Source organism: Streptomyces marispadix (genome assembly GCF_022524345.1).
GTDB classification, from domain to species: Bacteria; Actinomycetota; Actinomycetes; order Streptomycetales; family Streptomycetaceae; genus Streptomyces; species Streptomyces marispadix.
On the sequence record NZ_JAKWJU010000002.1, the window covers coordinates 6469017 to 6584359 of the forward strand.

74 protein-coding genes, 3 pseudogenes and 1 riboswitch (2 of these 78 cut by a window edge) are annotated in these 115343 nt (G+C 71.9%); of the genes and pseudogenes, 48 read left to right on the plus strand and 29 right to left on the minus strand.

Features of this window, described 5'->3' with window-relative positions; translation table 11 throughout:
- Positions 1-889 carry the 5' portion of a xylulokinase gene (xylB, locus tag MMA15_RS26910; protein ID WP_241062759.1) on the minus strand. It extends 599 nt beyond the left edge of the window, so the window shows 889 of its 1488 coding nt (coding positions 1-889); its start codon is at positions 887-889; its stop codon lies off the left edge, out of view.
- A 126-nt stretch (positions 890-1015) separates the two neighbouring features.
- Here xylB and xylA point away from each other — a divergent pair, with 126 nt between their 5' ends.
- Positions 1016-2182 carry a xylose isomerase gene (xylA, locus tag MMA15_RS26915; RefSeq protein ID WP_241062760.1) on the plus strand — a complete coding sequence of 389 codons (1167 nt, stop codon included), beginning with the start codon at positions 1016-1018 and terminating at the stop codon, positions 2180-2182.
- Between the two features lie 87 nt (positions 2183-2269).
- Here the strand turns inward: xylA and MMA15_RS26920 are convergent, their stop codons facing one another.
- Both MMA15_RS26920 and MMA15_RS26925 read right to left on the minus strand, forming a co-directional pair.
- The gene (locus tag MMA15_RS26920; RefSeq protein ID WP_241062761.1) at positions 2270-3304 is read right to left on the minus strand and encodes a sigma-70 family RNA polymerase sigma factor; all 1035 of its coding nucleotides are present in this window, start codon (positions 3302-3304) and stop codon (positions 2270-2272) included.
- Positions 3305-3786: 482 nt separating this feature from the next.
- Positions 3787-4098, minus strand: a complete 312-nt coding sequence (locus MMA15_RS26925; protein WP_241062762.1) for an SGM_3592 family protein — start codon at positions 4096-4098, stop codon at positions 3787-3789.
- A 351-nt stretch (positions 4099-4449) separates the two neighbouring features.
- On the opposite strand from MMA15_RS26925, the gene MMA15_RS26930 reads away from it, so the two are divergent.
- Entirely contained in the window at positions 4450-5931 is a 1482-nt protein-coding gene (locus MMA15_RS26930; RefSeq protein WP_241062763.1) for an amino acid permease, read from the plus strand.
- A gap of 91 nt (positions 5932-6022) precedes the next feature.
- Here MMA15_RS26930 and MMA15_RS26935 read toward each other — a convergent pair whose 3' ends face one another.
- Positions 6023-7150 (minus strand): DMT family transporter, encoded by a 1128-nt coding sequence (locus tag MMA15_RS26935; protein ID WP_241062764.1) that lies wholly within the window; start codon positions 7148-7150, stop codon positions 6023-6025.
- A 569-nt stretch (positions 7151-7719) separates the two neighbouring features.
- Entirely contained in the window at positions 7720-8214 is a 495-nt protein-coding gene (locus MMA15_RS26940) for an ATP-binding protein (protein WP_241062765.1), read from the minus strand.
- A gap of 138 nt (positions 8215-8352) precedes the next feature.
- Between MMA15_RS26940 and MMA15_RS26945 the strand changes: the two genes are divergently transcribed.
- From MMA15_RS26945 to MMA15_RS26960, 4 genes are all read left to right on the plus strand, one after another.
- Positions 8353-9222, plus strand: coding sequence for a Sco1979 family transcriptional regulator (locus MMA15_RS26945; protein ID WP_241062766.1), 870 nt, complete (start codon positions 8353-8355; stop codon positions 9220-9222).
- 3 nt (positions 9223-9225) lie between these two features.
- Positions 9226-9462 (plus strand): DUF397 domain-containing protein, encoded by a 237-nt coding sequence (locus MMA15_RS26950; protein ID WP_241062767.1) that lies wholly within the window; start codon positions 9226-9228, stop codon positions 9460-9462.
- A 17-nt stretch (positions 9463-9479) separates the two neighbouring features.
- On the plus strand, positions 9480-10313 hold the full coding sequence (locus MMA15_RS26955; protein WP_241062768.1) for an SAM-dependent methyltransferase: 834 nt from the start codon (positions 9480-9482) through the stop codon (positions 10311-10313).
- 571 nt (positions 10314-10884) lie between these two features.
- Positions 10885-11685 (plus strand): SGNH/GDSL hydrolase family protein, encoded by an 801-nt coding sequence (locus MMA15_RS26960; protein WP_277400598.1) that lies wholly within the window; start codon positions 10885-10887, stop codon positions 11683-11685.
- A gap of 131 nt (positions 11686-11816) precedes the next feature.
- On the opposite strand, the gene MMA15_RS28365 is transcribed toward MMA15_RS26960, so the two are convergent.
- The 3 genes and pseudogenes from MMA15_RS28365 to MMA15_RS26975 form a co-directional block, all read right to left on the minus strand.
- Positions 11817-12275, minus strand: coding sequence for a hypothetical protein (locus MMA15_RS28365; RefSeq protein WP_241062769.1), 459 nt, complete (start codon positions 12273-12275; stop codon positions 11817-11819).
- Between the two features lie 3 nt (positions 12276-12278).
- Positions 12279-13309, minus strand: a pseudogene (locus tag MMA15_RS28105) (SWIM zinc finger family protein); the annotation flags it as partial.
- 92 nt (positions 13310-13401) lie between these two features.
- A pseudogene (locus MMA15_RS26975) lies at positions 13402-16405 on the minus strand (SCO1167/SCO6262 family helicase).
- A 220-nt stretch (positions 16406-16625) separates the two neighbouring features.
- Here MMA15_RS26975 and MMA15_RS26980 point away from each other — a divergent pair.
- Positions 16626-16808, plus strand: a complete 183-nt coding sequence (locus tag MMA15_RS26980) for a tail-anchor membrane protein (protein WP_241062770.1) — start codon at positions 16626-16628, stop codon at positions 16806-16808.
- A gap of 140 nt (positions 16809-16948) precedes the next feature.
- Positions 16949-18208, plus strand: a complete 1260-nt coding sequence (locus MMA15_RS26985) for a hypothetical protein (RefSeq protein ID WP_241062771.1) — start codon at positions 16949-16951, stop codon at positions 18206-18208.
- A gap of 163 nt (positions 18209-18371) precedes the next feature.
- Here the strand turns inward: MMA15_RS26985 and MMA15_RS26990 are convergent, their stop codons facing one another.
- Positions 18372-19175, minus strand: a complete 804-nt coding sequence (locus MMA15_RS26990; RefSeq protein WP_241062772.1) for a hypothetical protein — start codon at positions 19173-19175, stop codon at positions 18372-18374.
- 71 nt (positions 19176-19246) lie between these two features.
- Between MMA15_RS26990 and MMA15_RS26995 the strand changes: the two genes are divergently transcribed.
- On the plus strand, positions 19247-20149 hold the full coding sequence (locus MMA15_RS26995; RefSeq protein ID WP_241062773.1) for an oxygenase MpaB family protein: 903 nt from the start codon (positions 19247-19249) through the stop codon (positions 20147-20149).
- 74 nt (positions 20150-20223) lie between these two features.
- Here MMA15_RS26995 and MMA15_RS27000 read toward each other — a convergent pair whose 3' ends face one another.
- A complete protein-coding gene (locus MMA15_RS27000; RefSeq protein WP_241062774.1) occupies positions 20224-20853 on the minus strand; it encodes a class I SAM-dependent methyltransferase in 630 nt (209 codons plus the stop codon).
- Between the two features lie 81 nt (positions 20854-20934).
- A complete protein-coding gene (locus MMA15_RS27005) occupies positions 20935-21363 on the minus strand; it encodes a PPOX class F420-dependent oxidoreductase (protein ID WP_241062775.1) in 429 nt (142 codons plus the stop codon).
- 128 nt (positions 21364-21491) lie between these two features.
- Between MMA15_RS27005 and MMA15_RS27010 the strand changes: the two genes are divergently transcribed.
- Together MMA15_RS27010 and MMA15_RS27015 are read left to right on the plus strand one after the other, a co-directional pair.
- Entirely contained in the window at positions 21492-21884 is a 393-nt protein-coding gene (locus MMA15_RS27010; protein WP_241062776.1) for a roadblock/LC7 domain-containing protein, read from the plus strand.
- Positions 21885-22233: 349 nt separating this feature from the next.
- Entirely contained in the window at positions 22234-23400 is a 1167-nt protein-coding gene (locus tag MMA15_RS27015) for a DUF6397 family protein (RefSeq protein WP_241062777.1), read from the plus strand.
- Between the two features lie 47 nt (positions 23401-23447).
- On the opposite strand, the gene MMA15_RS27020 is transcribed toward MMA15_RS27015, so the two are convergent.
- Positions 23448-24314, minus strand: a complete 867-nt coding sequence (locus tag MMA15_RS27020; RefSeq protein WP_241062778.1) for an acyl-CoA thioesterase — start codon at positions 24312-24314, stop codon at positions 23448-23450.
- Positions 24315-24516: 202 nt separating this feature from the next.
- Positions 24517-27060 carry a DEAD/DEAH box helicase gene (locus MMA15_RS27025; protein WP_241062779.1) on the minus strand — a complete coding sequence of 848 codons (2544 nt, stop codon included), beginning with the start codon at positions 27058-27060 and terminating at the stop codon, positions 24517-24519.
- Positions 27061-27241: 181 nt separating this feature from the next.
- On the opposite strand from MMA15_RS27025, the gene MMA15_RS27030 reads away from it, so the two are divergent.
- Entirely contained in the window at positions 27242-28036 is a 795-nt protein-coding gene (locus tag MMA15_RS27030; protein ID WP_241062780.1) for a metal-dependent hydrolase, read from the plus strand.
- Between the two features lie 68 nt (positions 28037-28104).
- On the opposite strand, the gene MMA15_RS27035 is transcribed toward MMA15_RS27030, so the two are convergent.
- Both MMA15_RS27035 and MMA15_RS27040 read right to left on the minus strand, forming a co-directional pair.
- Positions 28105-29991 (minus strand): ABC transporter ATP-binding protein, encoded by a 1887-nt coding sequence (locus MMA15_RS27035; protein WP_241062781.1) that lies wholly within the window; start codon positions 29989-29991, stop codon positions 28105-28107.
- Positions 29988-32180, minus strand: coding sequence for an ABC transporter transmembrane domain-containing protein (locus MMA15_RS27040; RefSeq protein WP_241062782.1), 2193 nt, complete (start codon positions 32178-32180; stop codon positions 29988-29990). Before MMA15_RS27040 ends, MMA15_RS27035 begins: the two co-directional genes overlap by 4 nt.
- Before the next feature lie 445 nt (positions 32181-32625).
- Here MMA15_RS27040 and MMA15_RS27045 point away from each other — a divergent pair, with 445 nt between their 5' ends.
- Together MMA15_RS27045 and MMA15_RS27050 are read left to right on the plus strand one after the other, a co-directional pair.
- On the plus strand, positions 32626-33369 hold the full coding sequence (locus MMA15_RS27045) for a L,D-transpeptidase family protein (RefSeq protein ID WP_241062783.1): 744 nt from the start codon (positions 32626-32628) through the stop codon (positions 33367-33369).
- A 350-nt stretch (positions 33370-33719) separates the two neighbouring features.
- Positions 33720-35087 carry an alpha-amylase gene (locus MMA15_RS27050; RefSeq protein WP_241063520.1) on the plus strand — a complete coding sequence of 456 codons (1368 nt, stop codon included), beginning with the start codon at positions 33720-33722 and terminating at the stop codon, positions 35085-35087.
- A 120-nt stretch (positions 35088-35207) separates the two neighbouring features.
- Here the strand turns inward: MMA15_RS27050 and MMA15_RS27055 are convergent, their stop codons facing one another.
- Positions 35208-38171: an FAD-binding and (Fe-S)-binding domain-containing protein gene (locus MMA15_RS27055; RefSeq protein ID WP_241062784.1), complete on the minus strand. Its 2964-nt coding sequence runs from the start codon at positions 38169-38171 to the stop codon at positions 35208-35210.
- A 221-nt stretch (positions 38172-38392) separates the two neighbouring features.
- Between MMA15_RS27055 and MMA15_RS27060 the strand changes: the two genes are divergently transcribed.
- Positions 38393-40327 (plus strand): ABC transporter ATP-binding protein, encoded by a 1935-nt coding sequence (locus MMA15_RS27060; RefSeq protein ID WP_241062785.1) that lies wholly within the window; start codon positions 38393-38395, stop codon positions 40325-40327.
- Positions 40328-40375: 48 nt separating this feature from the next.
- Here MMA15_RS27060 and MMA15_RS27065 read toward each other — a convergent pair whose 3' ends face one another.
- Together MMA15_RS27065 and MMA15_RS27070 are read right to left on the minus strand one after the other, a co-directional pair.
- Positions 40376-42535, minus strand: a complete 2160-nt coding sequence (locus MMA15_RS27065; protein WP_241062786.1) for a bifunctional polysaccharide deacetylase/glycosyltransferase family 2 protein — start codon at positions 42533-42535, stop codon at positions 40376-40378.
- Positions 42536-42537: 2 nt separating this feature from the next.
- Entirely contained in the window at positions 42538-43026 is a 489-nt protein-coding gene (locus MMA15_RS27070) for a hypothetical protein (RefSeq protein WP_241062787.1), read from the minus strand.
- A gap of 169 nt (positions 43027-43195) precedes the next feature.
- Between MMA15_RS27070 and MMA15_RS27075 the strand changes: the two genes are divergently transcribed.
- The 6 genes from MMA15_RS27075 (at position 43196) to MMA15_RS27100 (ending at position 50450) form a co-directional block, all read left to right on the plus strand.
- Complete coding sequence (locus tag MMA15_RS27075) at positions 43196-44503, plus strand: MFS transporter (protein WP_241062788.1); 1308 nt, start codon at positions 43196-43198, stop codon at positions 44501-44503.
- A 112-nt stretch (positions 44504-44615) separates the two neighbouring features.
- Positions 44616-45353, plus strand: a complete 738-nt coding sequence (locus tag MMA15_RS27080; protein WP_241062789.1) for a class I SAM-dependent methyltransferase — start codon at positions 44616-44618, stop codon at positions 45351-45353.
- Between the two features lie 286 nt (positions 45354-45639).
- Positions 45640-47076 carry an amino acid permease gene (locus MMA15_RS27085; protein WP_372498378.1) on the plus strand — a complete coding sequence of 479 codons (1437 nt, stop codon included), beginning with the start codon at positions 45640-45642 and terminating at the stop codon, positions 47074-47076.
- A 10-nt stretch (positions 47077-47086) separates the two neighbouring features.
- Complete coding sequence (locus MMA15_RS27090; protein WP_241062791.1) at positions 47087-47542, plus strand: Lrp/AsnC family transcriptional regulator; 456 nt, start codon at positions 47087-47089, stop codon at positions 47540-47542.
- Positions 47543-47780: 238 nt separating this feature from the next.
- Complete coding sequence (locus tag MMA15_RS27095) at positions 47781-48584, plus strand: carbon-nitrogen hydrolase family protein (protein ID WP_241062792.1); 804 nt, start codon at positions 47781-47783, stop codon at positions 48582-48584.
- A gap of 141 nt (positions 48585-48725) precedes the next feature.
- A complete protein-coding gene (locus MMA15_RS27100) occupies positions 48726-50450 on the plus strand; it encodes a flavin monoamine oxidase family protein (protein ID WP_241062793.1) in 1725 nt (574 codons plus the stop codon).
- Positions 50451-50555: 105 nt separating this feature from the next.
- Here the strand turns inward: MMA15_RS27100 and MMA15_RS27105 are convergent, their stop codons facing one another.
- The 3 genes from MMA15_RS27105 to MMA15_RS27115 form a co-directional block, all read right to left on the minus strand.
- Positions 50556-51485 carry a TIGR03619 family F420-dependent LLM class oxidoreductase gene (locus MMA15_RS27105; RefSeq protein WP_241062794.1) on the minus strand — a complete coding sequence of 310 codons (930 nt, stop codon included), beginning with the start codon at positions 51483-51485 and terminating at the stop codon, positions 50556-50558.
- A 133-nt stretch (positions 51486-51618) separates the two neighbouring features.
- Complete coding sequence (locus tag MMA15_RS27110; RefSeq protein ID WP_241062795.1) at positions 51619-52368, minus strand: DUF5995 family protein; 750 nt, start codon at positions 52366-52368, stop codon at positions 51619-51621.
- Positions 52369-52646: 278 nt separating this feature from the next.
- Positions 52647-54008: an MFS transporter gene (locus MMA15_RS27115; protein WP_241062796.1), complete on the minus strand. Its 1362-nt coding sequence runs from the start codon at positions 54006-54008 to the stop codon at positions 52647-52649.
- A 315-nt stretch (positions 54009-54323) separates the two neighbouring features.
- Positions 54324-54454, plus strand: a riboswitch (FMN riboswitch).
- 211 nt (positions 54455-54665) lie between these two features.
- On the opposite strand from MMA15_RS27115, the gene ribD reads away from it, so the two are divergent.
- The 10 genes and pseudogenes from ribD to MMA15_RS27165 all read left to right on the plus strand — a co-directional run.
- Entirely contained in the window at positions 54666-55889 is a 1224-nt protein-coding gene (gene ribD, locus MMA15_RS27120) for a bifunctional diaminohydroxyphosphoribosylaminopyrimidine deaminase/5-amino-6-(5-phosphoribosylamino)uracil reductase RibD (protein WP_241063522.1), read from the plus strand.
- A complete protein-coding gene (locus MMA15_RS27125; RefSeq protein WP_241062797.1) occupies positions 55890-56489 on the plus strand; it encodes a riboflavin synthase in 600 nt (199 codons plus the stop codon).
- Positions 56486-57160: a nicotinamide mononucleotide transporter family protein gene (locus MMA15_RS27130; RefSeq protein WP_241062798.1), complete on the plus strand. Its 675-nt coding sequence runs from the start codon at positions 56486-56488 to the stop codon at positions 57158-57160. The genes MMA15_RS27125 and MMA15_RS27130 overlap by 4 nt, the downstream gene beginning before the upstream one ends.
- Positions 57161-57234: 74 nt before the next feature.
- Positions 57235-58746 carry a GTP cyclohydrolase II gene (gene ribA, locus MMA15_RS27135; RefSeq protein WP_241062799.1) on the plus strand — a complete coding sequence of 504 codons (1512 nt, stop codon included), beginning with the start codon at positions 57235-57237 and terminating at the stop codon, positions 58744-58746.
- A 145-nt stretch (positions 58747-58891) separates the two neighbouring features.
- On the plus strand, positions 58892-59419 hold the full coding sequence (gene ribH / locus MMA15_RS27140) for a 6,7-dimethyl-8-ribityllumazine synthase (RefSeq protein ID WP_241062800.1): 528 nt from the start codon (positions 58892-58894) through the stop codon (positions 59417-59419).
- Positions 59420-59432: 13 nt separating this feature from the next.
- Positions 59433-59705 (plus strand): phosphoribosyl-ATP diphosphatase, encoded by a 273-nt coding sequence (locus MMA15_RS27145; protein WP_241062801.1) that lies wholly within the window; start codon positions 59433-59435, stop codon positions 59703-59705.
- Positions 59706-59901: 196 nt separating this feature from the next.
- A complete protein-coding gene (gene hisG / locus MMA15_RS27150) occupies positions 59902-60750 on the plus strand; it encodes an ATP phosphoribosyltransferase (protein WP_241062802.1) in 849 nt (282 codons plus the stop codon).
- A 29-nt stretch (positions 60751-60779) separates the two neighbouring features.
- The gene (locus MMA15_RS27155) at positions 60780-61226 is read left to right on the plus strand and encodes a PH domain-containing protein (RefSeq protein WP_241062803.1); all 447 of its coding nucleotides are present in this window, start codon (positions 60780-60782) and stop codon (positions 61224-61226) included.
- A gap of 372 nt (positions 61227-61598) precedes the next feature.
- Positions 61599-63038 carry a hemolysin family protein gene (locus tag MMA15_RS27160; RefSeq protein WP_241062804.1) on the plus strand — a complete coding sequence of 480 codons (1440 nt, stop codon included), beginning with the start codon at positions 61599-61601 and terminating at the stop codon, positions 63036-63038.
- Positions 63035-64090: pseudogene (locus MMA15_RS27165) on the plus strand (hemolysin family protein); the annotation flags it as partial. The gene MMA15_RS27160 and the pseudogene MMA15_RS27165, both read left to right, overlap by 4 nt.
- A gap of 205 nt (positions 64091-64295) precedes the next feature.
- Here MMA15_RS27165 and MMA15_RS27170 read toward each other — a convergent pair.
- Both MMA15_RS27170 and MMA15_RS27175 read right to left on the minus strand, forming a co-directional pair.
- A complete protein-coding gene (locus MMA15_RS27170; RefSeq protein WP_241063524.1) occupies positions 64296-66401 on the minus strand; it encodes an AAA family ATPase in 2106 nt (701 codons plus the stop codon).
- A gap of 510 nt (positions 66402-66911) precedes the next feature.
- Complete coding sequence (locus MMA15_RS27175; protein ID WP_241063526.1) at positions 66912-67496, minus strand: uridine kinase family protein; 585 nt, start codon at positions 67494-67496, stop codon at positions 66912-66914.
- A 447-nt stretch (positions 67497-67943) separates the two neighbouring features.
- On the opposite strand from MMA15_RS27175, the gene MMA15_RS27180 reads away from it, so the two are divergent.
- From MMA15_RS27180 to MMA15_RS27235, 12 genes are all read left to right on the plus strand, one after another.
- The gene (locus MMA15_RS27180) at positions 67944-69311 is read left to right on the plus strand and encodes a C39 family peptidase (RefSeq protein WP_241062805.1); all 1368 of its coding nucleotides are present in this window, start codon (positions 67944-67946) and stop codon (positions 69309-69311) included.
- A gap of 291 nt (positions 69312-69602) precedes the next feature.
- Positions 69603-69809, plus strand: coding sequence for an MbtH family protein (locus MMA15_RS27185; RefSeq protein WP_277400599.1), 207 nt, complete (start codon positions 69603-69605; stop codon positions 69807-69809).
- 579 nt (positions 69810-70388) lie between these two features.
- Positions 70389-71468 carry a 3-oxoacyl-[acyl-carrier-protein] synthase III C-terminal domain-containing protein gene (locus MMA15_RS27190; RefSeq protein WP_241062806.1) on the plus strand — a complete coding sequence of 360 codons (1080 nt, stop codon included), beginning with the start codon at positions 70389-70391 and terminating at the stop codon, positions 71466-71468.
- Positions 71465-71722 carry an acyl carrier protein gene (locus MMA15_RS27195; protein WP_241062807.1) on the plus strand — a complete coding sequence of 86 codons (258 nt, stop codon included), beginning with the start codon at positions 71465-71467 and terminating at the stop codon, positions 71720-71722. Before MMA15_RS27190 ends, MMA15_RS27195 begins: the two co-directional genes overlap by 4 nt.
- 44 nt (positions 71723-71766) lie before the next feature.
- Positions 71767-72996, plus strand: a complete 1230-nt coding sequence (locus MMA15_RS28370) for an acyl-CoA dehydrogenase family protein (RefSeq protein ID WP_241062808.1) — start codon at positions 71767-71769, stop codon at positions 72994-72996.
- Positions 72993-74120: an HAD-IIIC family phosphatase gene (locus MMA15_RS27205; RefSeq protein ID WP_241062809.1), complete on the plus strand. Its 1128-nt coding sequence runs from the start codon at positions 72993-72995 to the stop codon at positions 74118-74120. Before MMA15_RS28370 ends, MMA15_RS27205 begins: the two co-directional genes overlap by 4 nt.
- Before the next feature lie 10 nt (positions 74121-74130).
- Positions 74131-76152: a non-ribosomal peptide synthetase gene (locus MMA15_RS27210; protein ID WP_241062810.1), complete on the plus strand. Its 2022-nt coding sequence runs from the start codon at positions 74131-74133 to the stop codon at positions 76150-76152.
- Between the two features lie 82 nt (positions 76153-76234).
- Complete coding sequence (locus MMA15_RS27215; protein WP_241062811.1) at positions 76235-79120, plus strand: beta-ketoacyl synthase N-terminal-like domain-containing protein; 2886 nt, start codon at positions 76235-76237, stop codon at positions 79118-79120.
- On the plus strand, positions 79045-82179 hold the full coding sequence (locus MMA15_RS27220) for a condensation domain-containing protein (protein ID WP_241063529.1): 3135 nt from the start codon (positions 79045-79047) through the stop codon (positions 82177-82179). Before MMA15_RS27215 ends, MMA15_RS27220 begins: the two co-directional genes overlap by 76 nt.
- Positions 82180-82215: 36 nt before the next feature.
- Positions 82216-83217 carry a 3-hydroxyacyl-CoA dehydrogenase family protein gene (locus MMA15_RS27225; protein ID WP_308290598.1) on the plus strand — a complete coding sequence of 334 codons (1002 nt, stop codon included), beginning with the start codon at positions 82216-82218 and terminating at the stop codon, positions 83215-83217.
- Positions 83100-90863 carry a non-ribosomal peptide synthetase gene (locus MMA15_RS27230; RefSeq protein ID WP_308290599.1) on the plus strand — a complete coding sequence of 2588 codons (7764 nt, stop codon included), beginning with the start codon at positions 83100-83102 and terminating at the stop codon, positions 90861-90863. Before MMA15_RS27225 ends, MMA15_RS27230 begins: the two co-directional genes overlap by 118 nt.
- A 49-nt stretch (positions 90864-90912) precedes the next feature.
- A complete protein-coding gene (locus MMA15_RS27235; protein WP_241062813.1) occupies positions 90913-100791 on the plus strand; it encodes a non-ribosomal peptide synthetase in 9879 nt (3292 codons plus the stop codon).
- Positions 100792-100917: 126 nt separating this feature from the next.
- Here MMA15_RS27235 and MMA15_RS27240 read toward each other — a convergent pair whose 3' ends face one another.
- Both MMA15_RS27240 and MMA15_RS27245 read right to left on the minus strand, forming a co-directional pair.
- Positions 100918-102972 carry a hypothetical protein gene (locus MMA15_RS27240; protein ID WP_241062814.1) on the minus strand — a complete coding sequence of 685 codons (2055 nt, stop codon included), beginning with the start codon at positions 102970-102972 and terminating at the stop codon, positions 100918-100920.
- Positions 102969-103349 carry a hypothetical protein gene (locus MMA15_RS27245; RefSeq protein ID WP_241062815.1) on the minus strand — a complete coding sequence of 127 codons (381 nt, stop codon included), beginning with the start codon at positions 103347-103349 and terminating at the stop codon, positions 102969-102971. The genes MMA15_RS27240 and MMA15_RS27245 overlap by 4 nt, the downstream gene beginning before the upstream one ends.
- Before the next feature lie 519 nt (positions 103350-103868).
- Here MMA15_RS27245 and MMA15_RS27250 point away from each other — a divergent pair.
- Positions 103869-104753 carry an SDR family oxidoreductase gene (locus tag MMA15_RS27250; RefSeq protein WP_241062816.1) on the plus strand — a complete coding sequence of 295 codons (885 nt, stop codon included), beginning with the start codon at positions 103869-103871 and terminating at the stop codon, positions 104751-104753.
- A gap of 13 nt (positions 104754-104766) precedes the next feature.
- Here the strand turns inward: MMA15_RS27250 and MMA15_RS27255 are convergent, their stop codons facing one another.
- Both MMA15_RS27255 and MMA15_RS27260 read right to left on the minus strand, forming a co-directional pair.
- Complete coding sequence (locus MMA15_RS27255) at positions 104767-105645, minus strand: MBL fold metallo-hydrolase (protein WP_241062817.1); 879 nt, start codon at positions 105643-105645, stop codon at positions 104767-104769.
- A gap of 157 nt (positions 105646-105802) precedes the next feature.
- A complete protein-coding gene (locus tag MMA15_RS27260) occupies positions 105803-108586 on the minus strand; it encodes a SpoIIE family protein phosphatase (RefSeq protein WP_241062818.1) in 2784 nt (927 codons plus the stop codon).
- Positions 108587-108949: 363 nt separating this feature from the next.
- Between MMA15_RS27260 and MMA15_RS27265 the strand changes: the two genes are divergently transcribed.
- Positions 108950-109315, plus strand: coding sequence for a hypothetical protein (locus MMA15_RS27265; RefSeq protein WP_241062819.1), 366 nt, complete (start codon positions 108950-108952; stop codon positions 109313-109315).
- Positions 109316-109482: 167 nt separating this feature from the next.
- On the plus strand, positions 109483-110097 hold the full coding sequence (locus MMA15_RS27270) for a dihydrofolate reductase family protein (RefSeq protein WP_241062820.1): 615 nt from the start codon (positions 109483-109485) through the stop codon (positions 110095-110097).
- Between the two features lie 149 nt (positions 110098-110246).
- On the opposite strand, the gene MMA15_RS27275 is transcribed toward MMA15_RS27270, so the two are convergent.
- Positions 110247-112640 carry a penicillin acylase family protein gene (locus MMA15_RS27275; protein ID WP_241062821.1) on the minus strand — a complete coding sequence of 798 codons (2394 nt, stop codon included), beginning with the start codon at positions 112638-112640 and terminating at the stop codon, positions 110247-110249.
- Between the two features lie 307 nt (positions 112641-112947).
- On the opposite strand from MMA15_RS27275, the gene MMA15_RS27280 reads away from it, so the two are divergent.
- Both MMA15_RS27280 and MMA15_RS27285 read left to right on the plus strand, forming a co-directional pair.
- Positions 112948-113322, plus strand: coding sequence for a hypothetical protein (locus MMA15_RS27280; protein WP_241062822.1), 375 nt, complete (start codon positions 112948-112950; stop codon positions 113320-113322).
- A gap of 133 nt (positions 113323-113455) precedes the next feature.
- Positions 113456-114286, plus strand: coding sequence for an endonuclease/exonuclease/phosphatase family protein (locus MMA15_RS27285; RefSeq protein WP_241062823.1), 831 nt, complete (start codon positions 113456-113458; stop codon positions 114284-114286).
- A gap of 88 nt (positions 114287-114374) precedes the next feature.
- On the opposite strand, the gene MMA15_RS27290 is transcribed toward MMA15_RS27285, so the two are convergent.
- A protein-coding gene (locus tag MMA15_RS27290) for a PP2C family protein-serine/threonine phosphatase (protein WP_241062824.1) crosses the window boundary here: on the minus strand, positions 114375-115343 show its 3' portion. It continues 135 nt past the right edge of the window; the window shows 969 of its 1104 coding nt (coding positions 136-1104); its start codon lies off the right edge, out of view — the gene reads right to left on this strand; the stop codon is at positions 114375-114377.

The following is a 115343-nucleotide window of genomic DNA, read 5'->3' on the forward strand; positions in this document are numbered from 1 at the left end:
TGCAGTTGAGGGTGCAGGCCAGCGGCAGCCAGTCGCCGCGTGCGTCGGCGAAACCGGCGACCGTCCCGGTCGGGTCGGTGGGGCGGCGCGTGGAGACGGCGTACACGGTGCCCGAGGTGCCCAGGCTGAGCACGGGCTGTCCAGGGCGAAGGCCCAGCCCCAGCGCCGCCGCCATGTTGTCCCCTGTGCCGGATGCGACGAGCGCCCCGGCCGGCAGCGGCAGATCGGGGCGCACGGTCCCGGCGGCCTCCCCGGGCGCCAGCACGCGCGGCAGCAACTTCGGTGACAAGCCGATGAGTTCGAGGATCTCCTCGTCGTAGGCGCCGGTGGAACTCGCCCACCATCCGGTGCCCGAGGCGTCGCCGCGGTCGGTGGTGCCCTCGCCGGTCAGCCGCCCCGTCAGATAGTCGTGCGGCAGCCGTACGGCGGAGGTGGCGGCGGCGGAATCCGGTTCGTTCTCGCACAGCCAGGCCCACTTGGTGACCGTGAACGCGGGTGCCGGGACGCTGCCGAAGCGGTCGGCCCATGCCGCCGGCCCGCCCAACCGCTCGATGAGACGGTCGCTTTGGGGCGCCGACCGTACGTCGTTCCACAGCAGCGCGGGGCGTACGGGCCGTCCGTCCGCGTCGAGGGTGACGAGGCCGTGCTGCTGGCCGCCGACGGAGATCGCGGACGCCTGCTGTGCGGCCGGGCCGCACTGTTCGAGAGCGGCGGTGAGCGCCTGCCACCACTCCTCGGGGTCGCTCTCGTGGCCCGGCCCCGGAGTGACGGTGTGCGGCGCCTGGCCCCGCGCCACGACCTCTCCTGTGGCGGCGTCCACGACCAGCGCCTTTGCTGACTGCGTGGAACTGTCCACGCCGATGACGAACGGTCCCTCTGGTGCGGCCATGATCCCCTCAGCCTCCTCGCCCCGGGTCTCTTCCCACGCTGCGGTCCTGGGCGCATACTAATTTGTCAACGGTCATGACTAATAGCTGTGCGCGCAAGGAAGCGCCACGGAGAGAGGGGCGGCCCGATGAGCTACGAGCCGACGCCGCAGGACAAGTTCAGCTTCGGTCTGTGGACGGTGGGCTGGCTGGGACGCGACCCCTTCGGCGAAGCGACCCGCACCCCGCTCGACCCGGTCGAGGCGGTCCACCGGCTGGCCGGACTCGGCGCCTGGGGCATCACCTTCCACGACGACGACCTCATCCCCTACGGCACGGCGCACTCCGAACGGGCCGCCCACATCGCCCGGTTCCGTAAGGCCCTTGACGGCACCGGCATGGTCGTGCCCATGGCGACGACCAACCTCTTCTCCCATCCGGTCTTCAAGGACGGCGCCTTCACCGCCAACGACCGCGACGTGCGCCGCTACGCCCTGCGCAAGACCATGCGCAACATCGACCTCGCCGCCGAGCTGGGCGCCCGTACCTATGTGGCCTGGGGAGGGCGCGAAGGTGCGGAGTCGGGCGCGGCCAAGGACGTACGCGCCGCGCTGGACCGTATGAAGGAGGCGTTCGACCTCCTCGCCGAATACGTCACCGAGCAGGGCTACGACATGCGCTTCGCCATCGAGCCCAAGCCGAACGAGCCCCGAGGCGACATCCTGCTGCCCACCGTCGGGCACGCCCTCGCCTTCATCGACCGCCTGGAGCGGCCCGAGCTCTTCGGCGTCAACCCCGAGGTGGGCCACGAGCAGATGGCGGGCCTGAACTACCCGCACGGCATCGCCCAGGCCATGTGGTCGGGCAAGCTCATCCACCTCGACCTCAACGGCCAGTCCGGCATCAAGTACGACCAGGACCTGCGCTTCGGCGCCGGCGATCTGCGTGCCGCTTTCTGGACGGTGGACCTGCTGGAGAGCGGCGGCTACGAAGGGCCCCGGCACTTCGACTTCAAGCCGCCCCGCACCGAGGACTACGACGGAGTGTGGGCGTCGGCAGCGGGCTGCATGCGCAACTATCTGATCCTGCGCGAGCGCGCCGCCGCCTTCCGCGCCGATCCCGAGGTGCGGGAGGCGCTGCGCGAGTCGCGGCTCGACCAACTCGCCCTGCCCACGCTGGAGTCGGGCGAGACCCCGGCTCGACTGCTCGCGGACCGCTCCGCGTTCGAGGACTTCGACGCGGACGCGGCGGCACAGCGCGGCATGGCCTTCGAACGTCTCGACCAGCTCGCCATGGACCACCTGCTGGGGGCCTGAGCCGCCCGCCAGGGGCACGGACCCATGCCGCCCGTGGCACCGTCCCCGGGCGGGAAACCCGCACCGGGCGCGGACGCCGCAGGCCGCTCAGCGCCGTGCGGCGTCCGCCGGCACGGAATCGGGCAGGCCGAACGTACGGAAGAGTTCCGTGCCGAAGAAGGCGCCGACATGTGCCACGTGCCCGTCCTCGACGGTGAGCACATGAAGCTGGAACGGCTTGTAGTCGCCGCCCTCGTGCCTGCTGTAGAGCGCGAACGCGGGCTGGCCGTTGGCGGCGGTGGGCAGCATCAGCCCCTCGCCGGGGCCTATAGGGCACTGCGCGCCGATGAGCCGCGCTATGGCCTCGCGACCGCGGAACCACTCCGGGAACGGAGGCATCTCCCACACCGCGTCCTCCTTGAAGAGCTGCACGATCGCCGTGACGTCGGAGTTCTCGAACGCCTTGGCGTAGCGGTCGAGAAGCTCGCGCTGCGCGGGATCGGTCGGCTCGGACAGTTCCTCCTCGGTGAGCGCCGCCTGCTGAAGCTGCGCGCGAGCGCGCTGCAACGCGCTGTTGACCCCGGCCGTCGAAGTGCCCAGCAGCTCAGCGACCTCCGCGGCTCGCCACTTCAGAACCTCGCGCAGCAGCAGTACGGCCCGCTGTCTGGGCGGCAGATGCTGAAGAGCGGCCACCAGCGCGAGCCGCATGCTGGACCGGGAGACGACGACGGCGGCCGGATCCGAGGGCTGTTCACCGCGGAACATCGCATCGGGAACCGGCTCCAGCCAAGGCACTTCGGGAGCCTCCACGACGGGACGCTCGGGGTCGTCGCTCGGAGCGCCGATGCCCGAGGGCATGGGCCGGCGCCCACGGCTCTCGATCGCGGTCAGGCACGCGTTGGTCGCGATCCTGTAGAGCCATGTACGCAGCGACGAACGCCCCTCGAAGCGTTCAGCCGCGCGCCATGCCCGCAGGTATGTGTCCTGCACCAGGTCTTCCGCGTCGTGCACCGAGCCCATCATCCGGTAGCAGTGCGCGAGCAGTTCACGTCGGTACGGCTGCGCCCGGTCCAGCAGGTCTTCGCGGGAGAGCGGGGCTTCGGCGGACGCGGTGAGGGAGTCGCCGAGGGTGCTGTCTGTCATGATCGGTGGCCTTTCGCCTTTCGACGCCGCGGTGCGGGCGGTGAATCCGGCGCATTAGTATCGCAACTGCGTGCGAATACTGGGTGCCGTTCCGGGAGATGTCTCGGTTCATACTGCTATTGATACGGACATTCTCCGCCGATGAGGCGCCGGACCGGAATGGTCCGGGTGGTAAAGAAGAGCCACCCATCCGTCCTTGGGGCGCCCGGTGCTGTTGTCGTATGCGGGGGAGGGGCGGCGAGCCGACGGGAGACGCGAGGGCGGGACGCCTGCGGCTGCGCGCGGCGGGCGCGGCGCGGCGCCCGGGGCTGCGGCGGGGCCTGTGGGTCGCGTTCGGGGTCAGCCGCGCACGGTCAACTGGCAGATTTCAGATGACAGTTATCGAAAATTGTCAGCCGTCAGCCGTCAGCCGTCAGCCGTCAGCCGTCAGCCGTCAGCCGTCAGCCGTCAGCCGTCACCCGTGCTCTGTCAGTCGTCCGTCGTCAGCCGTCGTCCCCGCCGCGACGCCGCTTGCGTGCCCTGCGGCGACCCTTGCTGAAGAACCAGCCCGCCGGGGGAGCGTCCGCACGCCATGGCTGGGGCTCGGGCGGACTCTGGCGCCAGCGCTCGCGGAGCATGCGCGTACGCGCCGCGGGCTCCTTCACCTCGGCGCCCCGGATGAAGTCCTCGTCGAAGTGGAGATCCTCGGCCCAGTCTTCGTTCCGTTCGGCGTTCTTCCCCGCCTGCTCCGCCTTCTTCTGTTCCGGTTCCTTCTCTTCCCCGCGCCCGCTGCGGCTCCCAGGCTCGGTGCCCATGCGCCACGCCTCCGTCCGCTTTGTCCATCTCGTCGGGATCTGGTATTGGAACGTGCCGACGGCCCCGAGTGTTCCTTACGACCGTCTGCCGGTGCGCCTTTCACGGAATGCGGACGCGAATGTGCGAAGCCGCGGACCGGAATGTCGCGCTCGATGCCATTGCTCCGCCGCCCACGGCGTCACTGAGCAGGCAGTGATCTACGCAAAGTGACAGTGATGCAGATCACATTGACCGTCGGGCTTTCCTGGCGGTTCAGTGGCCCACTGACTTACTCCGCAGAGAATTCCGTGGCAGAGCCTTTGAATGAAACTCGTTTCGAGGAATTGCCCAGGGAAATGAAGGAACTTGCAATGGGCACGCGACCGTCGAAAGTAACTGAGAGTGTAGAAGACGAGCGGTCCGGGCATGCGCCTGCCGACGGCCCCGCGGAACAGGACTCGCTGAGAGCCGGTCTCAAGAACCGCCATCTGTCGATGATCGCCATCGGCGGCATCATCGGCGCCGGTCTCTTCGTAGGCTCCGGCGCGGGCATCGCCAAGGCAGGGCCCGGGATCATCGTCTCCTATGTGATCGCGGGGCTCCTCGTCGTCCTCGTGATGCGGATGCTCGGCGAGATGGCGGCGGCCGACCCCTCATCGGGCTCCTTCTCCACCTACGCCGACCGGGCCCTCGGCCGCTGGGCCGGTTTCACCATCGGATGGCTCTACTGGTGGTTCTGGGTGGTCGTGCTCGCCGTGGAGGCCACCGCCGCGGCCACGATCCTCACCGGCTGGCTGCCCGCCGTACCGCAGTGGACATGGGCGCTGATCGTGATGGTGCTGCTGACCGCCACCAATCTCGCCTCGGTGGGTTCCTACGGGGAGTTCGAGTTCTGGTTCGCCGGAATCAAGGTCGTGGCGATCACCGCCTTCATCCTGCTCGCCGGTCTCGCCGTCTTCGGCGTGCTGCCCGGTTCCGAGGCATCGGGAGCGTCGAACCTCACGGCACACGGGGGCTTCCTGCCCCACGGGCCCGGGGCGATCCTCTCCGGCATGCTGCTCGTCGTCTTCTCCTTCATGGGCAGCGAGATCGTGACACTGGCCGCGGGCGAGTCGCCGCAGCCGGAGAAGATGGTGCGCCGCGCGACGAACAGCGTGATCTGGCGCATCGGCACCTTCTACCTCGGCTCGATCGGCCTCGCGGTCATGCTGGTGCCGTGGAACTCCAAGGACGTGGTGGACAAGGGCCCCTACGTCGCGACCCTCGACCAGATGGGCATCCCCCACGCCGGGACGATCATGGACGTGATCGTGGTGACCGCCGTGCTCTCCTGCCTCAACTCCGGTCTCTACACCGCCTCCCGCATGGCCTTCTCGCTCGGCCGCCGCGGGGACGCCCCCAAGACCTTCGCCCAGGTCAACAAGCGCGGTGTACCGGCCACGGCGATCTGGGCCTCCGTGGCCTTCGGGTTCGTGGCCGTGATCTTCAACTACACCTCGCCCGACACAGTCTTCCAGTTCCTGCTGAACTCCTCTGGCGCGGTGGCGCTCTTCGTGTGGATCGTCATCTGCTTCTCGCAGCTTCGGATGCGGCGGATCATCGAACGGGACATGCCGGAGCGTCACACCGTGCGGATGTGGTTCTTCCCGTATCTGACGTACGCGACGATCGCCCTGATGCTCTTCGTGATCGGCTACATGTTCTACGACGACGAAGGGCGTGAGCAGATGCTGATGTCCGTGGCGGTGGGCGCCGTCGTGCTCGTCCTCGGGATACTGCTCCAGCGCAGGAACGCCGCCAAGTCGGCGGGGACGGACAAGGGCGCCGAGTCGCCGCCCGCAGCGCGGAGTTGACGACCTTGCGCAAGCTCTGACGGACTTACGCAAGCCCTGCGGGCGGCGGCGCACCGGACCATACGGCGCGCCGCCGCCCGTACGTAACTGCTCAGCGGCGGAAGCGGCCGGGCAGTCGCAGGCGCAACCCGCGCACGCGCACGCGCATGCGCCTGTGCGTACGCAGCGGAGCGGTGAGGACCAGCAGGCCCAGCAGCACCAGGCCGGTGCCCGTCCACGCCCATGCGCCGAGGCGTTCGCCGACCACGGCGACGCCGAGTGCGGCGGCGACGACCGGCTCGAACAGCGTCAGCGTGGTCGCCGTACCCGCCGGGACACGCGCAAGCCCCGCACCGAAGAGCACATACGCCACGTACATCGGCACCACCGCGAGGTACGCGGCGACCAGCAGCCCGCGAGGAGCGCTCAGCAGCGGGCCGCCGGTGACGGCCAGCACGGGGAGCAGCACGAGCGCGCCCAGCCCGAACATGCTGCCCATCGCCGCCCGGGAGGAGTGCCCCGCGCGGATGATCTGAGCGCCGTAGCAGGTGAAGACGGAGTATGAGGCTCCGGCGAGCAGCGCCAGGGCGACGCCGCCCGGCACGTCGTGACCGGCCCGCGCACCGTCCCCGGCGGTCAGCGTCAGCAGCGCGCACCCCGCGGCGGCCGACAAGGTCGCGGCGAGCCAGCGCGGCGTCAGCCGCGTGCCCGACAGCAGCCGCTCCAGCAGGGCCGCGAACACGGGGGAGCAGCCGATGGTGACGACCGTGCCGGCGGCCACTCCCGCGCGGTCCATCGACGAGTAGAACGCCAGGGGATACACGGCGACGGCCGCACCGCCCAGCAGTGCCCACCCGCGCGCGGGGCGCCCGCCGCCGAGCACACGGAGCGCCGGGCGCCCCGCGAGCAGGAACGTGAGCAGGCCGCCCACGCCCATGGTGGCGGCGCCGGTCGACAGCGGTGACGCCGCGGCCGGGGCGAAGCTCGCGGACGTGCCGGTGGTGCCCCACAGGGCGGCCGCGGCGAGCACGAGCAGGGAACCGGCGCCGCTGCGCCGTGGGTTGTGTGTCTTCTCGGGGGCCGAACCCGGCCGCGGGGCAGGGGAGTCGGGATGCGGCCCGGCGGCCCGCGCGTGCGCGTGCGGGTGCGACGGCGAGCTGGCGGAGCGGGCAGATGAACTGGAGCCGGGAGATGAGCCGGCTCCGGCGGAGGAGCCGGAACTGGCAGGCGAGGATGACATGCGGTTTGCGTCCTGATCCGTTGAAGGCCGGTGTCGGTCGTTCGGAAAGGGCGCAGCCGCGAGGCCGGCAGGAGGCAGGAAGACCCGAAGAACTCTTGAACGGCGCCGCGTCCCTCGCGGTGCCGTATCGGGGTGCCTGGGCGGCCCGCGAAGCGTCAGCGGGCCCGGCCCGGTGTGCCGGGAAGGCAGGCGGTCTCGTGACGGCGCTGCCGTCGTGCCGTCCGCCTGCGGATCAGTGCGCCCTCAGTGGGACGCCGGGGGCGGTGTGACCGCGTGCCAGTAGATCCTGTCCATGCCCCGGAGCGTAGCCGAAGCACTGGGCGCGGCGGCACCGGGGGGCTTGAACGCACTCCCGGCGCACGGTCGCAGCGGGCGCGTGTACGGGCCGTGTCCTGGCCGTAGATGGGCAACAGGCGCCGGAATCGGCACACGGGACACAGCACAGCGCCACCGCCCCCCGTGCTGGGCAGTGGCGCTGTGCTGTCGCAGCCGGCTCACGGCGGTGTGGCCGGCACGTGGCGGCGGGGCTTCCAGGCCGCCGCCGTGGACGAAGGCCGGGGCTCAGCGGGTCAAGACCCCGGGTGGTCGCCGTCGACGCGGGAACACGTCAGCTCCGCCCACACGGCATGGCCGCCGCAGGGCCCGCCGTCGAGGCTGCGCCTGATGCCCCAGTCGTCGGCAAGGACGCTCACCAGCAGCAGCCCGCGTCCGCTCTCCCCGTCCGCGTCGACCGGATGACCGGGGTGGGGACGCTGCGGGTTCGGGCCTCCGCCCTGGTCGGTCACCTCAAGGCACAACCGCAGGCCCATCAGCCACAGTTCACAGCTCACCTTCTCGCTCGCCGTGTGCCGTACGGCGTTGGTGAACAGCTCCGACACCAGCAACTGGGCGTCTTCGCATGCCTGTTGATCGACTCGCCACTCGTGGAGGCGGTCGAGAACTCGCCGTCTCGCCTGCCCGACCGAGGTGTCGAGTGCAGGCAGACGGAACGCGTCCCGGAGCGGGCGTACCGACACAGCAGGGGGCCGATCTTCTAAGGAGAGGGCGTCATGGGGGGAAGCCACGCCACCACTATGGGGTTGTGCGGTCACACCTGGCAAGGATCAGTCTGCAAATTACAGAATCGTTCGAGTCAGACTGTCCTCCCACATGACGTCCATGCCAAACTGCTTGCCCGTGCCAGCAGTTGGAGGAGAGCGATAGTGGTGGACTCGCGGTCGGGCGGTGGCGCACCCACCGTCCTGCGAGTGGTCCTGGGCAGGCGTCTTCAGCATCTGCGGGAGAAGTGCGGCCTGTCGTACGAAGAGGCGGGACAAGCCCTCGACGTCACCCACGCCACGGTCCGGCGTATGGAGAAGGCCGAAGTCGGGCTGAAGGTGCTGTACGTCGAAAAGCTGCTGCACACCTACGGGGTGACGGACCAGTCGGAGGTCGAGCAGTTCATCGCCCTGGTACGCCAGGCCAACCAGCCCGGCTGGTGGCACCGTTACCGCGACGTCCTGCCCGAGTGGTTCAGCGCCTTCGTCAGCCTGGAGAGCGAGTCGCACGTCATCCGCGCCTACGAACCGCACTACGTGCCGGGGCTGTTGCAGACCGAGGAGTACGCACGAGCGGTGCTGCGTGCGGGCATGCCGCACGTACCCGAGGAGGAGATCCGACGCCAGGTCGCGCTGCGAAGAGAACGTCAGGCGATTCTGGAGCGCGAGGAACCGCCCATGCTGTGGGTGGTGATGGACGAGACGGTGCTGCGCCGCTCGCTCGGCGGCCCCGAGGTGATGCGCGAGCAGATCGACGCCCTCATCGAGTCCGCACGGCACCCCCAAGTCAGGCTCCAGATCATGCCGTTCAGTGTCGGGCCGCACCCGGCGATGTACGGCCCCTTCCACCTCTTCCGGTTCCCCATCGACGAACTGCCGGACGTCGCCTGCGCGGAGAGCCTGGTCGGCGCCGTCTACTTCGACCAGCGTGACGACGTCACGACGTTCCTGGAGGCGCTGGACCGGATGTGTGCTCAGGCCGCGCCCGTGTCGCGGACGGAGACGATCCTCAGTGCGATGCGCAAGGAGATCTGAACCATGGGTCCTATCTACAACGGCATGCCCGCCAAACACCTCGGCACCGAGGGCTGGCACAAGCCCTGGAGCGGCGGCAACGGCGGGAGCTGCGTAGAAGCACTGAAGCTCGACGACGGGCGGGTGGCCCTGCGCCAGTCCACGGACCCCGAGGGTCCCGCTCTCATCTACACCCCCCACGAGATCAGGAAGTTCATCCAGGGTGTGCAAGCCGGCGATGCCGACTTCCTCCTCGCCTGAACTGCCACAAGAGACAGATGGAGGACGACGTGTCGGACACGGGCTTCAGCCCCGACCAGATCGACACCATCACGCCGAATCCCGCCCGGATGTACGACTACTTCCTGGGCGGCCGGGACAACTACGCGGTCGACAGAGAGGCCGCCGAACGAGTCCTGGGGCACGCCCCCTTCATCCGTCCCACCGCGCAGGGCAACCGGGGCTTCCACTGCCGCGCGGTCCGCACAGTGGCCGAGCGCGGCATACGCCAGATCATCGACCTCGGCACCGGCATCCCGTCCTCGCCCAACACCCATGAGGCGGCCAGGCTCGTGTCGCCCGAGTCCCGCGTGGTCTACGTCGACAACGACCCGATCGTGGCGACATACGCCGGGGCGAAGCTCACGAACTCCGGTAACGCGGGCTTCGTACGGGCCGATCTGCGCGATGCCGAGGCGATACTCGACCATCCGACGACGAAGGGCCTCATCGACTTCGACGAGCCGGTAGCCCTGCTGTTCGTCGCCGTGCTCCACTTCTTCCCCGACGACGAGGACCCTCATCGGATCGTGTCGGCGTTCACCAGCCGCCTGCCGGAGGGCAGTTGCCTGGTCCTGTCCCACATCACGGCGGACTTCGACGACGGGACCGCGCTGAAGCAGGCGGCGGAGGTCTACAGGAGCACGACCGCGCAGCTCGTCATGCGCAGCCACGACGAGGTCATGTCCTTCTTCGACGGCTTCGAGATGCTCGAACCGGGCCTGGTCAAACCGCCGTTGTGGCGGCCCGACGGCCCTGTGCCGAACGAGGCGGAACTGGCCGACCATCACGGCTACGCGGGCGTCGGCGTCAAGCGCCCGGTCGAGCACTGAGGAGCGGAGACTCAGCGGCGCGGGACTGAGGGGCGGAGACCGAGGCGCGTAACGGCTGGGCGCGCCGGGCCTTCGGCCTCCTGCCCGATGACGCTTGAAGCAACTCCCGGGCGGTGGGCGGCGTTTGAGTACGCCGTCACCGCCCGCTCGCGGTTGCGCCGGGTAGCCGTGGCGCAGGCGCGACGGCGCGCTCGAACCGGACGCGCACCGTCCCGGGCGTCATCCGGAGCGCCGCGCACCTTCGCGGTGGTCGCAGTGGCCGCAGTGGCCCGGCATCGCGCTTCCGCCGCAGCCTACGCGCGTAAATCCCCAACTCCGGCCGCGTGTAGGGATCTTGTCCGGGTGGAAACTACCTTCCGGTACCACGCACTGACCGGACTGTGAGCCGTCGGGCCCGTAGCACGAAGTCCCGATCCTGGACCGAATCTTCGTCAATCTTCTTGCCGCGTGACGCAGTTCACGAATGCGGCCGCTTTTTTTGACATGAACACTTCCAGTCCGAGCCGGTGACTGGTACCTGTGTACATGACAAAAGCACCCTCCATGTCGACCCCCCACCATGAGAGGTTCCATGAAGCTACGCAGATGGATGACCGTGGCTGCGGCCGTGGCGTCCTTCCTGGGCGTGACCGTCTTCACCATGCCGGCGTCCGCCTTCGGGCAGGAGGCGGCCACCGGATACGTCGCACTCGGCGACTCCTACTCCTCCGGTCTCGGAGCAGGCGACTACGGCGACAGCGGTGACTGCAAGCGGAGTTCGAAGGCGTACTCCCAGCAGTGGGCCGCGGCCAACTCGCCCTCCTCGTTCGACTTCACGGCATGCTCCGGCGCCGTCACCGACGATGTGCTCGCCGACCAGATGGGTCCGCTCAGCGACTCGACCGGCCTGGTGAGCATCAGCATCGGAGGAAACGACGCCGGCTTCGCCGACACCATGCAGGCATGCGTGCTGCAAGGTGAGAGCGTCTGCCTGGAGAAGATCGAGGAGGCGAAGAGCTACGTCACGGGCACCCTGCCCGGCAAGCTCGACTCCGTCTACAACGCCATCAGCGAGAAGGCCCCCGCCGCCAAGGTCGTGGTGATGGGCTACCCCCACATCTACAAGCTGAACGGCGAATGCTCGGTGGGCATCAGTGAGGAGTCGCGGGCGGCGATCAACTCCGCCTCCGACGTACTCAACGACACGATCGCCAAGCGCGCGGCCGACCACGGCTTCTCGTTCGGCGACGTGCGCGACACCTTCACCGGGCACGAGATCTGCTCCGGCGACTCGTGGCTGCACAGCGTCACCGTCCCGGTCGGGGAGTCCTACCACCCGACCGAGGCCGGCCAGACCAGCGGCTATCTGCCCGTGATGGAGCAGAACGCGTGACGGTCACCCGTAAGGGCGGCTCGTAACGCCTGGCACAGCGCCACAGCACGACCGCCTCCGCGCGGGGCCGAAGCGTCGGACGACGCCGGTGGTCCCGCGCGGAGACGTCTCCCCGGCCGCGGCGGGAGGGCTCAGCCCATCCCGTCCCGGCCGGGTTCGTCCTCTCCCGCCGTCACCGCCAGGGCGGCCGCCGGATCCTGCTCGGGACCCCCCGCGGGTTGCCAACTGCCCTCGGTGTCACGGCGGTACGGCCACCAGCGGCCGTCACGTCCAAAGCGCAACTGAGCCGAACCGTCCGCTGAGCACCAGCGGTTGGCCTCCAAGCGCGGTTCCGTCACGGCCGCCGATTGCGCTTCCGTCGCCTCGGCGCCCGTATCCGGGTCCGTGCCCGGGTCCCTCCCGGCGTCCGTACGCCCTCCCGTCAGCGCGGAGGCGAGCATGCGGCGCATCCGAACTGCCGTCTCCGGGCCGGGAGTCCACGGTTCCTCCCATACGGACAACGCCTCCGCGCCGCCCGTCTCCCAGGCCCGTACGGCCGACGACAGGTCCTCGGGAGAGAGGCGGCATCCGGTCGCGAGCCGTACCGTCACACGTTCACCGGGCGCCTGGGCGGCCAGGCGTACGGCGTCCTGCCGTGGCGTCAGCTCCTTGGCCTCGGCTCGGTGCCGGCGTACGAGGGCGATGATGCCCTCTGAAGCATGCGGTGTGCTCGTCGGGCGGTGTCCGCTACGAGGAACTCCAGTGCCGCCAGGTCCAGTTCGGTCGGGGAGGACTGTGCGCCGCCGTTCAGCGAGAGCGGCGCACCCGGCTCTGGAACGGGCTCGGAGGGGGCCCCGGTGACCTCCGGCAGCGGAGGCCGAAGCGGACGCGTGGCGAAGACCTCGTCGGCCCGAACCGACGCCGTGCGCCGGGGAGTGGAAGCCCCCTTCCCGGCGCCGGGGTCAGCGGCCTCCTCAGCCGGCGTCCGTGCTGTGCTCGCCTCGGTGGGGCGCGCGTCCTCGGCACCCGGGAGGGGCGTGGCTGCCGCAGTGCCGTTCCGCGGGCCGCCGCCCCGCAGACCCAGCGCGTCGAGAAACAGCTCCTCGGTACGTCCCCGCAACAGCAGCAGCACGAACGGGTCTTCGTCCAGCAGCCGCGCCGTCTGGTAGCACAGCGCGGCAGCGTGCAGACAGTGGTCCCAGGCGCCGCAGTCGCATGTTGCGTCCAAGTCCCCGATCCCCGGGAGGAGTTCGACTCCCGCGCTCTCCGCGTCCTCCACAAGCCGTGGCGGCAGTTCCCGGTCGAGCAGCGCCGCGACATGTCCCGCCTCGCGCCCAGCGACCTCCAGCAGGCGCTCCCACTCGGCGCCGGTGAACTCCCGCAGCAGTACGTCGGCGCGCTGCGGCGCACCGTCCCGTCCGCGCACCACGGCGGTGATCCTCCCGGGGCGCACCGAGACCGCCCCCACGGCACCCTGTCGCGCGAACCGCCGCCCCAGCCGGAGCTGTTGGGAATCGAGCGCCGTGTCCTCCAGCGCCTTCAGCCACCGAGTGCCCCACCACGTACGGGCGAAGCCACGCCCGCGAGCGGGAGGCAGCGCGGCGAACACCCGCTCCACGCCGCCGACTTCGCGCTCCCCGTTCAACTCCCCGCTCCCGTCTCCATGTCCGTCCCCCTGCCCGCTCTCATTCCCGTCCTCGTGCGTCCGCTCGGCTCCGTACGTTCCCCGGATACCGGTCATGGCCGTTCCCTCCGCAGCCGTACGAGTTCGGCGAGTTCATCGTCGGACAGCTCCGTCAGCGCGGCCTCGCCCGACCCGAGCACCGCGTCCGCGAGCGCCTGCTTGCGGGCGAGCATCGCGGCGATCCGGTCCTCGACCGTTCCCTCGGCGACGAGCCGGTGCACCTGCACGGGCCGGTCCTGGCCGATGCGGTAGGCGCGATCGGTGGCCTGTGCCTCGACGGCCGGGTTCCACCAGCGGTCGTAGTGGACGACATGTGCCGCGCGGGTCAGGTTGAGGCCCGTGCCCGCCGCCTTGAGGGAGAGGAGGAACACCGGCGCCCCGCCGTCCTGGAAGTCACGGACCATCTCCTCCCGCCGGGCGACGGGTGTGCCGCCGTGCAGCAGATGCGACCGTACGCCGCGCCCGTCCAGATGCCGTTCCAGCAGCCGGGCCATCCGCACGTACTGGGTGAAGACCAGTACGCCGCCGGGGTCGTCCTCGGCGAGGATCGCTTCGAGCAGCTCGTCCAGCAGCTCCAGCTTTCCCGAACGGCCCTCCAGCGCGGGGTTGTTCTCCTTCAGGTAGTGGGCGGGGTGGTTGCAGATCTGCTTCAGGGAGGTCAGCAGCTTGACGACGAGGCCGCGGCGGGCGAAGCCGCCGGTGCCGCCGAGTTCGGCGAGGCCCTCGCGTACGGCCGCCTCGTAGAGCCCTGCCTGCTCCGCCGTGAGCGAGACGGCCCTGTCGGTCTCGGTCTTGGGCGGCAGCTCGGGCGCGATGCCCGGGTCGCTCTTGGTCGCTCTTGCGGCGGCGCAGCAGGAACGGGCGCACTAGCCGGGCCAGTCTCTCGGCACCTCCCGGATCGCCGCCCTCGGCGGCCTGTGCGTAGCGTCTGCGGAACGTGCCGAGACGGCCGAGAAGTCCGGGCGTCGCCCAGTCGAGGATCGACCACAGCTCGGTGAGGTCGTTCTCCACCGGGGTGCCGGTGAGGGCGACGCGGGCGCCGCCCGGGATCGTGCGCAGCGCGCGTGCCGTGGCGGAGAAGGGGTTCTTCACATGCTGCGCCTCGTCCGCGACGACCATGCCCCAGCCGGGGCCCGGCGGTGAGGCCAGGCGTTCGGCGTCGAGCCGCATCGTGCCGTATGTCGTCAGCACCAACTCGCCGTCGGCCAGGCCCTCCAGGCTGCGTGCGGGCCCGTGGTAGCGGCGTACGGGTGTGCCGGGCGCGAACCGTTCGGTCTCGCGCTGCCAGTTGCCCAGCAGCGACGCAGGGCAGACGACCAGCGTCGGCCCGTCCGTTCCCTTCTGCTGCTGCCGGTGGAGGTGGAGCGCGATCAGAGTGACGGTCTTGCCGAGCCCCATGTCGTCGGCGAGGCAGGCGCCCAGACCGAGTGACGTCATCGTCACCAGCCAGTCCAGGCCCCGCAGTTGGTAGTCGCGCAGGCTCGCCTGAAGCGCTTCCGGCGGCGGCAGGGGAGGGCGACCGCCGGCACCCGCCTCCGTCAGCCGGGCGCGCAGCGACTCCAGCACGCCGGAGGCGCGCACCTCGACGAGTTCGCCGTCGTGCTCCATGGCGCCGGTGAGGGCGGCGCCGAGAGCGGCGGCCGGTGCGATCCGGCCGCGGCCCTCGTCCCCGCCTTGCCGCCGCTGCCGTGCACGGCGCACCGCGGCGGGGTCGATCAGCACCCACTGGCCGCGCAGCCGCGCCAACGGCCGTCCCGCTTCCGCCAGTCGTTCCAGCTCGGCGCTCGTCAGCTCCGTACCGCCGACGGCGAGACGCCAGTCGAAGCCGAGCAGCGCGTCCGCACCCAGCAGCGACGGGGACGTGTGCCGGTCTGGGCCTTGGGAGCCGCCCCCGGCGGAGCCACCGTGACCGCCTTCCTTCTGTGTGATGACGGCGCGCATGGTGATCTCGCGGGCGAGCCGCGCGGGCCAGTGCACCTGTACGCCTGCCGCCTCGAGCGCCGAGGCCACGGGCTGCGAGAGCAGTTCGGAGATCTCTTCGTCGTCCAGTACGACACGATCGGGTACGGGCGCGGACAGCAGCGGTGTGAGCGCGCCCCACGCCGCGGCGGCACGGCGCAGCGCCAGCAGAACGTCCGTACGCACCCGGGGTCCGAAGTCCGCCGCCGCGGGCGACGCACCGTGCCAGACGTCTGCCGCGTCGGCGACCAGCGAGGCGTCGCCGAGGCTGTGGAGCTGGAGCACCGCCCGGAAGCGCACTTCGCCCAACGGCCCGGTCAGGGCGGGGAGTTCGGCAGACGTGGCGTCGTCGCGGGCATCAGCGGGATCGTCGTCAGGCAGCCCGTCGACCTCGATGCGCAGGGACAGCCCCACACCCGCGTCATGACCGGCGGCGACCCCGGCCGCCCACTCCCGCCGCTCCGGAATGCGCTGGGGCTCCCGCGCGGCGAAGGCGGAGTGCCCCGTGGCCAGGACCGCGGCCGGTGTACGCGGCAGCGCGTCCGCGACGGCGTCGAGGAAGGCACGCAGGCGCTCCTGACCGGAAGGAATCAGCGGGGGAGGCCCGCCTGTCGTCCCGGCGCCCGTCCCCGATCCCGTCCCAGTTCCCGTCAGCGCTACGGCGTGGGCGTAGGGAGGCATCGCCGCTACGAGATCGCGTAGCCGCTCGGCGTCCGGCGGGACGAGCGGCGCGAACCGCCAGGCGTCGTAGCCGTCCGGGCTGACGCCTGGCAGCAGCCGTCCTCGGGCGGCGATCCGCAGGGCGAGCAGCGCGGCCTCGCCCCAGAAGACCGCCGAGGGCGGCCCGGACTCCTGCTCCGCCGCTTCTTGTGCGCTCCCGTTCGTCGGCCGTGCCGCCCGGAGCCGGGTGAGTACGGGAAGCGCATCGGCCAGCGGAACCATCAGGGCCGGAACGTTGTGCACGCCGACGTAGCCGCCCTGCTCCGGGATCGCCACGGCCAGCTCGCCGTGGGTGTCGCCGTCCGGAAGCGGCGGTGATCCGTCCGGGAGCCAGAAGGCCATATGCGAGGTACGGGGCGGGTCGCCGGGGAGCAGCACGGCTTCGCAGCGGGCGAGTTGAGCGATGTCGGAGGGCGTCGTCACGGTACGGGTCGCTGTGCCCACGCGATTCCTCAAATTTGACTAGTCGGTCTGGGGCGGCCGAGGTTACCTCAGGGTCGAGGCGGGCCGGAAACGGCGACGGAACCCCGATGGGCGAAACGGCGTTCTAATGGAGAGAGGCAGGTGGGCTGACCTGCCTGCCCATAAGGAGGAAGCGATGACCAACAGAGGCAAGATCGCCGTCGGCGGTGTGGCCGTGGGACTGCTGCTGTGGTGGCTGACCTCGTTCTGGATCGCCCTCGCGGTGATCGTTGGGGTGCCCGTGGTCGCGTATCTGGCGCTCGACCCCTCACAGCGGCGGAGGCTGCGCCGGGTGAGCCGCAAGGAGCTGGGCCGCTGAGCGGTCGAGTCATCGATCCGGCGGGCCGTCGACACTGCGCCGCCGGAGGAACCCCCGGTGCCGGGGGGTAGCGGCCCATTACCGGCCCGTATTCAGGGGGGTGTGTGCCCAACATGCCCCGGGGTCCATAGAGTTGGGCCATGAGGTGGTTGGCGCTGGAGGCGGGGGACGCCGCGACGTGGGGCAGCACCGTCGTCACGTTCGCCATGGCGTGCTATGCCATCGGGCAGGGCATCAGCCAGCGCCGGGACCTGCGCAGGCAGAACGAACTCCAGGCCGAGGCCTCACAGTTGCAGCGCCGCCAGATCGAGACTGCCGAGCGGCGCACCCTCGTCATGGAGCAGTTGCTGGCACAGCTCACCGCCACGTCGGGGCCGTCGGCGCCCGATCCGAGGGCCGGGGGAGCGTCCCAGCCGTGGGCCCAGCCCGCCGCTTACGGCAGCGGGCCCGCCGCCGCAGCGGGCGCGCCCGCTGGCGGAGGGCAGCCATCCGGCCCGGTCTTCTCCGGGCCGGTCTCGGGCGCGACATTCGCACCCGCAGGAGAGGGCGCCTTTGCACGCTCCGGAGCGGGCACACCCGCGCAGGGACAGTCGGCACCGCCTCCGACGCAGCCTCCGCCCCCGGTATCGCCCGCCGGGGACCCCTTCGAGGAGCCCTTCGAGGACGCTGACGAGGGCGCCGACGAGGAATTCGGCGAGGACCACCGCGAAGAGCCCCGCGAGAAGGTGCCCAGCGCGGCGTCGCCCGACGAGGACAGCGCGGGCGCGCCCCCGGCTCCGGCCCCCGCCGATGCGGCAGAGCCCGCCGACGGCTACCCGGGCGCCGCCCAGCCTCCCGGGCCGCCCGGCGGCTACGGCTGTCCGCCGCCTCCCGCCGCCGACGGCTACCCACAGCCGGCCGGTGACGGCACTCCGCCTCCGCCGAGGCGGCGCCCCGGCCCGTCCCAGCCACAGGCTCCGGCTCCTGTGCCCGGCCCCGCGGCCGCGTCCCCGGCACCCGCCGGCTATGAGACCCCCGCGTCCGGCTATGGCACCCCGGCCCCCGGGTTCGGCACCCCCGCCGCACCGCCGCCGTCCCCGTGGCCGTACCAGCCGCAGGCCCCGGCGCCCGCGCAGCCCCAGTCGCCCTACGCACCGGCGGGCCCCTGGCGCATCGAACGCGCCGGACGGCATGTCTTCGCGCTGCGCAACACCGGTACGACGACGCTCACGGGCGTCCGGGTCGACCGCGGGAACCTCCCCGACTCGGCCCGCGGCGTACCGGAGGACGCGATCGTACGGCCGGGCGAGACGGCCGAGTTCCTGATGGCGGCCGACCGCGGACAGGCCTTGCCGGGCACGGTCCTGGTCTCCTGGCACGGCCGACCCGGCGGCGTACATGTGCCTGTCCCGCAGGGGTGAGTGCCCGCCGCGTAGCAACTCCCGCCGGGCAACTCCCGCCGGGGCGGCGCCCGGTCACTGAACCGCCGGGTCCGAGGCAGGCACTGGACTGCTCGACTCCAGGGACAGAACCGGCGCCAGGGACCCGCCCCAGCGTCACAACCGGCCCCAGGGGCCGAACCGTTCAGGCGGCGGGCCGCAGCGCCATCCCGTCCAACGCCTCCAGCAGACCCGGCAGTTCGGAACCGCGCCCGACCGGCAGCACCTCGCCCGGCTCGTCGTCCAGCAGCAGGAAGGCGATGTCGTCGGTGCGTGCCACCATGCTCCAGCCCGGTCCGTCGGCACGCAGGGTGCGCGCCTCACCCGAGGCGAACGCGGAGCGTACGCGTCCGGGCGGCGGCGGGTCGCTCAGATACGCCCGTACCTCCTCCAGCACCCGCTTCACCGACTCGTTGGGGCTCTCGCCGGCCTCGACGAACTCGACGTCGTCCTCGACCTGTTCGCGCCACACCGCCCACTGGAGCGCGATCTCGTCCGCGCCGAGGCGCCGCTGTGCCGGGCCCCACTGCTCGGTGTCCGGCGGTACGAGCACGGGACGCCCGCCGTCGGCCTCCGGGTCGGGCTCGGGGTCGTGCGGAGCCGGTACGCCGGGAGCCGACACGGCGACGTTCAGCGGCCAGCCCGGCAGGACCGCGGCCACGGAACGCTCGGAGGGCGAGAGGTCGTACTCCATGCCGCAGTCCCACGCGGCGATCGCGCAGGCGACGAGCGTCACGTCGTCGGTGGCCACCGTCCAGCGGGCACCGGAGCCGTCCTGGCCGAGAACCAGCCCGTATCCCTCGGCGTACGGCTCGAGGCCGAGTCTCTCGCACGCCTCGGGGTAGTCGTCACCCAGAACGCTCGGAAACTGGGCGGGAGTCAGCAGTACAGCCGTCAGCACAAACAGCGCGTCATCGTCCTCGGCGGCCACGGCGCCTCCCCTTTCCATGCGTTCCGGGGAACCTTAACTCTAGAGTCAGTTCGTTTACAGAGCAGGGCCGCTGACCAAGGAGACGCGACGTGGGGCGATACGACCGGCTCAGGCACATCCTGCAACTCGACCCGGAAGAGGACTTCCTGGAGATCTACCGGCTGTCGGCGACGTACGAATTCCCCTGGGACTTCACACGTTCGCTGGAACTCGCCCTCTATCGCACCTACGCGGTCCCCAGCATCGGGCGCCTGCTGGCGCACACGGCGGAGCTGACGGACCGTACGCAGAAGCGCTACGACGACACCACGCTGCTGCTGGACGCCGTCGTGGAACACGGATTCGCCTCCGACGAGGGACGCACCGCGATCCGCCGCATCAACCAGATGCACCGCAGCTACGACATCTCCGACGACGACATGCGCTATGTGCTGTGCACGTTCGTCGTGATGCCGAAGCGCTGGCTCGACAAGTACGGCTGGCGCCGCCTGTCGCCCGTCGAGGAGCACGCCTCGGCCGTCTACTACCGCACTCTCGGACGGCACATGGGCATCACCGAAATCCCCGGCGACTTCGGCGGGTTCGAGAAGTTCCTCGACGACTACGAGGCCGCGAACTTCGCCTGGGACCCCGACTCCCGCCGCGTCTCGGACTCGACGCTGGCACTGATGGCCTCGTGGTATCCGTCGCTGCTCGCACCGGCCGTGCGCGGCGCGAGCAAGGCCCTGCTGGACGACTCGCTGCTCCAGGCCTTCCGTTACGATCCGCCGCGTCCCGGCGTACGCACGCTGGTGCAGGGCGCGCTGAAGGCGCGGGCACGTGCCGTACGTCTGATGCCGCCGCGCCGCAAGCCGCACTACGCGCGCCAGAACCCGGAGATCAAGGGCTACCCGGGCTATCCCACGGGCTACTCGCTCGCCGACCTGGGCACGTTTCCCGGACAGTCGGAACGCGGCCTCGGCGGGTGCCCCGTGCCGCACGGCAAGGCGTAGGGCCGAGGCGGCTGTTCGGCGGCCCGGACGGTGACCGGCCGCGTGGCGTCCCGCCGGGCCGTGCCACCGCCTCGTCACCCCGTACGGGTCGCCAGCGCCAGATAGCGGTCCTCACCGTCGTCCAGCGACGTCAGCCGCCAGCCCGAACCGGCAAGCAGGGCACGGAGGTTGGGCTCGGCCCTTATGTCGTCGGGAGTGAGGACGCGGCCCTGGCGCTCGGCGAGAGCGGCACGGCCCACCGGGTGGAAGAGGGCGAGCGTGCCGCCGGGCCTTACGACGCGGGCCAGTTCACGCAGACCGGTACCGGGCCCCGCCAGATGGGAGACCAGTCCGGCCGCGAATACGGCGTCGAGTGCGGCGTCGCGCAGCGGAAGCCGGCAGGCGTCCGCGAGCAGCATGCGCCCGTCGGCGAGCCGCCCGGCGCGCACTGCCTCGGCGAGCATCTCCGGGGTGAGGTCGACGCCGAGCACGGTGCCGTCTCGTCCGACGGCGGCGCGGAGCGGAGCCAGCGCCCTCCCGGTCCCGCAGCCCGCGTCGAGCACGAAGTCGCCCTTGCTCAGGCCCAGTTCGCCGACCGCCGCCTCGTAGGCGGGACCGTCGTCGGGGAAGCGCGCGTCCCAGCGGGCCGCACGCGCGGCGAAGAACTCCCTTACGCGGGCGGCCTCGTCACTCGTCTCGTGTGGCTCGTGCGACTCATGGGGCATGGGTTCATGATGGCCGACGAGGCGGGGCGGACCGCCGGGCGGTGGTTCGCCGGCGGTGCCGCCTTCGTCTCCGGGCCGCCGTCAGTCCGCCACGCGGGCCATCGCCACCACCTTCTCGATGCGTACCCGTACGAGCAGTTCACCGGGTACGGCGTTGCGGGCGCCGAACTGTTCCGCCGCGCCCTCGCCCATGTAGCGGGCCCCGATGCGCGTGGCCCAGTGCAGCATCGTGTCGATGTCGGCGCTCAGTTCGGCGTGGCCGCGGATCACCACGAAGGCGTAGGGAGGCCGCTCGTCGTCCACGCAGAACGAGACGCGGCCGTCGCGGGCGAGATTGCGCCCCTTGACCGTGCCCTCACCTGTGGTGAAGATCAGGTCGTCGCCGTCGACCACGAACCACACGGGGGCGACGTGAGGGCTTCCGTCGGCACGGACCGTTGAGAGCTTTCCCGTACGGGTGCCCTCGGTGATGAAGCCGCGCCACTCGTCTTCCGTCATCTTCTCAGCCATGCCTACATACTGCGCGCGGCGTACACGGTTCGTGGCGCTGAGTGCGGCACGTGAGCGTGTGGTTGCTCCCCGCGTTGTGGTGGGTAAGGGTGGCACGGCAGCAGCTAAGGAGAAGGGGGAACGCCGCGATGGCGCTGAACACAGGGCTCGACTGGCTGCTCGATGACCTGACGGAACGCATTTCGTCCGTACGGCACGCGATGGTGCTGTCGACCGACGGTCTGGTCACCGCGAACAGTCAGACCCTGGAGAAGACGGACGCCGAGCATCTCGCCGCGGTCGCATCCGGTCTCCAGTCCCTGGCGAAGGGGTCGGGGACGCAGTTCGGTTCGGGACGGGTACGGCAGACGATGATCGAGTTCGATGAGGGGTTGCTCTTCGTGACCTCCGCGGGTGAGGGAAGCTGCCTTTGCGTGCTGACCGGGCCGGACACCGACGTGGGCGCCGTGGCGTATGAGATGACGCTTCTGGTGAACCGTGTCGGTGAGCATCTCGGGCTGGCGGCGCGGAACGGGACGTAGCGGCGCGGAAGCGGTGTGCGCGGGCGGGCGGTTCCGGCGGAGGCGGGCATGCCCGCTCGTCGCGCGTCTTGCCGGTCTGCCGGACACCGGCCCGGGCGTGGGCGGCCTCTGACCGGGCCGGGCCGAAGTCCGTACCCGAGTCGCTGCCGGAGTCCGTACCGGGGTCGCTACGAGGGTCCGTACGAGTTCTGCGGGCGGATCGCGGACGCACTCGACCGGCGTGGTCCGCTCCCGTATCGGGCCGTGGGCAGAGTTATCCACAGGCCGAGCGGGATTCGACGGCGGGCGTCTAACGTCGTCACTGTCGGTAGCTGAGAGGCAGCTTGAGACATGTACGACGGGGGACACCATGACGGACGACGTCGCGATGAGCACGGCCGCGAGGGAGTTGGGCCTGACGCCCGGTGCGATGGCACTCGCCGCGCAACTGGGCGAGGTGAGCACCGTGCCGGGACAAGTGCGCCGGGGGCGGGCCGGCCCGGCGACGCCCGCGGGCGCGAGCACGGTCACGGGTGCGGATACGGGTGCGGACAAGGCGCAGTCGGCGGGCTCCGCGGGCTCGGCGCCTGCGGGAGGGCGTGCGGTGCGCAGGGTGCCGCGTGCCGAACTGTTGCGGCTGCGGGCCCAGGCGGACTTCCCGGAGGGGCTGCGCGAAAGGCTGCGGGTGGTCGACGGCGGCCACGGAGCCCGGTTGCTCGGCATCTCCGCGTCGCGGTTCGCCCGCCTCGCCCGCGCGGGCTGTTTCAGCCCGGTGCGTTTCTACGTCAACCGCTATCGCACGGTGGTGTGGCTGTACCTCGCCGCGGAGCTGCTCGCCTTCGCCGCGAACCGTCCGGAGATGCTCTCCGGCAGGCTGCCGCGAGGGCTGCGATCACTGCTGGCGGAGGGCATGGACCTGCGGGCCAGGCACTGGCGGGGGCGCCGCGTAGGGCAGTTGTGCCGTCAGGCCGAGGGCCCGTGGGAAGCGGCAGCCGCACGGGCCGCGGTGCTCGGTGAGGACGCGTTGACCCAGGCGGTCCCCGATCCGGGCGAACGGGCCCGACTGCGCGCTCTGAAGCCCGAGTTGACGCCGCTGACGGGAAGGCCGGCCCCGGTCCGCGAGGTGGCGGAGGAGCTGTGCACGGCGGCCACGGAGGACGAGATCTTCTGGCAACGGCTCATGCTCGCGGCCGACTTGGAGTACGCACGGGTGTCCCGGCGGGCTTCCCCGGACCGGGCCGAGGCAGCCTCCGAACCATGCGAGGGCCCGCCGCTCGGCGGTCGCCGGACGGGGGTTCGCCTGTTGGGCCGCCCGTTGCCCGGCGACCCGCGGACAGGGAGCGCACACGCCCCATGGCTCCCCGGCACCGGACCGGGGCGCCACATGGCGGGGGCGGCGTATGCCGGAGCGACGGGCCGAGGGCGGGACCGAGCGCGGGCCCTTCAGGAGCGCACCCGTGTGCTCACGGGGCTGCGTGCCTCAAGGCACCGTCCCCCGGCCGACGTTGGGCCACCGGCGCCCGGCCGGAGAGCCTGAGCACGGCCGAACGAGGGGCGGCCGACCGCCAGGCGGGGGAGAGCGGTTCAGCCGCCCAGCTTTCTGAACAGGCCCTCCTGCATGACCGAGACGATCAACTGGCCGTCGCGGTCGAAGATCTGGCCACGTGCCAGCCCGCGCCCGCCCGTCGCGATGGGTGACTCCTGCTGGTACAGGAACCATTCGTCGGCGCGGAACGGCCGGTGGAACCACATGGCGTGATCGAGGGAGGCCATGTCGAAGCCCCGTGGGCCCCACAGCGGTTCGACGGGGATGCGTACGGCGTCGAGGAGCGTCATGTCGCTGGCGTAGGTGAGCGCGCAGGTGTGCACGAGCGGGTCGTCGCCGAGGGAGCCGATGGCTCGCATCCACACCCCGCTGCGGGCCTCCATGTCCCGCAGCTCGCCCGAGTCCCAGCGCAGCCGCTCCACGTAGCGGATGTCGAACGCCATGCGGCGCTCCATGCGCTCGATCGATTCGGGGAGTTCGCCGAGGCGGTCGCGGATCTCGTCGGCCAGTCTCGGAAGGCTCTCCGGGTCCGGCACATCGGGCATCGGGACCTGATGGTCGATGCCGGTCTCCGGCTGATGGAAGGAGGCGGTGAGGTTGAAGATGGTGCGGCCCTGCTGTACTGCCACGACGCGCCGGGTGGTGAAGGAGCGCCCGTCCCGCACCCGTTCGACCTGGTACACGATGGGCACGCCGGGCATGCCCGGACGCAGGAAGTACGCGTGCAGGGAGTGGACGGGGCGCTCGCCGTCGGTGGTGCGTCCCGCCGCGACGAGAGCCTGCCCGGCCACCTGCCCGCCGAAGACGCGCTGGAGGTTCTCCTGCGGGCTCCGGCCGCGGAAGATGTCGATCTCGATCCGTTCCAGGTCGAGAAGCGCGGCTAGCTGCTCGGCGGGGCTGTTCATGGTGCGTGCTCCTGTTCCGTGTGCGGCGGGCCCTTCGGACGGCTCTGGGGGAGGGCCCTCACCCGCTGCGGACCGCTCCCGTGCCACGAACCCTGCTCGTACCACGGGCAGTTCTCATGACGCGTACGGTGCCGACGCGGCAAGCCGTGCCCGTGCCGGGGGCCGTGGCGGTGCCGGGGGCCGTGCTCGCGTTGCCGGGCGTTCACAGCCGGCCCACGTCGGTCACCTTGATGACCGCGCGGCCCTCCTCGTCGGACGCGGTCAGATCGACCTCGGCGGAGATGCCCCAGTCGTGGTCGCCCTCGGGGTCGGCGAAGGTCTGCCGCACCCGCCACAGCGCCTCCTCGGGGACCTCCTCGATACGCAGCAGGCCCGGCCCACGGGCGTCGGGGCCGGTGCCCATGTCGTCGTACTCGTCCCAGTAGCCGTCCAGCGCCTCGCCCCAGGCGTCCTCGTCCCAGCCGGAGTCGGCGTCGAGTTCGCCGAGTTCCCCGGCCTTGTCCAGGGCGGCGAGTTCGACGCGGCGGAACATGGCGTTGCGCACCAGGACGCGGAAGGCACGGGCGTTCGCCGTGACGGGCCTGACGTGGTCGGCGCGTTCCTGCGCCTCGTCGGCGCTCTCCGCCGGGGGAACGTCCGTGTCGGGGTTGGCCAGTTGCTCCCACTCGTCCAGCAGGCTGGAGTCGACCTGGCGGACCATCTCCCCGAGCCATTCGACGATGTCCTGGAAGTCCTCGGACTTCTTCTCGTCGGGGACGGTGTGCTCAAGCGCCTTGTACGCGCTCGCGAGGTAGCGCAGCACGATGCCCTCGGTGCGGGCGAGTTCGTAGAAGGAGACGAACTCGGCGAACGTCATGGCCCGTTCGTACATGTCGCGGACGACCGACTTGGGCGAGAGCGGATGGTCGCCCACCCACGGGTGGGACTTGCGGTAGAGGCCGTATGCGTGGAAGAGCAGCTCTTCGAGCGGCTGAGGATGGCTGATGTCCATCAGCCGTTCCATCCGCTCCTCGTACTCGATGCCGTCGGCCTTCATCTGCGCCACGGCCTCGCCCTTGGCCTTGTTGGTCTGTGCGGCCAGGATCTGCCGGGGGTCGTCGAGGGTCGACTCGACCACGGAGACCATGTCCAGGGCGTAGGAGGGGGATTCGGGGTCGAGCAGTTCGAACGCCGCCAGCGCGAAGGTGGACAGGGGCTGGTTGAGCGCGAAGTCGTGCTGGAGGTCGACGGTGAGCCGCACCGTGCGGCCCTGGGCGTCGGGCTCGTCGAGCCGTTCCACGACACCGCCGTCGAGCAGCGAACGGTAGATCGCGATCGCCCTGCGGATGTGCCGCAGTTGCGAGCGGCGGTCCTCGTGATTGTCCTCCAGCAGTTTCCGCATCTGCGCGAAGGCGTCGCCGGGCCGGGCGATGACCGACAGCAGCATCGCGTGGGTCACCCGGAAGCGGGACGTCAGCGGCTCCGGGTCGGAGGCGATCAGCTTCTCGAAGGTCTGCTGCCCCCAGTTGACGAACCCTTCGGGCGCCTTCTTCCGTACGACCTTCCGCCGTTTCTTCGGGTCGTCACCGGCCTTCGCGAGGGCCTTCTCGTTCTCCACGACGTGCTCGGGCGCCTGAGCGACGACGAAGCCGGAGGTGTCGAATCCGGCACGCCCGGCCCGCCCTGCGATCTGGTGGAACTCCCGTGCGCGCAGCGTACGGACGCGGGTGCCGTCGTACTTGGTGAGCGCGGTGAACAGCACGGTGCGGATGGGGACGTTGACGCCGACGCCGAGGGTGTCGGTGCCGCAGATGACCTTCAGCAGGCCCGCCTGCGCGAGACGTTCCACGAGCCTGCGGTACTTCGGCAGCATGCCGGCGTGGTGGACGCCGACGCCGTGCCGCACATAGCGGGAGAGGTTGCGTCCGAAGCGGGTGGTGAAGCGGAAGTTGCCGATGATCTTGGCGATCTCGTCCTTCTCCGCGCGGGTGCACATGTTGATGCTCATCAGCGCCTGCGCCCGCTCCACGGCCTGCGCCTGGGTGAAGTGCACGATGTACACCGGCGCTTGACGGGTCTCCAGAAGCTCCGTGACCGTCTCGGTGAGAGATGTCGTGCGGTACTCGTACGACAGGGGCACGGGTCGGGTCGCCGACCGCACCACCGCCGTCTCACGGCCCGTGCGGCGCGTCAGGTCCTCCTCGAAGCGTGTGACGTCTCCGAGCGTCGCCGACATCAGGACGAACTGGGCCTGGGGGAGTTCCAGCAGCGGAATCTGCCACGCCCAGCCCCGGTCCGGCTCGGCGTAGAAGTGGAACTCGTCCATCACGACCTGCCCCACGTCGGCCTGGGGGCCGTCCCGCAGGGCGATCGAGGCGAGCACCTCGGCCGTGCAGCAGATCACGGGGGCGTCGGCGTTGACGGAGGCGTCGCCGGTGAGCATGCCGACGTTCTCCGTGCCGAAGATCTTGCACAGGTCGAAGAACTTCTCGGAGACGAGCGCCTTGATGGGAGCGGTGTAGAAGGTGACCTCGTCACGGGCGAGGGCCGCGAAGTGGGCGCCCGCCGCCACCAGGCTCTTACCGGAGCCGGTGGGGGTGGAGAGGATCACGTTGGCACCGGAGACCACCTCGATCAGCGCCTCCTCCTGAGCGGGGTAGAGCGAAATGCCCCTTTCCTCCGCCCAGCCGGAGAAGGTCTCGTAAAGGGCGTCGGGGTCGGCGTCGCTCGGCATCTGATCGATAAGGCTGGCTGTCACGCACCCCATACTGCCTCCCTCGCACTCGCTATCGGGAACCGGTGCCCGTCCCGTGATCATCTGTCGATACGCTGTCTCGCCGAAAAGGCGTCAGCAGTCGAGGCGATCCGGCCGCGCACGGCGGTCAGTTGGAGCCGCGGCCGTCTGCGGGCGGCGCCATCGCGAGCAGTCACAGGGGTGGGGGACGGACATGATGGGACCGGCGCATTCGCTGTCGGGGGCGGCGGCGTGGCTCGGGGCGGGCGCTGCCGCGTCCGCACTGGATCATCCGATGCCCTGGCCCGTGCTGCTTGCGGGCGCCCTGATCTGCTCGGGGGCGGCGCTCGCCCCGGACCTCGACCACAAGTCGGCCACCATCTCCCGTGCGTTCGGGCCGCTCTCCCGGGCGCTGTGCGGAGTGATCGACAAGCTCTCCGAGGCCGTCTACAACGCCACTCGCGGGCAGGGCGAGCGGCGCCGCTCCGGCGGGCACCGCACCCTCACCCACACCTGGCCATGGGCGCTGTTCCTCGGTGCGGGGTTCTCGGCGGCTGCGGTCTTCGGCGGGCGCTGGGCGGTGCTGGTGATCCTCTTCATCCACATGGTGCTGGCCGTCGAAGGGCTGCTGTGGCGTGCGGCCAGGGTCTCCAGCGACATACTGGTGTGGCTGCTGGGAGCGACGAGCGCCTGGAGCCTCGCGGGAGTACTGGACCAGCCGGGCAACGGTTCGGACTGGCTGTTCTCCGGCCCGGGACAGGAGTATCTGTGGCTGGGCCTGCCGATAGTGCTGGGTGCGCTGGTACACAACATCGGCGATGCCATCACCGTCTCCGGCTGCCCGATCCTCTGGCCCGTGAAGATAAGCGGCAAGCGCTGGTATCCGCTGGGCACACCGGAGTTCATGCGTTTCCGCGCCGGGGCCTGGGTCGAGACGAGGCTGCTGATGCCTCTGTTCATGGTGCTCGGCGGCGCGGGCGGGCTCTTCGCCCTCGGCGTCATCGGCTGACGGGCGCCCGCGGTCCGTCCGCGGGGCCGGACGCGGGCCGTCGAGGCGTTCCCGGCGCCAAGGCGTCCTCAGCCGTGCCAGGAACGCCAGAGCGCCGCGTATGCGCCGTCGGCCTCGACAAGGGCGTCGTGGCTGCCGAGTTCGCTGATCCGGCCGTCCTCCACGACGGCGATCACATCCGCGTCGTGTGCGGTGTGCAGCCGGTGCGCGATGGCGACGACCGTGCGTCCCTGAAGCACCTGCGCCAGCGAACGCTCCAAGTGCCTTGCCGCTCGCGGGTCCAGCAGCGACGTGGCCTCGTCCAGCACCAGCGTGTGAGGGTCGGCCAGCACGAGCCGCGCCAGCGCGATCTGCTGTGCGTGTGCCGGGGCGACGGAGATCCCGCCGGAGCCGACCTCGCTGTCGAGGCCGTCCGGCAGCGAACGCGCCCAGTCGTCGGCGTCGACGGCCCGCAGGGCCTCCCACAGTTCGGTGTCGCTCGCGTCCGTGCGGGCCAGCAGCAGATTGTCGCGGAGCGAACCCACGAAGACATGGTGCTCCTGGTTGACGAGCGCGACGTGACGCCGCACACGCTCGGCGGGCATCCGCGACAACTCGGCACCGCCGAGGGCGACATCGCCGGTCCGCGGGCCGTAGATGCCCGCCAGCAGCCGCCCCAGGGTGGACTTGCCCGCGCCAGAGGGGCCGACGAGCGCCACCCGCGTGCCGGGCGGCACGCGCATCGTCACTCCGTGCAGTACGTCGGAGCCGGTGCGGTAGCCGAACCGCACGTCGTTCGCGCGCAGTTCGCGTCCCTGCGGCGTCAGCATCTCGTCGCCGGAGTCGGGCTCGATCTCCCGTACGCCCACCAGCCGTCCCAACGAGACCTCGGCGACCTGGAGTTCGTCGTACCAGCGCAGGATCAGCCCGACAGGCTCGAAGAGCATCTGCACCAGCAGCGCCCCCGTGGTGAGCTGGCCGACGCCGATCCAGCCCCACAGCACGAAGGTGCCGCCGAGCATCAGCACACCGGCCACGAGGAGCAGATTGGTGACGTTGACGACGGGAAACAGGACGGAACGCAGCCACAGCGTGTAGCGCTCCCACGCCGTCCACTGGGAGATCCTCCGCTCGGACAGCGCGATCCGGCGTGCTCCGAGCCGGTGGGCCTCCACGGTGCGGCCCGCGTCGACGGTCTCGGCCAGGGCACCGGCGACGGCGGCGTATCCGGCGGCCTCCGAACGGTATGCGCTCGGAGCACGCCGGTAGTACCAGCGGCATCCGACCAGCAGCACGGGCAGCGCGACGAGCACCGCCAGCGCCAGCGGAGGCGCGGTGACCGTGAGCCCGCCGAGCAGCAGCGCCGTCCATACGACGCCCACGGAGAGCTGCGGCACGGCCTCCCGCATCGCATTGGCCAGCCGGTCGATGTCCGTGGTGATCCGCGACAGCAGATCGCCCGTCCCCGCCCGCTCCAGCACCCCGGGCGGCAGGGCCACCGACCGTACGAGGAAGTCCTCACGCAGATCCGCGAGCATCCGCTCGCCGAGCATCGCCCCGCGCAGCCGCACCTCCCGTACGAAGACGCTCTGCACGGCCAGCGCCAGCACGAAGAAGCCGACGATCCGGCCGAGTCGGAGGTCCCTGCTGCCGGAGGTGAGGTCCTCGACGAGGCCGCCGAGCAGATACGGGCCGGCCATGGAGGCCACGACCGCGATCGCGTTGACGAGGACGAGCGTGGCGAAGGCACGTCTGTGCCGCCGCAGCAGCTCGCGTACATAGCCGCGGACGGTGGCCGGTCCGCCGACGGGGAGGGTGGTGGCGTTCTCCGAGGCGGCCGGGTCGTAGTGGGGCGGCGCGACGCCGAAGACGACGTCGTCGGCCGAGGCACCTGCCGGGGTGCCGGCGGAGGCGTCGGCCGGGGCGCTGGCGGCGTCGGCGGAAGCGTCCGCCGACGTGCCGGTGGGAGCGGTCATGCGCGCTCGGCTCCTTCCGCGGGTGCGAACCCTTCGGCTGCTGCGGCCCGTTCGGTGTGTGCGGCCCGTTCGGTGTGTGCGGTCCGTTCGGCTCGCTTCGCCCTCTCAGGCTGCTCGGGTCCGTCGGACTGGGAGAGCCCGTCGGTCTGCGGGATCTTCGTGCGTCCGCCGAGCACGTGCGACGCCCCGGGAGTGGCCGCGCCGGAAGGGGAACCGGCGGGCTCGCGCTCGCGTTCGCCACCGGTTGCTCGCTCGCCCCCTGCCGCGACGCCGCCCGCGTGCTCGTCCTCGCGGTCCTCGCGTCCGGCCTCGCCCGCGGAGGTTTCCGCCGACGGGGTGTCCTGCTCGGGCTCACGCGTGACCACGGCGCGGTATGCGGAGTTGGTGTGCAGCAGCTCCCGGTGTGTGCCCGCGGCCAGCACCTCAGAGCCGCGTACCAGTGCGACCCGGTCCGCCTGGTCCAGCATCAGCGGACTGGAGGTGAAGACCACCGTCGTACGGTCGGTACGCACCTCCCGCAGGGACCGGGCGATACGGGCCTCGGTGTGTGCGTCCACCGCCGACGTCGGCTCGTCCAGCACCAGCACCTGCGGGTCGGTGACCAACGAGCGTGCCAGCGCCAGCCGTTGGCGCTGCCCGCCCGAGAGGGACCGTCCGCGTTCGGTGACCGAGGCGTCGAGGGGGTCGCCGCCGGACTCGGGGGTCCCCTGGGTGAGCGCGCCCAGCACGTCGCCGCACTGTGCGGCCTCCAGCGCCATGCGCTCGGAGACCGCGCCGGATCTGGGCACGTCGAGCAGTTCCCGCAGCGTGCCCGAGAGCAGCACCGGGTCCTTGTCCTGTACGAGAACCACCGCACGGGCGCTCGCGAGCGGCACCTCGTCGAGGGGCACGCCGTCGAGGAGGACGGATGCGGAGCCGTCGCGTTCCGGGGCGTGACCGCCGAGCCTGTCGGCGAGCCTGCCCGCGGCCTCCGGGTCCCCGCACACCACGGCCGTCAACTGCCCGGCGGTGGCGAGCAGTCCGGTGACGGGGTCGTAGAGGTCGCCGCCGAGGGCGCCGCCGGTCTCCGGCTCGGCCCCTGCCCGGGTACTGGCACCCGCGGCACCGGACGGCCCGGGGCGAAAGTGCTCCGCGGCTGCGGCCTCGCGCCGTCCCGCGTCGTCGGCTCCCGCCTCCCCGGGGCCGGTTCCTCCGCCGCGGCGCAGCCCCAGCACCCGTACCGCCCGCTGCGCGGACGGCCGCGAGAACGAGTACGCCATGGCGAATTCCTGGAACATCCGCAGCGGGAAGAGCAGAAAGGTCACCGCCCCGTAGACCGTGACGAGTTCGCCCACGCCGATGCGCCCGTCGAGCGCGAGCCGCGCACCGTGCCAGACGACCGCCACCAGCAGCAGTCCCGGCAGCGCGATCTGCACCGCCTCGATCAGCGCCCACATACGGGCCGTACGCACCGCCGCGCGGCGGACCTCCTGCGAGGCCCGCCGATACCGCGTCAGGAACAGCTCCTCGCCGCCGATCCCGCGCAGCACACGCAGCCCGGCGACCGTGTCGGCGGCCAACTCCGTGGCGCGTCCCGCCTTTTCACGCTGGAGGTCGGCTCGTCGCGTAGCGCGCGGCAGCAGCGGAAGCACGGTGACCGCCAGCACCAGCATCCCGGCGGAGACCAGCACCCCGAGCTGCGGCTCGTAGAAGACGAGTCCTGCGCACACGCCGACGGTGGCCAGCAGAGCCGCGCTGAAGCGGGACGCGGACTCCACACACCAGCCGATCTTCTCGATGTCGCCCGTGGAGACGGCGACGACCTCGCCCGCGGCCACCCGCTGGGTGAGCGTCGCGCCGAGCGCGGCCGTTCTCCGGGCGAGCAGTTGCTGGACCCGGGCGGCGGCGGTGATCCAGTTGGTGATCGCCGTGCGGTGGAGCATCGTGTCGCCTGCCGTCACCGTGACCGTGATGACGGCGAGCATGGCTCCGGCCTCGGCCAGGCCACGGCCGGAACCGGCCACGACGGCGTCCAGGGCGAGCCCCACGACCGCCGGTACGAGCGCCACGGATCCCATGTGAAGCGCGCCCCAGCCCAGCGACTTGGCCTGCCCGCCCAGTTGCATGCGGAAGAGCCACAGCAAGAAGCGCGGCCCTGACCGTACGTCCGGGACGCCGGGATCGGGATACGGAAGATCGCGAATCTGCATGTCGTCCCAGAGCGGTCGGTACGAGTGGTGACCCGGTGCGGTGGCGGCGTGCAGGGGTGTGGCCGCTCCGCAAGACTCGCCGTGCCGGTGCCGGCACGCAACGGGTTTTCCCGCCGGTGCCGCCGTACGGCCGAACACCCGCGGGCCGTCCGCGACCTGCGCCCGCGTACCTGCGCAAGCGGGCGGTTTCGGTCCCTGGCGTGCATTCGCAGCCAACATCGAGCCCGGTGGTCTCCGGGCCGCCACCGGCGGGAATGGGAGCATGGTGAACATGCACAGAACTGGAACGGCGGCGCCGCAGGCCAGGAAGAAGCAGGTATGGAAGAGGCAGGCACATCCGGACCCGACGGCAGCAGCCCCGACCTCAGCGGACCCCGAAGCAGTGGGTGCGACGGCAGCGGAAGCGGACGGGGCAGTGGCGGGAGATGCTGCTGCGGACAGCCGGATGAGCACGGCAGCGGTACGGGCGGCCAGGACGGCGGTGGCCGGTGCGGCAGCCGCCGCTCTCGCGGTGACGCTCGCCGCGTGCGGCGGTGACACGGGCGCGGCCGAGGCCCCTCCGCACGGAGGCGGCAGGGCATCCGACGACGCGGCCCGCAAGGCCGATCCCACGGCCATCCCCGGTGTGGGCGACACCCTGTACGAGCGGATCCCGGAGAAGTCCCGCCAAGTGGTGGCCGTCTACGGCGAAGGAAAGAACTCCGCCGAGGCGAAGGTACGCCTGTTCAGCAAACAGGGGGAGAAGTGGCGGCCGGAGCGTAGCTGGCCCGCGCACAACGGGCGCAGGGGCTGGACGACCGACCACCGCGAGAACGACAAGCGCAGCCCCGTGGGGGTGTTCACGCTCACCGACGCCGGCGGCGTCCGTTCCGCACCCGGTGCGAAGCTGCCCTACACCGCGAGCGCCGCCTTCACCCCGCCCTCGTACTGGCCGAAGAGCACCCGGCACGACTTCGACCACGTCATCGCCGTCGACTACAACCGCGCCAAGGGCACTTCACCCCTGGACCCCACGCGGCCCGTGGGCGATGCCAAGGGCGGGAGCATCTGGCTGCACCTGGATCACGGCAGCGGCACCTCCGGGTGTGTGAGCCTCCCCCGTGAGGGCATGGAGTATCTGCTGCGTACGCTCGACCCGGCCAAGCACCCGGCCGTGGTCATGGGGGACAGGTCGGCCCTGGCTCGCTAGCACGTCCCGTGCCGAGGTACGTCCGCGCCCAGCTCCCGGCTCGAAGCCGTAGCGCCCGGAGATCCGGCGCCCGGCGGCGTCCATCGGATGCTGCGTCCATCGGCTCCGTCCATCGGATGCCCTGTCCATCGGGGTCCATCGGATGTCCCAAGCGACCTCATGGACAAGGGCGTTGGCCGACTCCCCTCAGCGGCAAGAGATTTCAGCAAACTCTTGGAAACGCTTGCGCCGCATCTTGACGTGCACACAAGGACGAAGGCAGGCTCCCTCCCGAACCCCCCACGGCGGCCTGGCGCGTGGCTGCCCTTCCTCGGCACCTCTGTGTCCGACGACGAAGGAGCCGCACGATGATGACGAAGCGTCTGATCTGCGCGAGCACGGCCGCGGTCCTGGCAGCGGGCGGCATCACGGCAGCCACCGCGTGGCCGTCCCAGGCCACGCCGCCCGGAGAGAAGACCGTCACGGCGACGCTGTTCGAGAAGCCGTACGCCGACGTGGGCAAGGAGTGCAAGGACACCCTCGGCCCCGCCGGCTACGGCTACGTCGAGGTCTCCCCGGCGAGCGAGCACATCAAGGGCGACCAGTGGTGGACCTCGTACCAGCCCGTCAGTTACAAGATCGCCGGGCGTCTCGGTGACGCCGACGCATTCAAGAGCATGGTCTCCGCCTGCCACGAGGCGGGCGTGAAAGTGATCGCCGACGCGGTGATCAACCACATGGCCGCCGACTCCGGCACGGGCACCGGCGGCACCGAATACAGCAAGTACGAATACCCGGGCACCTACGGCGACTCCGACTTCCACGCCTGCCGCAAGGACATCTCCGACTACGGCAACCGGGAGAACGTGCAGACCTGCGAACTCGTGAGCCTGTCCGACCTCGACACCGGCAGCGACAAGGTGCGCTCCACCATCGCCGAATACCTGGACGGGCTGAAGGAGATGGGCGTCGACGGCTTCCGCATCGACGCGGCGAAGCACATGTCCGCCGACGACGTGAAGGCCGTCAAGGGCAAGATGGCCGATCCGGGCTTCTGGGTCTCGGAGGTCATCCACGGCGAAGGCGAGGCCGTCCAGCCCGAGGAGTACACGGGCATCGGCGACGTGGACGAGTTCCGCTACGGCAAGCACCTCAAGAGCGCCTTCCAGGGCGGCGACGTCGGCGGCCTGAAGAACATCGCCGAAGGGAAGCTGGGCAGCGCCCAGGCCCGTACGTTCGTCGACAACTGGGACACCGAGCGCAACGGTTCGACGCTGACGTACAAGGACGGCGACCTCTACAAGCTCGCCAACGCCTTCATGCTGGCCCACCCCTACGGTTCGCCGAACGTCTTCTCCGGCTACGAGTGGTCCGACAAGGACTCCGGCCCGCCCTCCGGCGGCGACGGCTGGACGGACATGCACGCCCAGCAGGCGATCACCGGCATGGTCGGCTTCCACAACGCCGTGGGCGACGCCGAGTTGACCGACTGGTGGTCGGAGGGCAGCGCGCTGTCCTTCGGGCGCGCGGGCAAGGGCTTCGTCGCGCTCAACGCGGGCGACGCCGAGACCAAGCGGACGTTCTCGACGTCGCTGCCCGCCGGTACGTACTGCAACGTGGCGAAGGCCGCGCCGGACAAGTGCGACGGCAACACCGTGAAGGTCGGCGACGACGGCAAGGCGGAGGCGACGGTCCCCGCCAAGGGCGTGGTGGCGCTGCACGTGGGCGCCAAGCCGTAGACGGAGACGCGCGGTTGGGGCCTCGGCCCGTCTGGGGCCCCGCCGCGCCCGTGAGCGCGCCCGGTCAAGTCGGCTGGTCGGCCAGCCGGTCAGTAGGCCATCCCGTCAGCGGCCACCCGGTCACTCCGGCCGTGTGGCCCGCTCCAGCTCCATCACCACCGAGCGATAGCCACGCCCGCCCGTCGCGTGGTCCATGCCGACCTCGCACATCCGGTTCGCCGACAGATACGCGTCGTAGGCCCGGGAGTTCACCTCGGCGGCCTCGCGTGCCGTCGCCGAAGCGGTCAGCTCCTTGTGCAGCATGCCCCGGTCGCCCGCGAAGCCGCAGCAGCGCACGTCCACCGGGACGACGACCTCCTCCGCGCACGCCTGGGCCACCTCACGCAACAGCTCGCCCCCGCCGAGGTGTTGCGTGGAGCAGGTCGGATGGAGCACCGCCGACCCGGTACGCCGTACGACCTTCAGCCGAGGCAGCAGCTCCCGTGCCGCCCACGTCACGGAGTCGACGACCGTCAGCCGCTCGTGCAGCTTGCGGTTCGCGGGCGTCAGATACGGCACGACCTCCTCGCCCAGGCCCAGGGTGCAGGACGAGGCGTCGACCACCAGCGGCAGTTCACCGCCGTCCGTCCAGCGCCAGGCCGCCTCCACGATCCGGTTGGCCATCAGCGCGTTGCCCGCCTCGTAGCCCTTGGAGTGCCAGATCGTCGCGCAGCAGGTGCCCGTGACGTCCTCGGGGATCCACACCGGGCGGCCCGCCCGTGCGGAGACGATCACCATGGACTGGGGGAGCGAAGGCCCTTCATAGCCCTCCGGCTCGCCGAAGATGCGGTTGACGCAGGCCGGATAGTAGACGGCGGCCGCGCCGTCGCGGTCGGTTGCGGGCAGCCGCTTCGCCGCCGCGGAGGGGATCTGCGGCAGCCACTCCGGTACGAGGTCGGGGCGTACGGCCTTGCGTGCCGCGCCCGTCAGGGACTCCAGGAGCCGTTCGCCGCGTCGCGGCATCACCTTGCGGCGCAGCCCGTTCGCGGCGGCGACCCCCAACCGTGCCGCGCGCTCGACGAGTTGGAAACGGCGTGCGGCACGCTCGGCGTTGCGCTCCTCACGCGGCGAGTGCCGACGGTGGCGGAAGTCCTTCATCAGCGCGCCGGTGTCGATGCCGACGGGGCACGCCAGGGCGCAGGTGGAGTCCCCGGCGCAGGTGTCGACGGCGTCGTAGCCGTAGCTGTCCAGCAGGCTGTCGTTGACGGCGGATTCGGGGGGCTGGCGCAGCATCTCCCGGCGCAGCACGATGCGCTGGCGGGGTGTGGTCGTCAAGTCGCCGCTGGGACACGTCGGTTCGCAGAAGCCGCACTCGATGCAGGGGTCGGCCACGGCCTCGACCTTCGGGATGGACTTCAGCCCCCGCAGATGTGCCTTGGGGTCGCGGTCCAGCAGCACGCGCGGAGCGAGCACGCCGTCCGGGTCGACGGTCTGCTTGATCCGCCACATCAACTCGGTGGCCTGCTCGCCCCATTCGAGCTGGAGGAAAGGCGCGATGTTGCGGCCCGTGGCGTGCTCGGCCTTGAGTGAGCCGTCGAAGCGTTCGACGGTCAGCTTGCAGAAGTCGTCCATGAACGCGGCGTAGCGCGCCACGTCCCCCTCGTCGGCGGCGTCGAACGCCAGCAGGAAGTGCAGATTCCCGTGGGCGGCGTGCCCGGCCACGGCGGCGTCGAAGCCGTGCCGCTCCTGAAGGCCGAGCAGCGCCTCGCACGCCTCCGCGAGACGCGACGGCGGCACCGCGAAGTCCTCGGTGATCAGTGTCGTACCGGCGGGCCGTGAGCCGCCGACGGCCGAGACGAAGGCCTTTCGTGCCTTCCAGTAGAAGCCGATGGTCTTCGCGTCCCGCGTGAAGGTGTTCGTCACCGACGCCACGGGCGCGACCAGTTCGAGGTCCGCCATCAGCGCCTCGGCGGCCCGCTCCCGCTCCTCCTGCGCCGCCTCGTCGGGCGACCTGAACTCCACCAGCAGCGCCGCTGTCCCCTTCGGCAGCTCCGCCCAGTCGGCAGGCACGCCCGCGACGCTGACCGAGGCGCGCAGCGTATTGCCGTCCATCAGCTCGACGGCCGTCGCACCGGCCTCGTTGAAGCGGGGCACCGCGGCGGCGGCAGCGGCGAGCGAGGGGAAGAACAAAAGCCCCGTGGAGATGCGGCGGTGCAGCGGCAGCGTGTCGAAGACGACCTCGGAGATGAAGCCGAGCGTCCCCTCCGAGCCGACGGCCAGGCCCCGCAGGATGCTCACGGGGGTGTCGCCGTCGAGGAAGGCGTCGAGGCGGTAGCCGTTGGTGTTCTTCAGCTCGTACTTGGCGCGGATGCGGGCGGTGAGCGCCGCGTCCGCCTCGATCTCCGCCTTGAGCGCCAGCAAGCCCTCGCACAGGGCGGGTTCGGCGCGCGCCAGCTTCTCGTCGGCGTCGGGGGCGCCGGTGTCGACGACCGTTCCCGACGGCAGTACGAGGGTGAGGGAGGCGACGGTGCGGTAGGAGTTGCGGGTCGTCCCGGCCGTCATCCCGGAGGCGTTGTTGGCGACGACGCCGCCGATGGTGCACGCGATGGCGCTCGCCGGGTCCGGGCCGATCAGCCTCCCGTAGGGCGCGAGCGCGGCGTTGACCCGCACCACCGTCGTACCCGGGCCGATGCGGGCACGTGCCCCGTCCTCGCCGAGGACCTCGACGCCCGCCCAGTGGCGCCTCACGTCGACGAGGATGTCCTCGCCCTGCGCCTGCCCGTTCAGCGAGGTGCCCCCGGCGCGGAAGACGACCTGGCGGCCGTGCTCACGCGCGTAGGCGAGCACCTTCGAGACGTCGTCCGCGTCCTCGGCGACCACGACGACCTGCGGCACGAAGCGGTACGGGCTGGCGTCGGAGGCGTAACGCACCAGGTCCGAGACCTTCCACAGCACCTTCTCCTCGCCCAGCAGCCGGGTCAGGGCGCCGCGGAGCGGCTGTGGGGTGCCGCTCGCCAGGCCCTCCGGGACACGGTCGTGCGCGGGCACATGACCGGCGTCCGTCAGGGGCCGCAGCGCGCCGTGTCCTGGGTCGAGCAGCGGCATGTTCTCTCCTGGGAGCGCGTACGGACGGAGTCTGCGGCCCATGCTAGAGGCAGCCCGGCGGCCCCGGTCGGGGCCGGATTCCCGGTACGGGAGCGACGGTGCCGGAGCGTAGTCTCGAAGGACCGTGCGGCACCCGGCGTCCGTGCCGTTCCGGTCCCGCGCCGGCGTGGCCGCCCGCCGCCGCACACGCCCCTGCCGCCCCGAGAGCCCGAAGGAGCCCGTTGCACCGCGACATCGAGTGGACCCCGCCGGCGGAGGACGGCCGGGCCGACGGGCCCCCGCCCCGGCAGCTCCGGCGCATCCTGCGCCTCTTCCGCCCCTACCGTGGCCGCCTCGCCGTGGTGGGACTGCTGGTCGGGGCGTCGTCGCTGGTGTCCGTCGCTTCGCCGTTCCTGCTGCGCGAGATCCTCGACGTCGCCATTCCCGACCGGCGAACCGGACTGCTGAGCCTGCTCGCTCTGGGGCTGATCGGCATCGCCGTGATGAGCAGCGTCTTCAACGTCCTCCAGACGTATCTGTCGACCACCGTCGGGCAGCGCGTCATGCACGATCTGCGGACCGACGTCTACGGCAAGCTCCAGCGGATGCCGCTGGCGTTCTTCACCCGCACCCGCACCGGAGAGGTCCAGTCCCGCATCGCCAACGACATCGGCGGCATGCAGGCCACCGTCACCTCCACCGCGACGTCGCTGGTCTCCAACCTCACCGGAGTCGTCGCCACCGTCGCCGCCATGCTCGCCCTGGACTGGCGGCTGACGGTCGCGTCGCTGATGCTCCTTCCGTTCTTCGTATGGGTCAGCAGGCGCGTCGGGAGCGAACGCAAGCGCATCACCACCCAGCGGCAGGCGCAGATGGCCGCGATGTCCGCGCTCGTCACCGAGTCGCTGTCCGTCAGCGGCATCCTGCTCGGCCGCACCATGGGCCGTTCCGACTCCCTGACCCGGCACTTCGCGGACGAGTCCGAACGCCTGGTGGAGCTGGAGGTCCGCTCCCACATGGCGGGCCGCTGGCGGATGTCGACCATCGGGATCGTCATGGGCGCCATCCCCGCGCTGCTGTACTGGACGGCCGGGATGCTCGTCCACTTCGGCGGCCCCGGTTTCTCCATCGGCACCCTCGTCGCCTTCGTCACCCTCCAGCAGGGGCTGCTGCGGCCCACGGTGTCCCTGCTGTCGACGGGCGTGGAGATGCAGACGTCCCTCGCCCTCTTCCAGCGCATCTTCGAATACCTCGATCTGCGGATCGACATCGAGGAACCGGCACGTCCCGTAAGGCTGGAGTGTGTGCGCGGCGAAGTCCGCTTCGAGCACGTCGACTTCGCCTACGGAGGTGAGGGCGCCCCCGCGACCCTGCGCGGCATCGACCTCACCGTCCCGCGGGGCTCCTCGCTCGCCGTCGTAGGAGCCACCGGGGCGGGGAAGAGCACGCTCGGACATCTCGTGCCGCGCCTGTACGACGTCACCGGCGGCCGCGTCCTCCTCGACGGCGTCGACGTACGCGACCTCGATTTCGACACCCTCTCCCGCGCGGTCGGCGTCGTCTCGCAGGAGACGTACCTCTTCCACGCCTCCGTCGCCGACAACCTGCGCTTCGCCAAGCCGGACGCGACCGGGGAGGAGCTGCGCGCCGCCGCCGAGGCCGCACAGATCCACGACCACGTCGCCGCGCTGCCCGACGGCTACGACACCCTCGTAGGGGAGCGCGGCCACCGCTTCTCCGGCGGCGAGAAGCAGCGGCTTGCCCTGGCCCGTACGATCCTGCGCGACCCGCCCGTGCTCATCCTCGACGAGGCCACGAGCGCCCTCGACACCCGTACCGAACGGGACGTGCAGCGGGCCGTCGACGCGCTGTCCGCCGGGCGCACCACCATCACCATCGCCCACCGCCTCTCCACGATCGAGGGCGCCGACCAGATCGTGGTGCTCGACGAGGGACGCATCGTGGAACGCGGCACCCACGCCGAACTGCTCGCAGCGGACGGGCGTTACGCGGCACTGGTACGGCGGGACGCCCGCGCCGCCGGCGCGTCCGCGCCTGGCCCGGGTACGGAGCCCGAGCCGCAACAGGCCTCGCACCCGCAGCCGAGGGAGTCCCTGTCCCCGCAGCACGTCGAAGGCGGCCCGCCCGCGGACCCGGCCGGCGCGCCCGTCCATTGAGCACGCCACTGCGGCCACGCGCCGAGCGCACACCCGGGTACGCCCTGCTCACCCCGCCCTCAACGCTCCGACCTCTCCGGTGCGTTTGAGCTTCTGCCAGCGCATGCGACCGCCGGTCGCGGCAGTGATGCAGGAGTGGATCAGCACGAGGTACATCAACTGCCGGTACACGATCTGCTGAAGCGGCAGCATCAGCAGATACCTGTACTTCTCCCGGTCCAGCCGGAACGCGTAGGCGGTGGACAACAGCTGCACGGCCAGGACGAGACCCCAGGCGGCGAGCGACTTCAGCGGATCGATGAAGATCGCCGCGTAGAGGGTGAAGAGGTCGATCAGCGGTGCGAGGAGCGGCGTGAGTATCTGGAAGAGGACGACCAGGGGCAGCCCCACCCGCCCGAAGCGTCCCGCCTGCCCCCGGTCGAAGACGGACCGGCGGTGCTTCCACAGCGCCTGCATGGTGCCGTAGCTCCAGCGGTAGCGCTGCCGCCACAACTCCCGCATGGAGCCCGGCGCTTCGGTCCACGCCACCGCGTGCTCGGCGTACACCACCCGCCAGCCCGCGCGTTGCAGGGCGATGGTGACGTCCGTGTCCTCGGCGAGCGTGTCCTCGCTCAAGCCGCCGGTGTCCGCCAGCGCCCGGCGGCGGAACGCCCCGACGGCGCCCGGAATGGTGGGCATGCAGCGCAGCAGGTCGTACATGCGGCGGTCCAGGTTGAAGCCCGTCACGTACTCGATGTGCTGCCACGCCCCGATGACGGTTCTGCGGTTGCCGACCTTCGCGTTGCCCGCGACCGCGCCGACGGACGGGTCGGCGAAGGGCTGCACCAGGGTGCGGATCGTCTCCGGCTCGAAGACGGTGTCCCCGTCCATCATCACGACGATGCCCCAACGTGCGTGGGCGATCCCTCTGTTGAGGGCGGCGGCCTTGCCCGCGTTCCGCTGCCTCACCAGCCTGACGTTGCGCAGGGCGAGCGCCTCGACGATCTCCGGGGTGCCGTCCGTCGAACCGTCGTCGACGACGATGATCTCGACCGGATGGGTGCTGCGGGCAAGAGAGGCGACGGTGCCCGCGATGCACTCCTTCTCGTTGTAAGCCGGGACGATCACGCTCACCGGCTCCACCACCTCCGTGCCCCAGCGGAAGCCGCGGCCGTTGCGCTGCCGGTGGTGGCGCCGGGCGAGGACGAGCATCAGCACGGAGCGGCCCAGCACCGCGAGACCGGCGACGGTGAGCCCGACGACCAGGGGCGGCATGGCGAACTCGGCGACGGCGGTCGCCGCGACGAGCGCCCTGCCCTGCCACAACGGGACTCCGGTGACCGGCCTGTGGGGGCTGGGCCGGCGGCTCGCGTCGCTGACGGTGGTGAAGGTGTAGCCCCGTGCCTTCATCTTCTCGATGTACGACGCCAGCGCCGTCACCGTCTGGGTGCGGTCGCCGCCGGAGTCGTGGAAGAGCACGGAGGCGCCTTTGGCGCCCTTCGGGGTGGCGTTCTGGACGATCTTCTCCACCCCGGGGTTCTGCCAGTCCTCGCTGTCGGTGTCCACGAAGGCGCTGGTGTAGCCGCGTGCGCCCAGCCGCCGGTAGACGGGCCAGCTGAAGTCGTCGATGGCGTCGGGCGTGGAGGAGTAAGGAGCCCTGAAGAGCGAGGTGTTGACGCCCGCGGCTCCGGCGAGGGCGAGCTGTGTCTGGGCCATCTCCCGCTCGACGCGGTCCGCGCTCTGGTACGAGAGGTCGACGTGGGTGAAGGTGTGGACGCCGATCTCGTTGCCTCCCTCGACGATGTCCCAGACCGCTCCCGGATAGCGTGCCGTCATCGATCCGACGACGAAGAACGTGCCCGGAACGTCGTACTTCTCCAGTACGGCGAGGATCTTCGGAGTCCACCGCGGATCGGGGCCGTCGTCGAAGGTCAGCGCGATGGTCTTGCGCGGGACGGGGCGGCTGCGTGCCTTGCCCTTGTTGATCCACACCGTGGACCCGCCGTTGAGGATGCGCTCCGGTACCTTCCCGGAGGGGGCGGCGTTCTCCCGCACCCGGTCGTCGTCCCCGAGTTCGGCGTTGAGATAGCCGTCGAAGAGCATCACGCCGACGAGTCCGAGCAGAGCCAGCAGCGCCACGACGGCGCGCGGTCCGAAGAAGGCGGGGCGGCGGGCCGCGGACAGCCGGCCGGGCTGTGCGTGCCGGGCCCGGGTGACGGTGGGGGCCATGCTCAGCGGCCTTCGGCCGAGGACCGGGCGGAGCGTGAAAGCGGCGCTCCGGAGGGGCTGTCGAGCGTCTTCTGGAACGGCTTTCTGGCGCACTGCTTCCCGGGGTGCTTCCGGTGGCCCTGGTGGTTCCGGTCGCCGGGGCGGTTCCTGCACTTCTTGCCGCAGTGTTTGCGGCACGGCTTCGCCGACTGCCTCTCCGAGGACGAACCGGCCGGGCGCGCACCGTCGCCGCCCGGCTCGGACGCGGAGCCCGCGTTCCCGAAGGGGGAGAGCTGAGCAGGAGCGAGCGACGGGCCTCCGACGAAGGCCACGCCGACCATCCCCGCGTACACGAGGACGGCGGCTGCGAAGACCATCCCGGCCCGGCGCAGCAGCAGGGCACGGCGGCCGGTCGAGTCCACGAAGACGGCGGCCGCCGGGTCCCCGTCGTGGTCCGGATTCCCTTGCCGTCCACGGTCGTCGGCGAATGCATGGGTGGGGGAGAGACTCATGCGCGCACACCCTGGAGACCGTTCTTGTGATTTCTCTGTGGGTTCGTCAGACGGCTCACAGAAGTGTCATGGACGGCGCGGGACGAGCACGCGGCCGTGCCCCCGCCGGGTTTCGTGAGCATCCGTTCACACGCGTGTGCCCACATCATTTCTGGGGAGATGACCGCCCATGACGCAGCCCACCGATGCCCCCGGGCCCGCGAAGGCAGCCGGCGAGGCCCCGCCGATGCGCCCGGGCCGCCAACTGCTCGCCGCCTCCGTAGGCAACGCCGTCGAGTGGTACGACTGGCTCGCCTACACCTTCCTCGCCACCTTCATCGCCGACGAGATCTTCCCCGCGAGCGCGGACGACTCCCTCGTCCCGCTGCTGTCGACGTTCGCCGTCTTCGCCGTCGGCTTCTTCATGCGGCCCATCGGGGGGCTTCTGCTGGGGGCCATCGCCGACCGCCGTGGACGCCGTGCCGCGCTGACGGCCACCATCCTGCTGATGGGCGGCAGCAGCCTCCTGCTGGCGCTCACCCCGACCTACGCCGCGGCCGGACTGCTCGGCCCGGTCGTGCTCGTGGTCGCACGGCTGCTCCAAGGGCTCTCCGTGGGGGGCGAGTTCGCCGCCGCCACCACCTTCCTCGTGGAGTCCGCGGGGCCGGGGCGGCGCGGGCTGTTCTCCAGCTTCCAGTACGTCTCCACCACCGTCGGGCAGCTCATCGCCTCCGGTGTCACCGCGCTGCTCGTCGCCCGCGTCGACGACGCCGCGATGCACCAGTGGGGCTGGCGCGCGGCGTTCGTGCTCGGTGCGGTGCTCAGCCTCGTCGGTTTCTGGATCAGGCGCAGCTCGCAGGAGACCCGCAGCGCCGAGCAGCAGGCGGCGCCCCGGCCCAAGCTGTTCGAAGCGCTGCGCACCCACCCGAGGGAGTCGCTGCTGATCTGCGGCATCACCACGGGCGCCACCATCGCCTACTACACCTGGACCTCGTATCTGCCGACGTACGCACAGGTCAACGTCGGCTTCGACAAAGGCGATTCACTGCTGATCGGCACCGTGTCGCTGGCGTTCTTCGCGCTGCTGCAACCGCTGGGCGGCATGCTCTCCGACCGCGTCGGACGCAAGCCGCTGCTGCTGACGTTCTCCGTGGGCTTCGCCGTGCTGTGCGTGCCGCTGCTGAACTCGATCACCGACTCGTTCGCCTCGCTGCTGCTCGTGCAGTGCGCGGGCATGATCCTGCTGACCGGCTACACATCCGTCGCCGCCGCGGTCAACGCCGAGGTCTTCCCCGCGCGTGTACGGGCCTCCGGCATCGGGTTCCCGTACTCGGCGACGGTCGCCCTCTTCGGCGGCACCGCCCCCTACATGGGCACTCTGTTCAAGGAGTTGGGCCGCCCCGGCGCCTTCCCCTGGTATGTGGCGGCGCTGTGCCTGATCTCCGCCCTGGTGTATCTGAAGCTGCCGGAGGGAGCGAAGAAGCCGCTGGAGCGGTAGCTCGACCCCGCACCGCGGGAACCCTGCCGCCCCCAACACCCTTCGCCTCGGCGCCCATTCGTGCCGGGCCGAATCTCTGCCACTTTCGCGGTTCCGGTGCTGCCATGCCCGTATGACCTCCTTCAACCGAGACGGACACGCGGGCACCGGCCCCGGCGAATTCACCCCCGACGGCTGCTCCGTCGACCTGTACGCCCGACTGCCCGGCAACGGCGAGGCGGAGATCGTCGCCGCCGCGCTGCCGCCGGGCGCCACGCTGCTCGAACTGGGCGCAGGCGCGGGCCGGATGACCAGGCCGCTGGTGGCGGCCGGGCTTCAGGTGACGGCCGTGGACGAGTCCGAGGGGATGCTCGCTCATGTGCGTCCCGTCGCGCCGGCCGTGCGAGCGCCCATCGAAGACCTCGATCTGGGGCGCCGGTTCGACGCCGTGCTGCTCGCCTCGTTCCTCGTCAACACCGCCGACGACGCGCATCGCGCCCGGCTGCTGCGTACCTGCGTCCGGCACACCTCACCCGGCGGGCACGTCCTCATCCAGCGGGAGCGCGACGGACTGCACGACAGCCTTGAGCCCGGGTCGAGTTGGAGCCGCGGCGAGCTGACCGTCACCGTCGTCTCCCTCGAACCGGCGGGCGACGGCGCGTCCCGTACGTGCCTCGCATACGACTTCGGGGGAGCACGCTGGACTCAGACGTTCTACTCCCGGAACCTTCCCCGGCCGCGCTTCGAGGCGGCGCTCGCGGAGGCCGGACTCGCCGTGGACTCCTATCTCACCGACGACCGCACCTGGGTGCGCGCCCGCGTCGAGCGTGATCCCGCCTCTCCCACTCCCGCTTCCTCCCCTGCTTCCTGAACGCACCCCGCGACCCCCCCCGGCCCGGGGCGCCGCCCCGACCCAACCCGTGATCCCGCCACCCCGCGCCCCTCCCGCTGAACGATTCGCCGCGCAGCGCCCCGTTCGCGCAACGGATCGCCGCGCACGCGCAAGGGTCCCCCGTTACCGGCCGTCGGCCACGGCTCGTAGGGTCTTGCGCCGTAGCTGATCGACAAGCGAGGAGGCCGCTGCCGTGTTGGACCGGGACACAGGCCCGCACATCCAGAAGACCCCGGACGTGCGGACGGGCGGCGCCGCGCGGCTGATGCGCCGCAAGCCCGTGGAACTGCTCGTCGCCGAGGGCGGCCACGGCGAGGGCGGAGAGCTGCGGCGCAGCCTCGGGCTGTGGCAGCTCACGATGATCAGCATCGGCGCGACCCTGGGCACCGGCATCTTCGTCGTCCTGGGCGAGGCCGTCCCGGACGCGGGCCCGGCGGTGGTCGTCTCGTTCATCATCGCCGGGCTGACGGCCCTCTTCTCCGCGCTCTCCTACGCGGAGCTGGCGGGCACGATCCCCGTCGCCGGCTCCTCCTACTCCTACGCATACGCCACGATGGGCGAGTTGGTCGCCTGGGTGTGCGGCTGGTGCCTGCTGCTGGAGTACGGGGTGTCGGTGGCGGCAGTCGCCGTCGGCTGGGGCCAGTACATCGACGAGCTGCTGCACGGCACGCTCGGCGTGACACTGCCGCAGGCGCTCTCGGCGCCGCCCGGCGACGGCGGGCTCTTCAACGTGCCGGCGCTGCTCGTCGTGGTGCTGGCCATGGCGTTCCTGCTCGGCGGCGCCAGGGAGAGCGCACGGGCCAACACCGTCATGGTCGCGGTGAAGGTCGTGGCGCTGCTGCTCTTCTGCGCCGTCGCCGCCACCGGGGTGCGCGCGGGCAACTACCAGCCCTTCATGCCGCTGGGCATGGCCGGAGTGAGCGCCGCAGGCGCCACCCTGTTCTTCTCGTACATCGGCTTCGACGCCGCGTCCACGGCCGGGGAGGAGGCGAAGGACCCGCAGCGCGACCTGCCCCGCGCCATCCTTCTCTCGCTCGTACTGGTCACCGCGCTGTACTGCCTGGTCGCGGCCGTCGCCGTCGGCGCCACGCCCTGGCAGCACTTCGAGGGCAGCGAGGCGGCGCTCTCCGGCATCCTGCACAGCGTCACCGGGCAGGGCTTCTGGCCGACGCTGCTCGCCTTCGGCGCGGTCGTCGCCATCGCCTCCGTCGTGCTGACGGTCCTCTACGGGCAGACCCGCATCCTCTTCGCGATGTCACGCGACGGCCTGGTGCCCTCCGTCTTCTCCAAGGTCGACCCGCGCAGCGGCAGCCCCCGCGCCAACACCGTGATCGTCTCCGCGTTCTGCGGACTCCTCGCCGCGGCCGTGCCGTTGGGGCGCCTCGCGGACGCCACCAGCATCGGCACGCTCTTCGCGTTCGGCCTCGTCAACGTCGCGGTGATCGTGCTGCGGCGTACGCGCCCGGACATGAGGCGTACCTTCCGGGTGCCTCTCTCGCCGCTCTTCCCGCTGGCCGGGCTGGGGCTGTGCCTGTGGATGATGTTCTCCCTGGACGCCGTCACCTGGCAGGTGTTCGGGCTCTGGATGGCCGTGGGCGCTGTGGTGTACTTCGGCTACGGAATGCGGCGCTCGCGCCTTCGGACCGCGCCGGACGGCACGGCTGCGGCGGCCGGGCCGAAGTCCGCCAGCACGGAGGAGTGACCGGCACGCAGTGACCCTCGACGAACTCGACGAACGCATCGTCCACGAACTCTCCCAGGACGCCCGGCGCTCCTACGCCGAGATCGGCGCCGAGGTCGGCCTGTCCGCGCCCGCCGTCAAGCGCCGCGTGGACAGGCTGCGCGCCGAGGGCGTAGTCACCGGGTTCACCGTGCGGGTGGACCCGGCGGCGCTCGGCTGGCAGACCGAGGGATACATCGAGATGTACTGCCGCTCGAAGACCGGGCCCGAGGACATCCGCCGCGCCCTCGCCCGCTATCCGGAGGTGGCCTCCGCGTCCACGGTCACCGGCGAGGCCGACGCGATGGTGCAGGTCTTCGCCTCAGACATGCGCCACTTCGAGCAGGTGCTGGAACGCATCGCGGGCGAACCCTTCGTGGAACGCACGAAGTCGGTGCTTGTGCTCTCGCCGCTGCTGCGCCGCTACACGTCGGGCGCGCCACGCTGACGTACTGAGCGCGGCGCGGTCCCGGCTGCTTCCGCGCAACGAATCTCCGTACAGGTTCGTATCCACGCAACGGAACGCTGCCGGATGCGCAATGGATCAGTCTTGCCGCCCGTCGCTTTGCGGCCGTACCTTCGAAGTGTTCCCTTGCACGTCCGTATGAGTACGAGCACGAGCGCCCAGGACGGGGCCCGCGCCCCGTCCCCGCCGCCATACGCCCCGACACAGCCCTTGAGGTCCCATGCCGTCGCTGCGCCTCGCCCTACGACAGGGCCCCGCCGGTGCGCCCCGCACCGTGGAGGACGGTCTCGCCGCGCTGGAGTGCGCAGCCCGCGAGGCCGCCGCCGGGGGCGCACGGCTGCTCGTCACTCCCGAACTGTCCCTGACCGGCTACGACCCCTCGGGCGGGATCTGCGCCCGCGCCGAGCCCGCCGACGGCCCGTCCGCCCGCGCGGTCGCACGCATCGCTGCCGCACACGGCGTCGCAGTCGTCTACGGCTATCCCGAACTCGACCCCAGCACAGGGGAGTTGTACAACTCCGCCGCCCTCGTCGGACCGGACGGCACCCACCTCGCGGACTACCGGAAGACACATCTCTACGGCGACTACGAGAAGCGCCGCTTCACCCCCGGAGAACGGCTCGTCGTACAGGCCGAAGTGGACGGCGTCCGCGTCGGATTGCTCGTCTGCTACGACGTGGAGTTCCCCGAGGCCGTACGCGCCCACGCACTCGCGGGCACCGAACTGCTCGTGGTGCCCACGGCGTTGATGCGTCCGTACGACATCGTCGCGGAAACCCTCGTACCTGCCCGTGCATGGGAGAACCAGCTCTATGTGGCGTACGCCGACCGCACCGGCCGCGAGGGGGAGTTCGACTTCGCCGGGCTGAGCGCTCTCGCCGCCCCCGACGGCAGTGTGCCGCTGCGGGCCGGACGCGACGCGGCGCTGCTCCTCGGCGAAGCCGACACGGATCTGCTGCACAAGTCACGTACGCAGAACGGCTATCTCGACGACCGGCGGCCCGAGCTGTACGCGACCGGCTGAACGCAGCCGACTGAACTCACCGGCGGCCGACGGGACTTCACTCCCGTCTTCACTGCCCAGACCCAACCTCCCCCAGCCACCACGCGCAACGCGCCCGCCTGCGCTCGCGCGCCCCCGACCCCGGAGAGGAGTACTGCGCCGATGACGTCCACGGTGCCCACCGCCGTACACGAGGACCAGCTTCACGACGACGCCGCCGGGAAGCCGCCCACCATGTCCGGGCCCGACTTCCCGTTCGCCTACGACGACTTCCTCGCCCACCCCGCGGGCCTGGGCTCCGTACCCGCCACCGAGCACGGCACCGAGGTCGCCGTGATCGGCGGCGGACTCTCCGGCATCGTCACCGCGTACGAGCTGATGAAGACCGGCCTCAGGCCCGTCGTCTACGAGGCCGACCGGATCGGCGGGCGGCTGCGCACCGAGCGCTTCGAAGGCTGCGAGGGCGAACTGACCGCCGAGATGGGCGCGATGCGCTTCCCGCCGTCCTCGACTGCCTTCCAGCACTATGTCGACCTCGCCGGGCTGGAGACCAAGCCGTTCCCCAACCCCCTCGCGCCCGCGACCCCTTCGACGGTCGTCGACCTCAAGGGCCGCTCGTACTACGCCCGTACGCTCGACGACCTGCCGCCCGTGTTCCACCAGGTCATGGACGCCTGGAACGCCTGCCTGGAGGAGGGCGCCGAATTCTCCGCCATGCGGCGGGCGTTGAGGGAACGCGACGTGCCGCGCATCCGGGAGATCTGGTCGCGGCTGGTGGAGAAGCTGGACGACCAGACCTTCTACGGCTTCCTCTGCGCCTCGAAGTCCTTCGCGTCCTTCCGGCACCGTGAGATCTTCGGGCAGGTCGGTTTCGGCACCGGCGGCTGGGACACCGACTTCCCCAACTCCATCCTGGAGATCCTGCGCGTCGTCTACACCGGCGCGGACGACGACCACCGCAGCATCGTCGGCGGCAGCCGCCGACTGCCGCTGCGCCTTTGGGAGATGGAGCCGGACAAGCTCGTCCACTGGCCGCACGGCACCTCGCTGGCCTCGCTGCACGAGGCGGGCGAGCCCAGGCCCGCCGTGACCCGTCTGCACCGCACCGCGGGCAACCGCATCACCGTCACCGACGCATCGGGCGCGATCCGCACCTACCGGGCAGCGGTCTTCACGGCCCAGTCGTGGATGCTGCTCAGCAAGATCGACTGTGATGACGAGCTGCTGCCCATCGACCACTGGACGGCGGTGGAACGCACCCACTACATGGAGTCCTCGAAGCTGTTCGTGCCCGTGGACCGGCCGTTCTGGCTCGACGAGGCCGTCGACGACAGGGGTGAGCCGACCGGCCGCGACGTGATGAGCATGACGCTCACCGACCGCATGACGCGCGGCACTTATCTGCTGGACGACGGCCCGGACCGGCCCGCCGCGATCTGCCTGTCGTACACGTGGTGCGACGACAGCCTCAAGTGGCTGCCGCTCGACGCCACGGAGCGCATGGAGGTGATGCTGAAGTCGCTCGGTGAGATCTACCCGGACGTCGACATCCGCAGCCACATCACCGGCAGCCCCCTCACGGTCTCCTGGGAGGACGAGCCGTACTTCATGGGTGCCTTCAAGGCCAACCTCCCCGGCCACTACCGCTACCAGCGGCGCCTGTTCACCCACTTCATGCAGGACGACCTGCCCGAGGACAAGCGCGGCCTGTTCCTCGCCGGGGACGACATCTCCTGGACGGCGGGCTGGGCGGAGGGCGCGGTACAGACCGCGATCAACGCCGTATGGGGAGTGCTCCACCACCTCGGCGGCGGCACCGATCCGTCCAACCCGGGACCCGGCGACGTGTACGACGAGATCGCGCCGGTGCTGCTGCCGGAGGACTGAGGGACGGCCCGGCGCGGCTCCCGCCCGGAACCCGTGCGCGCACGGGCGCCGGGCGGGAGGCGACGGCGGGGCGAAAGCCGGCCCTGGATGCGAAACCTGGCGGCGTCACATGCCCGCTGCCCGGATGGCCGAGTACAACTCCCTTGCCGCGTCCATCAGTTCAACCGCGTCGCGAGTCGAGTTCTGGAAGTCGACGATCGACTCGTCGACGCCTGCCGCCACGCCCTCCGCGAGGTCCTCGACGATCTGCGCCACACTGCCCTGGTGCGGCCTGCGGTCGCGGCCCAGCGGCTTGTCGGTGATCTGCACCCCGCACCGCTGCACGACGGTGAGGGAGTCGGGGTCGCGGCCGTGCCCTTCGGCGAGTTCGCGGAGCCTGGCACGGTTGCGGGCCACGACCTCGGGGGTCGCCAGGGAGGGCGCCCAGCCGTCCGCGCGGCGCGCGATCCGGTCCAGGGTGCGGGTGTTGCTCGCGGCGAGCAGCAACGGGATACGGCCGCCCGGCGGCTTGGGCCCCACATCGGAGGGCGCGATGCGCGTGCGTGCCCCTTCGTGCGCTGAGGTGCCGGGGCTCCACACCGTCTCGCACACGTCGATCGTCTCGTCCAGCAGCTCACCCCTGCGGGCGAAGTCGGAGCCCGCGGCGGCGTATTCGTCACGCGACCAGCCGGTGCCCAGGCCCGCGACGACGCGGCCGCCGCTGGCCGCGCTCAACGTGGCGAACATACGGGCCAGTTCGAAGGGCGCGTGCAGCGGAGCGACCAGCACCGACGTGCCGAGACGCACCCGGCCGGTGACGGCTGCCGCCTGTGCGAGCGTGACGAACGGGTCGGCGACATGGCGGAAGGTCTCCGGCCAGGGCCTGCCGTCGATGCCGTACATGCCGTCGACCGGTTCCTCCGGCACCAGGGTCCGCTCGAAGACCCACAGACTGTCGAAGCCGAACTCCTCGGCCTCCCGGGCCACCGCCGTCACGTCGCGGCCCGACGCAAAGTGCTTCATCTGCGGCAGCCCCAGGCCCAGTCGCAGCGTCATGTCTCCTCCGTACGGATCGTGTGTGGGGGCGGGGACTCGCGTCCCGTCCTGCAAGACTGCCCTCTTCCGCCTCCGCGACCCCTCTCGTCACGGCGCTCACGGCGCCTGCTCACTCGGGTCACGCTCCCTGGGCTCATGCGCAGCGCGGCGGCAGCGGCGTCAGCAGACACCGCCCGGTCATTCCGGTGCCCGCGTCGAGCCGCTCGGTGAACTCCCTTGCCAGCTCGGGCAGTTCACGCAGACCCCACAGCGCGCGAAATGCCATCCAGGCCCCGCCGCGCGCCATCTCCAGGCTCCAGGAGCCCACGAGATGCGTGAGCGGGTCGGCGGCGTCGAGGAGGTCCGGGCCGGGCATCAGCTCCTCGCGGATGCGCTCCTCCAGCAGTGTCAGCAGATCGCCCACACGCTCGAAGTCGCCCTCCAGCTCCTCGGGTCGAGCCTGCCGTGCCCGGCAGGTGGCGAGCAGCGAGAGCGGAAGATCGTGCCCGACATGGGCGTTGATCCCCGCCAGGGCGAACTGGAGGGGATGTACCTGAGGATGGTGGCGCAGCCGGAACAGCGGGCGCCAGCACGCCGGAGCACGGCTGCCCGCCCGCAGCGCGCCGACCGCCGCCAGATAGCGCCCGGCGAAGCGCACACCCAGCTCCCCTGCCGAGTCACGGTCGCTGAACCAGCCCGATTCCACGTGCTGTTGGAACTCCCGCGTCACCGTGAGATAGACGCGGTTGAAGACGGCGACGCCGTCTCCGTACGGCAGTTCGGCGGCGATGCCGCGGAGGCTGTGCACGACGGAGCGCAGCCCGCCGTGGGGACGGGGCCGGATCGGACGAGACTGGCGCGGCCCGGGCCCGTCCCGGAGCGGCGTACGTTCGGCTGACGTCATGCGGGCAGCGTGACAGCCCGGGTGGCGCGCGGCGGCGGACACGACAGCCGGGGCGCCCGGACGGAGGACCCCGGGGCCGTCGGGGACGCAGGGACGTGGGGTACGCCAGGGCACGGTCGCCGCGGTCGCGGGCCCGGGTCCGGAGAGGCGGTCGGGTCGGCTGGGTCCGTGGGCCGTTCCAGGGAGGCGGCACACTCGCTCCGGCGCCGTGTCCCGCGCGGGGCCCCGATCAGGCCCCTCAGTCGGGCCGCCCTGGCCCGCTTCGAAGTCCCGTGCGCTCAGGGCGACTCGGGGGCCGCGGCCGAGGCGTCCTCCATCTTGGCGGAGGCGCCGCCGGGAACGCCCGAGGCCGTGGTGCGCGCCTCCGTACGCAGCATCCCCGCCCCCAGCACGAGCCCCAGCAGCAGCACGGTGACCAGCCCGAACGACACGGAGAGCGACGTGGCCTCCGCGATCCAGCCGACCGCTGCGGGAGCAGCGAGGCCCGAGGCGTACGCCAGAGTCGCGACGCCCGCGATCTCCTGACCGGGCGAGGAGGAGGGGATTCGGCCCGCGGCGGCGAAGCACAGCGGCACCACCACCGCGACGCCGATGCCGATGAGCGCGTAACCCGCGATCGCCAGCGCGGGAGTACGGGCGATCACCACCAGCGCACCGCCGACGGCCGCCGTCAGACCGGACGCACGCACCGTACGCACCGGCCCCAGCCGCCGTACCACGGCGTCGCCCAGGAGCCGGGCGACGGCCATCGTGCACGCGAAGGCGGTGAACGCCGAGGCTGCCAGGCCCGGATCGGCATGGGTGACATCACGCAGATAGATGGCGGACCAGTCCATGGAAGCGCCCTCGGCGAAGACCGCGAAGAAGCCCATCAGCCCGACGGTGAGGGCGGCACGGCTGGGCAGCGCGAAGCGCGGCGGCTCCTCCTTCTTCGTCTCTGCGCCTTCGCTCTCGCCGGTCCCGGTCCCGGTGCCGGTCCCCGTCCCGGCCTCGGCGGCGGCGGAGGTCTCGCCCCCGGCGGCGGTCCCGGTCGCGGTCCGGGCCGCGTCCTTCTCCGCGGTGCCTTCCCCTACGTCCAGCGCCCAGCGGGACGCGACGACCGCGATCACCGCCAGCACCGGGGCCACCAGCCCCAGATGGACCCTGCCGTCCATCCCGGTCTCCGCCGCGAGGGCGCCGCCCGCGCCGCCCAGCAGCGTGCCGACGCTCCACATGCCGTGCAGCCCGGACATCACCGAACGGCCGTAACGCTCCTCGATCTGCACGCCGTGCGAGTTCATCGCGACGTCCATCAGGCCCAGGCCGCACCCGTAGACGAAGAGGATCACGCACAGCCACACCAGCCCGGGGGAGAAGGCGGGCAGCGTAAGACCAACGCAGCACATCACCGACAGCCACGCGAGAGTGCGGCGCGGGCCGTAGCGGTGCGCGAGCCGCGCGGACAGCGGCATCGCGGCGGAGGCGCCGACGGTGAGGAACACCAGCGCCATCCCCAGCCAGCCGTGGCCGAGTTGGAGATGCTCCCGGATCCACGGGATGGCCGTCGCGAAGCTGCCGCTCACCCCGCCGTGCACGGTGAAGACGACGGAGACCGCGACCCGTGCCCGGCGGGTGGCGCCCTCGATGACGGTCTGCTGCATGTACGGGAATCCTCCGGCCTCTACATACTGCGGGCGGCCGTCGGCCGCCGTGGTCGGTTGTCTCCGCGGGCGCCTTCCGGCATCACCCGCGCCCGCGCCCGTACCCCTTCGGCCTGCGCGATCCGGGCCACTGTACGGGGGGCCGTACGCACCCGAACAAGGGGTTTTCGCAAGGCATTTGCAAGCGGCTGAAACTCCTCGCACAGCCGTCGACACGTGCGAAGCACCACCGTGCACGCACTGTGAGTGAGCCCACAGGCCGTGCGGCCGCCGGGGGCCCGGCACCGTGGCAGACTGGTCGCGTACCAGTGACGTCAGCGCACTCCGGGGTCGGTGAAAGTCCGAACCGGCGGTTACAGTCCGCGACCCGGTCGCCTCCAGCGGCCGGTTGACCAGGTGAAACTCCTGGACCGACGGTGAAAGTCCGGATGGGAGGCAGTGCGCGGCGGACCGTGACCGGTACACCGCCGAGTCGGCGGGCGTCGTCGTGCTACGCACGGCAGACGCCTCCTTCCGTCCCGCGGTGCCCCGGCTCGACGGTCCGCAGGCATCCCGAAGCGCCCCGGAGTCCGTGCCCGAAGAGGCAGGAGAGACCCGGTGGCCACCGACGCAGCCGCAGTGTCAGCCCCTTCCGCCGAACCGGCCGAACGGGCCGCCATGCGGCGCGCCGTCGAACTCGCCGCCCGTGGCCTCGGATCCACCAGCCCGAACCCCGTCGTGGGCTGTGTCGTACTCAACTCCGAGGGCTATCCCGTGGGCGAGGGCTGGCACCAGCGCGCCGGCGGACCGCACGCGGAGATCCACGCACTCGCCGAGGCGGGCGACGACGCACGCGGCGGCACCGCCGTCGTCACCCTCGAACCCTGCGACCGGACCGGCCGTACGGGACCGTGCTCGAAGGCGCTCATCGAAGCGGGCATCGCCCGGGTCGTCTACGCCGTCGCCGACCCTTCGGCACCCGGCGGCGCACGGCGGCTGGCCGAGGCCGGAATCGACGTCGTGCGGGGGCTGCTGGCAGACGAGGCCGCCGCGGGCAACGCCGCATGGCTGACATCGGTGCGGCTCGGGCGCCCCTACGTCGTATGGAAGTACGCCGCCACACTCGACGGGCGCGTCGCGGCGGCCGACGGCTCCAGCCGCTGGATCACCTCCGAGGAGGCACGTGCCGACGTGCACCGGCTGCGGGCCCGTACCGACGCGGTGCTCGTCGGCTCCGGCACAGCACGAGCCGACCGGCCGCATCTCGCCGTGCGAGGCGTGCCCGGCGCGGTGCAGCCGCTGCGCGTGGTGATCGACACCGAGGCCGCGGTGGTACGGCCCGGAGCACGCGTACTGGACGGCGCCGCACCCACGCTCGTGGCCGTCGCCGAGGACGCCGGGGCACACGAACTCGAAGGCGCTGCGGAGCTGTTGAGGCTGCCGCGCGCCGCGGGCGGCGGGCCGGGCGTGGATCTGACCGCGCTGCTGGAGGAGCTTTACGCGCGGGAGGTCCGTTCCGTGCTGCTGGAGGGCGGCCCGACGCTGGCAGGCGCGTTCGTGCGTGCGGGAGCCGTCGACGAGGTCATCGGCTACATCGCACCCGTACTGCTGGGCGCCGGGCCCGCCGCGCTCGGGGACGCCGGAATCGCCGCGATCACGCAGGCGTTGCGGCTGAAGGTGACCGAAACCGCCCGGCTCGGACCGGACTTGCGCATCACTGCGGTGCCCGCGGAGTCCGTACGGGCCGGGGCGACCGGAGCAGCAGCCGCGACCACCGCCGCCGAGGTCACGGCGGGAGGCGCCACCGCGGTCAGATCTGCCTCTGCGTCCGCCCCCGGGCCCCACGCCATCACCACGAGTACCGCCAAAGCAGCCAACACCGCTGTCACCGAGGAGTCCTGAGTGTTCACCGGAATCGTCGAAGAGCTGGGCGAGGTCGTCGCAGTGGAGGAACTGCCGGGCGCGGCACGCCTCCGGCTGCGCGGCCCCCGCGTCACCGAGGGAGTGCGGCACGGCGACTCCATCGCCGTCAACGGCGTCTGCCTCACCGTCGTCGAGTCGTCGGACGGCGAGTTCACCGCGGACGTCATCGGCGAGACGCTCGCACGCTCCAGCCTCGGCGCACTCACCGTCGGCTCCCGGGTCAATCTCGAACGCCCGATGGCGCTGGGCGGCAGGCTCGACGGCCACCTCGTACAGGGCCATGTCGACGGCACGGGCACCATCGCCGAGCGGACCGCGGACGGCACGGTACGCGTCCAACTGCCCCCGGGGCTGGCCAAGTACATCGTCGAGAAGGGGTCCATCACGGTCGACGGTGTCAGCCTCACCGTCGTCGAGGCGGGCGACGCCCACTTCACCGTCAGCCTGATCCCCACCACGCTGGAGCTGACCACCCTCGGTGTCAAAAACGCCGGCGACCCGGTCAATCTGGAGGTCGACGTCCTCGCCAAGTACGTGGAGCGGCTGCTGACGCACGACGGCAGGGAAGCGGTCCGGTGAGCGTCATCGCCCTGCTCGACGACGAGGCGTTCACGGCCTTCGGCCAGCACGTCATCTACTCCGACCTCCTCGGCAACGTCATCGGCCTGGCCGCTCTCGCGCTGGGCTGGCGCCGCTCCGTACTCACCTGGCCCGTGCAGGTGCTGGCCGGGGTCGTCCTCGTCTGCGCCTACTACTCGGCCCAACTGGCGGGCGGAGTCGGCAAGCAGCTCCTGGTCATCGCTGTCGCGCTGTGGGGCTGGTGGCAGTGGCGCCGCGGCAACCGCACCGCCGAGGACGGCGCGATCACGGTCCGCTTCGCGACCATGCGGGAGCGCGCCGTGCTGCTGACGGGCACCGCACTGGGGACCCTCGCCGTCGGCGGGCTCTTCACGCTCGTGCCGAAGCTGTCGTGGAACCCCTGGCCGGACGCGTACATCTTCGTCGGCACGCTCGCCGCGATGACGGCTCAGGCACGCGGACTCGTGGAGTTCTGGTTCGCGTGGCTGCTGGTCGACGTCGTCGGCGTACCGCTGGCCTTCAGCAGCGGGCTCGCGTTCTCCGGCCTGGTGTATGTCGTCTACCTCGGTCTCGTGCTGTGGGGCATGCGCAGTTGGTGGCTGAGGACCCGTACCGCCGCACCAGCGGTGTCCGCTCGACCGGACTCCGCCGTCGAAGGAGCACGACCATGAACGGGCCCGGCAGTGCCGCCGGGCCGCTGCCCGGCACGACCGGCCCCCAGGGGCCGCACCGAGGAGGCGCAGCGATGAGCGCAGCCACCCCAGCCGCTACGGCCGCAGCCACTACGGCCGCTCCGGTCACCGGGTCCGTCCCGGCGCCCGGCGACTACGAACCGCGACGCGGCTCCGAACTGGAGCGCAGCCCCGACGACTTCACCCTCGACACCGTCGAGCGCGCCATAGCCGACGTGGCCCTCGGCCGTCCCGTCGTCGTCGTCGACGACGAGAACCGGGAGAACGAGGGCGACCTGATCGTCGCCGCCGAGCGGATCACCCCCGAGATCGTCGCCTTCATGATGAGCGAGTGCCGGGGACTGATCTGCACGCCCATGGAGGCCGCCGACCTCGACCGGCTCGACCTGCCGCAGATGGTCGAGCACAACTCCGAGGCCATGGGGACGGCCTTCACCGTCTCCGTCGACGGCGCCGCCCGCCATGGGATCACCACCGGCATCTCCGCCGCCGACCGCGCCGCCACCATCCGGCTGCTGGCCGACCCGGAGACGGCGCCGCCGGACTTCGTACGGCCCGGACACGTCTTCCCGCTGCGTGCCAAGCCGGGCGGCGTCCTGACCCGCGCAGGGCACACCGAGGCCGGGGTCGACCTGGCGCGGCTGGCCGGACTGCGGCCCGCCGCCGCCATCGTCGAGATCGCAGCCGAGGACGGCACGATGCTGCGGCTGCCCGAACTGCTGCCGTTCGCCCGCAAGCACGGCCTCGCGGTGATCTCCATCGAGGATCTCGTCGCCTACCGCAGGGCACGCCCCGAACGCCAGGGCGAGGCCCGTCCCGGGGAACCGGCCCCCGTGCGGTCTGAGGGGCAGTCCGCCGAGTCCGGCGCCCTTCCCGGCGCCCTTCCCGGCGCACAGCCTGTCGCGCACGCTGCCGAGCAGTCCGCCGGTCCGGTCGTACGACGTGAGGCCGTCACGCGACTGCCCACGCGCCACGGCGAGTTCCGCGCCTACGGCTACCGCTCGACGGCCGACGGCGTCGAACACATCGCCCTGGTCGCAGGCGACGTCACGGCGGGCGAAGGCGAGGACGTGCTGGTACGTGTGCACTCCGAGTGCCTCACCGGCGACGTCTTCGGATCGCTGCGCTGCGACTGCGGCACACAGCTCGACGCCGCCCTGGAGCGGGTGCAGTCCGAGGGGCGCGGCGTGGTGGTGTATCTGCGCGGGCACGAGGGCCGCGGCATCGGGCTGCTGTCCAAGCTGCGCGCGTACGAGCTGCAAGAGCGCGGCCGCGACACCCTCGACGCCAACCTCGAACTGGGCCTGCCCGCCGACGCCCGCGACTACGAGGCCGCCGCGCGCATCCTCGCCGACCTGGGCGTACGCTCCCTGCGGCTGATGACCAACAACCCGGAGAAGTCCGAGGCGATGGTCCGCCACGGGCTGCGGGTCGAGGAGCGCGTGGCGATGCCCGTGGTGGCGGGCGAGCACAACCTGCGCTATCTGCGCACCAAGCGGGACCGCATGGGCCACGAACTCCCGTCGCTGGAGGCCCGGGAGACCTCGCCGTGCGGAAGCCAGTGACACCGGGCGCGTCCCGCCGCCGCGACGACGTGCGGCCCACGCGCACAACTACCGGCACGAACAGAATGAACAGAACAAGCAGCACAGACAGCACACACGGTGCGAAAAACGGCACGACAGCGAACCGGAACGAGGAGCGAGCAACGTGAGCGGCAAGGGCGCCCCCGAAGTGTCCGTCGAGGACGTCGAGAACTGCGGCGATCTGCGAGTGGCGGTGGTCGCCGCACAGTGGCACCGGCCCGTCATGGACGGGCTCGTAGCAGGCGCCATGCGCGCCGCACAGGAGCTGGGCACCGGCGAGCCGACCCTGCTGCGCGTCCCCGGCAGCTTCGAACTGCCCGTGGCCGCCGGGGTCCTCGCGCGCTCCGGCTACGACGCGGTCGTCGCACTCGGCGTGGTCATCCGCGGCGGTACGCCGCACTTCGACTACGTGTGCCAGGGCGTCACCCAGGGCCTGACGCAAGTCGGCGTCGAGACCGGCGTCCCCATCGGCTTCGGCGTGCTCACCTGCGACGACGAGCAGCAGGCCCTCGACCGTGCCGGGCTTGCGGACTCCGTGGAGGACAAGGGCCACGAGGCGCTGACGGCCGCCGTCGCGACCGCCGCCGCGCTGCGCACGGTGGCCGTCCGAGCGGCACGACCCGCGCGTGTGGGGCCCCGGACCGCCACGTAGAGTTGGGAACACCATGGCGAACAAGACATTCGAGGAGCTCTTCGCCGAGCTCCAGCAAAAGGCCGCCACAGGCGACCCCATCACCTCGCGCACGGCGGAACTGGCCGCGCAGGGCGTGCACTCCATCGGCAAGAAGATCGTCGAGGAGGCCGCCGAGGTGTGGATGGCCGCCGAGTACGAGGGGGACGAGCGCACTGCCGAGGAGATCTCGCAGCTCCTCTACCACCTTCAGGTCATGATGATCGCCCGCGGAGTCTCCCTGGAAGACGTATACGCTCATCTGTGACCCCGCCCGGTGACCCCGCCCGGTGACACTGCCCAGTGATCCTGCACAGTGGCTCCGTGCCCGTGAGTCAAGCCGTGGACCGCCCTCTCACCTCACTGCTCACGCCCCCGCCTCGAAGCCCTTCTCCAAGTCGTCTTCCAGGCCCCGCACGCCTCTTGAGCCCGAACCGCACACCCACGCAAAGGAAGACCGCACCATGCTGCGCATCGCCGTCCCCAACAAGGGTTCTCTCTCCGAGCCTGCGGCGGAGATGCTCCATGAGGCCGGATACAAGCAGCGCAAGGACCGCCGTGAACTGGTTCTGACCGACACCGAGAACGACGTCGAGTTCTTCTTCCTGCGGCCCCGTGACATCGCGGTCTACGTCGGTTCCGGCAAGCTCGACATCGGCATCACCGGACGGGACCTGCTGCTGGACTCCGGCGCACAGGCCGAGGAGATCCTCCAACTCGGCTTCGCCGGCTCCACGTTCCGCTACGCCACACGCCCCGGCACCGCCACCGACGTACGCGACTTCGGCGGCATGACCGTCGCCACGTCCTTCTCCGGCATCGTCAGCAGGCACCTCGCGGAACACGGCGTGGACGCCTCCGTGGTCCACCTGGACGGCGCCGTGGAGACGGCCGTCCAGCTCGGCGTGGCCGAAGTCGTCGCCGACGTCGTGGAGACCGGAAGCACCCTGCGCAACGCGGGACTTGAGATCGTCAGCGAGCCGATCCTGCACTCCGAGGCCGTCGTGGTGCGCGGCACCGACGCCCCGGACGACGACCCCAAGGTCCGCCAGTTCCTCCGCCGCATGCAGGGCGTCCTCGTAGCCCGCCGCTACGTGATGATGGACTACGACATCCGCGCCGAGCACCTGGAGCAGGCCGTCGCCCTCACTCCCGGTCTGGAGTCGCCCACCGTGTCGCCGCTGCACGACCAGGGCTGGGTCGCCGTACGCTCCATGGTCCGTACGAAGGAGGCGCAGCGCATCATGGACGACCTCTACGAACTGGGCGCCCGCGCCATCCTCACCACCGGCATCCACGCCTGCCGACTGTGATCGGCAGTGCCACCGCGAGGAGCGTCCCCATGACCCCACCGCCCGACGTGCCCGTCACGTTCCGCCCGGCCCGCACCCGCGCGGTCCTCATCACCGTCGGCGTCGCGGTGTTCGCCGTGCTCACGCTCATCGGGCTGATCCTGCCGGTGACGGGCGCGGGGCAGCGGGCGGCGTTCGTGGTGACGGGCCTGCTCTTCCTCGGCGTACTTCTGCTGCTGTCGCGTCCGCATGTGACCGCCGACGAAAGCGGAGTCACCGTGGTCAACCTGACGACCCGCCGCCGCCTCGAATGGGCGGAGGTGGTGTGCGTCAACCTCCGCCAGGGCGACCCCTGGGTCAGCCTCGACCTCGCCGACGGAACGAGCCTGCCCGCCATGGGAATTCAGCCGGGGATCGCCAAGGAGCGGGCCGTCGCCGACGCGACGGCGCTTCGTGCGCTGGCGGAGCGGTACGGCACGGGGGAGACGGTGCGCTGATGCGCTGACGCTGACGCCCCCCGCACACGCATTGAACGGTGCCGCGCCACACCGGCCCGCAGCGGTGGCTCGCTCACGAACTCCGCGCGGCCCGCCGCCCGGTGCGCGGACACGCCCCGGCACCGGGCCGTCACAGCCCGCTGAGCAGGCCCGTGCGGAATGGACTCGTCCGCCGGCTGCCTCTGCCGTACGCCGCACGGACGTGTTTACTCTGGTCGGAACGGCGCATCCCGCCGCCTCCCGTCCGCGACCCCGATCGGCAACCCGCCACAACGCAATCCGCAACCGACCCGAGGAGTGACCCCCGTCAGAGATGGACGGATCGTCCTGTAGTACCTGCGCTGTGTCCCCCGGCCACTGGGGAGACACAGCATGACCCTTTCGCTCCTGCTCCTCTCCGCCGCGTTCGTACTGGTCCTCGCCAACGGCTTCTTCGTCGCCGCCGAGTTCGGCCTCGTCACCGTCGAACGCCCCGAGGCGGAACGGGCCGCCGCCGAAGGCGACCGCCGCGCCCGCGCCGTCACCGCGGCCCTGCGCGAACTCTCCTTCCAGCTCTCCGGCACACAGCTCGGCATCACCCTCACCTCCCTCGTCGTCGGCATGCTCTGCGAACCCGCCCTGGCCCGGCTGCTGAGCGGGCCCTTGACGTCGACCGGCCTGCCCGAGGGCGCCGTGCCCGGTACGGCCGTCACCGTCGGGATGTTCGTGGCCTCCGCCGTGCAGATGGTCGTCGGCGAACTGGTGCCCAAGAACTGGGCGGTGTCACGGCCGCTGGCCGTCGCCCGCTTCGTCGCGGGCCCGCAGCGGCTCTTCTCCGGCGCGTTCCGGCCCGTCATCGGGCTGCTCAACGCCCTCGCCAACCGCATCGTCCGCGCCTTCGGCGTGCAGCCCGCCGAGGAGCTGGCCTCGGCCCGCACACCCGCCGAACTCGTCTCCCTCGCCCGGCACTCCGCGCGTGCCGGGGCCATCGAGGAGGACACCGCGGACCTCTTCGTACGGACCCTGTCCCTCGCGGGACTGACCGCGCAGCACGTGATGACACCGCGGGTGCGGGTCAGCGCGCTACAGTCCGGCGCCACCGCGGAGGACGTCGTCAACCTCACCCGCGCGACCGGGCTTTCACGCTTCCCCGTCTGCCGTGAACGGCTCGACGAGATCATCGGTACCGCCCACCTGAAGGACGCCCTCGCCGTTCCCGCCCATGAGCGACTGCGTACCCCCGTGGACGACATCACCGCGCCCGCGCTGCTCGTACCGGAGACGCTGCCCGTCCAGCCGCTGCTGGAGCGGCTGCGCAGGGAGGCGCCCATCGCCGTCGTCGTCGACGAGTACGGCGGCACCGCGGGCGTGGTCACCCTGGAGGACATCGTCGAGGAACTCGTCGGCGAGGTACGCGACGAGCACGACGGCGACGACGTGCCCGTGCTCGCCCCCGCGGCCCCCGACTCCGAAGGCCGCCCCGCCTGGGACGCCGACGGCGGCTGCCGCGTCGACCTGCTGCGCCGCATCGGCCTCCACGCCCCGGACGGCCCCTACGAGACGGTCGCCGGCCTGGTCGCCGACCGCCTCGGACGCATTCCCGCACCCGGCGACACCGCGCATCTGCCCGGCGGCCCCGGCGAGCCGGGCTGGCAGCTGCGGGTGCGTCTGGTCGACCACCACCGCGCCGAACGCGTCCGCATCGTACGTACGGGGGAGAGCGCACGCGCCGCGCTGCCGCCGCAGACGAGCCCCGCGGCCGGACCGGGCGTCGAACTCGCCGCACAGTCCGGGCGGTTGGAGACCGTGCCGGCGGAGAGGAGTCCGCGGTGAGCGCCCTCCAACTGCTGTTCGCCGCCCTTCTCGTGCTCGCCAACGGCTTCTTCGTCGGCGCCGAGTTCGCCCTCGTCTCCGTGCGCCGCAGCCAGATCGAACCGCTGGCCGCGGCCGGATCGGCACGCGCCCGCCGGGTCCTGGACGGGCTGGAGAGCCTGCCGCAGATGATGGCTGCGGCGCAGTTCGGCATCACCGTGTGCTCGCTGACGCTGGGCGCCGTGGCCGAACCGACCATCGCCAGGCTGCTGGAGCCGCTGTTCGACGTGGTGCGGCTGCCGGAGGCGCTGATCCACCCCGTCGGCTACGTGGTGGCGCTCGCCGTCGTCGTCGCCGCCCACCTCGTCATCGGCGAGATGGTGCCGAAGAACCTGGCGATGGCGGCGCCGGAACGCACCGCCCTGTGGCTCAGCCCCGCCCTGGTGGCCTTCGCCCGGCTGTGCCGCCCGGTGACGGCGGCGCTCGGAAGCTGCTCCAAGCTCGTACTGCGGCTCTTCCACGTGGAACCCAAGGACGAGGTCGAGGCGGCCTTCACCAGCGAACAGCTCACCGGCCTCCTCGCCGACTCCCGGCAGGCGGGGCTGCTGGACCACGAGGAGCACGAACGCCTCTCCGACGCGCTCGAACTCGGCACCCGCCCCCTGACGGACGTGCTGCTGGCGCCCGGATCGCTGGTGACCGTGGGGCCCGGCGTCACACCCCGGCAGGTCGAGGAGCTGACCGTCAGCACCGGCTACTCGCGCTTCCCCATCCGTGCGTCCGACGGCGCGTTCATGGGCTATCTCCATGTGAAGGACATACTCGACCTCAGCGACGACGCCGACGCCCGCGACAGCGCCGTACCGCAGCACCTCTGGCGCTCCATGACGACGCTGCGTGCCGAACTGCCCCTGGACGACGCGCTCGCGGCGATGCGCGGCGCCGCCTCGCATCTCGCCGCCGTCGCGGACGCCTCGGGACGGGTGCTGGGCCTCGCGGCACTCGAGGACGTACTGGAGATGCTCGTCGGCGAAGTCCACGACCCGGCACACGAGTCGGCGGGCGCCCCGCCGAGGCAGCGCAGCGGCGGCTCGCCCGTACCGGCGGCACCAGGCGCGGCGGACGAACAGACAGCCGACGAACAGACAGCCGACGAACAGACAGGCCGTGAACAGGCAGCCGGTGAACAGGCAGTGAGAGAAGGGGAGTCGGGCGGACGCTCGGCGCGGGACGGCGGGCCGCGTCAGCCGCACGAGCCGGACGAACCCGAGCAGCCCGTCAGGACAGCGGAGGCGGCGGATCGAGGCGCGGACCGTCCGGACCCCGTCCGGAGAGCACCTCACCGTACGCCTGCATGAGGTCGGGAAGCCGGAGCGTGGCGAGGTCGTCCCGCGTGGGGGTGCCCGGATAGCCGGAGAGACGCAGATCGCGGTAGGCGCAGCTCTTCTCGTAAAGGGTGCGCAGGAAGCGGCCGTTGCCCAGCTCGTCGACCCAGCCCTGGTCGACGACGTGGCCGCTGATGCTGCGCATCTCCTCCAGCGCCTCCTCGTCCCACTTGTCGCCGTTCTCCGCCGCGAGCACCTCGCCGATCGCGGTCAGCTCCAGCGGCCGGTAGCTGGGGAAGTCGACACGGGTGGTGAAGCGCGAGGAGAGGCCGGGGTTGGCGGCCAGGAGGCGGTCCATGCCCTCCCGGTAGCCGGCGAGGATCACCACGAGCTGGTCCCGGTTGTCCTCCGCGCGCTTCAGCAGCACCTGAAGTGCCTCGTCGCCGTACGCATCGCCCTTGCTGTAGCCGGAGTTGGACAGCGCGTACGCCTCGTCCACGAAGAGCACACCGCCGAGTGCCGAGTCGATCAGCTCATTGGCCTTCACCGCCGTCTGGCCGAGGAACTCTCCTACGAGATCGGCCCGTTGGGCCTCCACGAGATGGTCGCCGCCCAGCAGGCCCAGCGCGTAGAACGCCCGGCCGAGTATGCGAGCCACGGTCGTCTTGCCCGTACCGGAAGGCCCTGAGAAGACGAAGTGCCGCTTCGGGGGCTGAACCGGCAGGCCCTGCGCCGCACGCAGCCGCGCCATGTGGAGCTGCGCCGACAGCGCACGCACCTGCCGCTTGACCGGCTCCAGACCCACCATCCGCTCCAGCTCGTCGAGGGCCTGAGCGAGCAGTACGGGATCGGACGGACCCGTCAGCACACGGTCGGCGCCGGAGCTGCCCGTGTGCGGCACCATGCGGTCCCGCACGGCGTCGGAGTCGACCCGCACCGGCTCCGCAGGATCGCCCGAGTCCTCAAGGCGCAGCGCGTCGGCGCCGGGATCGACGTCGGGGTCGGCGCCCTCGGCCGGGTCGGGCATCACATCGGGACCGCCGAAGGCGTCGAGGCCGTCGATGCCGGAGGACGCCGAGGGGGCCGTGCCGGAGCCCGCGCCCGGCCCCGGACCGGCGCCGGGGGAGTCCCCCGCGGACTGATCGGCGGCGTCCATGCCGCCCTCGTACGAAGCGGAACCGTCCAGGCCGTCCAGCCCGTCCTGAGCCCTGCGCCCACCGGCGCCCGCCCCCGTGTCGCTGCCGGCGAGGGAGATGGCCGTGGCCAGGTCGCCGTTGTCGCCCAGGCCGTCGCCGTCGGCGATGGTGGTCAGCCTCGCGGCCGTGTCCATGAACGCCGGGTCGATGCGGTGCACCGCGCGGTACAGCGGCAGGGCCGCCGCGCTGCGCCCCGTGCCCTCGCGGGCGCGGGCGAGCCAGTAGCGCAGCTCCTTGCGCTGCGGCTGCTCGCTGCGGCAGCGCATCAGCGCCGCCGCCAGCAGCGGCTCCGCCTGCCCGTACATCTCCAGCCGCACTCGTGCCATCCCCGCGAACAGCCCTGCCTCTATGCCCAGCAGGGCGTCGTCGACGAGGGGTTCGGTGTGCGCCACGAGGCGCTCCCAGTCCTTGGCGAGATACGCGCGGCACGCGTGCAGGAACCGTACCTGCGGATCGGTCTCCACCGGCGGGCAGTCCGCCAGCGCCCTGTCCAGCTCCGCCACATGGCGCCCGTCGAGCCAGTGCGACGCGTGCGCCAGCAGCAGATCGCGTTCGCTCTCCAGCACCGGCTGCACCCACCAGCCCAGCCAGTACCAGGAGTTGAGGTTGCGGTCGTGGCGTGCGCGCTGCTCGCCGAAGCGCTGGCGGTTGTGGTACATGCGCAGCAGGGCCGTCGCCGTGTCCGCGCGCAGCGCGTGCAGGCCCAGCCAGCCGTCGGCCATTCCGGGGTCGAGCCGCACGGCCGCGTGGAACTCCTCCTCGGCCTGGGCGTACTGGCCGACCGTGTAGGCGTCTACGCCGCGCAGCCAGGCGAGGTCGGCAGGTGTGTGCAGATGCGGGCCGCCCTGCCTGCCGTAATCCATCACGTCCCCCACGAAACGTCCCCCGTCATCCGCCGACGGCCCGCCCGCTCAGTCCCCGGGGACCCTGCGCCCCGGAGCCCCGGCGCCGGGCAGCCGGATGAGGCAGCGGGACGACGAACGTCCGTACTCCGGGCGGGAATTGAGGCTCGTTGACCCTGGTTTGCCCGATGACCCGCGCCCCTACGCATCGTACCTGCGAGGTCGTCGCGGGCGAACGGTGGTGCACGGGGTGCGGAAGGTGCCGCGAGGGCGACGTCGGCCCGGTCCGCGCACGGTCACATACGGTGAACGACACCGCAAGGGGATCTTGGAGACGGGGACGCGGGCAGAACGAAGCCCCCGATCACGGGGGAACAACCGGGGGCTTCGCGTCTGCGGGCGACCTGTACAGACCGCCTGTTGGAAAAGTAATTCCTGTGAGGTCCCCGGGTCAAGCGGCCCCGGCGGACGGCCACGAGAAGGAACTTCAAAGATCCCCAACGGGTCACCGAGCGTGAGGAGTTGGGACTGTCAGCGGCCTCCCGCGGGCCCCTTGCGCACCTCGTATCCCAGCTCTCCCCGACGCACCACGAAATTCGCGAATGAATACGAGGAGTCCTCCGCGAAATGCGTCATCTCGGCGTGCGTCCAGGTGTCCCAGAATTCGGCGAGTACGGGCCCGTCCCGCAGCCGCCCGCGGTGCCAGGAGTCCTCGGCGGCCATGTCCATCCACAGCAGACAGGCCAGATGCGGACGCAGCGCCCGCCTGCCCGCCCCGACCCCCTCCACGAGTACGACGGGCGCGGGCGGCAGCGACGCCGCCGACTCCGGTTCCGGGGGGAAGCGGGCACGGTGCCAGTCGTAGGGCGTGTAGCGGGCGGTGCGCCCCTGCGAGAGGGGGCGCAGGACCTGCTCGGTGAGCCGGGGAACCCAGCCGAAGAAGGTCTCGTGGCTGGCGAGATCGTCAAGGTGCAGTACGGGGGCGCCGCCGAGGGTGCCGGAGAGCCGTGCGGCGAACGTGGTCTTGCCCGAGCCCGCGTGGCCGTCGACGGCGATCAGCCGCACGGGGCCGCACGACGGGGGCAGGGCGCGCAGTGTCGCGGCGAGACCGTCCAGGGCGCCGGGACCGGCGAGCCCGTCGGATGCTCCGCCTTCGCCGGCAGGGGACGGCGACGCGTGCGGGACTGACGAGGGGTCGGGGACCACGGGGCTGCGGGAGGTTCCGGAGGCCCGGGAAGCGCGACTCGGGGAACCTCCGGCCCCGCACCCGCCCGCGCCGGAACTCCCTTGCCCAGAACCGGAATCGCTCGAACTCCCCACGGCCGTGGAAGGACGTGGGGAACCGGAGGGACCGGTCGAGCGGCGGGGCCTGGACACCGGACCAGCCTACGGTTCCCCCGCCCGGCGCCCGCCCCCCTGCGATGTCAGTGGTCCACGCCAATATTGGTGTGTGCGTCGAAGCCGGACTCCTGGCCGACCGGGCGCCGTAGCGGGGATAGTGGCACCCTGACGCGTACCTGCCGCATGGGAACCGAGGTTGAGGGATCTATGGGATCTATGGCCATGAACGACAGACCCGCCACGCGCCGTACCGTACTGGCCGCCGCCGTCGCCACGGCGGCCATGGCGGCAGCCTCGCCCGCGTCCGCCGCGGAGCGCGCCGCCAGGTCCGGTGCGGGAAGCGCGAAGTCGAAGGTCTCGCTGCACAGCTGGAACTCCCGTCGTGACTGGGCGTCGGGCGAGGCCGAGGGCACACGCGTCACCGGAGGGGCCCGTCCCGCCGTCGTCTTCGGCACTCCGCAGGGCACCACGCGCTACAAGGACCCGCACACAGGCGAGAGCGCCACCTGGGAGTACGCCACGTGGACCTCGCCGGTGCAGCCCGCGGGCGTCGCCGCGGGCGAGATCATCACCTCGTGGAACGCACACACCCCCAAGGGCACCTGGCTGCGCGTCGAACTCCAGGGCCGCTACTCCGACGGCAAGAAATCGCCCTGGTACACGATGGGCGTATGGACCGCCGGCGACGGCAAGGACGTGCCGCGGCGCACCTCCGTCGACGACCAGAGCGACGGCAAGTCCAGCGTGTGGACCGACACCCTCGCCATCGACAAGCTCGACAGCGGCCTGCGGCTGACCGCGTACCAGGTGCGTCTGACACTCCACCGGGCGCTGGCGAGCGGCGCCGAGCCCGCCGTGTGGCGGCTGAGCGCGATGGCCTCGGACGTTCCCGACCGCTTCGAGGTCCCGGCGTCGAAGCCCGGTCCGGGCCGCGGCGTCGAGCTGAAGGTGCCGCGCTACTCCCAGGAAGTCCACAAGGGGCAGTACCCCGAGTACGACGGCGGAGGAGAGGCGTGGTGCAGCCCCACCTCGTCGCAGATGATCCTGGAGTACTGGGGCCGTAAGCCGACGAAGGAGGACCTGGAGTGGGTCGACCCCGACTTCGCCGACCCGCAGGTCTGCCACGCCGCCCGCTACACCTTCGACTACCAGTACGAGGGGTGCGGCAACTGGCCGTTCAACGCCGCCTATGCGGCCACCTACCGCGACATGGAGTCGGTCGTCACCCGGCTCGGCAGCCTGACCGACGTGGAGCGGCTGGTGGCGGCGGGCATCCCCGTCATCACCTCGCAGTCGTTCATCGAGTCCGAGCTGGACGGCGCGGGTTACGGCACGGCCGGGCATCTGATGACCGTCATCGGCTTCACCGAGGACGGTGACGTCATCGCCAACGACCCCGCCTCGAAGGACAACGACGCGGTACGCCACGTCTACAAGCGCCGCCAGTGGGAGAACATCTGGCTGCGCACCAAGCGCAAGGACGAGGACGGCAAGGTCAAGTCCGGTACGGGCGGCGTGTGTTACCTGTACTTCCCGAGGGACGTCTCGGACGCACAGCGCCGGGTGCTGCGCACCCTGGGCGTCGACTGAGCGGATGCCCTGCCGCCTTCGGCGGCGGCGGGCAGGTGCGGTCACGGCGGTTGTGCCCCGTCCATGGACTTCGTGGACGGGGCACGGCCCGGCCGGGGGTGAGCGCACTGCCGTACCCGGATCGCATTCCCTATTCCACGCGCCCGGTCTTGCCCGGCCTTCGGTGTGGGCAGTTCTGTGAACCCCTTTTCGTGAGCGCAATACTTGCGGGGCGGTCGGCGCTGGGGGAGTATGCGTCGCCGGAAGGCGGGGGAACGGCTCGCGGCCTGAGAAACCGGGGAAAGGGACCTGATGACCAATCCATTCGACGACGAGAACGGCTTGTTCTATGTGCTCGTCAACGACGAACGGCAGAATTCCCTGTGGCCTTCGTTCGCCGATGTGCCCGAGGGCTGGACGATCGCCTTCGGTGAGGACAGCCGCCAGGCCTGCCTGGATTACGTCGAGGAGAACTGGACGGACATGCGGCCCGCGCACCTGGTGAACGAGGGCCGCTGAACGAGCCGCACCTGACGGGGCCGCCGGGCGAAGCGCCCGAGCGGCCGGGGGCGTGCCCGACGTCCGTACGGCGGGTTCATCCGGCTGGTATCGCCGTCACTGCCTGGGCGTTTCCCGCATCGGGCGGGGGAGCGGCCCAGGCATTTCCGTGTCCGCCCATGCGCCTGCCGGTCTGCCGGGCCGTCGGACCGCCGCGTCACCGCCCGCCCCTCGCGCCGCCGTGAGTGGTCTCCACCAAAGAAGGCGGCGCGACCGGTCGCCACGGACCGCCCGTCCGCCGTCTCCAAGCCCGGAACATTGGATTCCGCCAGGCTTGCCCGTCCTTAATCCGGGCAGAGCGTCCATACTCGGGCCACTCCGCTGAAAAATCGCCCAGAGACACCCACTCCAGCGTCATCGCCGATACGGGGTAAATCGACGAACCGTTGAATGGGCCACCTTTCACGACCCCTTCACGAAGAGCCTGCTTTTCGAATTCATCTCTTCTCCCGGTGAAGGTCGGCGCTGTAGCATCCCGAGCGACCAGAAAAACGGGGAGGACGCGTGACGTCTCAAGCCGGGGGAAGCGGCGTATTTCCGGTGGCAGTTCGGAGTGCCGCCTGGCATGTTCCCGAGTCCTCGCTGGACGTGCCCGAACTGCCCGAGCTGGCGTCTCTCGGTGAGAGCGAGCGGCGCACCTGTCTCGCGCTGGGCATCGAGTCCGTAAGGGCCGACGACTCCCTGAACCCGGCGGCACTCGGCGAACTCGCGGCACGTGAGGCGCTAGAGCGCGCCGGGCTCCCCGCACGCGACCTGGGCGGGCTGATCGTCGTGGAGCCGCGCGCCCCGGAGACACTGCTCAGCTCGGAGGCGACCCGCTTGCAGCATCTGCTGGGCGCCGAGCGGGCGGTCACGTTCTCGGTGGGCGGCCTGGGCTGCGTCTCGATCACTCCCGCGTTGCTCGCGGCACGCGGACTGCTGTGCGCCGACCGGGACTTGGGCGACGTGCTCGTCGTACACGGAAGCAAACCGGCCGGCCCGGGACGCTACCGCCACCCCGTGACGGTGAACGGCGACGGCGGCCAGGCACTGCTGCTGTCCGCCTGCGCACCCGGGCGGCACGGCGGTCCGGATGCCGCGGTTCCCAGGGACGCGGGCGCCGGGAGCATGGGCACCTCTTCCGCGCCCGTCCCCGTGAGGCTGCTGGACATCGTCCAGGAGACCAACGGCGAGCACTGGGACCTCTTCCACGTCGAGTACCGGGACCGCCCCACCGGCGAGTGGCGGGAGGCGTGCCGCGACACCACCACCTACTCCTTCCGGCTGGCGATGGAGAGCCGCAGCAGGCTGTCGGGCCTGCTGGAGGGGCTGCTGGAGCGCAACGGCCTCAAGCCGGGAGACGTACGCGGCTACGTCAGCCAGAACCTGTCGGCGGCGGGCTTCACCTTCACCGAGGAGTCCCTGGGCATCCGGCTCATGGAGGTCTGCCGCGACAACCTGCGGCGCCTGGGACACCTGGGCCCCAACGACGTGTTCCTCAACCTCTACACGGCCATCGAACGAGGCGAGCTGTCCGAGGGGGACCACGCCGTGCTGATCAACGTGAGCCCGGTGGCGGCCTGGAGCGTGCTGCTCGTCGGCATCGGGACCCACGCCGAGACGGGAGCGCACGCACAGTGAACGACATCACCCGGGAGATCACCGACTTCCTCTCCGCCGCGCTGCGGCAGCAAGTCGGGCCGGACGACGACTACTTCGCGCTCGGCCTCGTCGACTCGCTGTTCGCGCTGGAACTGGTGACCTTCGTGGAGAGCCGCTTCTCCCTGACCGTCGAGGTCGAGGACCTCGACCTGGAGAGCTTCCGCACGGCCGATCGCATCACCCGCTTCGTGCTGAGCAAGACCGGGGCGCCCGAATACACCGAGACCCCGTGAACCCCACGACATCAGCGACCCGGCCGAACGCAGGCTCCGGCAAGGTGAGTCCGCCCGGCTCGCCGCTCGTCGCCGAAGCCGCGCGGTTCGCGGCGGAGATGCGGGACCGCGCCGCCGGCTGGGACCGCGAGGGCCGACTGCCGCAGGCCGTACGCAAGGAGGTCGCCGCCGCGGGCCTGCTCGCCGCGGACCTTCCCGAGGAGTACGGCGGGTCGGGACTCACGCCCGCCGAACTCGGGGAGATCTGCGCGCACTTGGGCAGCGTGTGCAGCGCGCTGCGCGGCCTGGTGACGGTGCAGGGCATGGTCGCCGCGGCCTTGCGCCGCTGGGGTACGAAGCAGCAGCGCGCACGGTGGCTGCCCCGGCTCGCGTCAGGTGAGCTGACCGCGGGCCTCGCCGCCACGGAGGAGGCCGCGGGCAGCGCACTGGCCGGTGTCGCCACAAGCATCGAGGACGTAGCCGACGGCGAGCATGTGACCGTCAGCGGACACAAGAAGTGGATCACTTTCGGGCAGGTCGCGGATCTGCTGCTGGTGCTCGCACAGCACGGCGGCAGACCTGCCGCCGTCCTCGTGGAGACCGACCGGGACGGCGTCAGCCGGGAACCGGTGGACGGCCAGCTGGGCATGCGCGCCGCCCGTATCGCACACGTCCGGCTCGAAGAGGTCCGCGTGCCGCGAGGCAATCTCGTCGCCCCCGCCGGGCTGGGCCTCTCCCATGTCGCCGCCGCGGCACTCGACCACGGGCGGTTCACCGTGGCGTGGGGGTGCGTCGGCATGGCCGAGGCGTGCGTCGAGGACGCCGCCGCACACGCCGCGGGCCGCAGGCAGCAGGGCGTCGCACTCGCCGACCACCAGTCGGTGCGGGCACTGCTGGCGCGGGCCGCGGTCGAGACCGCCGGAGCACGTGAACTCGCCCTGCGCGCGGCCGAGTTCCGCGCCTCGGGAGCGACGGGCGCGGTGACGGAGACGATCGTCGCCAAGTACGCCGCCGCTGCCGCAGCCGCGTCCGCGAGCAGCAGCGCCGTGCAGATCCTCGGTTCGGCCGGCTGCGAGCCCGGCAGCCGTGCCGGACGGCACTTCAGGGACGCCAAGATCATGGAGATCATCGAAGGAGCGCAGCAGGTGGCCGAACTCCACATCGCGGAGCAGTTGCTGCGCCGCCACGCCGGTCGAGCCGTGCCCGGAGGCCAGGCCGCCGCTCAGGCCGCTCCTCGGGGCACGGCGCAGACCTCGGAGCGGACTTCGGGACAGGCGCCGGAGGTGCGGTCATGACCGCCGCCGGGGAAGCGCACGGGCCCGTCGTCAAGTGCCTCGTCTGGGACCTGGACGACACCCTGTGGGACGGGGTGGTCCTGGAGGGCGACGAGCCCGAACCGTTCCCCGGAGCGCTGAAGACCCTGCGCGTGCTCGACGAGCGGGGCATCGTGCACGCGGCCGCGAGCCGCGGCGAGTACGCCCTCACCGAGCGCCATCTCGACCGGCACGGACTGGAGGAGTGGTTCTGCGACGTGCAGGTCGGCTGGGGCGTCAAGTCCGACGCGGTGCGCCGCATCGCCGAGACGCTCAACATAGGTCTCGACACCGTGGCCTTCGTCGACAACGACCCCGTGGAGCGCGCGGAGGTCTCCTCCGCGCTGCCGACGGTGCGCTGCTATCCGGCCGAACAGGCGGGCGCGCTGCCCGATCTCGCCGAATTCCAGCCGGGGTTCACCACCGGCGAGGCGGGAAGGCGACGGCAGCTCTACCGTACGGAGCGGCGACGCAGGGCGGCCGAGGAGGAGTTCGACAGGGACGGCAAGGACCGGCGGGCCTTCCTCGCCTCCCTGGAGCTGGAGATGACCGTAAGGGACGCCACCGAGGACGATCTGGCGCGGGCCAGTGAACTGACCGTACGGACACACCAGTTGAACACCTCCGGCGTGACCTACGACGCGGACGAGCTGCGGCGGCTCACGGCTTCGCCCGGCCACCGGGTGCGGGTCGCCGAACTGCGCGACCGCTTCGGCGACTACGGGATCATCGGCCTCGCCGTCACCGAACTCACCGCCGCCGACGCCGTGCTGCGGCTGATGCTGATGTCGTGCCGGGTCGCCTCCCGGGGCGTGGGCACGGTGCTCCTGGACCATCTGGTCCGCGAGGCGGTCGACGGCGGACGCCGCCCCGTCGCTCACTTCGTACCCACCGAGGCCAACCGCAACATGCTGGTGACGCTGCGCTTCGCGGGCTTCGCGCCGGTCGAGGACGGCACGGGCCCACAGGGCACAGACGGCGATGCCGGTGGTGGCCGGCCGGGCGGTGCGGGCGGCCCCGCCGCACCCGTCGTCCTCGCCTTCGATCCGCAGCGGCTGGGCCCGCGGCGGCACGGCCACGTCCGAGTCGTCAGCGGTACGGACTGAGGGGGCCACGGTGAAGTACGACTCCACGGACAGGCCCGGCACAGACCCGCAGCCCGGCGAAGGCACCCGGGGCGACGCGGCCCCGGGAGAGCAGGCGGACTCCGCCACGTCCGCCTCCCTGCTGACGAGGTTCCGCCGGCAGGCCGCCCGCACGCCCGCCACGACGGCACTGATCGTCGGAGGAGCGGAAGTCACCTACCGTGAACTCGACCTGGCCTCCGCGGCGTTGGCCGACCGGCTCCGCCGCAGGGGAGCGGGCCCCGGACGCGTCGTATGCATCCGGCTGGAACAGAACGCCCTCGCCGTCACCGCCATGCTCGCCGCCCTGCGCACCGGCGCGGCCTGGGCCGTGGTGGAACCGGACCAGCCCAACGGGCGGCTGCGGGCGCTGCTCGCCGACACCGACTGCGCGGTGGTCGTCGTCTCCGGCCCCGATCCGGCGCTGGCGGAGCTGCCGGAGGGCACCACGGCCTATGACGTCGCGGGCCTCGGCATACGCGAACTCGCCGCCGAGGGCGAGCAGTCGACGAGCACCGGCGCTCGCGGCCCCGGTGACGCCGACGTCCCCGAGACCGCGCCCGCGTACATCGTCTGCACGTCGGGCTCCACCGGCACCCCCAAGGGAGTGCTCGTCAGCCGGGGCCAGCTCGCCACGTCCATCAGCCCCAGAGAGTGGGTCTACGGCTCGGGGCACTCCACGTTCCTGATGGCGATGCGGCTGTCGTTCGACGGGATGCTGGGCGGGATGTTCTGGTCGTTCGCCAACGGCCACACCCTGCTGCTCCCCGACGACAAGCAGCTCCGGCAGGTGCACGAACTGGCCCGGCTGGCGGGCGAGTTCAGCGCCACGCACCTCATCGTCGTCCCGTCCTACTACCGGGCGCTGCTGACGGAGAGCAGGCTGCTGCCCGGCACCCTGCGGCTCGTCGTCGTGGCCGGGGAGCCCTGCACCCAGGACCTGGTACGCCTCCACCACGAGCGGCTGCCGGGGACTCCGCTGGCGAACGAGTACGGCCCGACGGAGACGACGATCTCGTGCACCGTCCAGCCCGGGGTCGACCCGTCCTGGGAACGCGTGCCCATCGGCAGGCCCTGGCGCGGCGCCGAGGCACGTGTGCTGGACGAGCGCCTGCGGGAGGTGCCCCGGGGGGAGCGCGGCGAGCTGTACATCGGCGGCGGGTTCGTCGCCCTCGGCTACGCCGGGCAGCCCGCCAAGACCGCGGAACGGTTCGTGGCCGACCCGTACGGGCCTCCCGGTGCGCGCCTCTACCGCACGGGCGACATCGCCCACGTGGACGCGTCGGGCGCGCTGCACTGCCACGGCAGGACGGACCACCAGGTGAAGATCCGCGGTACGCGTGTCGAACTGGGCGAGACCGAGGCCGTGTTGGAGACCCACCCACGCGTCGGGCAGGCGGTCGTGCTGTACGACACCTCGGCAGCGGAACCCCGGCTCGTGGCGTTCCTCACCCCCGTCACGCCCGGCGATCCGGCACCGGCATGGGCCGAACTGCGCGAGCACTGCGGCGAACACCTCGTGGAACAGGCCGTCCCGGTGCTCTTCCACGCGCTGGAGCGGATGCCGCGCAGCTCCAGCGGCAAGGCGGACCGCAACGCCCTGGCCGCGATGATCGCCCAAGACCCTGCCTCCTTCGAGGCCCAGGCCCCGGTCCCCTTCGAGGCCAGGAGCCCTGCCTCCTCCGAGCAGGACGGGCGGGACGCGCACGGCGGGCACGCGTCCGGTGCCGTCGCGGCGGACCCCGCGGGCCATCTGCGGGCCGTCACCGAGATCTGGGCCGCCGTGCTGGGCCACGGCGAGTCCGGCCCGGACGACAACTTCTTCTCGGTGGGCGGGAGTTCGCTTCGGGTCATCGACCTGCACAAGCGGCTGGAACGGAAATGGCCCGGAGTGCTGCGCGTGGGCGAGCTGTTCGACCTCACCACGATCGCCGCACAGGCCGAGGCGCTGACCGCCCGGCTGGGTGTGCGGACGCGGCGGGACGAACACGTCCCGTCCGCCTACGAGTTGTGACGCAAGGTGCCCGCCGGCCGGGTCGACGATGCGGCGGGAGCGGTGGAGTGCTGGTGAGGTTGCCATGAACGGGAAGGCCGGAATGAGCGGGACGAGCGGTACGTCAGGCGCGGCGCACGAAGGGGCCGCCATCGCGGTGATCGGCGTGGCCACGCTCTTCCCGCAGGCCGGCAGCCTCGACGAGTTCCGCGCGAACCTGCGGGCCGGGCGCGACTCCGTGCGGGCCATGCCGCCCGAGCGGGCCGAGGCCTGCTGCCAGGACCCGTCCGTCGACTATCCGCACCAGGGCTACCTCGACCGGATCGACCTCTTCGACCACGAGTTCTTCGGACTCTCCCGCCGCGAGGCGGAGATCACCGACCCCCAGCACCGGCTGGCGCTGCAACTCACCCACGAGGCACTGGAGAACGCCGGATACGCCACCTCGCGCATGCGGGACACCCGCACGGCCGTGGTCTTCAGCTCGCCGACCAACGGCTATGCGCCCCTCGTCCGCGAGGTGGGCACCCTCTCCATGATCGGCAACATCCCCTGCGGGCTTCCCACCCGCGTCTCCCACCTCTTCGGCTTCACCGGCCCCTGCTACGGCGTGGACACCGGCTGCAACGGCTCGCTCGTCGCCGTGCACCACGCCGCGCGTGAACTGCGGGACGCCGACGCCGACTTCGCCGTCGTCGGCGGCGTGAGCGTCCGTCACGTCGTGCCTCCCGCCGCCACGGTCGGGGCGTTTCCCGGCATCGCCTCGCCCACGGCCAGGTGCCGTGCGTTCGACGAGGGCGCCGACGGTGCGGCGGCGGGCGAGGGCGGAGCCGTGCTGCTGCTCACCACCCTCGAACGGGCCCTGGACGAGGGCGCGTTCATCCACGCGGTGATCCGGGGCAGCGCCGTGGTGCACAACGGGCGGCACTCGGCGACGATCGCCACGCCCAGCGCCAAGTCGCAGGCCGAGGCGATCCGCAGGGCCTGGCGGAACGCCGGACTGGACCTCTCGGCCGCGGGCTATGTGGAGGCTCATGGGTCCGGCACCCGGCTGGGCGACGCCGTCGAGGTGGAGGGCCTCGCCCTCGCCCGATCCGGCACCGCGAACGCACACGCGCCGCTGCCCATCGGCTCGGTGAAGACCAACCTCGGGCACCTCGACCACGCCGCGGGAATCGCGGGACTGGTGAAGACCGTCCTCAGCGTGCGGCACGCCGAGCTGTATCCGACGCTGCACTTCACACGCCCCGCCGAGGACGTCGATCTGAACGCGGCACGCCTCGACGTGGTCACCTCGCGCCGGCCCTGGGAAAGCGACGTGCGCAGGGCCGGCGTCAGCTCCTTCAGCCTCGGCGGCGTCAACGCCCACTGCGTGGTCGAGCAGCCGCCCGCCCTGCCGGGTGTTCAACCGCCGTCGCGCAGGCCGCAGTTGATACTCGTCTCCGCACGCAGCGCCGAAGATCTCGTCACGCTCTGCGGGCGGCTCTCGCTCGAACTGCGCGACCGGCCCCGCAGGCTGGCGGACGTCGCGCTCACCCTCAACGAGGGCCGCGACCACTACCCGCACCGCCTCGGCGTGATCGCACGCACCGTGCCCGACCTCGCGTTGAAGCTCGCCGCGCAGGTCACATGGTGGCGGCTGGAGGGCGTCCCCGCCGCAGGTGGCGCCTCGTCGGCGCCCCGTGTCGTGCTGCTGCTGTCCGGCGACGCCACCGGCGCACCGGCCGGTGAGGGCGCGCCGCTGCCCGGGCCGCTGCCGCTCCCCGACGGCCCGGCCGCACGTGTACGTGCCCAACTCGCCGCGTACGCACGGCTGAAGGAGGCCGGTGTGACCGTGGCGGGCCTCATCAGCTCCGGTGTCTCCCGCTACGCCGTCCGCTATCTCCAGGGCAGGCTGACCGCCGCCGACACCCGATCCCTGGAGAGGGCCAGGAACGCCCGCAGCGGCGGTCCGGAAGGGACGCGCACGGACGGCGCCCGCACAGGAGACGGGGGAGCGGACGAGATCTACGGAGGCCCGCTGCGGCCCGACCGGCTACGTGCCGCCGTGGAGGAGCAACTGGCCTCCGGCCCGGCGGTGTTCGTAGAACTCGCCGCACGAGGAGAGATCAGCGACCAGCTCTCACGGCACCTTCACGGGCGTTCCGACGCGCTCGTGACCACGCTCGGCGAGGACACCGAGGATGTGCTGGAGGTGCTGCGGCTGCTCTACGAGGCCGGACTCGACCTGAACTGGGAGTCGTTGCGGACGGACACCGGCCCCGGGCCGAAGCCCCGGAGGGCCCCGCTGCCCGGCCATCCGTTCCGGGGGTGCGCTGCTGGGCCAGGCCGCCCGGCGACGTCATCCGCTTCGACGGCCTGGGCGGCGCCGCCTCCGGGGAGCTCACGGCGCCACCCGTGCAACCGCCTTCGGCCCTACCGGAGTTGGAGCCCCGCGAGACGCCTCCCGAGCAGCGGCCCGTGGCTCCCGCAGCGGGGCTGCCGCCCGCGACCCGTGCCGCTCTCCGAGCCGGTGCCGATGATCCCGTGGCGGATGGCGGACCCGGACAGGCCGTCGACGGCGACGAGTTCGACGGTGCGGCGTCGCAGGCCGGTGCCCCGGAGGCGCCCGTTGCCCCCGCCGTCACCGGTCGTAAGCCGCTCGTACCGCTGGCAGAGCCGCAGCCGCAGCCGCAGCCGCAGCCGCAGCCGCAGCCGCAGTCCGACCCCGGCCCCGACCCGGACCCCGAGCCCGAGCCGAAGCCGGGGCCCGGTTACGAGCAGGAGCCGGAGACGCAGCCCAAGGCCGGGACCGGGCAGGCCGACGCACCCGGCGACTCGTCGCCGGACGGCCTGCTGCCCGGCGGCACGGACACCGCCGATGTACTGCCGTGGCTGCGGCAGACTCTTGCCGAGTTGCTGTACGCCGACGAAGTGCCGCCCACGGCAGACTACTTCTCCATCGGCGGCAACTCCGTCATCGCGCTCCAGCTCATCGAGCGCGTACTGAGCCGGTACGGTGCCGCGCTCAAGCTCGTCGACATCTACGCCCACCCCCTCGTCTCCGACCTGGCCGGGGCCATCACCGAGCGCATGCCGGGGACCGCTGAAGCCGCCGAGAACCATGACGAGGCGGATTCGCAGCAGCAGACCGGCGAGCGGGAGGCGCCCGCCGCCGGTGCGCACAGGCTGCCGCCGGTACGCCCCGGGCAGGAGCCGACGCTCTCCTACGGGCAGGAGCGCATGTGGTTCCACCACCAGCTCGACCCGTCCACCACCCTCTACAACCTGCCCGGCGCCTCCCGGCTGCGCGGCGAGCCGGACCTCGAAGCGCTCCGCCTCGCCTGGGAGGACCTGGCCCAGCGGCACGAGGTACTGCGCTCCAACTTCGCGGAGGCGGACGGCCGTCCGCGGCTCGTGATCCGCCCCGAACTCGGCGACTTCTTCCGCGTGCTCGACGTCTCCGGCGAGCCTCACCCGGAGGCGGCGGCCCGCGCCGCCGTGCAGAAGGAGACGCACTGGGTCTTCGACGTGGCCCGCGACCCGCTGGTCCGCGTCACCGTCGTACGCATCGGACCGGGCGACTATCTGTTCTGCTGGACGATGCACCACGGTGTCAACGACGGCTGGGCGCCGCAGATCCTCATGGGCGAACTGCTGAAGTTCTACGAGGCCCGCTGCGAGGGCCGCGTACACCGGCCCGAGCCGCTGCCCGTGCAGTACAAGGACTACGCCCGCTGGCAGCGCGACCTGCTGGAAGGCTCACTGCTGGACGGTGAACTGGACTACTGGCGCCGCCAGTTGGACAGTCCACCGGTGCTGGAGCTGCCCACCGACCGGCCGCGGGCCGCACGCATGGACTTCGCGGGAGCCACACACGGATTCACCGTCCCCGCCGAACTCGTCCGCAAGCTGCGGGAGTTGGGCAGCCGGGAGACGGCGACGCTGTTCATGGTGATCCTCACCGGACTCGACGTGCTGCTCTCCCGCTGGTCCGGTCAGCGCGACATCGTCGTCGGCACACCCACCATCGGCCGCAGCAGGCCCGAACTGTGGGGCCTGCTCGGCTTCTTCAACAACACCATCGCCCTTCGCTCCGACCTCTCCGGCGAACCCACCTTCCGTGAACTGCTGCGGCGCGTACGGGCGGTCGTGCTCGGCGCGATGGACAACCAGGAGATCCCCTTCGACAGGGTCGTACGGGAGGTCGCCCCGGACCGCGACCCGAGCCGCAACCCCATCTTCGACGTGATGTACGTGCACCAGACGCTGCCGCCGGACTTCTCGTTCGGGGAGAGCACGTTCAACCCGGGGCGGCCGGGCGGCGAGGAGGACGAGACGCCGCTCTTCCCCGGACTGCCGCCGGGCACGGCCAAGTTCGACCTCACGTTCGTGGTCGCGGAGCGGCCGGACGTCGAAGAGCTCGAGGTCGCCCTGGAGTACAGCACGCGGCTCTTCGACGCGGGCACCGTGCAGACGATGACGCGTCGTCTGCTGGATCTGCTCTGGGCGGCGGTGGACGACCCGGACGTGAACCATCTGGAACTGCCCGCCGCACCACCGGAGAAGACGGAGCAGGACGGCACCGGCCGCGGACCCGGCACAGACTCCGGCACACCGGAAGCCGAAGCCGCCGGGCCCGAAACCGCCGAGCCTGCCGAACCCGAAACCGCCGAGCCCCTCTCTGCCGCACCCGCCCCTGCCGTCCCCACCCCTTCCGCGGCGGTCTCCGCCTGCCTCCGCCTGCGCGGCGACATCGACGCCGACGCGCTGCGGGCCGCGTTCGACGATCTGACCGAGCGGCACGACGTGCTGCGCGCCCGCTTCCCCGTCACCAGCGCGCAGCCCCTCGCGCCGCTCGCACGGGACGGCGCGGCGGGCTTCCTCAGCGTCGTGGACGTCTCCGGCCGTACGGACCCGAAGGCCGCCGCACGGGACTTGGCCGCGGCGCACGCGCGCACGGCCGTGGACCCGGCGACCGGCTCCCCCCTGAGGGCGCTGCTGCTGACGACCGGCCCCGCCGACCACATCCTCGTCGTCACCACTCACCGGGACGTCTACGACGGTGCTCAGCCCGGTGTGTTCTTCGGGGACCTGCTCGCCCTCTACGCCGCCCGCTCCGGCGGCCTCCCGACCGGCCCGGCGGCGCTTCCCGTCAGCTACGACGACTACGCCCAGTGGCAGCGCCGTCTGCGGGAGGACGGACTGCTCGACGATCAACTCGCTTACTGGCAGCGCCGGTTGGGCTCCCTGAGGACCTTCGAGACGACGGCAGACAGGCCGCGGCCCATGCGCGGTACCTACACCGGCGCCCTCCACGGAGTGCGGCTGCCCGCACCGCTCGCCCGGGAGGTGATTCAGGCGGGCGCACGGGAGCGCCTGCTCGCGTGCATAGCGACTCTGCTGTCCCTGCGCTCCGGCGCCGACGAGGCGCACATCGGCCTCACCGAGTCGGCGCCCGACACCGACTCGCCGCGTCCAGGGCGCTTCGGCGCGGAGCGGCCCGCCCCCGCGCTGGGGGAGATCCTCGGCCCGTTCGCCAATCCGCTGACGCTGCGCATCGACACGTCGGGCGACCTGGGCCTCGGCAATCTCGCCGCCCATGTCCGGGAGGTGATCGCCGGGGCACGGGGCAACGCCGACGTGCCGTTCGACGACGTCGTAAGGGCTCTGCGGCCCGCGCGGCAACCCGGGCGTGAGCCGCTGTTCGACGTCACCTACGCACACCACGCGCTGCCGCGGGACCTCGGCTCCGCGGCGGGCCTCGACGTGCGGGGAGTGAGCTGGCCCGGTTCCCGCGCGGCACGGCTGCTGCTGCCCGGAGAGCCCGGCACCAGCCCCTACGACCTCGCCTGGTCGGTGCTGGAGGGGCCTGAGCCGGACGCGCTGAGCATCTCCGTCGAGTACCGCACGGAACTCTTCGACGCCGATACGGCCGCCGCCGTCACCGACGGCGTCGTCACGCTGCTGAGGCTCGGCATGCGTGAACCGGCCGTGCCCCTCGCCGAGTTGTGGCGGGACGCCGCCTCACCCGACGCCGGGCCCGCCGCAGGGCCGCACCCCGCCTGACCCCGAACGGAACGCAGCGAAGGAGGCCCCGCGACCGTGGGCGTATCCAAGGACATCGAGACGGCCGCGCCGGTGGGCGTCGTCGGCGCAGGCACCATGGGCGTCGGCGTCGCCCAGTGCTTCGCACAGGCAGGCCATCCCGTCGTGGTCGTCGACCCGGCCGCCGAGGCGCGCCGGGACGGTGCCGCGAGGCTGCGGGCCGGGCTGCGGCTGAAGAGCCTGCTGCGGGGCAGACGCCCGGAGAGCCAGGGCGGCGGCGGAAACCCGGATGTCGGCGGGAACCAGGACCAGGCCGGAGCCGGCGGCGCGGCGGGCGGAGCGGCACGCAGGCCGGAGCCGGCGGACCCCGCCGCGCTCGTACGGTTCTCCGCCGAACTGTCCGACCTGGCGCACGCCGGCTACGTCGTCGAGTGCGTGCGGGAACGTGAGCCCCTCAAGGAGGAAGTGCTGCGCGCACTCGACGAGTTGTGCGGCCCCGAGACCGTGTTCGCCTCCTGCACCTCGGCCATACCGATCTCCCGCCTCGGCTCCTTCACGCGCCGCCCCGACCGCGTCATAGGGACGCACTTCATGAACCCGGCGCCGCTCAAGGACGCCGTGGAGGTGGCACGTTCGCCGCACACCGGCGACGAGACCCTCGCCCGCACCCTGGACCTGCTGGAGGGCATGGGCAAGAAGCCCCTCGTGGTGGGCGACGGTCCCGGTTTCGTGACGAACCGCGTGCTGATGCTCACCGTCAACGAGGCCGCGTACGTGCTGCACGAGGGCACAGCCGACGCCGAGACGGTCGACCGCGTCTTCCAGGAGTGCTTCGGCCACCCCATGGGCCCGCTGCGCACGGGCGACCTCATCGGGCTCGACACCGTCGCCGACACCCTCGACGTGCTCCGCGAACACACCGGCGACGAACGCTTCCAGCCGTGCCCGCTGCTGGCGAAGCTCGTCGCCGAAGGCAGCGTCGGCCGCAAGGCCGGCCGGGGGTTCCACCACTATCCGAACAGCCCGCTCGTCCCACGGGGAGAAACCAGTCATGGCTGACCACCACACTGAGCCCGTCCGGCTGTCCGCCGCCGGCCGGGAGATCTGGCGCCGGACAGCCGGCCGGCGGCGTCGGAGGTCCCGTCCCGTGGGTCGCCGAAGTCGTCGAGATCCGGGGGGCGTTGGACGCCTCGCTGTTCGTGGACGCCGTACGCACGGTGACGGGCGAGAGCGAGGCGCTGCGCCTGCGTGTCGCACGTGCCCGCGACCGCGGCACGCAGCCCGGCACACGGCCGGAGGAGACAGGCGACCGGCGCGACGCCGCCGGGGCGCCGCTGCTGGAGGCCGACGGCGAATTCCCCCTGCCGCTGGTGGACATGAGCGCCCAGTCGGAGCCGGCGGCTGCGGCACGGGAGTGGGAACAGGCCGAGCTGGAACGGCCGTTGGAGCCCACGGACGCCCTGTCGAGCCAGGCCCTGATCCGACTGGCGAGCGACCGCTTCCGCTGGTTCCACCGTCATCACCCGTGCGTACTCGACGAGTTCGGCTGCGGCCTGATCACCCGCCGCGTCGCCGAGGTCTACACCGCCCGCGCGGAGGGCTGGACGCACGAGGAGGACAGGCTCGTACCGCTGTCCGCGCTCCACGCCGACGAGGCCGACTACCGGGGCACCCAACGGCCCGCCCGCGACCGTGCGTTCTGGCTCGGCAGGTTCGCGGACCGGCCCGAGCCGCTCTCTCTCGCCGCCTCCGGCCCGGCGCGCGGCTCCGCAGGCGACACCGCCGCCGCGATCCACGGGCCGGGCGGCACCGCGAGTTCGCGCACCGTGTCCCTCACCGCGGAGGCGAGCGCACTGGTGCGCGCCGCGACCCGGCACACCGGCACCGACCCCTCCGCGGTCCTGCTGGCGGCCGTCGCCGCGTATGTGCACAGGATGACCGGCGGCAGCGACGTGGTGCTGGGCCTGCCCGTCGACGGCCGAACTCGCCGCGCCCTGCGGCGCGTTGCGGGCGCGGCGGGCGATGTGGCGGCACTGCGGCTGAGCGTCGCCTCCGGTACGGCCTTCACCACACTGGCGAGGGACGTGGCGCTGGAGAGCCGCCGCGTGCGGCGCCATCAGCGATTCCGTCACGAGGAGCTGCGCGAACAGCTCGGCCTTGCGGGCAGCGCCGCGGACGCCTCCGCGGGCCGCCTCTACACGACGGTCGTCGACGTACGTACGGCCGCACAGGAGATCCGCTTCGGCGACCATCCGGCATCCGTGCGCCGCGTGGGCCGCGACGGGCCGGCGGCCGGGGACGCCGCGGGGGAACTGCGCGTCGTCATCGACGAGGACCCGGCGGACCGCACCCTGAGCATCACCTTCATGGGCGCCGCCGGGCGCTTCTCCCCGGCTCGACTCGACGCGCACCGCGAGCGGTTCGAGCGTCTGCTGGGCGAGGCGGTCGCCCGCCCCGACCGCCCGGTGGGAGCGTTCGACCTGCTGACGCCCGGCGAACGGCGCACGGTGCTGTCCTGGGCTCAAGGCGGCGGCACAGGCACAGGCACCGTCGTGGCGAGGCCCGGTTCCGGCTCGCACCGGGCGGCCGGGGCGCCGCACGGCGCGACACTTCCCCGTCTGCTCGACGACTCCGCCGCGCGGCACCCGGACGCCGTGGCCGTAAGCGACGGCTCCGTCAGCCTCACCTACCGCGAACTCGACGAACGGGCCAACCGGCTCGCGCGGTTGCTCGTGGAACACGGCGCGGGCCCCGAACGGGTCGTGGGGCTGATGCTGCCCCGCTCCGCCGAGACGATCGTCGCGATGCTCGCCGTCCTGAAGTCCGGCGCGGCCTATCTGCCCCTCGACCCCGCTTACCCGGCGGAGCGGCTGAACTTCATGGCCCGCGACGCGCGCCCCTGCTGCGTGCTGACGGACCAAGCCGGAGCGGGCCGTGACATCGCCTCAGCCATGGGAGCCCAGGCGGCCAAGGGGGCCCAGGCCCCGCTGATCGTCCTCGACGACCCGCGTACCGCCGAGGAGTGCGGCCTTCGCTCGCCCGCGCCGCTCACCGACGCCGACCGTGCCAACCCACTGCTGCCTGCGCACCCCGCCTACGTCATCTACACCTCCGGATCGAGCGGAACCCCCAAGGGCGTGGTCGTCGCACACGCCTCGGTCACGGCGCTGACCGCATGGGCCGTCGAGGAGTTCGGGACGGACGCTCTTCAACACACCCTCGCGGCGACGTCGTTCAGCTTCGACGTGTCCGTCGCGGAGATCTTCCCGGCGCTCACCGCGGGCGGACGCGTAGAGGTAGTCCGGGACCTGCTGTCGCTGCTGGACGGCGACCCGCCGCGCTGGTCGGGCGGACTGTTGTGCGCGATTCCGTCGGTGCTGGCCAGGCTCACCGACCACGGCGGGCTCCGGCTCTCCGCGAAGACACTGTCGATGGCGGGGGAGGCCCTTCCCGCCTCCCTGGCGCAGCGGGTACGCGAGACGATGCCCGGCACGAGGCTGCTCAACGTCTACGGACCGACCGAGGCGACCGTGTACGCCACGGCATGGGACGGCGCGACAGCCCCCGAGGACGCGGCCCCCTCCATCGGTCGGCCCCTGGGTCACGTGCGTGCCTATGTACTGGACGAGGCGCTTCAGCCGGTCGAGCCCGGCAGGCCGGGCGAGCTGTATCTGGCGGGCGAGGGACTGGCCCGCGGCTATCTGCGCAGGCCGGGGCTGAGCGCGGAACGCTTCGTGGCCGACCCGTTCGGCGCGCCCGGCGGCCGCATGTACAGGACGGGCGACCTGGCGCGGTGGCTGGACGACGGGCAGATCGACTTCCTCGGACGCATCGACGGCCAGGTCAAGTTCCGTGGTTTCCGCATCGAGTTGGGCGAGGTGGAGTCCGTACTCGGCCGTCATGGCCAGGTCGCCGAGGCGGTGTGCGCGGTACGTGAGGACACCGAGGGCGAACTGCGGCTGGCGGCATACGTCGTGCCGTCCAACAGGGCGGGAACAGGTACCGGGGACGGGAGCGGCGCGGGTCCGGTGGAACCGGAGGCACTGCGGCAGTGGCTGGCCGAGCGCCTTCCCGCGTATCTCGTTCCCGCAGTGGTGACCGTGCTACCGGAGATGCCCCGCACGCCCAGCGGCAAGCTCGACCGTGAGGCCCTGCCGGTGCCGCGCCCGGTGCGGGGGCAGCAGACGGCCGGTGAGGACGCTACGCGGCGCGCGGCGACGGAGCCGACGCCGGAATCGGGACGGGCACAAGAGCAGGTGCCGGAGCGGCCGTCCGAGCAGGAGCTTGCCCCGGAACCCGCCGAGCCAGCCGAGCCAGCCACCGCCGAGCCAGCCACCGCCGAGCCGGCTCCCGGCGAGTCCGCCGAACCCGAGGACACGCGGGCCTCGGTGGAGCCCGCGCGGGCGCCGCTACCGGCGGAGCGGCCCTCGCCCGAGTCGGCACAGCAAGCGGAACCGGAACCAGCACACGAACCGGACCGGCCGTCGGCCGCACATGCCCCGGAATCGGCACCGGCACCGGCGACAACCCCTGCGACCGAAGCCGCCGCCCCCGACCCCGGTCCAGACCCAGCTCCAGACCCCGGACCGGCATACGAACCCGAACCCGAACCCGCCGCCTCCCGCGAGGACTTGGTCGCCGAAGCCTTCGCCTCCGTGCTGCGGCTGCCCCAAGTCGCCCCGGAGGACAGCTTCTTCGACCTCGGTGGCGACAGCATCGTCTCCATCCAGCTCGTGAGCCAGTTGCGCAAGGCCGGCCTGGTGCTCACGCCGCAGGACGTCTTCGAGCACAAGACGGTTCGCGCACTCGCGGCGGTGGCACGTGAGACCGGCCGGGCGTCGGGCGGCGAGAACGCCTCCGGCGTGGGCGAGGTACCGCTCATCCCGATCGTGCACTGGCTGCGTGAACTCGACGGTCCCGTCGACGGATTCCACCAGGCGGTGCTGCTCCAGGTGCCGGGCGGACTGCGTCAGGACGTGCTCACCAAGGCCGTACAGGCCCTCCTCGACCACCACGACGCCCTGCGGCTGCGGCTGGACACCGAGGGCAAGGACTGGCGTCTCGTGGTTCGCCCGCCCGGCTCGGTGGCCGCCGCCTCCTGCGTGCGCCGTATCGCCGTCTCACAGCCGGACGCCGATCTCGTCGACACCGTCGGCCGTGAAGCGGCCCGCGCGAAGTCGGAACTGGACGTGCGGGCAGGCACGATGGTGCGGGTCCTGTGGTTCGACGCGGGCCCCGACACCCCTGGCCGTCTGATGTTCATGGGACACCACCTGTCCGTCGACGGGGTGTCCTGGCGCATCATCGTGCCCGACCTCTCCTCCGCCTACGAGGCGCTGGAGTCCGGCGGGCAGCCTCGACTTCAGCCCGTGGAGACGCCGTTGAGGCAGTGGGCGCAGGCGCTGTCCGCACAGGCGAAGGAGGAACACCGCCTCGCCGAGCTTCCGTTGTGGACCGGCATCCTGGACACGCAAGGGCCGCAGCTCGCGAAGCGCCCGCTGGACCCGGCGCGTGACACCACGGCAAGCGCCCGGTCCCATGTGCTGACCTACGGCGCCGAGCGTGCCCGGCATCTGTTCACCACCATTCCCGCCGCGTTCCACTGCGAGATCAACGACGTGCTGCTGACCGCGCTCGCACTCGCGGTGCGGCGCTGCCTCGGCGACGAGACCGGCAGCGAGGGCGAGAGCCGAGTCCGGGGCGGCGGTGAGGTGCTGATCGACGTGGAGGGCCACGGACGCGAACCGGTCGTGCCGGGCGCCGACCTCTCCCGTACCGTCGGCTGGTTCACCAGCATGTACCCGGTGCGACTCGCGCCCGGCGACGCCGCGAGCAGCGGCGGCCAACAGCAGGCGTACGGACAGGAGTTGGGGCGTGCGCTGCGCCGTGTGAAGGAGCAGTTGCGCGCCATCCCGGACAAGGGCATCGGCTTCGGGCTGCTGCGCTATCTGAATCCGGAGACGTCGCCCGCGCTCGTCACCGCTCCGCCACGGCACATCGGCTTCAACTACTTCGGGCGTTTCCTGCTGCCCGCCGCGTCCGGGGAGCGCGACTGGGCACCGGCGCCGGAGCTGGCGATGAGCGCCGGAGCGGACGCCGGTATGCCGCTGACGCATCCGCTGTCCATCAACGCGCTGACACAGGACGCCGACGAAGGCACGGAACTGTCCGTGTCGTTCGTATGGCCCGAGGGCGTCGTCGACGACGAGACCGTAAGGGCCCTCGCCGACGCCTGGTTCGAGATCCTCGACTCGCTGGCCGAGTACGCGGCACAGCCCGGCGCCGGCGGACGCACGCCGTCGGACTTCCCGCTGGTCGGTCTCGACCAGGACGAGATCGACGAACTGGAGGCGGCCCACCCGGACTTGGAGGAGGTCCTGCCGCTCTCGCCGCTTCAGCAGGGCATGCTCTACCACGTACTGCTCGGTTCCCTCGCCGAGACCGGCGACGACGGTCCGGACGGCGACGGCGGCGCGGAGGAGACCAGGAACAACCTCTACACGGTGCAGCTCGCCCTCGACCTGGAGGGCACGCTGAACGCGCGCCTCATGCGCAAGGCCGCACAGGAACTGCTGCGTCGGCACGGCAATCTGCGTGCCGCCTTCGTCCACGACGGAATGCGCCAGCCCGTGCAGGTCATCTGCGCCGACGCCGAACTCCCGTGGCGTGAGGCGGACTTGAGCGGCGCGATGATGGGGGAGCGGCTGGAGGAGACGGCGCGCCTGATGATGCGTGCCGAGCGGGGCCGCCCCTTCGACCCGGCACGGCCGCCGATGGTCCGCATGATGCTGCTGACGACGGGCGAGAACAGCTACCGGCTGGTGCTGACCACACATCACATCCTGCTCGACGGATGGTCGCTGCCGGTGATCGTGCGGGAGCTGTTCGCCCTCTACCGGCAGGCCCTCGGCGGCTCCGGCGGCAGCGACGAGGACCTTCCGGCGATCACACCGTTCCGCGACTACCTCGCCTGGCTGGAGAACGTCGACACCGGCGAGGCGGAAGCCGCCTGGCGCGACGCCCTGTCGGGTCTGGCCACCACCACGAGGCTCGCCCCCGACGAGGGCGATCTCAGGCCGCTGCCCGCACAGCATGTGGCGGTCGAACTCACCGAGGAGACCACGACGGCGCTGGTGGAGATGGCCCGCCGCCACGGGGTCACGCTCAACACCGTGCTCCAGGCGTGCTGGGGAGTGCTGCTGGGCCTGGAGACCGGCAGCGACGACGTGGTCTTCGGCTCCGTGGTCTCCGGCCGCCCGGCCGAACTCCCGGGCGTGGAGACCATGGTGGGGCTGTTCATCAACACCGTGCCGACGAGGGTGCGGACCGTTCCCGACGAGTCGATCGGCAGCCTGCTCGTGCGAGTCCAGCACGAGCAGACGCGGCTGATGCCGTACCACCACATCGGCCTCGGCGAGATCCGCGGCATCACGAACATGGGCGACATGTTCGACACCGTCATGGCGTTCGAGAACTACCCCATCGACGGCGTGCAGAGCGAACCGGCACCGGGGCTCACCCTGGCGGGCGCCAGCGGCGACGACGCACCGCACTATCCCCTCGGGCTGATCGTCTCCGCTCGCGGCGAGCGCCTGTTCCTGCGGTTCGACTACCGTCCGCATCTCCTGGAACGCGGCAGGGTGGAGGCCCTCTCCGCCCGCTTCGTGGAGCTGCTGACGACGGCGGCACACGAACCCGCGAGGAGCGTCGGCACCATCGCGTCCACGGAGGGGCCCGGGGACGGGTCGATGGACGGGACAGTCAGCGGCCCGGCGGACGGATCGATGGAAGCGAAGGCGGACGCTGCCGCTCCCCAAGCCCCCGATGACGCCGGGCAGTCGGAGACGGGCGGCATCAACGTGCTGCTGCCGCTGCGCGACTCGGGCAGCAGGCCGCCGCTTTTCTGCGTACACCCGGCAGCGGGAATCGCCTGGTCGTACGCCGGGCTGACCACGCCGCTCGGCGCCGACCAGCCCGTCTACGGGCTCCAGGCACGCGGCCTGGGCGGTACGGACGTGCTGCCCGCGACCGTGGAGGAGATGGCGGCGGACTATCTGACGCATGTGCGCGAGGTCCAGCCGTCCGGCCCCTACCACCTGCTGGGGTGGTCGTTCGGCGGGCTGGTCGCCCACGAGATGGCCGTGCAGCTTCAGCGCAGCGGGGAGAGCGTAGGTCTGCTGTCGGTGCTCGACGCCTTCCCGCCGGGCCCCGGCGGCGCGGTAGCCGGCCGGCCGGAGGAGCCGCAGCCGGCGGACACGGCAGAAGCACCGGCCGACGGCGGTGTCGGCATGGTGCTGGGGCTCGTGCTGGAGTTCTTCGGCTACGACCCTTCGGCGTGGGCCGGGGAGACGCTGACGTATCCGCGGTTCCTGGAGATCGCCCGCGACCGCACGGGGCTGCTGGCCACGTTCGACGAGTCGAGGATCGCCGCGATCTGCCGGATCTTCCTCAACAACGGCACGCTCTCCCGCGCACACCGGCCGGGCCGGTTCACCGGGAACATGCTGGTCTTCGCCGCGCGGGAGACCGATCCCCAGCTCGCCGCCGAGCTGTGGCTGCCGCATCTGGACGGCGGCAAACCCGATGTGCGCACCGTCGACCACACCCACGGCGGCATGGGACGCCCCGACGCCCTCGGTGACATCGGCAAGGTGCTGCTGGAGCATCTGCGGGGCGACGCGACCACGCCGGGAGCCACACCGTGAGCACCAGCGTGGGACGGGCCGTAGCCGGAACGGGGAGAACGAGGGCCGCATGAGCATGCTCCCGGCCGGGGGCGGCACGGACGAGGGGCGCGACACCGTGCGGGGCGAGGCGGACGGCGCGGCGCACGGCGGCGCGCACGAAAGCGCGCGAGGCGCCGCGCAACGCACCGGCGACCCGGGCGGCGTCCCTCTCACCGCCGCCCAGTCAGGCATGTGGATGGGCCAGGCACTCACCCCCGGCTCGGCCCGCTACCACGTCGGAATCGCCGTCGAGGTCCAAGGGACGCTCGACCCGGCCACCTTCGAATCGGCGTTCCGGCAGGTCGTGTCCGAAGCGGAAGGGCTGCGGGCGCGTTTCGCGGTCGACGCCGACGGCCGACCCCGCCTGCACCCAGGGCCGTCGGCCGACTGGGGCGTGCCGTTCGTCGACCTCGGCGGCGAGGCGAGCCCACGGCGCGCCGCGATGGCATGGATGCGCGCCGATCTGGCACGGCCCTTCGACCTGGCCGATGGGCCCCTCTTCCGCGGGGCGTTGCTGCGGCTGTCGGACACGGCCGCCTGCTGGTACCTGGGAGCACACCACCTCGTGCTGGACGGCTTCAGCTCCTCGCTCTTCGCTCGCCGCCTCAGCCGCGTCTACGGCGCGCTGGAACAGCGACAGCCCGCACCGGCAGGGGAGTTCGGGCCGCTTCGAACACTGCTGGAGGAGGAGGCCGCCTACCGCGACTCGCCCGCCCGCCTCGCCGACCGGGGCTTCTGGCTGGGACGTACGGCCGATCTGCCCGAACCGGGCGACCTCACCTGGGGTACGGGCACCGGCGGCACCCGCGCACCCGGCGGACTCGCGGTCCGCCGCAGTGCGATGCTTCCCGCCGCCGACTGGCGCCGAGTACGGGAAGCGGCAGGCCGGCTGGGCGTTCGCTGGCCTGTGCTGGTGACCGCCGCCGCAGCGCTGCTGACCCATGTACGGACCCGTGCGGGCGAAGGCACGGATGACGGAAGGGGCGACGGGAGGCGCGGCGCCGACGAGGTCGTGCTCGGCCTGCCCGTCACCGCCCGCGTGGGGGAGGCCGCCCGCACCGTGCCCGGAATGGCCTCCAACGTGGTGCCGCTGAGGGTGCCCGTGCACGCGTGGCGCCCCCTTGCCGACCTCGTACGGGCCGTGGGCGCGGAGATGACCGCGGCCCTCGCCCATCAGCGTTACCGCTACGAGGACTTGCGCCGAGACCTCGGCCTGACCGGCGGCGGCACGGCCGGCGGCGGCCCCGCCGGGAGGCTGTATGCGTCGGCGGTGAACGTGCTGCCCTTCGACTACGGGCGGCACTTCGCGGGGCGTCCGATGATGATGCGCAACGTCGCGATCGGCCCCGTCGAGGACCTGTCGATCACAGTCCACCGCGACATCCAGCCCGGCGGGCGCAGCGGACAGGGCGCGGACAGCGTGGGGCTGCGTGTCGAACTCGACGCCGATCCGGGCCGGTTCGCCGCCGCCGAGGCAGCGGCCGAGGCCCGGCGGTTCCTACTGCTGCTGCGCAGGCTCGCCGACGATCCCGGTCTGCCCGCCGGGCGGCTCGATCCGCTGACGGCAGGGGAGCGGCGCCTGTTCGTACCAGGGGCGCCCCGACCGGCGCGCCCCACCCGGGCGTTGAGACCGGTGTCGGCGACCGTTCGGCCGGGAGACGAGGGGCGCCGACCCGCCTCGACCCTGGCCGACCTGGTGGATCGCTGGACCGCACGCACCCCGGGGGCGGTGGCGGTCACCGCGGGGGAGACCGCACTCACCTACAAGGAACTCGACGCTCGCGCCAACCGCCTCGCCCGTCTGCTGATCCGGCGCGGCGCGGCCCCCGAACGCCTCGTCGCCGTCGCGCTGCCGCGCTCCGCGGACCTGGTGACCGCGATCCTCGCCGTCGCGAAGTCGGGAGCGGCCTGTCTGCCCGTCGATCCGCGCTGGCCCGAGGAACGCATCCGTACGATCCTCGCCGACGCACGGCCCGTACTGACGCTCACGCCCGGTGAACTCGCGGAAGCGGAAGGCGAGCCGGGCGACCCTGGCCTCGGCGCGCCCGTGACCGACGAGGACCGTCACGCCCCGCTGACGCCCTCGAACGCCGCCTACGTCATCTACACCTCCGGCTCCACGGGCCGCCCCAAGGGCGTCGTCGTCCCGCACCGCAATGCCGTGGCGCTCCTCGAAGAGGCCGCGGCGCCCTTCGGCTTCGGCCCGGACGACGTGTGGACGATGTTCCACTCCTGCGCGTTCGACTTCTCCGTATGGGAGTTGTGGGGTGCGCTCGCACACGGCGGCCGGCTGGTCGTCGTCGGCCACGACGTGAGCCGCTCACCCCGTGCCCTCCTGGAACTCATCGCCGACGAGCGCGTCACCGTGCTCAACCAGACGCCGTCCGCCTTCCTCACCCTCGACCGCGCCGACGCCGAGGAGCCACGCTCACGCCGCCCGACGTCGCTGCGCCTCGTGATCTTCGGAGGGGAGGCCCTGCACCCGGAACGGCTGCGACCGTGGTGCGAGCGGCACGGGGCGGACGCGCCCGCCATGGTCAACATGTACGGCATCACCGAGACCACGGTGCACGCCACCAGGCTCGAACTGCACGACGGCCACCGCGCCGAGAGCGGCAGCCCCATCGGAAGGCCCATAGCGGGCACCCGGCTGTATGTGCTGGACGAGCGGCTGCGCCCCGTACCGCCCGGCACCACCGGCGAGTTGTACGTGGCGGGGGCCGGCGTCGCACGCGGCTATCTCATGCTGCCCGGCCTGACCGCTTCGCGTTTCGTCGCCGACCCGTTCGGGCCGCCCGGGTCGCGGCTGTACCGTTCCGGAGACCTCGCACGCTGGCGCGCCGACGGCGGGCTGGAGTACGCGGGCAGGGCCGACGACCAGATCAAGGTGCGCGGTTTCCGCATCGAACCCGGCGAGATCCAGGCCGCGTTGGCCGACGCCCCCGGCGTCGCGCACTCGGCCGTCATAGCCGCCGGTACCGAGCGCGATGCGTCCGGCGACGACGAGGCCCGGCTGGTGGCGTATGTCGTCCCGGACGGCACTCGCCGTGACACGGGCCGCTTCGAGGACGCGCTGCGCGGACATCTCAGCGCCCGGCTGCCCGCGCATCTCGTACCGTCCGTGTTCGTACCGGTGGACAGGCTGCCGCTGACGGCCAACGGCAAGCTCGACAGATCCGCGCTCCCGGAGCCGGTGGCGCGCAGCAAGCCGCCGACCCCCGCCGGACAGCGGACCATGAGCACGCTGGAGCGCCGACTCGCCACGCTCTACGGCGAGTTGCTGGGCGTAGCCGATGTCGGCCCCGAGGACGGCTTCTTCGACCTGGGCGGGGACAGCCTGCGCGCGACCCGCCTCGTCGGCAGGGTACGCGGCGAACTCAACGCCGGGATCGACGTCCGGGACGTCTTCGAACGTCCCACCGTGGCGGGTCTCGCCGCCGTGCTCACCACACGTCCGCCGGTCCGCCGCCCGTCCCTGGCGGGCACGGAAGGAGGGCGGCCGGAGAGCGTCCCGCTGTCGCACGCCCAGCGGCGGCTGTGGTTCCAGCAGTCGCTCACCGGGCCCGACGCCGCCTACAACGTGCCGCTGGTGCTGCGGATGAGCGGCGACCTGGACGAGGACGCCCTGCGCTCGGCCGTTCTCGACGTGACGCGTCGCCACGAACCGCTGCGAACCGTCGTACGCACCACCGCCGAGGGCCCCGAGCAGAAGGTGCTGCCGCCCGGGGAGGCCCCCGTATGGCTGCCGGAGGTGGAGACCGAAGCGGAGCTGCTCGACGGGGAGTTGTCCGCCGCCGCCCGGCACGCCTTCCGTCTGGAGAGCGAACCGCCGCTGCGGGCAAGGCTGTTCACCACCGGCCCGGACCAGCATGCGCTGATGCTGCTGCTCCACCACATCGCATGCGACGCGGCGTCGCTCGCACCGCTGCTCGACGACCTCGGCACCGCCTACGCCGCGCGCCGCGCGGGACATGCGCCCAAGTGGGAGCCGCTGCCCGCCCGTTACGCCGACTACGCGCTGTGGCAGCGCACGCTGCTCGGCCAGGACCGGGCCGGTACCGGCGACGCTGACGGCACGAGCGAGGCCGCCTCCGCGAGCGAGGCCGACGGCCCCACCGAGGCCACCCCCACGGGCGGCCCCGGCGACGACGGCCTGGCGCACTGGACCCGCGCGCTGGCGGACCTGCCCCGGCGGATCGCCCTGCCCGCCGACCGGACGCCCGCACCGGAGGAGACCGGAAGCGACGGCGACAGCGTCCCCCTGCGGATACCGGCCCAAGTCCACGCGAAGCTCGCGGAGTTGGCGGCCTCCGAACACGCCAGCCTGTTCATGGTGGTGCACGCCGCGCTGTCCGCCCTGCTGACCCGGCTGGGCGCGGGCACCGACATCCCCGTGGGCACCGCCGTCGAAGGCCGCCCCGAGACGAGCCTGGACCGACTCGTCGGCTTCTTCGTCAACACCGTCGTACTGCGCACCGACACCTCCCAGGCCCCCACGTTCCGGGAGCTGCTGAGGCGGGTACGGGAATCCGACCTCACCGCCTTCGCCCACCAGGACGTCCCCTTCGACCTGGTCGTCGAAGCCCTCAACCCCGACCGCAGCGCACCCGGACAGCCCCTGTTCCAGGTCATGCTGACCCTCACCGGGCCGCCACCCGAGCACATCGCCCTCCCCGGGCTGTCGGCCACGGTCGGCACCGTGAGCACCGGCGCGGCCAAGTTCGACCTGTGCGTCAGCCTGTACGAGCACCGGGACCCGGACGGGCACTGCGCGGGCCTCGACGGTCGACTGGAGTACCGCAGCGACCTCTTCCGCCGTGCCACCGCCGAAGCGCTGGCCGGGCGGCTGGAGTCGGTGCTGGAGCAGGTGTCCGCCGCACCCGGGACGAACCTGCACCGCCTGAGCGTCCTGACGGAAGAGGAGCGGCACCGGCTGCTGACCGAGTGGGGCACTGGCGAGGCCCTGCCCGTGGCGGCGGCCCGGCGCACCGTTCCACAGCGCTTCGCCGAACAGGCACGCGCGACACCGCAAGCGGTGGCCGTACGCGCACCCGGACCGCGTTCGGGCGCGGCATCCGAACCGGCCCTCACATACGCCGAGTTGGACGACCGTTCGGAACGGCTGGCCCGTCGTCTCGCCGGCTGCGGGGTACGCGCCGAGACGCCCGTCGCGGTGCTGATGGACCGGTCCGCGGACCTCGTGGTGGCGCTGCTCGCGATCCTCAAAGCCGGAGGGGCGTACGTACCGCTCGACGCACGTGCGCCACGCGCCCGCCGGCAGCACATGATCGCCGAGTCCGGCGCACGGGTGCTGATCGTCGACGACGAGCGCGCTGCCGCCGCAGCCGACGGCGACCGGCCCGACGGCCTCCGTATCGTCCAGGCGGCCGGATGCGCGGACCCGCACGGCGACGACGCGACCTCGCCCGCCCCGGACCCGTCGCCGAATGCCGCCCCTCCACGCGGCCCGGTCCATCCGGCGGCCCTCGCCTACGTCATGTACACCTCCGGGTCCACGGGAGCGCCCAAGGGCGTCGCCGTCACCCACGCCGACATCGTCGCACTCGCCGAAGCGCTGGGCCCCCGCGGAGACCGGCGTCAAGTGCCCGCGCCCAGGCGGATGTTGCTGCACTCTCCGCACTCCTTCGACGCCTCCACCTTCGAGATCTGGGGTCCGCTGCTGACGGGCGGTGAGGTGGTCGTGGCGCCGCCCGGCGAAGTGGACGTCGCCGCGCTGGAGTGGCTCGTCACCGGCGGGCGAGTGAACACCCTGTGGCTGACCGCGGGCCTCTTCCAGCTCATGGCCGAGGAGAACCCGGCAGCCCTGCGCACACTGGAGGAGGTCTGGACGGGCGGCGACGTGGTCTCACCGCGCGCCGTGCGTGCGGTGCGGGCACACTGCCCGGACACCCGCGTCATCAACGGCTACGGGCCGACGGAGACCACGACCTTCGCCACGGCGCACGCCCTGGAGCCCGGCTCCTCCGGAAGCGCCGGCGCCGGCTTCGGCGAGGGCGGCATACCCGTGGGACGTCCGCTCGACGGCATGCGCGCATATGTGCTCGACGAGTCGCTTCAGCCCGTACCGGCAGGCGTGACAGGGGAGTTGTACGTCGCCGGAACGGGAGTGGCACGCGGCTATCTGGGCCGTCCCGGACCCACCGCGGAACGCTTCGTGGCCGACCCGTTCGGCGCCCCTGGTACGCGCATGTACCGCACCGGCGACCTCGTGCGCTGGCTGCCCGGCGGAGCGCTGGCGTTCGTCGGCCGCACGGACGGCCAGATCAAGCTGCGAGGTTTCCGCATCGAGACGGAAGAGGTCGCCGCCGCACTCGCCGGGCACGGAGGCGCGGGCCAGGCCGCCGTCGTCGCCCGCGAGGACGAGACGGGGGAGCGGCGGCTGGTCGCCTACCTCGTGCCCGCGGAGGGCGTCGCGGCCGACGACGTCGACTGGACGTCCATACGGGAGCACGCCGCGCGGTCACTGCCCGAGTACATGCTCCCGTCCGCCCATGTGGTCCTGGAACGCCTGCCGTTGACCCGCAACGGCAAACTCGACCGCGCCGCGCTGCCCGCTCCACGGCGCATCGCACCGAAGGGCGCCGGTGCCGCGCCGGGCAGCGAGCGCGAGCGGGTGCTCTGCGGCATCGTCGCCGAACTGCTGCGCCTGCCCTCGGCGGGTGTCACGGACGGCTTCTTCGACCTCGGCGGCGACAGCATCACCGCGATCCAGCTCGTCAGCCGGGCACGCGCCGCGGGCCTGCGCTTCAGCGTGCGCGATGTCTTCAAGCACCCCACGGTCGCCGAACTCGCCGCCGTGGCCGAGGAGTTCACGGGCAAGGCCGATGCGAGGCGAGCGGAGGCCCATGGAACGAAGGGGAATCGACCGGAGACGGACAAAGCCGGTGCGAAGGCCCGTCGACGGGCCCTGACGGCGCACCCCGAAGCGGGCGGGGAGGCGGACGCGGCCCTCTTCGACGAGGACGCGTGCGGCCCGGTGCCGCTCACACCCGTCATGCACTGGTGGCGCGAACACGGCGGCGAAGTCGCGGAGTTCAGCCAGCACATGACGCTGCGCGCACCCCTCGGGCTGACACGGGACCGGCTCGTCGCCGCCGTAAGTGCCCTGCTGGACCACCACCATGCGCTGCGGATGCGCTTCACGGCGCCCACGGGAACAGACGAGCACACCGGACCGTGGACGCTGCACATACCGCCGCCCGGCACGGTGCCCGCCGAGGAGTGCGTCCACCGGCTCGACGCGACCGACACCGGCGGAACGGGCGAGCAGCAGGACGTCCGGCCGTCCGGCGCACACGCCGAGTTCACGTCCCGGGCGATACGCCTGGCGCGGCAACGGCTCGACCCCCGGGACGGGCGGATGCTTCAGGCCGTCTTCGTGGACCGGGGCCCGGACCGTCATGGCCGAGTGGTGCTCGTCGTACACCACTTCGCCGTCGACGGTGTCTCCTGGCGCATCCTGCTGCCCGACCTCGCCGCCGCCTACGACGCGGTCGCCGAGGGCCGCAGACCCGAACTGCCGCCTGCCGCGACGTCGTTCAGAAGCTGGGCGCGGCTCCTCGCCGACCAGGGCGACCGCGGCGTACGCGAAGACGAGGAGTCACTGTGGTCCTCCGCGCTTCCGCGCCCCGGCGAGGACGCCGAATCCGCCCTGGCGGGCCCCCGCACGGACAAGCCCGCCCCAGGGCCCGGCGTACGACGGCTCAGGGTCGCCATGCCGCCGGGCCGCACGCATGCGCTGCTGACGCAGGTGGGGGCGGCCTTCCACTGCGGCATCGAGCCGGTGCTCCTCACCGGCTTCGCCCTCGCGGTGGAGGAGTGGCGCCGCCGACGCGGCCTGCCCTCCGGTGACGTCGTACTCGACCTGGAGTCGCACGGCCGCCCCGACGGCGACCGGGAACCGGCTGACGCCCTCCGTGGCGACCGTAGCGGGGAGATCCACGAGGAGTTCGAACTCTCCCGCACCGTCGGCTGGTTCACCAGCGTCCACCCGGTGCGGCTGCCCGCCACCGGCTGCGGCTGGAGCGACGTATGGAAGGCGACACCGGCACTGGGGCGGGCCCTGAAGCAGGTGAAGGAGCGGCTGCGGGCCGTCCCCGACCGCGGTGTCGGCTACGGGGTGCTGCGCTACCTCGACCCCCGTACCGGCCCCGGACTCGCCGCACTGGGCAGCCCGCGCTTCGGCTTCAACTACCTCGGGCGCCTCCCCGCCGCGGGCGACAGCGACTGGTCCGTCACCCCGGACGGCGAAGGCCTCGTCGACCCGGCTGACCCCGCCGTAGGGGCCGAAGCCCCGCCCGGCGCCGCGGGGCACCTCCCCGGCGGACACCTCATCGACGTCAACTCCCTTACGGCGGACGGCCCCGACGGCCCCGAGCTGAGCGCCGAATGGTCATGGACGGAGGGCCTGTTCCGCACCGCGGAGATACGGGAGCTGGCCGACCTGTGGTTCAGCGCCCTCTACGCGCTGATCGCCCACGCCGCCACACCCGGCGCGGGCGGACGCAGCCCCTCCGACCTGCCGCTGGCCGGGCTGGAGCAGGAAGAGATCGAAGCGCTGGAGCGCCGCTGGCCCCGGCTGACGGACGCGCTGCCGCTGACGCCACTCCAACAAGGCCTGGTCTTCCACTCGTTGTTCTCACCCGACAGCCCCGACGTGTATCAGGCACAGATCGTGCTGCGGCTGAGGGACGAACCCGACGCGGACGCGCTGCGCGGCGCCGCACGCTCGCTGCTGAAGCGCCACCCGAACCTCGGCGCCGCCTTCGTACACCAGGACCTGCGCACCCCCGTGCAGATCCTCACGGAGGGCACCGAACCGCCTTGGCACGAGGCCGACTTGAGCCGTGTGGCGGCCGGGCGCCGCGAGAGGGTGTTCAGGCGTCTCCTCCACGCGGATCTACGACGGCGCTTCGACCTCGACCGGCCGCCGCTGATGCGCCTCAGCCTGTTCCGCTGCGGCGACGACGATCACCGGCTGGTGCTCACCAACCACCATCTGCTGCTCGACGGCTGGTCGATGCCGCTGCTCGTACGTGAACTGTTCGCCCTGTACGCCGTGCACACCGGGAGCGGCGACGCGTCGGCGCTGCCCGCCGTCACCCCGTACCGGGAACATCTCGCCGTGCTGGCCCGCCTCGACCAGGACGCCGCTCTCGAGGCATGGCGGGACCATCTCGCGGGAGTCGGCGCCGCGACCAGGCTGAGCAGCGGAGAGATCAACGCCGGGGCCGTACCGCCGCAGCCGCTGCACGTCGTGCTGCCCGACAGGCTCACCGCCGCCTTGCGCCGGGTCGCCTCCCGCGCCGGACTGACGCTGGGCAATGTGCTGCTCGCCGCATGGGCGCTGCTCCTCGCCCGTTCCTGCGGAACGGGCGACGTCGTCTTCGGTACGACCGTCTCGGGGCGAAGGCCCGAGGTCGCGGGCATGGAGTCGATGATCGGCCTGTTCATCAACACCGTCCCGGTACGGGTCACCGTCGACCCCGAGGAGAAGGTCCTGGAACTGCTGGCCCGCTTCCAGCGGGAACAGGCACGCATGCTGCCCCACCACCATGTGGGGCTGGGCGACATCCAACGCGTCACCGGACGGCGGGAGTTGTTCGACACCCATGTGGTCTTCGAGAACTATCCGCTGGACAGCACCGGCCTTCATCAGCCCGTGCCCGGCCTGCGAGTAGAGGGCATCGAGGGCCGTGACGCCGCCCACTATCCGCTGACGCTCGTGGCGTTCGCGGGCGAGGGAGGCTTCGCGCTGCGCTTCGACTACCGTCCCGACGTGCTGGACCGAGAACGCGCCGAGGCCATCGCCGCACAACTCCAGGACATTCTCGGAGACTTGGCGTCCCGCACGGACACGTCCGTGGCCGACGTCCTCTCCTCCTGAACCCACGCGCACGGCATACACGCGAGACGTACGTGAGTACGGAGCGCGGGGCCCGTACCGGCACCTTCACCGTGCCGCGTAGCGGACCCCGCGGAGCGTCACGCCGGATTCCTGACTCCCCTTACGTCACTCCAGGACGTCGGGACAGACCGGGGAGATCTTCTGGGTGTCCTGGATCTCCGCCCGCAGCGCCTTGCTGCCGACGAGGGCGGCCTCGACATCGGGATGGACGTCGGGGCCGAGGCCGGCGCCCTCGCTCTGCGCGGTGCCCACCGACTGCTCCCGCTCGTCCGCACGTTGGCGCAGCGCGGACTCAACCTCGGAGTCGGTCGCCTTCTCCGCGGCGGCCCGCAGCCCGCTGCTCACCCGGCGGTGCTCGTCGACGAGATCCTGCGTCGTCCGCAGCCCGGAAGGCTCCGGCGCCGCGGAGAGCGTCTGCTTCGCCTCGGCGCACCCGGCGGGATCGGCCGCGGCGGTCACGGCCACGGCCGTCGCCGCGCCCACGGCCACGGTCACCGCCCCGGCCGTGATCGCGACCTTCGTGGTGGTGAACTTCGCGATGTAACCGGCCACACTCCCCAGCTTCGCCGTGGGCACCGCGGGCGCGGACAGCAGCGCCAGCGCCGCGACGACCGCGGCCCTGTCCCCGTCCAGGAGGCGGCGGGTCTGCTCCTCGGTCCTGACGTAGTGGTCCAGGTCCTTCTTCAGCCCGCCGCGGCCCGCGGCCATCCGCCCCAGCACATAGAGCTGAAGCGCCACTTGGCCCCGCCCGGCGGCCAGCGCCGTGGGAGCCGCGGCCTTCACGAACCGTGCCGTCAGCGCCCACTTGTGCGCGTCCCTCAGGCCACGCGCCACGGCCAGCAGCAGGTACGGCTCCGGCGCCGGTGGCTTCGGCTCGGCGGTCAGTGCCGCCGTCAGGCCCTCGGCCGCCGTGGCCGCGGACGCCGTCGGCCAGCCCTGGCTGCGTACCGCTGCCGCGGCCTCCTCGGTGATCTGGTACATGCCGAAGCGGTACGTCACCAGGCGCCGGTCGCGCAGCTCCGAACCGGCGTCCGCGGCCCGCGGATCGCCGGTGACCGGCGCGAGCCAGGCGTCGGCCAGCGGCGCCCCGAACGTCGCGAGCGCCACCAGCACACGCCGCGCCGGTTCGCTCAGCGCCACGGCAAGCGCCTCCGCCTGATGCCGTGGGCTCAGCCGCTCCGGGTCGACCGGTGGCGGCTGGTCATGGGGCCCCCTCGCGGGCATGGCCCGCCATGCGTCGGAACCCTTGATGAACGACGCGTACTGCAGCAGCAGCCTCGGCCTGCCCTCGGACATCTCGTAGACGTGGTCGAACTGGAGGTTCCGCAGGCCCTCCGGGCCCAGGTCGAGACCGAGTTCGGCGCTGAGCAGCTCGATCGCCGCGTCCCGGGGGAGAGGCTGCACATGGTGGGCGGCCTCGCCGTCCGGCAGCGTCGGATACGGCGAGGTGAGCAGGAAGGTGCAGCCGGGGAACGTCTCCAGCAGCCTCGCCACGTCCTCCTGCTCCAGCGCGCAGTCGAGGACGGTGATGTGCACCCCGGAGACGTCGCCGACCGCGGCGCGCAGCACGGTCTCGTCGACGTCGCGCAGGAACGCCTTGCCGAAGAACGCCTCCGCGAGCCTCCCGTACAGCACATCGAGGGTCTCCTGCTCCCCGGCGCGCGGGGCCAGGACATGGCCACGGGCCCGCCGCTCGGCCAGCCTGCGGTGCACCGCCTCGGCGACGGCGCGCTTGCCGACGTGCGCGCTGCCGTAGAGCTGGACGCTCCTCCCCTCGGCGAGCTGACCGCACACGTCCTCCACGAGCCCGTCGCGGCCGAACAGCTCCGCACGGGCGGGCGCCGCCAGCAACGGCGCGCTCCGGACGGGCAGTTCACGCAGGCTGCCGGTCTCGACGAAGCGGCCGTCGACGTAGCAGACGTTGAAGGCGAAGTCGCCCGTGCTGACGATGCCCTTGTTGTCGCCGTGAACGGTGACCGACCGGTCGCCGCCCTCGCCCTCCGAGAGGTGCGGCTTCTGAGCAGGTACGGCAGGTACGGCAGGCGCGGAGGCGGGCACCGGCGGCGCGGCAGAGCCCGCGAGGCCGGCGCCGTCCGCGGCGGACTGCGGACCGCCCCGCGCGTCCGGCGAAGGCCCGTCGAAGGGGCCGCCGCCGCTCACCGGCGCATGACGTTCGTCGCGCCGTCCCCGGTGGAGACGATCCCGGTCACGTCACCCGCCACGGCCACGCCGCGCGCACCGTCGGCACGCACGGCTGGCCGCTCCGGAAGCATCGCCGCCCACTCCGCGGCGAGCGACTCGTCGGCCAGCAGGGCACGGCGGATCTGGAAACGCAGCGCTGCCAGCGCGTCCGGGTCGCCCTCCGCCGCAGCCAGGTCCTCCACCGCCGCCTCGATCGGCGCGCGGTCCGGTGTGCGGCGCAGCACCCGGTCCAGCAGCCGCTGCCCCAGCCGTACGGTCGCCTGCGCGGCCTCTGTCTCGGCCTGCTGCACGACGGCGACGCCGTAGGCGCCCACGGCCGCACCGACCGCGGGCATGGCATGACTCAGTAAGGGTTCGATGTCCAGCACGTGATCCCCCGTGATCGTCTCGGTACGGCGCGAGCCGGTCTCTGCCTCGGGTGCGCCGTCAGCCTCCCAAGTACAGCCGCTCGCCCGCGACTCGGCAACCCCACGACCGGGCGGCCCGCACAAGGGACGGTCCCTCGGCGGCCGTCGAGGGGACCACAGGCGCAAGTGCCGCACCGCGGACGCCGGTTGAGCGATCGTGAACGCCCGTCTGGGCACGGCCTCACCGGCTTCTCTTCCGAACCGATGAGACCTGAGCCCCTCCTTCGCCCCGGGGCGTACGAGGGGCCTTGGTGGCGACTCCCCGTTGAGGCGGGATTCACACCCGGCACTTCGGGTTCGCCCGGCGTTCATCCGTGACCTCCGGTCCGCGGGTCGACTCCGAACTCGCCGCCCGCTCCTGCTCACCGCCCTTGTGCGCCCTGTTACGGGAACGGGGGCGCGGGTACTCGCCCGCTTCCGTCACGCACGTCACAGGAGGAACCCCGGATGTCCGGAGCCGGTTCGGAGCACCCGACCCGCCAGCAGCCCCAGCCGCCGTTCCCCGCCCAGGACGACGAACACCCCGGCTACACCCACCGGATGAGCCCACGCCCCGACCACGGCGAGGACACATACAAGGGAAGCGGCCGTCTCACCGACCGGAAGACCGTCATCACCGGCGGGGACTCCGGCATCGGCCGGGCGGTCTCCCTCGCCTTCGCACGCGAGGGCGCCGACGTGCTCCTGACGTACCTCCCGGAGGAGGAGGACGAGGCGCGGGAGACCGTACGCCTCGTCGAGGACGCCGGACGGCACGCGGTGGCCCTGCCGGGCGACGTCAGGGAGGAAGCGCAGTGCCGGCGCATCGTCGGCAAGGCCGTCGAGGAGTTCGGGCGGATCGATGTGCTCATCAACAACGCCGCGTTCCAGATGTCGCAGCCCGACGGCATCGAGGCTGTCTCCACCGAGCAGTTCGACCGGGTCGTGCACACCAACCTGTACGGCATGTTCTGGCTGTGCAAGTTCGCGCTGCCGCACATCCCCGAGGGCGGCAGCATCATCAACACCACGTCCGTGCAGGCCTACAAGCCCAGTCCTCATCTGCTGGACTACGCGATGACCAAGGGAGCGATCGTCACGTTCACGCAGGGGCTCGCGGGGATGCTCGTCGAGCGGGGCATCCGCGTCAACGCGGTCGCTCCGGGGCCCGTCTGGACGCCGCTCATCCCCTCGACGCTGCCCGACACCACCCAGTTCGGAGCGCAGAGCCCCTTGGGGCGTGCGGGCCAGCCCGCCGAGATGGCGCCCGCGTACGTCTTCCTCGCGTCGCAGGAGTCCAGCTACATCACGGCCGAGATCGTCAACGCCACCGGCGGTACGCCACTGCCGTGAAGGGCGTGGCCGGTCAGCCGGCGCCGGAGGCCCGCCCCGCCGACGCCGGTACGGCGTTCACCTTCGCTCCGGGGCCCACCACGACCCGCGAACCACGCGGGCAGCGCACCAGCCGGGAGCGGAAGCCCCGCTTCTCCGCCTCGTCGAGAAACGCAGCGAGCGGCGACTTCATGACGGTGTAGTCGTCGTAGTGCACGGGCAGCACCAGCGCCGGGTCGAGCATGTCGACGAGGTCGCCTCCCTGCCGCCCGTCCATGGTGACGACGAACCCGCCCGGCAGCTTCGTACCCCCGAGGTGGAGCACGGCGAGATGGATGTCGGGGAAGCGCTCGGCCACCTCGCGCAGCCCGTCGAAGGGAAGCGTGTCCCCGCTGAGGTAGATCCGCAGGGCCGTCCCTCCCGAGGCGGGGCCGAACTCGACGACGCTGCCCATCACCGGCGGCAGCAGGCGCCGCAGCGCCTTGGGCCCGGCGTGGATTGCGGGCACGGAGGTCACACGTACGGCGGTGCCGTCCTTCAGCAGGTCGTGGCTCTGCCAGGAGGCGAGGCCCGTCGCACGGTGGAAGCCGTAGAGGCCCTGGAGGCGCCGGGAGGCGTGGGGTGTGGTGACGACGGGGACCCCGCGGTCGAGGGAGCGCTGGGCGATCCGGTCCCAGTGGTCGCCGTGCAGATGTGACAGCACCACGGCGTCCGGTGCCCTCGGCAGGCCGCCGGGAGGCGGCAGCGGGTCGGTCAGGCGCCGCGAGAGCAGGCCGTAGCCGAGGTGGGCGAACTGCCCGCGGTGAAGGTAGTTGGGGTCGGTGAGCAGCGTGAAGGGTCCGTAGCGCAGCAGCAGGGTGGCGTTCCCCACGAAGTGGATCTCGGCGGCGCCGTCCGGTACCGGAACTGTCATCAGCGCTCCTTCGCCTGGGCTCCCGGGCGGGCCTGCCTGCCTGCCGCAGGTCCCCTCGGATGCGGCTCGTGGAGACGTGCGGGTACCACGGCGGGCCGAAGCTATGGCGTGCGGGCACGCACTGCCCGTCGGCTCGCGCCGCCCGCAGGCCCTGCCCTCAGTCCCCGCGCCTCACGGGCAGCGACTGCTCGGCCCAGATGACCTTGCCGTCCTTGGTGTAGCGGGTGCCCCAGCGGTCGGCGAACTGGGCGACGAGGAAGAGTCCACGTCCGCCCTCGTCCATGGTCGCCGCGTAGCGAAGGTGCGGTGAGGTGCTGCTGTGGTCCGCGACCTCGCAGATGAGGGTGCGGTCGCGCAGCAGCCGCACCCTGATGGGCCCGGTGGCGTGGCGGATGGCGTTGGTGATCAGCTCGCTGAGGATCAGCTCCGTGACGAACGCCTGTTCCTCCAGGCCCCATTCGGTGAGGCTGCGGGTCACGGCCGTACGTACTCCCGCGACGGCCGACGGATCGGAGACCACGTCCCACTCGGCGACCTGATCCGGCGCGAGCACCCGGGTACGGGCGACGAGCAGCGCGATGTCGTCGCTGGGGCGGGCCGGAAGCAGCGCGTCGAGCACGGCGTCGCAGCTCTCCTCCGGCGACTGGCCCGCGTGCGCCAGGGTCTCGCGCAGCAGCCGCAGCCCGGTGTCGATGTCCTGGCCCCGGCGCTCGACGAGGCCGTCGGTGTAGAGGACGAGGCGGCTGCCCTCCTCCAGGCCCAACTCGACCGATTCGAAGGGCAGTCCGCCGATGCCCAGCGGCAGTCCGGACGGCATCGCCGGGAACTCCACCGTGCCGTCGGGACGCGCCAGCGCGGGCGTCGGGTGACCCGCTCTCGCCATCACACAGGTACGCAGGACAGGGTCGTAGACGGCGTAGAGGCACGTGGCTCCCGTGATCGTCGCCTCGTCGCCCGCGGCGAGGGCGTCCAGATCGATGCGAGCCACCAACTCGTCGAGGTGGCCGAGGAGTTCGTCGGGCGGCAGGTCGAGGGCGGAGAAGTTGTGCACGGCGGTGCGCAGCCGTCCCATGGTGGCCGCGGCATGCAGCCCGTGCCCCACGACGTCGCCCATGACCAGCGCCACCCTGGCGCCGGGCAGCGGGATGACGTCGAACCAGTCGCCGCCGACACCGGCCTCCGCGGGCAGATAGCGGGAGGCGACCTCGACGGCGCTCTGCTCGGGCAGGGCACGCGGCAGCAGGCTGCGCTGAAGGGCGACGGCCATGCCGTGTTCACGGGTGTATCGGCGCGCGTTGTCGATGGAGACGGCGGCGCGTGCGGCCAGTTCCGTCGCGAGGGACAGATCGTCGTCCTCGAACGGCTCCGGCTTCTCCATGCGCCAGATGCTCACGACGCCCAGCAGTACGCCACGGGCACGCAGCGGTGCGGCCACGAGCGAGTGGATGCCGTAGTCCATGACCCGCGCGGCCCGCTCCGGGGCCACCGCCTGCCAGCCCGGCGAGTCGCTCAGCCGGGGTTCCAGCACGGCCCGGCCGCTTTCGAAGCTGCGGGCCTGCGGCGACTCGGGGATGAAGGTGATCAGCTCACCGACGGGGAAGAGCGGCGGATCGTCGTGGATTCCGCTGAAGGCGACGCGCCGCATCATCGCGAGGCCGCCGCCGTACGGGGCCGGCTCGTCGCCGTGCAGCACCGGCTCCGCCAGGTCGACGGTGACGAAGTCGGCGAAGCGGGGGACGGCGACCTGCGCCAACTCCTCGGCGGTACGCGTCACATCGAGGGTCGTGCCGATGCCGCCGCTGGCCTCGTACAGCAGCGTCAGACGCCTGCGGATCATCTCGACCCGGCTGGAGAGGAGCCGCAGTTCCGTGGTGTCCCGGAACGTGGCCACCGTGCCGGGCGGCCCTCCGTCGCGGTCCGTGGGACGGCTGTTGACCGCCAGCAGCCGTTCCCCGGAGCGCATCACCTCGTCGGTGGCGACACGTCCCGGGTACAGCAGTCTGCCCAGCGGGGTCTCCAGGCCGAGTTCGGTGACATGGCTGCCCTGGGCGTCGGGCGGCAGGTCCAGCAGCCGGGAGGCCTCGTCGTTGGCGAGCAGCAGCCGCCCCTCGCCGTCGACGATCACCACGCCCTCGTGCACCGCATGCAGCACCGCGTCGTGGTGCTCGTACATGCGCGTCATCTCCAGCGTGCCCAGGCCGTGGGTCTGGCGGCGCAGGCGGCGGCTGACCAGGGCGGTGCCGCCGGTGGCGAGTGCGAGCGCCACGGCGGCGGCGCCCACCAGCAGCGGGAGCTGCCGGTCGACGACTCCGCTCACCTTCGTGATCTTGATTCCGGAGGAGACCAGGCCCACGACCTTGCCGTCGGAGTCCTTCACCGGGACGACGACCTGGACGATCTTGCCGATGGTGCCCTGGATGGTCTCCGTATGGACGTGACCGCGCAGGGACGGTGCGATGGTGCCGACGAACTTCTTGCCGATCCGGTTCCTGATGGGGTGGGTGAAGCGGATGCCCTCGGTGTTCGTCACGACGACGAAGTCGACCCCCGACCGCTTGCGTGCCGCCTCCGCCGGGCCCAGCAGCCGCGCCGTCGGGTCGGGGGAGCGCAGCCCGCTGAGCGTGCCCGGCGAGTTGGCGAACGTCTCGGCCACGGCGAGCGAACGGTCCCGTGCGGCGGTGGCGCTGTCGCTGCGGGCCTGTAGCACCAGCGCCACCACGGCGGCCAGCACCAGCAGCAGCACGACGACGATCTGAAGGGCGAACACCTGCCGGGCGACGCTCGCCTCGCTCAGCAGCGACCACAGACGCCGCCCTCGTGAGCCGTGCGGCGCCCCGTGTGCTTCCCCGCTCCCCGGCCCGCCCGCTGCGCGCCCGTCCGGCCGCCCCTCGGCCCGCCGGGAGGCGGACAGGGCGCGGAGACGCCTCAGCGGCCCGGCCATGCCCATGCCTCCACGGTCACGTCATGTTCTCCTCGTCGACGGCTCCATCATTCATGCTGGCTGGCCCTGCGTCACCGGGCGAGTCCTGCGGGTTACCTGGACGATCCGTACACGGGCGCCCAGCCCCGTCCGTTCGACCACCCGTCAGCTCCCGGTCAACCCCCCTGGGCCCGCACCGCGTCCCAGCCCTTGAGAGCCCGGCAGTCCTCACGACCGTTCGAACGTGACCGCCCCGCACCGAGGAGGCGAAGCGCCATTTCCCCCGCCGAAGTCCCGTCAGACGACACGTTCCCTACGTCGTATGACGGGAGGTCACATGAGGGACGACCGCGCGGCGGGCGGGGCGCCCACCGGGCGGGGAGCATGCGGCCCGCCCTTCTCGGTGTGGCGGTGGGCGCTGCGCTGACCGTCGCATCGGCCGCCGTGCTGTGGTGGCCGCACTCCGAGACCGTCCACCGCAGCCGCCAGCCGGCGAAGGTGAGCTATGACGACGCGTCACGGCACTACGCGGGACTCGTACGGGAGCACACCCTCTCCGGCGACGTGTCGTACCGGCTGACAGCGGGCCGGGACCCCGGCCTGTCCTACGGGCACACGCTGGAGATCGACACGGCGCTCGGCGACTCCGGGATCGTCTCGGCCCGCTGGACGGCCGACGGCCTGCGGATCGCCTTCGGCAGCGGGCACACGCTCTTCATCCCGGCGAGGCAGTTCACCCACGGACGCTAGGGGGCGCGGCGGCGGGCATGCGCGAGACGGCCCACGGGCGCCCGCGGCCGCACCGGCGCACCCGCCCGCAGGCATAAGCGAATTCACCGGCGGCGCACCGATGAGTACGGGCCGCCGCGGTGGTCCGACCGGGGGAAGGCTCATCGGCTCCTGACCCGGAGGACACCATGCGCAAGATCACTGCTGGGCTGTTCATCTCGCTCGACGGCGTCGTGGAGGCCCCCGACCAGTGGCACTTCCCGTACTTCAACGACGAGATGGGCGCCGCCGTCGACGCGAGCCTCGGAGCGGCAGGAACGGTGCTGCTGGGCCGCAGGACCTACGACAGCTTCGCCGGTGCCTGGCCCGAGCGCGAAGCGGCCGGAGGTGAGGACGCCCCCTTCGCGAAGAAGCTCGGCGACGCACGGAAGATCGTCGTCTCCCGCCGGAAGCTCGACTTCACCTGGCGCAACTCCGAACAGCTCGACGGCGACCTCGAAACCGCCGTGGCCGCCCTGAAGAACGAGCCGGGCGGCGACATCGCCATGAGCGGCTCCGTATCCGTCGTGCGGCAGCTCCTCGCGGCAGGTCTGCTCGACGAGCTGAACCTTCTGGTGCACCCCGTCGCCGTCCGCAAGGGCATGCGCCTCTTCGACGAGGACGGGCCCGCGATCCCGCTGCGGCTGGTGTCGTCGGAAACGTTCCAGACCGGGGTCCTCAACCTCCTCTACGCGCCTGCCTCTTCCCCGGGCGACGCCGGATACGACGAAGCCAAGGCGCATCTGCCCGGCTCCGGAAGCTAGCCGCTTCGACGGCGGGGGCGCCGCGAGCGGTCATCGGGTCGGCGCGGCCCGCTGCCCCATGCCGAGACCGCCGGGGACGCGGCGAGGGCGAGCGGACGGCCGATGCGGAAAGCAGGCGTCCGCGGCGACGTCGGCCGGGCTATGCGGTGCTATGCGGTGCCGGACGCGGGCCTGAGGGTGAGGACCCGCTCCGTGTGCTGTTCCACCGCGGCGCGGCTGTAGAGAAGCGGAAAGGCTTCGTCCGCCGCCCACGAGGAGAACAGGTCGCGGTAGTGGGGGCTGTCCGGATGGCCGGACTGGCCGGGCGAGTTCATCGCGACGGACTCGTCCCAGGCACCGACGTCCACGACGAGGCGGAACGTGGCGCCCCCGCTCTGACGGAAGTCGGAGGTGTACGCGGCCGCGCCCACGGTGTCTCCGCTGCCGCCGCGCGGCGCCGGGCCGACCGTCATCCACTCCGGTTCGCCTCCCGTACGCTCCCGCACCCGTTCCGCCAGTGGATGGCGCAGCAGGCTCCGGTGGAGCTTCCCCCACTCCCAGCTCCCTGGGTCGTCCCCGAGCAGCCGCTCCGCTTCCGGGAAGGCGTCCGCGAGGGAGGTCAGGAGGACGCGGCGCACCTCGTCGGGGTCTTCGAGTCCCGGCCGCCCCTCCGGCGAGAGCAGCAGCCCGAGATCAACGCGGGCGTCGGAGGCGGCGTCCTCGGCGGGCAGGACGCGCGCCAGCGCGCGCTCCAACTGCCCGTCCGGCTCCGGCAGTACGCGGTGCAGCGCCGAGCGGAGCAGCGCCGGACGCAGATGGCGGCGGAACCAGATCTCGAACAGCGCCGCCGCCGGCGAGTCCGCCTCCAGCCTCCCGTCCCAGCCGCGCAGCACTCCGAGCGCCCTGGCGACGCGCGGGTCTTGCCCGGCCCGGCCGTCCACGCCGTCCAGGCCGTCGAGCAGCGGCAGCACGCCGCGTGCCGGCAGGCTCAGATGGTCGGTCTGCAAGCGCACACAGTCCGCCACGGTCCAGTCGCGGCGGCTCTCCAGGACCTCGGCGATCCGGCGGTAGCGGTAGGGGGCGTACCAGTCGTAGGTGACCGTGCGTTCGGCGTTCGGATAGGAGGGCGGCAGGTTCATCTCGTTGGCGGTGGCGAGCCAGCCGCTGCGCGGGTTGCGTGCCGACGGCAGGGTGCCCGGCTCATGGTGGCCCGACCACTCGTAGCGCCCGTCGCCCGGCACGGGCAGCGTCCCGTCCCAGCCCGTACGCACCGGGACCCGCCCGGCGGGGCACCAGCCGATGGTGCCCTCGGTGTCCGCGTAGACCTGGTTCTCGCCGGGGGAGCCCCAGTGCCGCATCGCCTCGGTGAACTCGTCCGCGTTACGTGCGCCCATGTAGCCGAGGCTGCCGAGATACGGGGCCATGCCCGGCTCCAGCCACGCGGCCCGCACCGCGAACGCCGCGTTGCGCTCCGGTAGCCGGCGGATCACCGGCCCGTGCCGGGTGAACCGCAGCTCGGCCTTGGCGTCCTCGCCGCCCGCCACCGGAACGGTCTCGGTCACACGCACCATGGACTCCCAGCCGCCGTCGTGGAAGTAACGGCTGGGGTCCTGAGGGTCGGTGCGGTAGACGTACAGGTCCTCCTGGTCGATCGGGAAGATCGTCAGTCCGAAGGCGACCCGCCCGTTGTGCCCGATGGAGACGCCGGGCAGTGCCGGTTCGCCGCCGCCTACGACATCGAGGCCCGGGGCGGAGAGATGCACCAGATAGCGCAGCGAGGGAAGCGTCACCGCGCGGTGCGGGTCGTTGGCCAGCAGCGGGCGGCCCGTGGCGGTGCGGGAGGAGTCCAGGACCCAGTTGTTGCTGCCGTCGAGTCCCGTACGGGGCGCCGCACTTCGCGACCCGGACGCGGGCGCCCACGGAGCCGTCGTAGCCAGCCGGTAGACATGCAGTACGTCGTCGGGGATCACGGAGAGATCCAGCCCCTCCGGCACCCGCAGCCGGTGCGGCGACGGCTCCCGCACCTTGCGCAGATCCTCCGCCTCCGGCCCGAAGTCCCGCAGGGTCAGCGCGCGGGCCACCTCGTCGCCGAGGTTGTAGTGAAGGCCGTGGCTGCGGATACGGGCCACGTCGCCCGGCTCCCAGCAGGAAGGCTCGTAGCCGAGGAGCGTGAACTCCGGCGGCAGCAGCGTCCGTCGGCGTCCGCACATTTCGACGAAGGCGTTGATCCCCCCGGTGAACGCCCGCGCCGCGGGCTCCACTTCCGGCCCGTAGGCCCGCCACTCCTCCTCCATGCCGCCCCGGTAGAGGAACAGCCGTGCGGCACGGTCGTGTTCGACGTAACGCGGGCCCAACACCTCGGAGAGCAGCCCCAGTCCGCGGCGGCGCCACAGATCGATCTGGAACAGGCGGTCGCGGGCGGCGTTGAAGCCCTGCGCGAGATACAGGTCCTCGCGGGAAGCGGCGTAGAGATGCGGCACCCCCCAGCGGTCGATGCGGATCTCCACGGGCGCGGCAAGGCCCGGCACCTCGAAGACGGTCTGGGAATCCTCAGCGTCCGGCACGTGCTCCGCCCTCCGTGCAGCGTTCCTGGTCGTTACGGCCGCTTCCCGGTACGGGTTCCCGGCCTGTACAGGCGGAGCCGTCGCATACGGCCACCGCACACGGCAGGAAACCACGGCCACCGCGGACCCCTGCCCAGCGGCGGCACCACGGACACGGCACGGCCTCGTCTCCTTACGTACAGGCCGCTCGTCTCCGTAACCCCGGCCGGTCACTCATCGCCCGGTACGGGACTCGCCGGACGCCCGAAGGGGTACCCGGCAGGCGCTGCCGTGGAGGCGGATCTGCGAGAGAGCGAGGCGAGGCACGGTGCACGTCAGAACGTTGCGATGCGTGGGCGCGGCCACCGCGCTGTACGGGCTCGCGGTCGCGGCCCGCCCGGAACTGCTGGCGCGGCCCTCGGGCCTGAGCGGCCCAGGCGGCGAGGTCGAGGAGACGACGCGGATCTCGCTGCGGCCCCTGGTGTGGCGGGACGTCGCGGACGGCGCGGCGATGGTGCTCGCCCCCGAGGGCCCGGCACTGCGCACCGCCGCCCTGGTACGTATCGCCTCGGACCTCGGGGACGCCGTGCTGCTCGGCGCGACGCTGCCTCGGCACGTCCGCCCCATGTCCGTCGCCGTGTCGCTGGGGTGGGCGGCCCTCTCGGCGGCGGCACTGCGCGCCCCGAGCCGCACCCGCCACTGACGCCGGGCGGCCCCGCGGCGGCCCCGCCGCGGCCCCGGCTGCGTCGCCGCCAGCGACGAGCGGCAGCGACGGACCGGCCGTACGACCCGGGAACGGCCGCACGCGCGCCGCGAAGCAGTGGTACGGATGTGCCATGGAGCTTCACGTGATGACGTTCAACCTCCGCTTCGCCGACTACGACCCCGCGGTCCCGCACTCATGGCCCGAACGCCGCCCGGCCGTGGCCGCGCTGCTGAGGCAGGAGTCACCGGACGTCGTCGGCACCCAGGAGGGCCTCCACCGCCAACTGCGGGAGATCCACGAGGACATGAGGCAGTCCGGGAAGGAGTACGACTGGCTCGGGACGGGCCGGGAGGGCGGCAGCCGCGGCGAGTTCATGGCGGTCTTCTACGACGCCGGACGGCTGGAGGCCGTCGCGCACGAGGACTTCTGGATAGCCCCGGATCCGCGCAGCGCGGGCGCGAAGTGGCCCGGCGCGGGTTCTCCGCGGATGGTGACGTGGGTGCGTTTCCATCACCGCAGGAGCGGACGCGGCTTCCACGTGCTCAACACCCATCTGGACAATGTGAGCGCCGAGGCCCGTCTCGCGGGCGCACGGCTGCTCGTCGAGCAGATGCGAGACGCAGGCGGCCCGCTTCCGGCGTTCGACACGAGCCTGCCGTGCGTCGTCATGGGCGACTTCAACGTCCCGGCGCAGAAGGACGACGGCGGGGTCTACGAAACCCTGCTGAGGGACGGCGAGTTGACGGACGTCTTCACCGCCGCACCGCCGGAGCGCCGCGGCGAGGAGCACCGCACCTGGCACGACTACAAGGGCGCCTCGCCAGGGCCCCGTATCGACTGGATCCTCACCTCGCCCGGCGTGCGCACCACGTCAGCGAGGGTCAACACCCGTACGCACGAGGGCGGTTACCCCAGCGACCACTTCCCGGTGCAGGCGACCCTGGAGCTCCGGGACGGCTGACGGCCCCTGCGGGCGGGCAGGTTCGCCGCCCCCGGCCGCCACCCCGCAGGCAACGCCCGCAGACAACGGCCCTTCGGCTGCGGAGGCGTTACGTCGCACGCTCCACCGCGATCACGGCGGCGTCGTCGTCCAGCGGCCCGCCGACATGGCGGGTCAGATCCTGTCGCAGCCGCTTCAGCAGCGTCTCCGGACCGGACTCCGCCCATCCCGTCATCCGCTCCGCGAGCGGATAGAAGCGCCCGCCGGAGTCACGGGCCTCGGTGATGCCGTCCGTGTACAGCACCAGCAGATCCCCCGCCTCCAGTTCGAAGGCGTCCACGGCGTAGTCGGCGTGCGCCATGTCGCCGAGCCCCAGCGGCGGCGCGGACAGGTGCGGCTCGACCGGCATGACATGGCCTTTGCGCAGCAGCAGCGGTGGCGGATGCCCGCAGGTGACGATGCGGCAGCCGCTGTCGTCGTCGGAGATGTCGATCAGCGACGCGGTGATGAACGTCTCCCGCGCCTGCTCAGTCCTGGACGGCTCGCCCAGGTTCCAGGTGACGCTCTCGTCGAGGAAAGCGGCGGTCTCGGCCAGGTCCGTCCCGGCGCGTACGGCCGCGCGGAACGCACCCACGAGAAGCGTGGCGTCGCCCACCGCGGACAGGCCCTTTCCCCGTACGTCACCGATGATCAGCCGGGTGCTGGAGGGCGTGCGCGCCGCGGCGTAGAGGTCGCCGCCGATGCGGGCCTCGGCCTCGGCGGCGATGTAGAGGGAGGCGACCCGAAGCGGCCCGATCCTCGCGGGCAGGGGACGCAGGGCAAGCTGCTGCGCGGTCTCGGCGACATTCCTGACCTGGGACAGTTCACGCGCGCGGTGCTCCTGCACGGTGCAGAAGATCACCAGGCACACGCCGACCAGGACCAGGGCGCCGATCTGCGCCTGATGGTTCGCGGAGAAGAGCTGCTGCTTGTCGCGCAGCACCGCGATGAGCGCCTGCGCGGCCACGGCGAGAGCGGCGATCACGCCCGTCAGCAGGGGCCCGCCGAACGAGGCGGTGATGGCGGGCGCCGCCACCAG

Coding starts and splice junctions, on each gene's coding strand:
- MMA15_RS27265 (WP_241062819.1), top strand. CDS start 108,950: ATGCGGCCCGCCCTTCTCGGTGTGGCGGTGGGCGCTGCGCTGACCGTC.
- MMA15_RS27065 (WP_241062786.1), bottom strand. CDS start 42,535: ATGGCCCCCACCGTCACCCGGGCCCGGCACGCACAGCCCGGCCGGCTG.
- MMA15_RS26925 (WP_241062762.1), bottom strand. CDS start 4,098: ATGGGCACCGAGCCTGGGAGCCGCAGCGGGCGCGGGGAAGAGAAGGAA.
- MMA15_RS27205 (WP_241062809.1), top strand. CDS start 72,993: ATGACCGCCGCCGGGGAAGCGCACGGGCCCGTCGTCAAGTGCCTCGTC.
- MMA15_RS27030 (WP_241062780.1), top strand. CDS start 27,242: ATGATGGGACCGGCGCATTCGCTGTCGGGGGCGGCGGCGTGGCTCGGG.
- ribA (WP_241062799.1), top strand. CDS start 57,235: ATGAGCGCAGCCACCCCAGCCGCTACGGCCGCAGCCACTACGGCCGCT.
- xylA (WP_241062760.1), top strand. CDS start 1,016: ATGAGCTACGAGCCGACGCCGCAGGACAAGTTCAGCTTCGGTCTGTGG.
- MMA15_RS27020 (WP_241062778.1), bottom strand. CDS start 24,314: ATGAACAGCCCCGCCGAGCAGCTAGCCGCGCTTCTCGACCTGGAACGG.
- MMA15_RS26990 (WP_241062772.1), bottom strand. CDS start 19,175: ATGGAAAGGGGAGGCGCCGTGGCCGCCGAGGACGATGACGCGCTGTTT.
- MMA15_RS27095 (WP_241062792.1), top strand. CDS start 47,781: ATGCCGTCGCTGCGCCTCGCCCTACGACAGGGCCCCGCCGGTGCGCCC.
- MMA15_RS27285 (WP_241062823.1), top strand. CDS start 113,456: ATGGAGCTTCACGTGATGACGTTCAACCTCCGCTTCGCCGACTACGAC.
- MMA15_RS27235 (WP_241062813.1), top strand. CDS start 90,913: ATGAGCATGCTCCCGGCCGGGGGCGGCACGGACGAGGGGCGCGACACC.
- MMA15_RS26980 (WP_241062770.1), top strand. CDS start 16,626: ATGACCAACAGAGGCAAGATCGCCGTCGGCGGTGTGGCCGTGGGACTG.
- MMA15_RS26955 (WP_241062768.1), top strand. CDS start 9,480: ATGGAGGACGACGTGTCGGACACGGGCTTCAGCCCCGACCAGATCGAC.
- MMA15_RS27215 (WP_241062811.1), top strand. CDS start 76,235: ATGAGCGGGACGAGCGGTACGTCAGGCGCGGCGCACGAAGGGGCCGCC.
- MMA15_RS27115 (WP_241062796.1), bottom strand. CDS start 54,008: ATGCAGCAGACCGTCATCGAGGGCGCCACCCGCCGGGCACGGGTCGCG.
- MMA15_RS26960 (WP_277400598.1), top strand. CDS start 10,885: ATGAAGCTACGCAGATGGATGACCGTGGCTGCGGCCGTGGCGTCCTTC.
- MMA15_RS27160 (WP_241062804.1), top strand. CDS start 61,599: ATGACCCTTTCGCTCCTGCTCCTCTCCGCCGCGTTCGTACTGGTCCTC.
- MMA15_RS27015 (WP_241062777.1), top strand. CDS start 22,234: ATGACGGACGACGTCGCGATGAGCACGGCCGCGAGGGAGTTGGGCCTG.
- MMA15_RS27110 (WP_241062795.1), bottom strand. CDS start 52,368: ATGACGTCAGCCGAACGTACGCCGCTCCGGGACGGGCCCGGGCCGCGC.
- MMA15_RS27055 (WP_241062784.1), bottom strand. CDS start 38,171: ATGCCGCTGCTCGACCCAGGACACGGCGCGCTGCGGCCCCTGACGGAC.
- MMA15_RS27255 (WP_241062817.1), bottom strand. CDS start 105,645: ATGACAGTTCCGGTACCGGACGGCGCCGCCGAGATCCACTTCGTGGGG.
- MMA15_RS27070 (WP_241062787.1), bottom strand. CDS start 43,026: ATGAGTCTCTCCCCCACCCATGCATTCGCCGACGACCGTGGACGGCAA.
- MMA15_RS27270 (WP_241062820.1), top strand. CDS start 109,483: ATGCGCAAGATCACTGCTGGGCTGTTCATCTCGCTCGACGGCGTCGTG.
- MMA15_RS27245 (WP_241062815.1), bottom strand. CDS start 103,349: ATGCCCGCGGTCGGTGCGGCCGTGGGCGCCTACGGCGTCGCCGTCGTG.
- MMA15_RS26920 (WP_241062761.1), bottom strand. CDS start 3,304: ATGACAGACAGCACCCTCGGCGACTCCCTCACCGCGTCCGCCGAAGCC.
- MMA15_RS27185 (WP_277400599.1), top strand. CDS start 69,603: ATGACCAATCCATTCGACGACGAGAACGGCTTGTTCTATGTGCTCGTC.
- MMA15_RS27045 (WP_241062783.1), top strand. CDS start 32,626: ATGAGCACGGCAGCGGTACGGGCGGCCAGGACGGCGGTGGCCGGTGCG.
- MMA15_RS27035 (WP_241062781.1), bottom strand. CDS start 29,991: ATGACCGCTCCCACCGGCACGTCGGCGGACGCTTCCGCCGACGCCGCC.
- MMA15_RS27260 (WP_241062818.1), bottom strand. CDS start 108,586: ATGGCCGGGCCGCTGAGGCGTCTCCGCGCCCTGTCCGCCTCCCGGCGG.
- hisG (WP_241062802.1), top strand. CDS start 59,902: ATGCTGCGCATCGCCGTCCCCAACAAGGGTTCTCTCTCCGAGCCTGCG.
- MMA15_RS27000 (WP_241062774.1), bottom strand. CDS start 20,853: ATGCCCCATGAGTCGCACGAGCCACACGAGACGAGTGACGAGGCCGCC.
- MMA15_RS27085 (WP_372498378.1), top strand. CDS start 45,640: ATGCGCCGCAAGCCCGTGGAACTGCTCGTCGCCGAGGGCGGCCACGGC.
- MMA15_RS27105 (WP_241062794.1), bottom strand. CDS start 51,485: ATGACGCTGCGACTGGGCCTGGGGCTGCCGCAGATGAAGCACTTTGCG.
- ribD (WP_241063522.1), top strand. CDS start 54,666: ATGCGGCGCGCCGTCGAACTCGCCGCCCGTGGCCTCGGATCCACCAGC.
- MMA15_RS27075 (WP_241062788.1), top strand. CDS start 43,196: ATGACGCAGCCCACCGATGCCCCCGGGCCCGCGAAGGCAGCCGGCGAG.
- MMA15_RS26950 (WP_241062767.1), top strand. CDS start 9,226: ATGGGTCCTATCTACAACGGCATGCCCGCCAAACACCTCGGCACCGAG.
- MMA15_RS27180 (WP_241062805.1), top strand. CDS start 67,944: ATGAACGACAGACCCGCCACGCGCCGTACCGTACTGGCCGCCGCCGTC.
- MMA15_RS27170 (WP_241063524.1), bottom strand. CDS start 66,401: ATGGATTACGGCAGGCAGGGCGGCCCGCATCTGCACACACCTGCCGAC.
- MMA15_RS26930 (WP_241062763.1), top strand. CDS start 4,450: ATGGGCACGCGACCGTCGAAAGTAACTGAGAGTGTAGAAGACGAGCGG.
- MMA15_RS27155 (WP_241062803.1), top strand. CDS start 60,780: ATGACCCCACCGCCCGACGTGCCCGTCACGTTCCGCCCGGCCCGCACC.
- MMA15_RS26935 (WP_241062764.1), bottom strand. CDS start 7,150: ATGTCATCCTCGCCTGCCAGTTCCGGCTCCTCCGCCGGAGCCGGCTCA.
- MMA15_RS27040 (WP_241062782.1), bottom strand. CDS start 32,180: ATGCAGATTCGCGATCTTCCGTATCCCGATCCCGGCGTCCCGGACGTA.
- MMA15_RS27100 (WP_241062793.1), top strand. CDS start 48,726: ATGACGTCCACGGTGCCCACCGCCGTACACGAGGACCAGCTTCACGAC.
- MMA15_RS27025 (WP_241062779.1), bottom strand. CDS start 27,060: ATGGGGTGCGTGACAGCCAGCCTTATCGATCAGATGCCGAGCGACGCC.
- MMA15_RS27145 (WP_241062801.1), top strand. CDS start 59,433: ATGGCGAACAAGACATTCGAGGAGCTCTTCGCCGAGCTCCAGCAAAAG.
- MMA15_RS27050 (WP_241063520.1), top strand. CDS start 33,720: ATGACGAAGCGTCTGATCTGCGCGAGCACGGCCGCGGTCCTGGCAGCG.
- MMA15_RS27080 (WP_241062789.1), top strand. CDS start 44,616: ATGACCTCCTTCAACCGAGACGGACACGCGGGCACCGGCCCCGGCGAA.
- MMA15_RS27250 (WP_241062816.1), top strand. CDS start 103,869: ATGTCCGGAGCCGGTTCGGAGCACCCGACCCGCCAGCAGCCCCAGCCG.
- MMA15_RS27010 (WP_241062776.1), top strand. CDS start 21,492: ATGGCGCTGAACACAGGGCTCGACTGGCTGCTCGATGACCTGACGGAA.
- MMA15_RS26985 (WP_241062771.1), top strand. CDS start 16,949: ATGAGGTGGTTGGCGCTGGAGGCGGGGGACGCCGCGACGTGGGGCAGC.
- MMA15_RS27005 (WP_241062775.1), bottom strand. CDS start 21,363: ATGGCTGAGAAGATGACGGAAGACGAGTGGCGCGGCTTCATCACCGAG.